This window comes from Xanthomonas sp. LF07-6, from assembly GCF_034105445.1.
Taxonomy (GTDB): Bacteria; Pseudomonadota; Gammaproteobacteria; order Xanthomonadales; family Xanthomonadaceae; genus Xanthomonas_A; species Xanthomonas_A sontii.
Genome location: NZ_JAXGGI010000005.1, coordinates 56,854 through 172,196, shown reverse-complemented (window position 1 = coordinate 172,196; position 115,343 = coordinate 56,854). Strand labels below are relative to the sequence as shown.

The window sequence follows — 115,343 nt, the reverse complement described above, 5'->3', positions numbered from 1 at the left end:
TCGTAGCCTTCCAGGAATGGCGTGGCGTCGAGCAGGCGCGAGTTCCAGTACACCAGCGCCAACCCGCCCGGACGCAGCACGCGTGCCCATTCGCGACGCACCGCCTCCAGGTCGAACCAGTGGAAGGCCTGCGCGGCGCTGACCAGGTCCACGCTGGCATCGGCCAGGGTGGTGGCCTCGGCGCTGCCGTCGATGGCGCGGAAGCCCGGCAGGTCCTGCAGCAGCGCCACTGCGGCCTCGCGCATGGCCGCGTTCGGCTCCACGGCCAGGGTCGGATGCCCGGCCTGCAGGAACAGGCGCGTGGAGATGCCGGTGCCGGCGCCGATGTCGGCGACCAGCGCATCGCGCGCCACGCCCAGCTCGCCATGCACCCAGTCCAGCAGCGCCGCCGGATAGCTGGGGCGGTAGCGCACGTAATCGGCGACGCGGTCGCTGAAGCGTTCCCGCGGCGCGGCGGCGTCCCGGCTCACGACTGGGTGCTGGCGAACCAGGCCAGCCCGCCGAAGAACAGCACGAAGGCCAGCACGGCCAGCACGGCCAGCACCACCGCGGCCCAGCCCAGGATCAGCCCGCCCACCGCCAGGCCATCGCCCTGGAAGCGCTGCGGCTGGCGGCGGATCTCCGCCCTGGCCAGATGCCCGGTGATGATCGCGCCGAGGCTGCCGAGCACCGGCATCAAGGTCCAGCCGAGAATGCCGGCGATCAGGCTGACCACCGCCAGGGAATTGGTCTCGCGCACCTGACTCATCGCTGTCGCTCCTTGCAGAAGGAAAGGGGGCGGCGGCCGCAGGGTGCGGGCCGCCGCGCTCGCCGCGTTACAGATCGAACTTGATGCCCTGCGCCAGCGGCAGCGAATCGGAGTAGTTGATCGTGTTGGTCTGCCGGCGCATGTACACCTTCCACGCGTCCGAACCGGATTCGCGGCCGCCGCCGGTGTCCTTCTCGCCGCCGAAGGCGCCGCCGATCTCGGCGCCGGAGGTGCCGATGTTGACGTTGGCGATGCCGCAGTCGCTGCCGGCCGCGGACAGGAACTTCTCCGCCGCCTTCAGGTTCTGGGTGAAGATCGACGAGGACAGGCCCTGCGGCACGCCGTTCTGCATGTCGATGGCCTCGTCCAGGGTGCTGTACTTCATCACGTACAGGATCGGCGCGAAGGTTTCGTGCTGGACGACTTCATCGCTGTTCTTCAGGCCGGTGACGATGGCCGGCAGCACGAAGTTGCCCGGGCGGTCCAGCGCGGTGCCGCCGGTCTCGATGGTGCCGCCGGCGGCCTTGGCCTTGGCGATCGAGTCCAGGAACTGCTCGACCGCGCCGCGGCTGTTCAGCGGGCCCATCAGGTTGGCCGGGTCGGTGGGATCGCCGATCTTGCCTTCGACCTGCTTGTAGGCCTTGACCAGGGTGGCCAGCACGGTGTCGTAGATCGATTCGTGCACGATCAGCCGGCGCGTGGTGGTGCAGCGCTGGCCGGCGGTGCCGACGGCGCCGAACACGATGCCGGGCACCGCCAGCTTCAGGTCGGCGCTCTCGTCGAGGATGATCGCGTTGTTGCCGCCCAGCTCCAGCAGGCAGCGGCCCAGCCGGCGCGCGCACTTCTCGGCGACGACGCGGCCGACCTGGGTGGAGCCGGTGAAGCTGATCAGCGGGACGCGGGTGTCCTCGACCAGGCGCTCGGACAGGGCCACGCCGGCGTCGTTGATCAGGAAGAAGATGTCCGGGAAACCGGCGTCGCGCAGCGCCTCGTTGCAGATCTTCATCGACGCGATCGCGGTCAGCGGGGTCTTGTTGGACGGCTTCCAGATGCAGATGTCGCCGCAGATCGCCGCCAGGAACGCGTTCCAGCTCCACACCGCGACCGGGAAGTTGAACGCGCTGATGATGCCGACCAGGCCCAGCGGCTGGTACTGCTCGTACATGCGGTGGCCGGGGCGCTCCGAATGCAGGGTGTAGCCGTACAGCATGCGGCTCTGGCCGACCGCGAAGTCGGCGATGTCGATCATCTCCTGCACTTCGCCGTCGCCTTCCGGCTTGCTCTTGCCCATTTCCAGCGCGACCAGCGAGCCCAGCGCGTCCTTGTGCTTGCGCAGCGCTTCGCCGCACAGCCGCACGGCTTCGCCGCGGCGCGGTGCCGGGGTGGTGCGCCAGACTTTGAACGCGGCCTGGGCGCGGGCGATCACCGTCTCGTAGTCCTGCTCGGTGGTGGCCTGGACGTCGGCGATGATCTCATTGCTCGACGGGTTGAGCGGCTGCAGCACGCCAGCGCCGGTGGCGCTGGACCACTCGCCATTGCCGAGATAGGTGCCGGAGTTGGTGGCGGCGAGGCCGAGCGCCTTGAGCAGGTCAGCGGACATGGAATCTCCTGGGTTCGTTGCGACAGGGAAGGCGACCGCAGGCGGGGGACGCGGGACGCGCAGCCGGCAATTTTAGCAGACCGGACGCATCCGGCCGCCGCCGCTGGCGGGGGCGGCTGGCGAGCGCAAAAAAAAGCGTGGGCATGCCGTAGAATCCCCGCCAGGCCAATGGCCCCGTAGCTCAGCTGGATAGAGCGGTCCCCTCCTAAGGGACAGGTCGTGCGTTCGAATCGCGCCGGGGTCACCATTTCGTGCATGCCGTCCGCCGCGGCCGCGGCGCCGCCAGCGGCCATCGCGTTGCCTGCCCATGCATCCTGCGCAGCGGCCGCGATGGTGAATCGCGCGGTGTCCGATCTGTCTGCAATAACGTCCTCTACACCTTGTACCGACGCGGCCTGAGCATCGTCCTGCGTAGGCTGCGTCCGTCGGCCACTGCGCTTGGCGGCGATTCGCGCCGCGTACTCTACTTTTGCAGTGCCGATGGACGACGAGGACGGAGTCGCCTCCGCCACGTCCGCCACAAGCGTCCCGCCCGCAACTCCGTGCGGCGGGACGATCGCCGCCGCGCATCGGCGGTCCTGATCGCCTCGGGCCTGGCGTGATCGCCGGCTTGCCGGCACGCCCGCAGCGATTCCCACCCCTATGCGAAGCAGGAGTCAGAGATGAAAACAGCAATGAAGATGGTCCTGGTCGGTTCGATGCTGGCTGCGCTTGCGGCCTGCAAGCGCGACGGCGACCAACCGGCCACCGATCCGAATGCGGCCAACCCGCCCGCAGCGGCCGACGGTAGCCCGGCAGGCGGCAGCACCGCCCCGGCCGGCACCACCAGCGGCGATGCCAGCGGCACCGCGACCGGGCAAGGCACGATGCAGGGCCAGGACGCGTCGCAGGGCGTGCCGCCGACCACGACGTCTCCGACCAGCCCGACTACCCCCCAGGATCCTGCCAACCCGGATCCGCAGCAGCAGCCGCCGACCGATCAGAAGCAGCAGTAAGGCTTGCGCAAAACGCGCGGCGCCAGCGGCGTCGCGCGTTCCCTGCGCGCCGATCGCGCAGGCCTGCATGGACGGCGTTGCGTGTCGCCCGGCGCACCCTGCTTGGTGGCCTTAACGTGGTGTTTCCTGGCTTGGCGCGATAGTCACTTTTGCAACCGTTTGCCAGGGCCGCAGCGCCGATGCTGCGGTCGCACACGCGGCGCTTGACAGCGCCCCGGCGCATGATGTCCTCTTGCGTCCATGCCTCTGGTCTTCGCCCCTATCGCCATCTCGCTTCCGCGCTCGCTTCGGCACGCGGCGGGCGCTGCTGCGGGCATTACCACCGGTATTACCACCCTCACCATTCGCCCGGTGCGGCCCGTCGTCTTCGTCTGATCGTCGAACACCACGGCCCCGCACCCGGATCAGGATGCGGGGGAATCCCTCAGCCTGATGCGAGCGGGGCCTCCACTCCGAGGTCTTCCATGTCGCCCCCCGCCGTCGCTCCTGCTGTCGCCGCTTCGCCCGATTCCGCCGTCGATCCCGCGCTCGCCGCCGCCACTGTCGTGCACAAGTTCGGCGGCACCTCGGTGGCCGATGCCGAACGCTACCGTCATGTCGCGCAACTGCTGTTGGCGCGCCCGGAACGTCTCCAGGTCACCGTCGTCTCGGCGATGAAGGGCGTCACCGATGCGTTGATCGGCCTGGCCGAACTGGCCGCGCGCGGCCACGGCGACTGGCGCGAGCGCTGGCACGAGACCCGTGCCCGCCATCGCGCCGCCGCAGTGGCCTTGCTCGGCGAACATGCCGGCGCCACGGTCGAATGGCTGGACGCGCGCTTCGAGCACCTGGCCGAGATCCTCGCCGCGCTGGCGGTGATCGGCGAACTACCGCGGGAAGTGCTGGACCGCGTGCAGGGGTTGGGCGAGGTGTACTCGGCGCAGTTGCTGGGCGACCACCTGCGTGCGCTGGGCGAGGAGTGCGCGGTGCTGGATGCGCGCGAGGTCTTGGTGGTCGACCGCGGCGAACTGGGCGTGGACGTGGACTGGTCCGCCAGCGCGCAGCGCCTGGCGCAATGGCGCGCGGAGCACCCGCAGCCGCGCATCGTGGTCACCGGCTTCGTCGCCCGCGACCGCGCCGGCCGCATCACCACCCTCGGCCGCAACGGCAGCGACTACTCCGGCGCGATCTTCGCCGCGCTGTTCGACGCCGCCGAGCTGCACATCTGGACCGACGTCGACGGCGTGCTTTCGGCGGACCCGCGGGTCGTGCCCGAAGCGGTGCAACTGGAAACGCTCAGCTACGACGAAGCCTGCGAACTGGCCTATTTCGGCGCCAAGGTGGTGCACCCGCAAACCATGTCGCCGGCGATCGAGCGCGGCCTGCCGATCATCATCCGCAACACCTTCCAGCCCGAGCACCCGGGCACCCGCATCACCGCCAGCAGCGCCACCAGCGGCCCGATCAAGGGGCTGACGCTGAGCCCGGACCTGGCCGTGCTCAACCTGGAAGGCACCGGCCTGATCGGCGTGCCCGGCACCGCCGAGCGCGTGTTCGCCGCACTGCGCAACGCGCGGGTGTCGGTGGTGATGATCTCGCAGGGGTCGTCCGAACATTCCATCTGCTGCGTGGTGCGGCAGAACGAGGCCGAACGCGCGCGCGACGCGGTGCTCTCCGCGTTCGCCCACGAACTGGTGGTGGGCCAGGTGCAGCGCGTGCAGCTGACCACCGGCATCAGCGTGCTGGCCGCGGTCGGCGACGGCATGACCGGGCAGCCCGGCGTGGCCGCGCGCCTGTTCGAGTCCTTGGGCCGCGCCCAGGTCAATATCCTGGCGATCGCGCAGGGCTCGTCCGAGCGCAACATCTCGGTGGCCATCGACAGCGCGCACGCGACCAAGGCGCTGCGCGCCGCGCATGCCGGCTTCTGGCTGTCGCCGCAGACCTTCTCGGTCGGCGTGATCGGGCCGGGCAACGTCGGTGCGGCGCTGCTGGACCAGTTGCGCGCCGCGCAGCCGCAACTGCTGGCCAAGGCCAACCTCGACCTGCGCCTGCGCGCGGTCGCCTCGCGCAGCACGATGCGCCTGGAGCCGCGCGCCTTCGCCGGCGACTGGCGGCAGGCGCTGGCCGCCGGCCAGCAGCCGACCGACCTGGACGCGTTCACCGCGCACCTGCTATCGGCGCATCTGCCGCATGCAGTGATCATCGACTGCAGCGGCAGCGCCGACGTCGCCGACCGCTACGCCGGCTGGCTGGCCGCCGGCATTCACGTGGTCACGCCGAACAAACAGGCCGGCGCCGGGCCACTGCCGCGCTTCCACGCCATCCGCGCCGCGGCCGCCGCCAGCGGCGCGCGCTTCCGCTACGAAGCCACGGTCGGTGCCGGCCTGCCGGTGATCACCACCTTGCGCGACCTGGTCGATACCGGCGACGCCGTTACCGCGATCGAAGGCATCTTCTCCGGCACCCTGGCCTGGCTGTTCAACAAGTACGACGGCAGCGTGCCGTTCGCGCAGCTGGTGGCCGAGGCGCGCGGCATGGGCTACACCGAGCCGGACCCGCGCGACGACCTGTCCGGCACCGACGTGGCGCGCAAACTCGTCATCCTGGCGCGCGAGGCCGGGCACGAACTGAGCCTGGAGGACGTGGCGGTGGAAAGCCTGGTGCCGGAAGCGCTGCGCCAGGCCAGCGTGGACGACTTCATGGCGCGCCTGCACGAGGTCGATGCGGTGTTCGCGCAGCGCCTGCAGGCGGCCAGGGCGCGCGGCTGCGTGCTGCGTTACGTGGCGCGGCTGGCGCCGGGCCATGCACCCAGCGTGGGCCTGGTGGAACTGCCGGCCGACCATGCCTTCGCCAATCTGCGCCTGACCGACAACGTGGTGCAGTTCACTACCCGCCGCTACTGCAACAATCCGCTGGTGGTGCAGGGGCCGGGCGCCGGCCCGGAAGTGACCGCCGCCGGCGTGTTCGCCGACCTGCTGCGGGTCGCGGCGGGCGAGGGCGCGCGCCTGTGAGCCGGATGCAGACGCTGGCAGCGAGCGCCGTCGGCACGGCCGCGCTGCCGACGCAGGCGCGCGCGTTCGCGCCGGCCTCGGTGGCCAACGTCGCGGTGGGATTCGACCTGCTCGGCTATGCGGTGGAAGGTGTCGGCGACACGGTGACGGTGCGCCGCATCGACGCGCCGGAGGTGCGTATTGCCGCGATCCGTGGCACCACCGTGACCTTGCCATTGGAGGCCGCACGCAACACCGCCGGTGCCGCGTTGATGTCGCTGCGCGAGGCGTTGGCGCTGCCGTTCGGCTTCGAACTGGAGATCGACAAGGGCATCCCACTCAGCTCCGGCATGGGCGGCTCTGCCGCCTCGTGCGTGGCCGCGCTGGTGGCGGCCAATGCCTTGCTGCCCGAGCCGCTATCGCGCGATGCACTGTATCGCTACGCGCTGGACGGCGAGGCAGTGGCCAGCGGCAGCCGCCACGGCGACAACCTCGGCCCGATGCTGCTGGGCGGGCTGGTGTTGTCGACACTGGAGCGGCTGGTGCCGGTGCCGGTGCCGAGCGGCTGGCACAGCCTGCTGGTGCACCCGAACGCGACGCTTGAGACGCGCCACGCGCGCGCGGCGCTGGCTGGGGAATACCGGCTCGGCGAGTTCGTGGCGCAGAGCGCGAACCTGGCGCTGGTGTTGGGGGGTTGCCATGCCGGCGACGAGGCGCTGGTACGTGCCGGCCTGCGCGACGTGCTGATCGAGCCGCGGCGCGCGCCGCTGATCGTCGGCTTCGACGCGGCCAAGGCGGCGGCGCTGGCGGCGGGGGCGATGGGTGCGGGCATTTCCGGCGCTGGTCCGAGTGTGTTCGCCTGGTTCGCCAGCCGCGTCGAGGCGGAGGCCGCGGCGCCGGCGGTGCAGGCGGCTTTCGCGGACGCTGGTTTCGGTAGCCAGCACTGGGTGTCGCCGTTGCAGTGTCCGGGTGCGACGTTGCTGTAGCCACTTATCAGAGCAGTGCGTTGTCCGCGCCGCTGTTGCTAGTGTCGTTGCTGTTACCGATTTCGAATTTGCTTTTGCTTTTGCTTTTGCAGTCGCTGTTGCTGTTGCTGTCGCTCTGGTCTTTGCTTTTGCTTTGTTGTTGCTGTTGCCGTACCGGGTTCCCTTCCGAAGCGGCGGCCATCGTGGGGAAACACCCGAAGGGCGGCGTACATGGATGTACGCCGTCCGCGGCAGGGGCAGGATGCCCCTTCCGCGGATCCCCGCGATGGACGCGGACCCGGAGCGCGCAGCGCGGAGGGCGCGAGGCAGGGCGCGCTTTCTTTTGGTTACTTTTCTTTGCGCGAGCAAAGAAAAGTAACTCGCCCGTAAAGGCGAAAGCCTTTGCTGTTGCTGATGCTTTTGCTGTTAAAGCTCTAAAGCTTGAAGCAATAGCAACAGCTTTCGCCTGTCGGCGAGTCACTTTGATCAGCCTTCGGCTGCTGAGGAGCGCTTCTTTGCTTGTGCAAAGAAAAGTAACCAAAAGAAAGCACACCCCGCAGCGCGCCCTCCGCGCTAACGCGCTCCGGGTCCGCAGCCACGACGGGCATTTTTCGACGGCACATCCATGTGCCGGCGAAAAACGACGCGCATCCTGCGCGTCGCCCTTCGGGTATTCGCCCGCCGCGGCTGCCGCGCCGAGGGGCCCCCGGTAAAGCAGAAGCGCAACAGCCAAAGCAAGAGCAAGAGCCAAAAGCTAACGCAAGAGCCAAAGCCAGAGCCAGAAATGCCAGTGCGACCGAATTCCCCTGCCACCGGAACCACCATGAACTTCATCTCCACCCGTAACGCCGCTCCCGCCGTTTCGCTCAGCCAGGCCATCGCCGCCGGGCTCGCCCCCGATGGCGGCCTGTACGTCCCCGAGCGCCTGCCCGCCGCCCGCGACCTGCGCGCCGGTGCCAGCCTCGCCGAGACCGCCGCGGACCTGCTGGCGCCGTTCTTCGATGGCGACGCTCTGGCTGCGGAACTGCCGGCCATCTGCGCGGAGGCCTTCGACTTCGCCGCGCCGCTGCAGCCGCTGGCCACGCCCGGCGACCACGCGCTGGAGCTGTTCCATGGGCCGACCGCCGCGTTCAAGGACTTCGGCGCGCGCTTCCTGGCCGCCTGCCTGACCCGGCTGCGGCGGGGTGCGGAAACGCCGTTGACCATCCTCGTCGCCACCTCCGGCGATACCGGTGCCGCGGTCGCGGCCGCGTTCCATCGCCAGCCCGGGTTGCGCGTGGTGGTGCTGTATCCGGACGGGCGCGTGTCGCCGCGGCAGGCGCACCAACTCGGCTGCTTCGGCGACAACATCCAGGCGCTGCGCGTGGCCGGCTCGTTCGACGATTGCCAGGCGCTGGTCAAGCAGGCCCTGAACGACGCCGACCTGCAGGCGCAGGCGCCGCTGAGTTCGGCCAACAGCATCAGCCTGGGGCGCTTGCTGCCGCAGATGAGCTACTACGCACATGCAGCCCTGCAGCACCATGCCGCGCATGCGCAGCCGCTGAATTTGGTGGTGCCCACCGGCAACCTGGGCAATGCGCTGGCCGCGATCCTGGCGCGTGCGCTGGGCGTGCCGCTGGGCCGGATCGTGCTGGCGACCAATGCCAACCGCGTGCTGCCGGACTTCTTCGCCGGCGCCGACTACGCGCCGCAGCCCAGCGTGGCGACCCTGGCCAATGCGATGGACGTCGGCGCGCCGAGCAATGTCGAGCGCCTGCGCTGGCTGTACCAGGGCGACGACGCCACGCTGCGCACCCAGTTCCAGGCGTACTCGGTGGACGATGCGCAGATCCGCCAGACCATCGGCGAGCGCTTCCGCCGCTACGGCGAGGTGCATTGCCCGCACACCGCCACCGCGCTGCACGTGCTGCAGCAACTGCGCGCCGAAGGCGCGGAGGCCGACGCCGGCGATTGGGCGGTGGCGGCCACCGCGCATCCGGCCAAGTTCGAAGGGGTGGTGGAGCCGCTGATCGGCCAGCCGGTGGCGGTGCCGCCGGCCTTGGCGGCGCTGCTGCAGCGGCCCGCGCAGGCCGAGCCGATCGCGCCGGACTACGCGGCGCTGCGCGCGCGGCTGCTGGCCGGCTGAGCAGCGCAGGCCGGGGCGCGCGAGCGCGCCCGACGGCTTAGTCGGACGGCTGCAACCGCTGCCAGGCGGCCAGGACGATGCCGCGGACCTGCAGCCAGTCCAGGCGCGAGCGCGGATGGTCGCGCAGGAACACGTCGCGCAGTTGCGCGACCACCTCTTCCACGCGCTGGCCGTGGTACTTGAGGTAGGCATCGTAGGCCAGCTTCAGCGCCGGCTCGTAGTCGTGGAACGTGTAACCGGGCTGATGGAAGGGGCTGTGTGCGTAATGCGCCTTCCAGAACTCCAGTTCGCGCTCGCGGTCCAGCATCACGCAGGCGCGCGAGGCGTGTTGCATCTCGATGGCGACGGCCATGTTGGCCCTCCGAGTGGTCCCCCCACCGGCACCGCGGCGGCGCCGCAGGTGTGTTGCGCACGCAGTGTATGCCGGTCGGGCGTCGCCGCCGCGATGGCCGGCTGAAGCGTTCAGAGCTGGCGGTGCGGCAGTGCTGCACGCGGCAGCAAACCGGTGATCGGTTGGCCGCCGGCGGGCGGGCGCTGCACGGTTGTCCACACGCGATGTGGAGCGTTGCTCTGGAATCCTGTGGATAAGTGGCCAGGCGCCGCATGGCGTCGGTGCCTGCAGCGGCGTGGCGAAAAAATCGCCACGCCGGTCCGCTCAGTCTTCGTCCGACGCCAGCCGGTGCAGTGCGGCGAAGTCGCGGATCTCCACCACGTGCAGTTGCGGCAGCGCGATCAGGCCCTGCTGGCGCAGCTTGGTGAAGGTACGGCTGACCGTCTCCATGGTCAGGCCGAGATGGTCGGCGATGTCGCCGCGGCCCATCGGCAGCACCACCTTGTTGCCGGCATCGCCCTGGCGCGCCGCGCGGGCCGCCAGCTTGAGCAGGAAGTCGGCCAGTTTCTCGGCCGGCTGCAGCCGCGCCAGCGACAGCGCCGCGTCCTGCGCCGCATCCAGCTCCAGGCAGGCGCGTTGCAGCAGCTTGCGCTCCAGGTGCGGGAACTGCGTGCGCAACTGCTGCATCTGCGCCACCGGCACCCGGCACACCCGGCTGTCGGCGATGGCTTCGATGTCGTGGCGGTGCCTGGCCGATTCGCTCAGGCCGACGTAGTCGCCGGGCAGGACGAAACCGGCCACCTGGCGGCGTCCGTCGGCAAGGGTGCGGACCAGGCGCAGCGCGCCGGCGGTGACGGTGTAGACCGCCTGTCGTGCCTCGCCGGTGCGCGCCAGAGTGGCGCCGGCGGCGTAGTGCAGCGAGGTCGTGGCCCGTTCCAGCGCCTGCACCTCGTCGCAGGCCAGCGCCGAGCAGATCGCCAGGTGGCGGACCGCGCAATGCAGGCACTCGTTGCCGCGCGGTTCGCGCGGGGCGGACGCGTCGGCGTAGGGCAGGGCGAATCCGGAAGGAGGCCTGTTCATGGGCGGGGCAGCGGCTTCGGCACAGGCGAATGATACGCCGATGCGGCCGCGCGTGGCCGGTGCGGCTAGAATTGGCGTCCCGCTCGCCCCCGAATCGCAGGAGTTCCGCACGTGATCAAGCCCCGTACGCCGCCCGGCATCATGGAATTGCTGCCACGCGAGCAGATCGCGTTCCAGCGCATGCTGGACGTCATCCGCCGCAATTACGAGCGGTTCGGGTTCCTGCCGGTGGAGACGCCGGTGTTCGAGCTGTCCGACGTGCTGCTGACCAAGTCCGGCGGCGAGACCGAGCGCCAAGTGTACTTCGTGCAGTCCACCGGTGCGCTGGCCAATGCCGCGGCCGAGGGCGGCGAGGGCGGGCTGCCGGAACTGGCGCTGCGCTTCGACCTGACCGTGCCGCTGGCCCGCTACGTGGCCGAGCACGAACACGAGCTGAGCTTCCCGTTCCGGCGCTACCAGATGCAGCGCGTGTACCGCGGCGAACGCGCCCAGCGTGGCCGCTTCCGCGAGTTCTACCAGTGCGACATCGACGTGATCGGCAAGGACGCGCTGAGCATCCGTTACGACGCCGAGGTGCTGGCGGTGATCCACGCGGTGTTCGCCGAGCTGGGCATCGGCGATTTCGCGGTGCAGTTGAACAACCGCAAGCTGATGCGCGGTTTCTTCGAGAGCCTGGGCGTGGCCGAGGGCGAGCGCCAGCTCGCGGTGCTGCGCGAGGTTGACAAGCTGGACAAGCGCGGCGCCGACTACGTGCGCGAGACGCTCACCGGCGAAGGCTTCGGCATTCCTGCCGAGCAGGTGCAGCGCATCCTCGACTTCGTCGCGGTCCGCTCCAGCGGCCACGACGACGCGTTGGCGCGGCTGCAGGCGCTTGAGGCCGATGCGGCGTCCAGTGCGACCCTGCGCGAGGGCGTGGTCGAACTGCGCGAGGTGCTGGCCCTGGTCAAGGCGCTGGGCGTGCCTGAGACCGCGTACTGCCTCAATTTCTCCATCGCCCGCGGCCTGGACTACTACACCGGCACCGTCTACGAGACCTTGCTGACCGACTACCCGCAGATCGGCTCGATCTGCTCGGGCGGCCGCTACGAGGATCTGGCCAGCCACTACAGCAAATCCAAGCTGCCCGGCGTGGGCATCTCCATCGGCCTGACCCGGCTGTTCTGGCAGTTGCGCGAGGCCGGCCTGATCGACGGCATCGCCTCCAGCAGCGTGCAGGCCATGGTGGCGCTGATGGACGAAGCCAAGCTGGACGACGCGCTGGACATCGCGCGGCGCCTGCGCGCCGGCGGCATCAACACCGAAGTGCAGATGGAGCCGAAGAAGATCGGCAAGCAGTTCCAGTACGCGGCCCGTGCCGGCATCCGCTTTGTGGTGCTGGCCGGCGACGACGAGCTGGCGCGCGGGGTGGTCGCGGTCAAGGACCTGCTGCGCGAGCAGCAGTTCGAGATCGCCCGCGACGAACTGGCCAGCACGCTGCAGGTGGAGCTGGAGCAGGCCAAGGTGATGGCCTGAGTCTGGCGGCGGCGGCCGGCAACGGCCGCCGCGCTGTGCGAGATCTTCGTGGGAGCGGCTTCAGCCGCGACCGGCACGGCCGGTAACCCCGGCCACGGCCGATCCCAAAAACGCTAACTACAGCAGGCCCGCACCCTGCAGCATCGCCTTGAGCGCACGCCGTTGCGCGCCATCGTCCGCCGGCCAGCCCTGCACTTGCGCGACGACTTTGCCGTCGCGCACCAGGAAGAACGTCGGCATGCGCCATTCGCGCGGCAACAGGGGCCATTCCTCCACGTCGTAGAGCGGATGCAGCGGCGTCTGCGGCTGCGCCTGGTTCCAGGCGCGCAGCGCCTCCAGGTCCTCGCTGCCGGGCGGCAGGGTCAGCCACAGCGCGTGGCGGCGGAACGCAGGGCCCAGTTCGGGATCGGCGGCGATGGCGCGTGCTGCGTCGGCGGCGAAATGGCAGCCGGCGGCGACCAGGATCTGAGGTGGCCCCAGATCGATCCGCTGCCGGTGCAGCGTGCGCCCATCGGGTTCCAGCGACCACAGCGTCGGCCCCTGCGCCGCCGCGCCCAGGCGGTCCTCGAAGCGCAGCCAATGCGGCCAGTCGGCGCTGCCGCCATCGGCCAGCAGGCGCCGTGCGTCTTCCACGCGATGCGCGAGCAGCAGCGCGTTGCCGGCGTCGTCCACCTGCGCCGCGCTGGCCTGGCCGCGGCGTCGCAACTGCGCCAACACCTGCAGTTGCGTGTCCAGCCCCGCCGGGGTGGGGCGCAGCGCGTAGGTCGCGACGACGGCCCGATACAGAAGATCCAGCGCGGCCGCGTCTGATTGCGCGAGGGCGGCGGGGTCGAATGCTTCGGGCAGGGCGCTGCGGACTGCGGGCCAGGGATCGCGTCCAGTGCGACCGAGGCCGTCCAGATTCCGGTTGTAGCCGTTGTAGCGACGCTCCAGGTCGCCGATCGCGGCGGTGGGCTCGTGGACGCGCGGTTGCGTCGCCCAGTGCGGCAAGCTTTCCGCGTAGCGCTCGACCCCGAACAGCGCCAGCAGCGCCCGGCCCTGCGTGCGGGTCAGCTGCGGCAGGTCCTGCGTATCGAATCCACCCAGGCCATTGCGGCCGAACACCAGGCCGTCGAGGAAGCGTTCGCGGGCGCCGGGCGTGAGCGCGTCCAGCGGCGTGCGCTGGCCTGCATGGGCGCGCAGGTAGGCGGCGAGCTGGGCGCTGGAGCGGATCGGCAGTTGCTCCACAGTGGCCGCGGTGTCGGCGTTTGCGGCCCCCTGGGCGGGAGGCGCCGGCGGCGGCTGCGCCGCTGCCGGCGTCGCCATGCACAGGGCAAGGGCGGCAAAACACGCATTGCGCATGCGGTACTCCAGAGCGGCGGCGGTCATCGCCGATCCTAGCGGCCGCCGGGCGATCCTTCCATCCGCCGCGGGAGGTGTCTGCGCGCAGCGTGAGGCCGGATCGCGGCAACGCGCACGGCGCCAGAACGCGCAACAGGATGGCCCGGAGGCTGAATGCCAGGTCGCTGCGACCCGTGCAAGCTTGACCTTGTAATAGCGTGCTATTACATTAGCGCAATGAAACAACGTCCCGTCCCTGCAGAAGACCGCGACAGCGCTGCCTCGTTCAAGGTGTTGGCGCGCACCCTGGCCCAGCTCGGCAAGCCGCAGGAAGTGGCGGCGTTCCTGCAGGACCTGTGCACGCCGGCCGAGCTGGAGGCGATGGCGGACCGCTGGCGCGTGGTGCCGCTGCTGCTCAAGGGCGTGCCGTACCGCGAGATCCACGACCTGACCCAGGTCAGCGTCACCACCATCGGCCGTGTCGCACGGACCCTGGAATACGGCGCCGGCGGCTATGCCGCGGCGCTGCGCCGGCAGACGGCGCGCCCCTCCGATTCCCACTGAGATGTCCTGATGAGTGCTTCCCTGGCAGCACCGGCCCGCGACCGGCTGCGTATCGCGATCCAGAAGAGTGGCCGCCTGGCCGAGCCGGCCCGTGCGGTGCTGGCCGCCTGCGGGCTGAGCTGGCGCGAGAGCCGCGACAAGCTGTTCTGCTACGGCGAATCGTTGCCGGTCGACCTGCTGCTGGTGCGCGACGACGATATTCCCGGGCTGATCGCCGACGGCGTGTGCGACTTCGGCATCGTCGGCCGCAACGAACTCGAAGAGCAGGCCGGCGAGCGCCGCCGCAATGGCCTGCCGGAGGCCTATCGTGCCCTGCGCGGGCTCAACTTCGGGCAGTGCCGGCTGATGCTGGCGGTGCCGGACAGTTGGGAGTGGAGCGGCCCGCAGCAGGTGCAGGGGCTGCGCATCGCCACCAGCTACCCGGCGGTGCTGGCCGACTGGCTGGACGCGCGTGGCATCGCCGCGCAGGTGGTGGAGCTGTCCGGCTCGGTGGAGATCGCGCCGCGCCTGGGCACCGCCGACCTGATCTGCGATCTGGTCTCCAGTGGCGCCACCCTGGCTGCCAACCAGCTCAAGCCGGTGGAGACGCTGCTGGAGAGCGAGGCGGTGCTGGCCGGCCCGGTCCGCGAACCGGCCGACGCCCGTGCCGGCCTGGCGGCGATGCTGCTGCGCCGGCTCGACGGCGTGCTCAAGCTGCGCGACAGCAAGCTGCTGATGTTCCGCGCTGCGCGCGAACGCGTCGCCGACCTGGCGCGGTTGCTGCCCGACGCCGAACCGCTGGTGCAACTGCCCGGCGATGCCGATGGCCCGCTGCAGTTGCAGACCATGTGCCACGGTGCGATCACCTGGCAGCGCATGGAGGAACTGGAGCGCGCGGGCGCGCAGGGCTTGATGGTGTTGACGGTGGAGCGGTCGCTGGCATGAATCGTTTGGAATGGAGCGCGCTCGACGCGCAGGAACGCACCCAGGCGCTGACCCGGCCGGTGCAGCGCGTGGCCGAGCAGACCCGCAACGCGGTGGTGCAGGTGCTCAATGACGTGCGCAGCCGCGGCGACGACGCGCTGCGCGAGCTCACCGCGCGTTTCGATGGCGTGGTGCTGGAGACCTTCGAAGTGAGCGCCGCCGAGTTCGCCGCCGCCGAGGCGGCGGTGCCGGCGCCGCTGCGCGCGGCGATGGCCGAGGCGGCGGCTCGGATCGATACCTTCCACCGCGCCGGCATGGCGCAGCCGTACGCGGTCGAGACCGCGCCGGGCGTGGTCTGCGAGCGCGTGGTGCGGCCGATCGGCCGGGTCGGCCTGTACGTGCCGGCCGGCAGCGCGCCGCTGCCGTCGACCGCGCTGATGCTGTGCGTGCCGGCGGCGCTGGCCGGCTGTCGCGAGGTGGTGCTGTGCACGCCGCCGCGCGCCGACGGCTCGGCCGACCCGGCGGTGCTGGTCGCGGCGACGCTGTGCGGCGTCGACCGGGTGTTCAAGCTCGGCGGCGCCCAGGCGATCGCGGCGATGGGCTTCGGCACCGAGACCGTGCCGTCCTGCGACAAGCTGTTCGGTCCGGGCAACAGCTACGTCACCGAGGCCAAGCAGCAAATCGCGCAGGCCGGCGCGGCGGCGATCGACATGCCGGCCGGACCGTCCGAGGTGCTGGTGATCGCCGACGCCGGCGCCGATGCCGCCTTCGTCGCCGCCGACCTGCTGTCGCAGGCCGAGCACGGCCCCGACTCGCAGGTGCTGCTGCTGTCCGACAGCGCCACGTTGATCGAGGCGGTGGAGAACGAACTGGAGCGGCAGCTGGCGACGCTGCCGCGCGCGGCGATCGCCCGGCAGGCGCTGGCCGCGTCGCGGCTGATCCGCGTCGACACGCTGGAGGATGCGTTCGCCATCAGCAACCGCTACGCCCCGGAACACCTGATCCTGGCGCTGCGCGCGCCGCGCGACTGGCTGGACCGGGTCGAGGCCGCCGGCTCGGTGTTCCTGGGCGACTACACTCCAGAGGCGCTGGGCGATTACTGCAGCGGCACCAACCACGTGCTGCCCACCAGCGGCGCGGCGCGTGCCTACAGCGGCGTGAGCGTGGCCAGCTTCCAGAACTTCGTCAGCGTGCAGAGCGCCAGCGTGGCCGGCATCGCCGCGATCGGCGGTTGCGCGGTGCTGATGGCGCGCGCCGAGGGCCTGGACGCGCACGCCAACGCGGTGGCGCTGCGCATGGAGAAGGCGGCATGAGCCGGACTCCAGACGCACGCGCCGTGCTGGCGCTTGTCCGCCCGGACCTGCGCGAGTTCGCCGGCTATTCGTCCGCGCGCAGCAGTGCGCTGCAGGGCGAGATCTGGCTCAATGCCAACGAGTCGGCCTGGGCCAACGCTGCCGATGGCGACGCCGGCAATCGCCGCTATCCCGACCCGCAGCCGCCGGCACTGCGCGCCGCACTGGCGCAGCTGTACGCCTGCGCCCCGGAACAACTGCTGCTCGGCCGTGGCAGCGACGAGGCCATCGACCTGCTGCTGCGCGCCCTGTGCGAGCCGGGCCGCGACGCCATCGTCATCACCCCGCCGGTGTTCGGCATGTACGCGGTGTGCGCGCGGCTGCAGAACGCGCGCGTGGTCGAGGTGCCGCTGCGCGATACCGCCGAGGGCCTGCTGACCGACGTGGATGCGGTGGTGGACGCCGCATTGAGTCAGATGGCCAAGCTGGTATTCCTGTGTTCGCCGGGCAACCCCGGCGGTGCGGCGATCGCCCTGGCCGACATCGATCGCGCCGCCGAGCGCCTGCAGGGACGTGCGGTGCTGGTGGTGGACGAAGCCTATGGCGAGTTTTCCGACGAAGCCTCGGCCACCCGCTTGCTCGCGCGCCATGCCAACCTGGCGGTGCTGCGCACGCTGTCCAAGGCGCACGCGCTGGCGGCGGCGCGGATCGGCTGCGTGATCGCCGATCCGGCCCTGATCGCGGTGCTGCGCCGCTGCCAGGCGCCGTATCCGATTCCGGCGCCGTGCACGCAGCTGGCGCTGGCCGCGCTGCAGCCCGAACCGCTGCGGCAGACCGCGGCGCGGGTGCAGGAGGTGCGGGCAGAGCGTACGCGGATGCAGGCGGCGCTGGCGGCGTTGCCGGGCGTGCGCCAGGTGTATCCGTCGCAGGGCAATTTCCTGCTGCTGCGCTTCGACGACGCCGAGGGCGCGTTCCAGGCGCTGCTGGCGGCCGGGGTGGTGGTGCGCGACCAGCGCGCCGCGCCGGGCCTGGGCGATGCGCTGCGCATCACCCTGGGCACGCCGGCGCAGAACCAGCGCGTGCTCGGCGCCTTGCAGGCATGGAGGGCGGCGGCATGACCCCGATCCTGTTCGTGGACCGCGACGGCACCTTGATCGAGGAGCCGGCCGATTTCCAGATCGACGCCTACGAGAAGCTGCGCTTCGTGCAGGGCGTGATCCCGGCGATGCTCAAACTGCGCGACGCCGGCTATCAGTTCGTCATCGTCACCAACCAGGACGGCCTCGGCAGCGAGGCCTACCCGCAGGCCGCCTTCGACGGGCCCAACGACCTGATGCTGCAGATCTTCGCCAGCCAGGGCATCGTGTTCCGCGAGGTGCTGGTCGACCGCAGCTGGCCGGCCGACAATGCGCCCACGCGCAAGCCCGGCATCGGCCTGATGCTGCCGTACCTGCAGGACCGCAGCATCGACTGGGCGCGCTCGGCGATGGTCGGCGACCGCGTCACCGACATCCAGTTCGCCGAGAACCTGCGCATCCGCGGCTTCCAGTTGCGGACCGCGCAGTTCGGCGGCGAGTGGGACTGGGCCGGCATCGCCCACGAGCTGGCCGATGCGCCGCGGCGTGCGCGGGTGCAGCGCGACACCAAGGAAACCCGCATCGCGGTGGAACTGGACCTGGACCTGGCGCGCGACCCGCACTGCGCCACCGGTCTGCCGTTCTTCGACCACATGCTCGAGCAGATCGGCAAGCACGGCGGTTTCGCCCTGGACGTGCGTTCCGAAGGCGACCTGCACATCGACGAACACCACACCATCGAGGACACCGGCCTGGCCTTGGGCCAGGCGTTGCGTCAGGCGCTGGGCGACAAGCGCGGCATCGGCCGCTACGGCTTCACCCTGCCGATGGACGAGACCCTGGCCAGCGCTGCGCTGGATTTCAGCGGGCGCCCGTACTTCGTGTTCGAAGGCGAGTTCAAGCGCGAGCGGGTCGGCGACATGCCCACCGAACTGGTACCGCACTTCTTCCGCTCGCTGTGCGATGCGGCCGGGCTGAACCTGCACCTGAGCGTGCGCGGCGACAACGACCACCACAAGGTCGAGGCCTGCTTCAAGGCGCTGGCCCGCGCCTTGCGCCAGGCGCTGAAGCGCGAGGGTGCGGCGCTGCCCTCGACCAAGGGCGTGCTGTGAATCGGCGCGTCGTGGACACGCGGAGGGTGCGATGAGCACGGTGGCCTTGATCGACGCCGGCGGCGCCAACCTCGGTTCGGTGCGCTATGCGCTGCAGCGGCTCGGCGTGGAGCCGCGGCTGGTGCGCGACGCGGCCGGTCTGCAGGGCGCGGAGCGGGTGATCCTGCCGGGCGTGGGGGCGGCGCCGCATGCGATGGCGCGGCTGCGCGAGCAGGGCCTGCTCGAGCCACTGCGCGCGCTACAGGTGCCGCTGATCGGCATCTGCCTGGGCATGCAGTTGCTGTTCGAGCATTCCGAAGAAGGCGATGTCGATTGCCTGGGCCTGCTGACCGGCGTGGTCCGGCGCATGCCGCCGGCGCTTGGCATCCGCGTGCCGCACATGGGCTGGAACCGGCTGTTGCCGCTGCGCCCGTCGTCGTTGCTGGCGGGCGTGCCGGACGGTGCCAGCGCCTATTTCGTGCACGGCTATGCCGCACCGGTCACAGGCGACACTGTCGCCGCCTGCGATCATGGCGGTCTGTTCACCGCGGTGGTGCAGCATGGTCGCCGCTGCGGCGCGCAATTCCATCCCGAGCGCTCCGCAGACACCGGCGCGCGCATCCTGCGCAACTTCCTCGAGACCGATTTCCCATGAGCTTCGTCGTCTATCCCGCCCTGGACATCCGCGACGGCCGCGTGGTGCGGTTGGCGCAGGGCGACTACGCCCGCGAGACCCACTATGGCGACGATCCGTTGCGCCGCGCGCAGGCCTTCGCCGAGGCCGGTGCGCAGTGGATGCACCTGGTCGACCTGGATGCGGCCCGCGCTGGCGGCTATACCCTGGCACCGCTGCTGCAGCGGATCCGCAACGAGACCGGGCTGCAGGTGCAGACCGGCGGCGGCGTGCGCTCGCGCGCCGACGTGCAGCGCCTGCTCGATGCCGGCGCCAGCCGCGTGGTGATCGGCTCGCTGGCGGTACGCGACCGCGAGTCGGTGCTGGAGTGGCTGGCCGAATTCGGTCCCGAGCGCATCACCGTGGCGCTGGACAGCCGCCAGGACGCGCACGGCGTCTGGCGCCTACCGGTGCACGGCTGGACCGAGACCTCGTCGCTGAGCCTGGACGCGCTGGCCGGCGAGTACGCCGCGGCCGGCCTGATCCACCTGCTGTGCACCGACATCGCCCGCGACGGCATGCTGTCCGGGCCGAATCTAGCCTTGTACGCGCACCTGCGGCAGCTCGCGCCGGCGTTGGCCGTGCAGGCCTCCGGCGGCATCCGCAACGCTGCCGACGTGCGCGGCGCGCGCGAGGCCGGCTGCGACGGTGCCGTGCTCGGCAAGGCATTGCTGGAAGGGCGGCTGCGCCTGGACGAGGCGCTGGCATGCTGAGCCGGCGCATCATCCCGTGCCTGGACGTGCGCGAGGGGCGCGTGGTCAAGGGCGTCAAGTTCCGCGACCACGTGGACATGGGCGATATCGCCGAGCTGGCGCTGCGCTACCGCGACCAGGGCGCCGACGAACTGGTGTTCTACGACATCGGCGCCAGTCCGGAAGGGCGCTCGGTGGACTACGCCTGGGTCGAGAAGGTGGCGCGGTTGCTGGACATCCCGTTCTGCGTGGCCGGCGGCATCCGCGACGTCGCCACCGCGCGCGCGGTGCTTCACGCCGGCGCCGACAAGATCTCGATCAACTCGCCGGCACTGGAGCGGCCGGCGCTGATCGCCGAGCTGGCCGAGGCCTTCGGCGTGCAGTGCGTGGTGGTCGGCATCGATTCGATCCGCGAGGACGACGGCCAATGGCGCGTGCGCCGCTTCACCGGCGACCCGAGCAAGACCCAGGCGCTGCGCATGCGCACCCTGGACTGGGTGGTGGAGGCGCAGCGCCTGGGCGCCGGCGAGATCGTGCTCAACTGCATGGACAACGACGGCGTGCGCCGCGGCTACGACATCGCCCAGCTGCACGAGGTGCGCGCCCTGTGCAAGGTGCCGCTGGTGGCCTCCGGCGGCGCGGGCGAGATGCAGCACTTCGCCGACGTGTTCGAGCGTGCCGACGTCGACGGCGCGCTGGCCGCCAGCGTCTTCCACAGCGGCGCGATCGCCATTCCCGAACTCAAGCGCTTCCTGCGCCAACGACAGATCGAGGTGCGCGATGGCGCATGAACACTCCCACGACGCGGACGCCGCCGATGCGGCGCTGGACTGGGGCAAGGGCGACGGCTTGCTGCCGGTGGTGGTGCAGGACGCCGCCACCCTGCGCGTGTTGATGCTGGGCTATATGAACCAGGAGGCGCTGGCGCAGACGCGCCGCAGCGGCCAGGTCACCTTCTACAGCCGCAGCAAGCAGCGGCTGTGGACCAAGGGCGAAAGCTCCGGCAACGTGCTGGATGTGGTGGCAATCGACACCGATTGCGACCGCGACACCTTGCTGGTGCTGGCGCATCCGCGCGGGCCGACCTGCCACCTGGGCCGCGACAGCTGTTTCCCACAGGCGCCGGGCCAGTTCCTGGGCGCGCTCGACCGCCTGGTCGCGCAACGCGAACGCGAGCGGCCGGCCGGCAGCTACACCACGCAGCTGTTCGAGAAAGGCACGCGCCGCATCGCGCAGAAGGTGGGCGAGGAGGGCGTGGAGACCGCACTGGCCGGCGTCGCCCAGGGCGACGAGGAACTGCTCGGCGAGTCCGCCGATCTGCTCTACCACCTGACCGTGCTGCTGCGCGCACGCGGCCTGGGCCTGGCCGACGCGGTGGCGGTACTGGAAGCGCGGCACCGCTGAGTCTGTCCGGCGTGGTCATCGTCGTGTCGATGTCGTTGGCTACAATCGGGGGCCCTCGGCTTCTCCGGATGTTCCGCATGCTGCGCACCGTCGTCCTTGCCTGCCTGTTGGCCGCCGCCGCTCCCGCCGTGGCGCAGACCGCGACGATCAGCGGCAGCGTCTACCAGGAACGCGATAACGCCCCGGGCCGCGGCCCGGGCGATGCCGGCGTCGCCGGCGTGCAGGTGTCCGACGGTGTGCACATCGTCCGCACCGACGCGCAGGGCCGCTACCGCCTGCAGGTGGAGCCCGGCCGCACGGTGTTCGTGATCAAGCCCGACGGCTACAGCTTCGCCAGCGCCGGCAACGGCCTGCCGGACTACTGGCGGCACTACGCGCCCGCCGGCTCGCCCACGCTCAAGTATCCGGGCATCGCGCCCACCCGCGGCGCCACCGACCACTGGGACTTCGCGTTGCGCGCGCAGCCCAAGGCCGACAGCACCGAGGTGCTGGTGTTCGCCGATACCCAGACCGCATCGATGACCGATGTCGGCTACTACGCCCGCGACATCGTCGCGCCGTTGCGCGGCAAGACCCATGCGCGCATCGGCACCACCCTGGGCGACGTGGTCAGCGACGACCTGTCGCTGTATCCGGCGCTGAATGCGGAAACCGCCAAGCTCGGCGTGCCGTGGTTCCATGTGCCCGGCAACCACGACCTCAACTTCGACGCGACCGACGACGTCGATTCGCTGTCGAGCTGGCGTGCGGTCTACGGTCCCGACACCTACGCGGTGGAAGAGGGCGGCGCCAGCTTCGTGTTCCTGGACGACGTGGTCTACCAGCCGACGCAGCAGCCCAAGTACATCGGCGGCCTGCGCGCGGACCAGTTCGCGTTCCTGCAGGCCTACCTGGCCAGCGTGCCCAAGGAGCGGCTGGTGGTGCTGGGCCTGCACATCCCGCTGTTCGATGCGGCGCCCGGCAAGGAGACCTTCCGCCATGCCGATCGCGCGCGGCTGTTCGCGCTGCTGCAGGCGTTCCCGCATGTGCTGGTGCTCAGCGGCCACAGCCACACCCAACGCCACGATTACCACGGTGCCGACGAGGGCTGGCACGGCGCGCAGCCGCTGCACGAATACAACGTCGGCGCGGCCTGCGGCGCGTTCTGGTCCGGGGTCAAGGATGCCGAGGGCATTCCCGCCGCGACCATGGCCGACGGCACCCCGAACGGCTATGCACTGCTGACCGTGCGCCGCGACGGCGGCTATGCGCTGGCCTACCACGCCGCGCGTGCCGCCGACGACACCCAGATCGGCCTGCATGCGCCGAAGGTATTGCGCCGCGGTGCCTATCCGGCCTGGGGCGTGTACGCGAACGTGTACATGGGCGAGGACGACACGCGCGTCGAATACCGCGTGGACGACGGCGCCTGGAAGCCGATGCAGCGGGTCGAACAGCCGGACCCGGCTCTGCTCGCCGAGAACGCGCGCGACGATGCCGCCGACGCGTTGCGCGGCTACGATCGGTCGCCGGAAGCGATTCCGTCGCAACACCTGTGGCGCGGCGCCTTGCCGACCGATCTGAGCGTGGGGGCGCACCGCATCGAGGTCCGCGCGTTCGACCGCTGGCGCGGCGAGCAGCACGCCAGCGGCAGCTATCGGTTGCAGGACGCCTCTCCCTGATCGCGCCACGGTTGCGACGCTGGCGTCGCGTCCTGGCGACGCCAGTTCAGTCGCGACCTAGGTTCTTTTGACCGCCGTCCTGGGCTGTGCCCGGCGCACGCGGGCGCTGGGCGAAGTAGAACCGGCTGTTGTCGTTGTCGTTGGCGATGACGCCGAGGAGCCGATCGGCGCCAGCATTGGCGAATGTGCCGCCGTTTGTCCAGTTCGGCGCGCCGTCCCAGGAGCCGTGCCAGCTTTCATCTGCAAGTTACTTGAAGGACATGCTTTGCATTGATTGAATAACTGCACTGCTCCACGCGGTTCGCCAGTTTTACGTCATGCGTTTGCTTGTCCGCGTACCTGCAGCGTACGGTGACGAATCGGCCCTCATCGTAGATGTAGCCCAGAACCCAATGGCCGTATCGCTCCTTTGCCACGTCGGGCTCAAGCGCTGCGAGATCCTGTGGTTCTCCATCGAATGCATCGATGGAGCGAAGTGGCTGATCCTGTCGAATGGGGCAGACCGAAGGCGCGGCGAGCACGGTACTCCAGCCCAAAAGGCAAAGTAGAAGAGCGGCAATTTGCTTGCTCAATGGCATAGACGTTGTTTCCATTGTTTGCAGCTCGTATCTGCGCTGCCGTGCCTGCGGATCCGTCAGTATCAAGTCGGGCGCGGCGAAGGCCCATTCTTCATCTGATACGTCGGTTGGATAGAGGCGTGGTGGCTTCATCGCCTACGATAGCCGCGTGAACTCCAAGTTCATAACACGCTCTAGGCTTGGCCATTGCTGAGAACAGCTACACCCTCGACCTGCTGAGACGGTTGTGGACCATCGCTGCGGCGCGGTCCGGCGTACTACCGGTCCGGAGTCGGCATGAAACAAAAAAACCTCCATGAAGGAGGCCTATAAAACGAGAGGATCCTGGCTGGCGAGCGAAGGCTGGCGGGCGGGAGGATCGGTGCGCAGCTGGCTGGCGAAAGGCTGGCGGGCTTGCTGCGGGGCGCAGTGTAACGGCTGCACGCGATCGGCGATCGAATGCGAATTACTCTCATCTATGGGTTGCTGCAGACTCCTGCTCCGGACCCCAGGCGCACCGAGCGTGGGGGTCTTACGTGCATTGCTCGACGGAGCAGTGTGGCTCACTGCGTGGGAGTGGCAGTCGGTGGCGGTCGCGCCGGTTTTGCGGGCGTCGGGGGAGCAGTGGTTTGCGTGGTCCCGGGCGCGTGGTCCGGTTCGCCATCGGTCGCAGTCACTGCGTCGTCCGCATCGGGCTCCGGATACGGATACGGCGGTGCGGCGGCGTTCGGCAACTGCGCGCGCCAGTGCTGCAGCCACGCGCCGATGCGCGCGCCCACGTACAGCTGCGGATACGACGGCGCCTCGCCTTCGGCCTGCTCGCGTGCGCTGATCTCGGCACTGGCCAGGCGATAGCTGTCGACCAGATCGGTGGTGCGCGCCAGCGCGTCGATCAACCAGGCGCGGCCGAAATAGGTGGCGCTGGCGGTGTTGCCGCAGCCGAACGAGGGCCGGTCGCGACGGGCGGCGGTGATGACCAGGGTGTCGGCGGTCTTCAGCGCCGGCACGAAGCCGCCGGAGTAGCAGGCGGAGATCACGATGATGCGGTTGCGGATGCCGGCGTCGTCGAGCAGGCGACGCAGTTCCTGCGGGGTGATGGTGTCGTACTCGGCATCCTCGCCGGGGCCGAACTGCAGGTACAGCTCGTGCTTGTCCGTGCCGTGACTGGTCAGGAACAGCAGCAGCGCATCCTCGCGCGGATCCATCAGCTTGCCGACGCGGTCCAGCGTATCGGCCAGGTTGTCGTAGGACGCCTGCGGCGCGTAGGCGTGCGCGCCGAGATTGTCGCCGTGGTTGATCAGGGTGGCGATGCGGCCAGCGGCGCCAAAGCGCTGCGTGAACATCTGCCGCAGGTACAGCACTTCGTTGCGGAACACGTCCTCGCTGGCGTCGCCGGCGAAGCCCACCACGTACAGGTCGGGGACGCCCGGGCGCTGAGGCTGCAGCGATCCCAGCGCCTGGCGCAGCTGCGCCTGGTCGACCGGATCCTGTGCCGCCTCGTCCTGCGCGGTGTCGGCCGCGCCGGCCGGCATGGCGCCGGCATCGGAATGGCAGGCGGGCAGCGCCAGCGCCAGCAGCGCGGCCGGCAGCAGCCGGCGCCGCAGCACGGCCAACGGGCGCCGCAACGCCGCCAGGGCGGCCATCAAGGCAGCGACAGGCCTGCGCATGCGCGGGGACTCAGAAGCCCAGGTCGGCGAAGCTCTCCGCGCGGCGGTGGCCGTTGCAGGCCTCGCCCTGGCGCGGTTGCGGGTAATCGTCGCGGCGGTCGATCAGCACCGTGTCCAGGCCGGCGGCGCGGGCCGCATCCAGTTCGGCGACCACGTCGGACAGGAACACGATCTGCGCCGGCGCCACGCCGATCGCCTCGGCGATGCGCGCGTAGCTGGGCTGCTCGCGCTTGCCGCCGATCTCGGTATCGAACCAGCCGGAGAACAGGCCGCGCAGGTCGCCGGCGTCGCTGTGGCCGAAGAACAGCTTCTGCGCCGGTACCGAGCCGGACGAGTACACGTACAGCGCGCGGCCGTCGGCATGCCAGCGGCGCAGTGCCGGCGCGGCATCGGGATAGATGTGCGCGGTGAAGTCGGCATCGCGGTAGCCGGCTTCCCAGATCATGCCCTGCAGCGCCTTCAGCGCGGTGTGCTTGCGGTCCTCGTCGATCCAGCCCTGCAGGGTCTCCACGATCACCGCATCGGTGCAGATGCCGCCGCATTCGCTGGCGACCGCATCCAGCCATTGCCGCACCTGCGGCTGCTGGCCGTGCTCGCGCACGAAGCCGGGCAGGGCGCGGCGCGCGTACGGGAACAGCACGTCCTTGACGAAGGAGATGCTGCTGGTGGTGCCTTCGATGTCGGTGAGTACGACGCGCGGATCGGTCATCGCTCAGTGCGCCTCGCCGCGCAGCTTCGCTTCGTAGCGCGGGAAGCGCTGAGCGATGTCGGTGCCGGTGAAGTGGCCGACCCAGCCGTCTGGCTCGGTGAAGAAGCGGATCGCGACGAAGCGCGGCTCCGGCCCCATGTCGAACCAGTGGTGGGTTCCGTCGGGCACGGCGATCAGGTCGTCCTGCACGCACTCGATCTCGTAGACCTTGCCGTCCACGTGCAGGGTGAACAGACCGGAGCCGGCGACGAAGAAGCGCACCTCGTCTTCCTTGTGGAAGTGCTCGTCGAGGAACTTCTTGCGCATCTCCTCGCGCTGCGGGTTGTCCGGGGCGATGCTGACCACGTCCACGGTCTTGAAGCCGTTGGCGGCGACCAAGCGGTCGATGTCGGCCTTGTAGGCGGCCATGACCGCGTCCGGCGAGGCGCCGGGCTCGATCGGCTGGTTGGCCTGCCAGCGCTCGAAGGTGACGCCGATCTTGCGCAGTTCGGCGGCGATCGCGTCGCCATCGCGGCTGTCGAACAGCGGCGCGTCGGGAGTGGTGTCGGCGAAGATGCGGAGTCGGCTCATGGCGGCGGGCGAAAGCGTCAGTGGGGACGAAAAGGGTAGCAGGTGCGCGGCCGGCGGCCGTTGCGGCGCTGGAACGCTGTCGCGCCGCGGCGGATCAGCCGGCGGCGCGCAGTTTGCGCAGCTCCAGCTCGCAGTGCAGCAGGAACTCGAAGGCTTCGAGGTGGCGGCGCGCTTCGGCCATGTCGCGGCCCCAGGCGTACAGGCCGTGGCCGTCGATCAGGTAGCCCCACAGCGGCGTGCGATCGAGCAGGGCGTCGACCTGCGCGGCCAGCACGGTCATGTCCTGGGTGTTGGCGAACACCGGCAGGTCCACCGCGGTCTCGTGGGTCTGGTTGCCGTGCAGCGCCTTCAGCAGCTCGTAGCCTTCCAGGCGGATATGGCCCTGCGGGGCGTACAGGCGTGAGGCGATGGTCTGCACCGGCGAGTGCGTGTGCAGAATGCAGCCGACCTCGGGGAAGCGCCGGTACAGCTGAGTGTGCAGCAGGGTCTCGGCGGACGGGCGCAGCGGCCGGCCGACGGCCTGGCCGTCGAAGTCCACCACCATGATGTCGTCCTCCACCAGCCGGCCCTTGTCGCCACCGGAGACGGTGATCGCGGCATGGCGATCGTCCAGGCGGTGCGAGAAGTTGCTGCTGGTGGCGGGCGTCCAGCCGGCCTGCGAGAGCTCGCGGATGTTGTCGATCAGCAGGTGCGCCAGCGTGCGCAGGCGCTCGGAATCGTAGGGCAGTGCGTTCATGCGCGTAGTGTAGGGCTTGATCGCTGGATTGGGATGACAGGTGGTGGTGCACCCAGTAGCACCTCCTCACGCCGTACCCTCACCCCAACCCCTCTCCCGGAGGGAGAGGGGCTTTGGCTTCTCCCTTCTCCCGTCGGGAGAAGGTGCCCCCGCAGGGGCGGATGAGGGTACGGGCGAAGCCTCGTGCTGCCAGATGGGCGCAGCGCTTCGCGTCCGTACCTTCACCCCAACCCCTCTCCCGATGGGAAAGGGGCTCTGCGCTCAGCCTTGGCTGCCGCGCAGGCGGCTGTGGCGGTAGCCGTAGCCGAAGTAGATCGCCAGGCCGATCACCGTCCAGCCGGCCATCAGCATCCAGTTGTGCGCGGTCATCGCCGACAGCAGCGCCAGGCAGCTGAGCACGCCGGCGATGCAGATCGGCCAGGCGAACGGGATGCGGAACGGCCGCGGCAGGTCCGGCTGGGTGCGGCGCAGGATCAGCACGCCGGCGCAGACCGCGGCGAAGGCGATCAGGGTGCCCATCGAGGTCAGTTCGCCCAGCACGTCCAGCGGGAACAGCGCCGCCAGCAGGGCGATGCCGATGCCGGTGATCACCGTGTTGACGTGCGGGGTGCGGTAGGTCGGGTGGATCTTGGTGAACACCGGCGGCAGCAGGCCGTCGCGGGCGATGATCATGAAGATGCGCGGTTGGCCGATGATCATCACCAGCACCACCGAGGACAGGCCGATCAGCGCGCCGACCTCCACCACCACGCGCAGCCAGCCCAGTTGCGGATGCGCGGCGACCGCGGTCACCACCGGCTCGTCGGTGCCCAGTTGCGCGAACGGCACCAGCCCGGTCATCACCGCGGCCATGGCGATGTACAGCACGGTGCAGATCACCAGCGACAGGATCATGCCGATCGGCAGGTCGCGCTGCGGCCGGTGCGATTCCTGCGCCGCCACCGACACCGCCTCGAAGCCGATGTAGGCGAAGAACACCATCGCCGCGCCACGCAGCACGCCATCCATGCCGTACTTGCCCGGGCCTTCGTTGGCCGGGATGAACGGGTGCCAGTTGGCCGGGTCCACGTACTTCCAGCCGGCGGCGATGACCAGCACGATCAGGCCGCTCTTCAGCACCACCATCGCCATGTTCATCGCTGAGGACTTGCGGATGCCGACGTAGCACAGCCAGGTCAGCAGCAGCACGATGCCGGCGGCAGGCAGGTTGGCGATCGCGCCGGTGGGCTGCAGCTTGCTGTCCAGCGGCGCGTTGACCAGGGCCGCGGGCAGATGGATGTTGAAGTGGTCGAGCAGGCTCAGGAAATAGCCGGTCCAGCTGACCGCCACCGCCGAGGCCGACACGCCGTACTCCAGCACCAGCATCCAGCCGATGAACCAGGCCGCCAGTTCGCCGAAGGTGGCGTAGGTGTAGGTGTAGGCGCTGCCGGAGACCGGCACCATCGCCGCGAACTCGGCGTAGGCCAGCGCGCAGAACGCGCAGCACACCGCGGCCAGCACGAACGAGAGCATGATCGCAGGCCCGGCGTGGTTGGCCGCGGCCTGCCCGGTGATGACGAAGATGCCGCCGCCGATCACCGCGCCGATGCCCAGCGCGGTCAGGCCCCAGGGGCCCAGCGCGCGTTGCAGGCCTAGCCCGCCGGCGTCCTCGTGGCTGGCATGGGGGTGTTTGGTGGCCAAGAGTTGTTTGAGCATCGAGCGGTTCCAGCCGGGCGCGGCGTGCGAGGAAGAGGGGGCGAACGCGAAGACCGGCGCGGACGCCGGTCTTCGGAGGAGCGGATCAGGCCTTGGTGGCCAGGCGGCTGTTGCGGATGCCGTAGAAGAAGTAGATGCACAGGCCGATCAGGGTCCAGCCGACGAACACCTTCCAGTGTTCCTGGAATGCCTGGAAGAACAGGCCCACGCAGAACAGCGCGCCCAGTGGGCACACCGCCCAGAACAGCGGCACCCGGAACGGGCGCGGCAGATCCGGACGGGTGAAGCGCAGCACCATCACCCCGACGCAGACCGTGGCGAAGGCCAGCAGGGTGCCCATCGACACCAGTTCGCCCAGCACGTCCAGCGGGATCAGCCCGGCCAGCAGCGCCGCGAGCACGCCGACCACCACGGTGCCGACGTAGGGGGTGTGGAAACGGCGATGGACCTTGCCGAACAGCTTCGGCAGCAGGCCGTCGCGCGCCATGGTGTAGAAGATGCGCGGCTGCGCCATCAGCATCACCAGCACCACCGAGGACAGGCCGGCGATGGCGCCGATCTCGACGAAGGTTTTCAGCCAGGCCAGCTGCGGATAGTGCTCCAGCGCAGTGGCCACCGGCTTGGCGGTGCCGAGCTGGGTGTAGGGCAGCAGGCCGGTCAGCACCGCGCAGACGATGATGTAGATGACGGTGCAGATGGCCAGCGACACCAGGATGCCGATCGGCATGTTCTTCTGCGGGTCCTTGGTCTCGCCGGCGGAGGTGGAGACCGCATCGAAGCCGATATAGGAGAAGAACACGATGGAGGCGGCGCGGAAGATGCCGCTCCAGCCGAACTCGCCCGGGCCGGTGTTTTCCGGGATGAACGGATGCCAGTTGTCCGGGTTGATGTAGAAGATGCCGACGCCGACGAACAGGCAGATCACCAGCACCTTGATCGCCACCACGATGGCGTTGACGAAGGCCGATTGAGTGACGCCGACGTAGCACAGCGTGCTGACCGCGGCCACGATCAGCACCGCCGGCAGGTTGACGAGGTTGCCCGAGGCCACGAACGCATGGCCGGTCCAGGTGAGCGGCGCGCTGGCCAGTTCCGCGGGGAAGGGCAGGCCGAGGGTGCCGGTGACGAAGCTGATCAGATAGGCCGACCAGCCCACCGCGACGCTGGAGCCGGCGAACAGGTATTCCAGCACCAGGCACCAGCCGATGAACCAGGCCACGCCTTCGCCGAGCGTGGCGTAGGAGTACGAGTAGGCGCTGCCCGAGACCGGCAGCATCGCCGCGAATTCGGCATAGCACAGGCCGGCGAAGGCGCAGGCCAGGCCGGCGAACACGAACGAGAGCATCACCGCCGGGCCGGCATGATTGGCCGCTGCCTGGCCGGTGAGCACGAAGATGCCGGCGCCGATCACCGCGCCGATGCCGAGCAGGATCAGGTGTCTGGCGGTGAGGGTGCGTTTGAGGGTGGCTTCGCCCTCCAGACTGCCTTCGAACGGTTCGCCGGCATCGACGTGACCGGCCGGTTCGATCGGCTTGACCCTCAGCAAAGACTTGAGCATTCGGTGCATCCCCAGGTGGCGGTACGGGGCAAGCGGCCCCGGCAATGGCGAAGCGCCGGGCCCGCAGCGGGCGACGCAAGCGTCGTACCATGCCAAAGCCGGCCGGCCGCCACAAGCCGCGCTGCACCGTGGACGGCGATAATGGCCGCCCCCGAATGCGAGAACGCCGATGCCGGAGTCGTCCCTACGCCAGCAGTTGCAGGCCCATGCCGGGCAGTGCCCGGACCAGGCCGAGGTCGCCGCGCAGTTCCTGGCCTTGCTCGACGATGCCGCCGATCCGTTCGTGCGCGCGCGTCTGGACGGCCATTTCACCGGCTCGGCCTGGCTGGTCAGCGCCGACGGCACGCGCACTTTGCTGACCCATCACCGCAAGCTGCAGCGCTGGCTGCAACTCGGCGGCCACGCCGACGGCGACCGCGATCTGGCGCGGGTGGCCTTGAAGGAAGCCGAGGAAGAATCCGGCCTGCCCGGCCTGGCACTGGAGGATGGCGCGATCTTCGACCTGGACCGGCACTGGATTCCAGTCCGCGGCGAGGTGCCGGGGCACTGGCATTACGACGCACGTTACGTGGTCCGCGCCGGCGCGGACGAAGCCTTCGCGGTCAGCGAAGAATCGCTGGCGTTGGCCTGGCGCCCGATTGCCGAATTGCTGGATGAAGCGGACCTGGATCCGTCGCTGCGGCGCATGGCGCAGAAGTGGTTGAAGCGCCGCGCATCAGCCCCTCTCCCCCCGGGAGAGGGGTTGGGGTGAGGGTCGGGCGCGAAGCGCATGCGGTGTTTCAGCTGCACGAGGCTGCGCCCGTACCCTCATCCGCCCCTTCGGGGCACCTTCTCCCTAAGGGAGAAGGGAGAAGCCGGCTCCGGTCGGATGGCTGAGCCCCTCTCCCTCCGGGAGAGGGGTTGGGGTGAGGGTACGGGCGCGCAGCGCCCCCACGAATCCCCAATCCCCAATCCCCGCTAATAAAGAATGCGCGTCCGCAACGTCCCCGCCACCTGCGCCAGTTCCTCCTTCAGCACCGCCGCCTGCTCCTCGCTGGCGCCCACGTCGATCACCACGTAGCCGACCTTGGGGTCGGTGCGCAGGAACTGGCCGTCGATGTTGACGTTGTGGCGCGAGAACAGTTCGTTGATCTGCGACAGCACGCCCGGCACGTTGCGGTGGATGTGCAGCAGGCGCAGGCTCTCGGCGTGCTCGGGCAGGGTCACCTCGGGGAAGTTCACCGCCGACAGGGTGCTGCCGTTGTCGCTGTAGCGCACCAGCTTGGCCGCCACTTCCACGCCGATGTTGTCCTGCGCTTCCAGCGTGCTGCCGCCGACATGCGGGGTCAGGATCACGTTGTCGTGCGCGGCCAGCGGCGATTCGAACAGGTCGCCGTTGCCCTTGGGTTCGATCGGGAACACGTCCACCGCGGCGCCGCCGATGTGGCCGCTGCGCAGCGCCGCGTCCAGGGCGTCGATGTCGATCACCGTGCCGCGCGAGGCGTTGATCAGGTGCGCGCCCGGCTTCATCTGCGCCAGCTGCGTGGCGCCGATCATGTCGCGGGTGGCCGCGGTTTCCGGCACGTGCAGGGTGACCACATCCGAGCGCGCCAGCAGGTCGTCCAGGTCGGTGGCGGTGCGGGCGTTGCCCAGCGACAGCTTGGTCTCGATGTCGTGGAAGATCACCTGCATGCCCAGCGCCTCGGCCAGCACGCCGACCTGGGTGCCGATGTGGCCGTAGCCGACGATGCCCAGCACCTTGCCGCGGGTCTCGTGGCTGCCGGCGGCCGACTTCGACCAGCCGCCGCGGTGGCATTCGGCGTTCTTCTGCGGAATGCCGCGCAACAGCAGGATGGCCTCGGCGATCACCAGCTCGGCGACGCTGCGGGTGTTGGAGTAGGGCGCATTGAACACCGGGATGCCGGCCAGTTCCGCGGCGTCCAGGTCGACCTGGTTGGTGCCGATGCAGAAGCAGCCGACCGCGATCAGGCGCTTGGCGTGGGCCAGCACCTCGGCGCTGAGCTGGGTGCGCGAGCGGATGCCGACGATGTGCGCCTCGGCGATGCGCTGCTTGAGCTCGTCTTCCGGCAGCGACTTGGCGTGCAGTTCGATCTGCGAGTAGCCGGCCGCGCGGAACACGTCGACGGCGGTCTGGCTGATGCCTTCGAGCAGCAGCACGCGGATATCCTGCTTCGGAAACGAGGTCTTCTTGGGCGACATTGCGGCGAGGGAGCGATGGCCAACGGGCCGGTCACTATGCCAGATGGCTCCTTGCTTTGGTGCGCCGCAATAGGATGCCGGGAGGATAGCGATGCAACGCTGGAAAGGTTTCAGGTGCATCGATGTTTGTTGGGAGGAGTCGGGACTCGGGACCCGGGACCCGGAGAAGCGTGCACCTTTTGCGCCTGACGGTGTTGCTTGACGTCCCACGTCGGTTGCTTTTGCTTTTCCGGGTCCCGGGTCCCGGCTCTAGATTCCCGAGCCCCGGCTCCTCCCCAACTGGACGCGGTTACGCAACGCTGGCACGCTTGAATGCTTGCCTCCACCGATGCCTCTCCGCCCATGACCGACCCGCGCCTGGATGCCCTGGCCCTTGCCGTTCCCGGCCTGCGCCTGAAGACCGATCCCGCCGACCTGGAGCACTACGGTCGCGACTGGACCCGGCGCTGGACCCCGGCGCCGCTGGCGATCGCGCTGCCGGCGACGGTGGAGGAGGTGCAGGCGGTGCTGCGCTGGGCCAACGACCACGCGGTGGCGGTGGTGCCCTCCGGCGGCCGTACCGGCCTGTCCGGCGGCGCGGTGGCCGCGCACGGCGAACTGGTGCTGAGCCTGGAGCGGATGAACAAGGCGCTGGCCTTCGATCCGGTCGACCGCACCCTCACCGTGCAGGCCGGCATGCCGCTGGAAGCGGTGCACAACGCCGCGCGCGAGCACGGGCTGCTGTACCCGGTGGACTTCGCCGCGCGCGGGTCGTGCTCGATCGGAGGCAACATCGCCACCAATGCCGGCGGCATCCGCGTGATCCGCTACGGCAACACCCGCGAGTGGATCGCCGGGTTGAAGGTGGTCACCGGCAGCGGCGAGCTGCTCGAGCTCAACCGCGGGCTGATCAAGAATTCCAGCGGCTACGATTTTCGCCAGTTGCTGATCGGCTCCGAAGGCACCCTCGGCATCGTGGTCGAAGCCACCCTGCGCCTCACCGACCCGCCGCCGCCGAGCAACGTGATGCTGCTGGCGCTGCCCTCGTTCGAGGTGCTGATGCAGGTGTTCGCCGCGTTCCGCAGCCGGCTGCAGCTGGAGGCGTTCGAGTTCTTCACCGACCGCGCGCTGCAGCACGTGCTGGCGCATGGCGCGCAGGCCCCGTTCGACACGGTGTATCCGTACTACGTGGTCACCGAGTACGCCAGCGGCAACGAGGCGCAAGAGGCCGCGGCGCTGGCCGCATTCGAGGCCTGCATGGAGCAGGGCTGGGTACTGGACGGGGTGATCAGCCAGAGCGAGGCGCAGGCCGCGCAGCTGTGGCGCCTGCGCGAAGGCATCACCGAAGCGGTGGCGCGCTACACCCCCTACAAGAACGACGTGTCGGTGCGGATCTCGGCGATGCCGGCGTTCCTGGCGCGGACCCAGGCGCTGCTCGGCGAGGCCTACCCGCAGTTCGAGGTGGTGTGGTTCGGCCACATCGGCGACGGCAACCTGCACATCAACGTGCTCAAGCCCGACGCCACCGCGCCGGCGGAGTTCATCGCCGCCTGCGAGCAGGTCACCAAGCTGCTGGCGCAGGTGCTGGCCGAGCACGGCGGCAGCATCTCCGCCGAGCACGGCATCGGCCTGGTCAAGAAACCCTACCTGGAGAGCACCCGCAGCGCCGAGGAGATCGCGCTGATGCGCGCGGTCAAGCGGGTGTTCGATCCGTCCGGGTTGCTCAATCCGGGCAAGCTGTTCGATCCCTGAGCGCAGCCGTGCACCGCTGCCGCGCGGCCCGTTCAGGCGCTGCGCGGGGCGGACCGCTAGGCTATGCGGCGCGGCGCTGGCCGTCCCCTTTTTCACGATCCCGTTTGGAACGATTGCAATGACCCGAGTGACCGCGCGCTGCGCCCTGCTGTTCGCCCTGATCCTGCCCGCGTTCGCGCAGGCTTCCAGCTTCGCCGGCAGCTCCGCCGGTTCGGCCTCGGCCGGCTCGGCCGGCAGCTCGGCGTCCTCGGACAGCAGTTCCAACAACGACAAGGTGGTGCTGCAGGCGCGCGACGACGCGGCCGGCTTCGTCGCCAGCGCCGGGCGCATCCGCGGCGTGCAACTGGAAGCGGCGCTGCGCGTGTTGCGCGAGCGCAACCCGCAGGCGCAACAGGCCAGCGACCTGGAACTGGCGCAGGCGATCCTGGCGCTGTGATCCCGCGCCGGCCACGGCGCCTGCGCGCGCGGTGGCTGGCGTTGCTGGCGCTGGCCGCTGCGGTGCACGCAGCGGCCGCGCCGCTCGCTGTCGATGAGACAGGGCTGAGTCCCGCCGAGCGCACGGCCAGCGAGGCCGTGCTGGCCGCGGCGCAGGCGCGACTGCCGCCGGCCTGGACCGCGGCGCTACCCGCAGGACTGCCGCTGCAGTGGCGCGACGATCTCCCCACGCAGGTGCACGGGCGCGCGCAGGCCAGGCGCCTGCTGTTGAACAAGCGCTTGCTACGCGACTGGATGGCGGCGCCAGGGCGCGACACCGATCCGGTCGCCGACCCGGCACGGCGACCGGCGCTGGCCGCCCTGCTGCACGAGCTGGCGCACTTCTACGACCGCTCCGCGGCCGGGCATCTCTCGTCCGATCCGCGCTTGCTGGATCTGGCCGGCTGGCAGGTCAGCCCGATGCGCCTGGGCCTGCGTCGTGGCCAGAACCGGTTCACCGAGCGCAGCCCGGATCCCTACGAATTGCAGTCGCCGGCCGAGTTCGTGGCGGTGAATCTCGAGCACTTCCTGCTCGATCCGGACTACGCCTGCCGGCGGCCGGCGCTGGCCCGCTACTTCGCCGCACGCCTGGCATGGACGCCACCGGCGAGCGCATGCGCGCCCGGCCAGGTGTTCGTGCAGGACCCGCTGGCCGACGCGGCCGCCTTGCTGCAGGTGGACCCGGCGCGGATCTACGCGGTGGACTACCTGCTGGCCGAAGGCAACGCGCAGCCGATGAGCCACTGGGGCCACAGCATGTTGCGCCTGGTGATCTGCGCGCCGGGGCGGCCGCTGGGCCCGGCATGCCGGCTGGACCTGGCCGAGCACCGGGTGCTGTCGTTCCGCGCCTTCGTCGACGACGTGCAGATTTCCAACCTGCGCGGGCTCACCGGCTCCTACCCGTCGCGGCTGTTCGTGCTGCCGCTGCGCCAGGTGGTGGACGACTACACCCAGGTGCAGTTGCGCGGCCTGCAGTCGCTGCCGCTGCGGCTGTCGCGCGAAGAGATCGCTGCGCTGCTGGAGCGTGCCGCGCAACTGCACTGGAGCTACGACGGCCGCTATTACTTCCTGAGCAACAACTGCGCGGTGGAGACCTACGCCTTGCTGCACGACGGCGTGCCGCGGCTGGCGGCCGCGCATCTGTCCGGGATCAGCCCGACCGGCCTGCGCCGGCGCCTGGTACGGGCCGGCATCGCCGATGCGTCGGTGTTCGACGACGCAGACGCAGCGGTGCGCGATGGCTACTTCTTCCCGGCGGCGAGCGCGCATTTTGCGCAGATGTTCGCGGTGGCGCGCGGCTCCCTGGCACTGCCGGCCCGCAATGCCGACGCGTGGCTGGATCTGCCGGCCGCGCAGCGCGCGCCGTGGCTTGAGCGCGGCGACCTGCGTGCCAGTGCCGCCTTGTTGCTGCTGGAGAACGCCGCCCGCCGCCGCGCCGAACAGCGTGGGCGCGAAGCATTGAAACGGCGCTATCTGGGCAAGCCGCTGCCGACCGCGGTGGCCGGTGCGGGCGGGGGCGATGCGGGTGCCGACACACGTGACGCTGCCAGCGCGGTGCGTGCCGTGCTGGCCGAGCAGGGGCTACTGAGCCAACCGGCGAGCCTGCTGCAGGGGCAGCCGGGCTATGGCCTGCCGCAGGCGCAGGAACGTGCCTGGCTGCAGGTGCAGGGACAGGCACGGATTGCGGCGCTGCACGAGGACGGCGCCGCGCTGCAGACGCGCCTGCGCGGATTGCTGCCGGCGCCGCTGCAGGCGGACCTGGCGCAGATCGATGCCAACCTGGCGACGCTGGGCGCACGCCTGCGCACGCTCAATCGCGAAGGCGGTGGACTGCAGTTGGATTCGCCGTCGCTGTTGCGGCAGCGTGGTGGGCAGCCGTAGCGCGGCGTGCGGGCTTGTGATGCGAGGCGATCGAAGGGAACTGGATCGCGCGTGCGGTTGACGGCGGCGCGGTTGCGGCTGAAGCCGCTCCCGCGACGTTCGCGGCGTGAGTCCGCAGCACCTGTGCGTCGCAGGCGCAGCCGTGTTCGCATGAAGGAAGACTGATAGCTCCATGGGTCGGGACTGAAGTCCCTCCCACAGGAACGCGGCGCGCTTCCAACCCATTTATGTAGGGGCGGCTTCAGCCGCGACGAGCGAAGACGCGAAGCCGGCCGATGTCGACGGCCGTCAGGGCCGACGCCGATGCCCGCAAGGGCGCCACCTTGCCCGCATGCAAACCGCCATCACGGCAGCACGAGACCCGCATCCTCGCCGTAGCGGCGCAGCCAGGCGTCGCGCGGCGGATCCTGGCGGTACTGTGCGCGCAGCGTCGCCCAGGTCTGTTCGTTGCCGTCGCAGTACTTGGCCATCGCCTGCTCCAGTTCGCGCCGCCGCGCCGCGTCGTAGGGCTCTTCGCCGGCGAAATGGGTGCAGGTGTCCTGGCGCACGACGAAGGCGCGGATCGGCGCGGGCAGCGTGCAGAAACCGTCGTGGTGCTCGGGATCGACCGCGTCGGGAATCGTGCACGCGGGCTTTGGAGCGGCCGCCGTGGCCGGCGTCACCGGCGCGGCGAGCGCCAGCACCGGCAAGACCAGCAGCAGGCCGAGGCAGGCGGGCCGCGGCGCATGCGCGGCGCTGCCTGTGCGGGAAACGTGGGTGACACGGCGCCCGCGCATGGGCTCAGTCGGCGCGACCGGCGAACTCGCCGGTGGTGGTGTTGACCAGCACGCGCTCGCCGTTGCCGATGTACTCCGGCACCATGATCTCGATCCCGGTGTTGAGCTTGGCCGGCTTCGGGCGCTTGGTGGCGGTGCCGCCCTTGAGCTCAGGCGGGGTCTCGATCACTTCCAGGGTCACGCTCTGCGGCAACTGGATCGCCACCGGCTGGTCGTCGATGACCTGCACGTAGATGCCGCTGAGGCCGTCGGTGATGTAACCCGCATCGGTGCCGATCGCATCGGCGTCCAGGGTGTAGGGGGTGTAGTCCTCGTCGTCGAGGAACACGAAGGCCTCGCCGTCCTTGTACGAGAAGGTGGACTGGCGGCGCATCAGCTCGACTTCGCGCAGGTCGTCGTCGCCGTCGAAGCTGGCATCGAGCTTGTTGCCGCCCGGCACGCTGTACATCACGAAGCGGAAGCGCACGTTGCCGCCGCGGCCCTGCGGCGAGCTGCGCTCGATGTCGCGGATCTGGTACACGCCGTTGTTGTACTCGACGACGTTGCCTTTCTTGATTTCGTTGGCTTTCATGAGGGCTGGGAATCGGGAATGGGGAATAGGGAATCGAAACAGGGTCAAGCAGGCGGAGAGGATCAGCGGAAGGGAAACGCCGTTGCGATTCCCCATTCCCGATTCTCCATTCCCCGCTACTTCGGCGCCAACCGCACCGCGCCGTCGAGGCGGATGGTTTCGCCATTGAGGTAGCGGTTGCGCAGCAGGAACATCACCGTGTCGGCGAATTCGTCCGGGCGGCCGAGACGCGAAGGATACGGGATCGCCGCGGCCAGCGACTGCTGTACGGCCTCGGGCATGCCGTCGACCATCGGGGTCCAGAAGATGCCCGGGGCGATGGTGTTGACGCGGATGCCGAAGCGCGCCAGTTCGCGCGCCATCGGCAGGGTCATCGCCACCACGCCACCCTTGGACGCGGCGTAGGCGGCCTGGCCGATCTGGCCTTCGTAGGCGGCGACGCTGGCGGTGTTGACGATGACGCCGCGCTCGCCGTCCTCGCCCGGGGCGTTGTGCTGCATCAGGTCGGCGGCGGCCTTGGCGACGTTGAAGCTGCCGACCAGGTTGACCATCACCGTACCCTGGAAGGCGGCCAGCGGCATCGGCGCCTCCTTGCCCAGTACGCGGCCGGCGCCGAGGATGCCGGCGCAGTTGATCGCGGCATTGAGGCCGCCGAGGAAGCCCTGTGCTGCGCCGAGCTGCGCGGCCACCTGGGCCTCGTCGCTGACGTCGGTGCGCAGGTAGCAGGCACGGTCCGCGCCCAGGGTGGCGATGGCGGCCGCGCCCTTGTCGTCGTTCAGATCGAACAGCGCGACCTTGCCGCCTTCGGCGACGATGCGTTGCGCCACCGCCAGGCCGAGGCCGGACACGCCGCCGGTGACCACGGCTTTCAGATCGGCGAGCTGCATGGATGTTCCCTCCCAGGAAAACGCCCAGTTTAGAGGCTGCCGCCCATTGCGGCGAGACGCGACGACCACCCGCGGTGCGCAAGCCTGTCGCCGGATGCGGCGCCGTCGCGGCTCAGGCCTCGGCCGCCAGCGCCTGGCCGACCTTGCTGCCGGTGGGTCGGCCGAGTTTCTGTGCCAGCCAGCGGCCGGTCGCGGCCAGTGCCGGCAGGTCGATGCCGGTGTCCACACCATTGCCGTGCAGCAGGTAGACCACGTCCTCGCTGGCAACATTGCCGCTGGCGCCCTTGGCGTAGGGACAGCCGCCGGCGCCGGACACGGCGGCATCGACCACGCGCACGCCTTCTTCCAGGCAGGCGGCGATGTTGGCCAGGGCCTGGCCGTAGGTGTCGTGGAAGTGCACCGCCAATGCGTCCATCGGCACCACGGCGGCGACCGAGCGCAGCATCGCCCGCGCCTTGCCCGGCGTGCCCACGCCGATGGTGTCGCCCAGCGAGATCTCGTAGCAGCCCATCGCATGCAGCCGCTGCGCCACCCGCACCACGTCGGCCAGGGGGACGTCGCCCTGATAGGGACAGCCGAGCACCGTGGACACGTAGCCGCGGACCTTGACCCCGTCCGCCGCCGCGCGCTCCAGCACCGGCGCGAAGCGCGCCAGCGATTCGTCGATGCCGGCATTGGTATTGGTGCGGTTGAAGGTCTCCGAGGCGGCGGTGAACACGGCCACCTCGCGCACGCCGACCGCGGCCGCGCGTTCGTAGCCCTGCAGGTTCGGCACCAGCACCGGATAGTCCACGCCCGGCACCTGCGCGATGCCGGCGTAGACCTCGGCCGCGTCGGCCAGTTGCGGGACCCATTTCGGGCTGACGAAGCTGGTCGCCTCGATGCTGCGCAGGCCAGTGCGCCCCAGTCGCGCGATCAACTCGATCTTGTCTTCTGTGGCGACCCAGGCCTTCTCGTTCTGCAGGCCGTCGCGCGGGCCGACTTCGACGATGCGCACGCTGTCGCTCATCGGCGAGACTCCTGCGCCGTTGGCCGGGTACTGCGCATGAGACGGGAAGCAACGAGGATCATCGGAATTCCTGAGAGAGGGAGGCGGTGAAACACCGGCAGCACGGCCGGCGCCGTGCGCGGGTACGACGCGGCAGCGCGGATCAGGCCGCTGCCGGGAGGTGGCAGGCCGCTTCGATGTTGTGGCCGTCCGGATCCAGCAGGAACGCGCCGTAGTAGTCGGGGTGATAGTGCGGGCGCAGGCCCGGTGCGCCGTGGTCGCGGCCGCCGGCGGCCAGGCCGGCGCGATGGAACGCGTCCACCTGCGCGCGGCTGGCGGCGACGAAGGCCACGTGCACGCCATTGTCGCCGGCGTCGCGGCCGCCGGCGGCGATCCAGAAGCTGGGCTTGCCGTCGCGTCCGAAACCGACGTGGCGCTGGCCGCCGCTTTCCTCGGCGCTCACCTGCATCACCACGTCCAGCTCCAGCGCGGCCAGGGCGGCGCGGTAGAAGGTCAGGCTGCGGTCGAGGTCGCTGCAGCGCAGGCCGAGATGGTCGATCGGGTTCATGGACTGGCCCTCCAGGCCGGTTCGCGTTTCTCCAGGAACGCGTTCAGTCCTTCCTGGCCTTCGGCCGAGACCCGCAATTGCGCGATCAGGGCGGCGTTGGCCTGGTCCAGCGCATCGCGCTCGCCGCCGGCGGCGACCCGCCGCACCAGGGCCTTGGCGCCGGCGGCGGCCAGCGGCCCGGCATGGCCGAGCAGGGCGACCTGGCGTTGCACCGCCGCGTCCAGCGCCTCCGGCGCCACCGCCTGGTGAACCAGGCCGATCTGCGCCGCGGTGGCGGCGTCGAAGGTTTCCGCGCTGGCGAACCAGCGCCGCGCCTGGCGCGCGCCGATCGCCGCGATCACGTACGGCGAGATCACCGCCGGCAGCAGGCCCAGCCGGCTTTCGCTGAGCGCGAAGCGCGCATCGGTGGCGGCCACGGCGATGTCGCAACAGGCGACCAGGCCAACCGCGCCGCCGAACGCCGCACCTTGCACCCGCGCCACCGTGGGCTTGGGCAGTTCGTCGAGCAGACGCATCAGCCGCGCCAGGGCCAGCGCATCGTCCAGGTTCTCCTGTTCGCCGGCGCCGGCCATCGAGCGCATCCACTGCAGGTCGGCACCGGCCGAGAACGCCGCGCCGGCACCGGCCAGGACCAGTACCTGCACCTGCGGATCGGCGCCGATCTGCAGCAGGGCGTCGCTGAGCTGGGCGATCAGCGCGGCGTCGAAGGCGTTGCGGACCTCGGGTCGGTTCAACTGCAGGGTCAGGACCTTGCCGGATCGTTGCAACAACAGGGCATCGCTCATCGAACACGCTCGTACAAAGGGAAAACGGCAGCCATACGGCGATCATAGCCGGCCGTGCCGGTCCCGCCATGACGCGCCGCGGCGATGCTACAATTGATAACCATTCTTATCGACGGAACGTGCTGTGACGTTGTCCGACATGCCGTTGCGCAGCAGCGCCCTTGTGGAATCCGTGCACGACCGCCAGCCCAACGACGCCATCGCCCGGCGTCTGCGCGAGCTGGGCTTCGTCGCCGGCGAGCAGGTGCAGGTGCTGACCAGCGGGCCGATCGGCGGCGAACCGCTGCTGGTGCAGGTGGGGTATACGCGCTTCGCGCTGCGGCGCAGCGAGGCGGCGCGGGTGCAGGTCAGCGCGCTGGACGAGGTGCGCTCGTGAGCGCGGTGGCCGCGCCGCTGCGCCTGGCCCTGGTCGGCAACCCGAACTGCGGCAAGACCGCGCTGTTCAACCAGTTGACCGGCAGCAAGCAGAAGGTCGCCAACTACGCCGGCGTCACCGTCGAGCGCAAGGAGGGCCGCTTCCGCGCGCCGTCCGGGCGCGAGTTCGCGGTGCTGGATCTGCCCGGCGCCTACAGCCTGCAGCCGGCCAGCCTGGACGAGGCGATCACCCGCGACCTGTGCCGCGGCTTCTACCCGGGCGAACCGGCGCCGGACGTGCTGGTGTGCGTGGTCGACGCCACCAACCTGCGCCTGCACCTGCGCTTCGCGCTGGAACTGCGCGAGCTGGGCAAGCCGATGCTGGTGGCCTTGAACATGGTCGACGCGGCGCAGCGCCGCGGCATCCAGATCGACCGCCAGGCGCTGGAACAGGCGCTGGGCGTGCCGGTGATCGAGACTGTGGCGGTGCGCCGCAACGGCGCCCGCGCCCTGGTCGAGCGGCTGGATACGCTGGCGCCGGCACTGCCGCCCGCGGTGGCGCCGAGCGAAGGGCAGGGCGACTACCACCAGCAGGTGCGCGCGATCCTGGCGGCGGCGGTGTCGATGCCGACCCGCACCTCGCGCGTCGACGACGCGCTGGACCGTTGGCTGCTGCATCCGGTGGCCGGCCTGCTGACCCTGGCGGTGGTGATGTTCCTGATCTTCCAGGCGGTGTACGCCTGGGCGGCGCCGCTGATGGACCTGATCGATGGCGGCACCAAGGCGCTGGGCGCCTGGATCGGCGGAACCCTGCCGGAGGGGCCGCTGAACAGCCTGCTGGTGGACGGCATCATCGCCGGCCTCGGCGGGGTGGTGGTGTTCCTGCCGCAGATCCTGATCCTGTTCGCCTTCATCCTGGCGCTGGAGGAATCCGGCTACCTGCCGCGTGCTGCGTTCCTGCTCGACCGCATGATGGCCGCGGCCGGTCTGTCCGGGCGCTCGTTCATCCCGCTGCTGTCCAGTTTCGCCTGCGCCGTGCCCGGCATCATGTCCACGCGCAGCATCCAGGATCCGCGCGATCGCCTGGCGACCATCCTGGTGGCGCCGCTGATGACCTGTTCGGCGCGGCTGCCGGTGTACGCGCTGCTGATCGGCGCGTTCATCCCGCAGCGGCAGGTGTGGGGCGTGTTCAACCAGCAGGGGCTGGTGCTGTTCGGCCTGTACTTCGCCGCCATCGCCAGTGCGCTGGTGGTGTCGTGGACGATGAAGAAGTGGCGCCGCGACAAGGGCGAGCATCCGCTGCTGCTGGAGCTGCCGTCCTATCGCGTGCCGCACCTGCGCGACCTGGCGCTGGGCCTGTGGGAGCGCGCGGCGATCTTCCTCAAGCGCGTCGGCGGCATCATCCTGGCGCTGACCATCCTGCTGTGGTTCCTGCTGTCGTTCCCGGCGCCGCCGGCCGACGCCACCCTGCCGGCGATCGACTACAGCTTCGCCGGCCGCATCGGTCACGCCATGACCACGGTGTTCTCGCCGCTGGGCTTCAACTGGCAGATCTGCATCGCGCTGATTCCCGGCCTGGCCGCGCGCGAGGTGGCGGTGTCCTCGCTGGCGACGGTCTACGCACTGTCGGCGGCCGACGACGATGCCGCCGCGCAGGCGCTGTCGCCGCTGATCCACGACGGCTGGTCGCTGGCCACCGCGCTGTCGTTGCTGGTCTGGTACATCTACGCACCGATGTGCATTTCCACCCTGGCCACGATCAAGCGCGAGACCAATTCGTGGAAGCAGATGAGCTTCGCCGCGTTCTACCTGTTCGCGCTGGCGTATCTGGCCTCGCTGGTCACCTACCAGGTTGCGGTGGCGCTGGGAGCCGGCTGAGATGAGCGCCTCGCTGCTGCTGCAGTACCTGGTGATCGCGCTGGCGGTACTGGTCAGCGCCTGGGTGGTGTTGAAGAAGCAGTTCCCGGGCACCGCGCGCAAGCTGCGCGGCGCGCTCGCACTACGCCTGCTCAAGCCCGGCCGGGCAGCCTGGCTGCAGGCGCTGGGGCGGCGCATCGCACCGCCGGCCAGCGCCGGTGCGGGCGCCTGTGGCGGCTGCGACAGCTGCGGGCCGACGCCGCCGCGGCGGCACTGAGTCGCGTCGCCCGTTGCTGGCCGGCGCATCGCTTGTGCGCCGCACATGCGCGTCGCGATGGCGGCGACTATCCTATGCCGATGACCAGCCCATTCCAGTTCTCCCGCCGTGCGCAGGCGCTGACCAGTTCGGCGATCCGCGAAATCCTCAAGGTCACCGAACGGCCTGAAGTGATCTCCTTCGCCGGCGGCCTGCCGTCGCCGGACACGTTCCCGGTCGAGCGCATGCGCGAGGCCTGCGACAAGGTGCTGCGCGACGCGCCACAGGCGGCGCTGCAGTACGGCCCGACCGAAGGCTATCTGTTGCTACGCGAATGGGTGGCGGCGCGGCTGAGCCGCGACGGCGCCCACATCCGTCCCAGCCAGGTGCTGATCACCACCGGTTCGCAGCAGGGCCTGGACCTGCTCGGCAAGGTGTTCATCGACGAAGGCAGCAAGGTGCTGGTGGAAACGCCCAGCTATCTTGGCGCGCTGCAGGCGTTCTCGCTGTTCCAGCCGGCGTTCGCGGCGATGCAGTCGGACGACGACGGCGTGGTGGTGGACGCGCTGGACGATGCGCAGCTGGCCGGCGCGCGCTTCATGTACGTGCTGCCGAACTTCCAGAATCCGACCGGGCGACGCCTGCCGCTGCACCGGCGCCAGGCGCTGGTGGCGCGCGCGGCCGCAGCCGGCGTGCCCATCGTCGAGGACGATCCCTACGGCGAGCTGTGCTACAGCGGCGACACGCTGCCGAGCCTGCTGTCGATGAACCCGGATGGCGCCATCTACATGGGCTCGTTCTCCAAGGTGTTCGCGCCGGGCCTGCGCCTGGGCTATGTGGTCGCGCCGGAGCCGGTGCATGCCAAGCTGGTGCAGGCCAAGCAGGCGGCGGATCTGCACACGCCCTCGTTCAGTCAGCGCATCGTGTACGAAGCGGTGCAGGACGGCTTCCTGGATGCGCATATTCCCGGCATCCGTGCGCTGTACGCCAGCCGTTGCGAGCAGATGCTGGCGGCCCTGGCCAAGTACTTCCCGGCGCAGGTGCGCTGGAACCGCCCGGCCGGCGGCATGTTCATCTGGGTCGAACTGCCGGAGGGCATGGACGGCGGCGCGCTGCTGAGCAAGGCGATCGAGCGCAACGTGGCGTTCGTGCCGGGCGCGCCGTTCTTCGCGGTCGCGCCGCAGCGCAATACCCTGCGGCTGTCGTTCGTGACCGTGCCGGCCGAACGCATCGAGACCGGCGTGCGCATCCTCGGTGCGCTGCTGCAGGACGAGGTCGCCGCGCACCGGCGCGCGACGGCCTGAGCCCGGCCTCGCGTCTGTCGATGACGTCGTCCGATTCCGCGGTCGCCTCGTGGACCATCGATGCGGTCCTGGTCGGCCGCGCGCAGGCGTTCACCCGCCCGGGCAGCCGCAGCGCGATCGACAAGCGGCCCCAGGACGGACGCCTGCGCATCGGCCCGGAGGGGCTGGAGCTGGACGAGCAGGGCGACCGCCGCGTGCATGGCGGCCCCGACAAGGCCTTGCACCATTACCCGCGCGATCACTACCCGGCCTGGCGCGAGGAACTCGGCGCACATGCCTTGCTGGACGCGCCGGGCGCGTTCGGCGAGAACCTCAGCAGTAGCGGGGTGACCGAAGCCGACTTGTGCCTGGGCGACAGGCTGCGCCTGGGCACGTCCCTGGTCGAGGTGTCGCAGTCGCGGCAGCCGTGCTGGAAGCTGTCCGACCGCTTCGGCGTGGCCGCGCTGGCGCGGCGCGTGCAGGACAGCGGCCGCACCGGCTGGTACTACCGTGTGCTGCAGCCCGGCGAGGTCGCCGCCGGTGACAGTCTGGTGCTGCTGGAGCGTCCGTATCCGCAGTGGCCGCTGGCGCGGCTGGTCGGCCTGCTGTACCGCCGCGAGATCGACCCGGCGCAACTGCAGGAGGTGCTGGCGCTGCCGCTGGTGCCGAACTGGCGCACCCTGTTCGAGCGGCGCCTGGCGCAGCGTGCGGTGGAGGACTGGGACAAGCGCTTGTTGGGGCAGGCGGCGGCCGAGTAGGGCGGTTGATCGATCCGGCGAGCGTGCTCCCCTCTTGGCGGGAGTGGTGGCGTCGACAGGTGCATGCCCGATTGGGTGGGTGCAACGCGTCGGGGCTGAAGTCCCTCCCACAGGGGGTGTCCGATCGGCTGCGATGTCTCTTGGCAGGTGCCGGGTGCCTCGCCCGGCGGCTTTTTTGTCGCTTCCAGTGCCGCCACGCCCCTGTGGGAGGGGCGGCAGCCCCGACGAGGGAAGCATCGCCACGTCCGAGGTGGCGCGTGGGACGCTTGCGTCTCGGGCGCGCGCGCCCTCTGTCGCACCCGCGCGCAAACCGCTAGCCTTGTGCCGATGACGACTTCTCCGCTGCGTGTGTTGATCCATGGTGCGTCGGGCCGGATGGGCCAGGCGTTGTTGCGGCTGGCCGCGCAGGACCCGGCGCTGCAAGTGGTGGCCGCGGTGGTGCGGCGCGCGCCGGCGCAGCGGGTGATCGACGGCGTGCCGTACTTCGCCGCAGCCGAACTGGGCGGCGTGCCGGCCTTCGACGTGGCGATCGATTTCAGCCTGCCGCAGGGCTTCGACCCGGTGCTGGCCCTGTGCACCGCACGCGGTGCGGCGCTGGCGTCCGGTACCACCGGGCTGGAGGACGCGCAGCGGCAGGCGCTGGCCGCTGCGGCCGAACGCATTCCGCTGATCTGGGCCTCGAACTTCAGCCTGGGCGTGGCGGTGCTGCACGATCTGGTCGAGCGCGCCGCCGCGGCGCTGCCGGGCTGGGACTGCGACATCGTCGAATCCCACCACGTGCACAAGCAGGACGCGCCCTCCGGCACCGCGCTCACCCTCGGCGACGCGGCCGCGCACGGCGGCGCGACCCCGCGCTACGCCAGCCTGCGTGCCGGCGACATCGTCGGCGAACACCTGGTGCAGTTCGCCGGACTCGGCGAGCGGGTCGAACTGGTGCACCGCGCCAGCAACCGCGACATCTTCGCTCGCGGCGCGTTGCATGCCGCCGCGCGCCTGCCGGGGCGTGCGCCCGGGGCCTATCGGCTGCGCGACCTGCTCGGCTGAACGCGGTTTTCACATAAACGGCTGGCGCGGACCGCCCCGCGCCGGTACAATTCTCGCTCGCCTGTTACCCATCGCCACGGACCCGGAGAAGCGCCGAGTTCGCGGTTTCTTGCAGCCTGCAAGTTGGTGGGGCAGGGTTCCTCTCTCCCCAAGGCGAACCCCGTGACTCAACCCGCAATCCTTGTCCTTGAAGACGGCACCGTGTTCGAGGGCGAATCCGTAGGCGCTGCCGGCCTGTCCGTCGGCGAAGTGGTGTTCAACACCGCCATGACCGGCTACCAGGAGATCCTCACCGATCCCTCCTACGCCCGCCAACTGGTCACGCTGACGTATCCGCATATCGGCAACACCGGCTGCACCGACCAGGACGACGAGGCCGCCCAGGTCTGGTCGGCCGGCCTGATCGTGCGCGACGTGCCGCGCCGCCCCAGCAACTGGCGCAACCAGGTGGCGCTGCCGGACTGGCTGATCCAGCGCGGCGTGGTCGCCATCGCCGGCATCGACACCCGCAAGCTGACCCGCATCCTGCGCGAGAAGGGCTCGCAGAACGGCGCGCTGATGGCCGGCGAGGTGAACGTGGACACCGCGCTGGACGCGGCGCGCAAGTTCCCGGGGTTGAAGGGCATGGATCTGGCCAAGGTGGTCTCCACCGACAAGTCCTATCCCTGGCGCGACGGCCAGCTCGACCTGGACAGCAACGCCTTCGTCACGGCCGAGCCCAAGTTCAAGGTCGTCGCCTACGACTACGGGGTCAAGCACAACATCCTGCGCATGCTCGCCGAGCGCGGCTGCGAGGTGACCGTGGTGCCGGCGCAGACGCCGGTCGCCGAGGTGCTGGCGATGAACCCGCACGGCGTGTTCCTGTCCAACGGCCCCGGCGACCCGGCGCCGTGCGACTACGCGATCGCCGCGATCAAGGAACTGCTGGCGCGCAAGATCCCGACCTTCGGCATCTGCCTGGGCCACCAGCTGCTGGCGCTGGCCGCCGGCGCGCAGACCCTGAAGATGGGCCACGGCCACCACGGCGCCAACCATCCGGTGCAGGATCTGGACAGCGGCCGGGTGATGATCACCTCGCAGAACCATGGTTTCGCGGTGGACGAGGCGACCTTGCCGGCCAACGTGCGCGTCACCCATCGCTCGCTGTTCGATGGCAGCAACCAGGGCATTGCGCTCACCGACGCGCCGGCCTTCAGCTTCCAGGGGCATCCGGAAGCCTCGCCGGGCCCGCGCGACGTGGCGCCGCTGTTCGATCGTTTCACCGCGCTGATGGCGGCCGCAGGCGCATGAGCTTGCGCAAACTGGCGTTGTTAGGCGCTCTCGCATTCAGTGGCGGCGCGGGTGCTTCCGAAGTGTCGGAGCAACAGGCCGCGCAACTCATTGATCTGCTCGGACTACGGCAAGCAATTGCCACCTATGCCGTGGATTCGGTCGGAGCGCAGCCGATGTTCCAGAAGCTCGCATCTGAGAAGCGAGCCTGCGTTGCAGGGCTGTTGGAAGAAATACTGAACACGAATACCCAGGCACGGCTGAAGACCATCTTTGGCAATAGCGCCCAAGCCGAGAGCTGGATCGCCTTCTCGAAGACGGCGGCGGGGCAGCGCTACATTCAGTACGTGGCCGCTAATGCCTCGGCGACGTTCCTCGGGCGGCCACGGCCGGATCGATCCGGGTTGCTGCTTGGGATGACGCCTGATCAAGCCGCGCAGACGCTTGAGTTCATGGCGTCGCCGGCCGGTATGGTGTTTAGCGCAGCGCCGCCGCTTTCACCGCCTGAGATGACGCAAGCACAGCAGGCCTCGCTCGGAGACGAACTCTTCCAGCGATGCGCATTGTCCGACAAAGATTTTTCCTGAACGACTTTAGACGCGCCGATCCAAACGCCGCCAGTCCAGACTTCGAGAAAGAAATGCCCAAGCGCACCGACCTCCAAACCATCCTCATCATCGGCGCCGGCCCGATCGTCATCGGCCAGGCCTGCGAGTTCGACTACTCCGGCGCGCAGGCGTGCAAGGCGCTGCGCGACGAGGGCTACCGCGTGGTGCTGGTCAACAGCAACCCGGCCACGATCATGACCGACCCGAACATGGCCGACGCCGTGTACATCGAGCCGATCAACTGGCAGACGGTCGAGAAGATCATCGCCAAGGAAAAGCCCGACGCGCTGCTGCCGACGATGGGTGGACAGACCGCGCTGAACTGCGCGCTGGACCTGGCCGACCACGGCGTGCTCGAGAAGTACGGCGTCGAGCTGATCGGCGCCAAGCGCGAGGCCATCCGCATGGCCGAGGACCGCGAGCTGTTCCGCGTGGCGATGGGCGAGATCGGCCTGGAATGCCCGAAGGCGGCAGTGGCGCACACCCTGGAAGAGGCGCTGGAGATCCAGGCCACGGTCGGCTACCCGACCATCATCCGCCCCAGCTTCACCCTCGGCGGCAGCGGCGGCGGCATCGCCTACAACCGCGAGGAACTGATCGAGATCGTCGGCCGCGGCCTGGAACTGTCGCCGACCAGCGAAGTGCTGGTCGAGGAGTCGGTGCTGGGCTGGAAGGAGTTCGAGATGGAAGTGGTCCGCGACACCGCGGACAACTGCATCATCGTCTGCTCGATCGAGAACCTGGATCCGATGGGCGTGCACACCGGCGACTCGATCACCGTGGCCCCGGCGCAGACCCTGACCGACAAGGAATACCAGCGCCTGCGCGACGCCTCGATCGCGGTGCTGCGCAAGATCGGCGTGGACACCGGCGGTTCCAACGTGCAGTTCGGCATCAACGCGCAGACCGGCCGCGTGGTGGTGATCGAGATGAACCCGCGCGTGTCGCGCTCCTCGGCGCTGGCCTCCAAGGCCACCGGCTTCCCGATCGCCAAGGTCGCGGCCAAGCTGGCGGTGGGCTACACCCTGGACGAACTGAAGAACGAGATCACCGGCGGGCTGACCCCGGCCTCGTTCGAGCCGTCGATCGACTACGTGGTCACCAAGATTCCGCGCTTCGCCTTCGAGAAGTTCCCGCAGGCCGACGCGCGCCTGACCACGCAGATGAAGTCGGTGGGCGAGGTGATGGCGATGGGCCGTACCTTCTCCGAGTCGCTGCAGAAGGCGCTGCGCGGCCTGGAGACCGGCAAGATCGGGCTGGACCCGACCGGCCTTGACCTGAGCAGCGAGGACGACCTGGCCACGCTCAAGCGCGAGCTGAAGGCGCCCGGTCCGGAGCGCTTGTTCTACGTCGCCGACGCCTTCCGCGCCGGCCTGAGTGTCGAGCAGGTGCACGCGCTGTCGTTCATCGATCCCTGGTTCCTCGACCAGATGGAAGACCTGATCGCGCAGGAAGCGCAGCTGGCTGCCGACGGCCTCGGCGCGCTGGACGCCAAGCGCCTGCGCACGCTCAAGCGCGCCGGCTTCTCCGATGCGCGTCTGGCCGAGCTGTGCGGCACCAACGAGGCCGCGGTGCGCGCGCTGCGCCGCGCGCACAAGGTGCGCCCGGTGTACAAGCGCGTTGACTCGTGCGCGGCGGAGTTCGCCACCAGCACCGCCTACCTGTACTCGACCTACGAGGACGAGTGCGAGGCCGCGCCCAGCAATCGCGACAAGATCATGATCCTCGGCGGCGGCCCCAACCGCATCGGCCAGGGCATCGAGTTCGACTACTGCTGCGTGCACGCGGCGCTGGCGCTGCGCGAGGACGGCTACGAGACCATCATGGTCAACTGCAATCCGGAGACCGTGTCCACCGACTACGACACCTCCGATCGCCTGTACTTCGAGCCGCTGACCCTGGAAGACGTGCTGGAGATCGTCGAGCTGGAGCAGCCCAAGGGCGTGATCGTGCAGTACGGCGGGCAGACCCCGCTGAAGCTGGCGCGCGCGCTGGAAGCCAACGGCGTGCCGGTGATCGGCACCTCGCCGGACTCGATCGACCTGGCCGAGGACCGCGAGCGCTTCCAGCAGCTGGTCGACAAGCTGGGCCTGAAGCAGCCGCCGAACCGTATCGCCCGCAACGCCGACGAGGCGCTGGTGCTGGCGCGCGAGATCGGCTATCCGCTGGTGGTGCGCCCGAGCTACGTGCTCGGCGGCCGCGCCATGGAGATCGTTTACGGCGAATCCGACCTGGCGCGCTACGTGCGCGACGCAGTCAAGGTCTCCAACGATTCGCCGGTGCTGCTGGATCGCTTCCTCGACAACGCGGTGGAAGTGGACGTGGACATCATCGCCGACCATAGCGGCCAGGTGCTGATCGGCGGCGTGATGGAGCACATCGAGGAAGCCGGCGTGCACTCGGGCGATTCGTCCTGCTCGCTGCCGCCGTACTCGCTGTCGCCGGCCACCCAGACCGAGCTGCGCCGCCAGGTGGTCGAACTGGCCAAGGCGCTGAACGTGGTCGGGCTGATGAACACCCAGTTCGCGGTGCAGGTCAACGATGCCGGCGACGACATCGTCTACCTGCTGGAAGTGAATCCGCGCGCCTCGCGTACCGTGCCGTTCGTGTCCAAGGCGATCGGCGTGCCGCTGGCCAAGATCGCCGCGCGCTGCATGGCCGGCAAGACCCTGGCCGAGCAGGGCGCGCTGAAGGAAATCGTGCCCGACTACTACTCGGTGAAGGAGGCGATCTTCCCGTTCGCCAAGTTCCAGGGCGTCGATCCGATCCTCGGCCCGGAGATGCGTTCCACCGGTGAGGTGATGGGCGTGGGCCGCAGCTTCGGCGCGGCGTTCGCGCGTGCGCAGGAAGCCGGCGGCATCAAGGCGCCGCCGCTGGGCAAGGCCTTCGTGTCGGTGCGCGATCCGGACAAGCAGCGCGTGCTGCCGGTGGCGCAGGCGCTGGTCGAGCGCGGCTACACCCTGGTCGCCACCCGCGGCACCTGCGCCTGGCTGCAGCAGCACGGCCTGCAGTGCGAGCAGGTGAACAAGGTCGCCGAGGGCCGCCCGCACATCGTCGATCTGATCAAGAACGGCGAAATCGTGTATATCGTCAACACCACCGAGGGCCGGGCGGCGATCTCCGACTCGTTCTCGATCCGTCGCGAAGCCCTGCAGCATCGCGTCACTTATTCGACCACAGTCGCCGGCGCGCGTGCGCTGGTGCATTCACTGGAATTCCGCGGCACCGGTCCGGTCTGGGCGCTGCAGGAACTGCACAAGGAGCTGGAAGCGTGAGAGCCCCGATCACCATGCAAGGCGCGCAGCGGTTGCGCGAGGAACTGGATCACCTGAAGTCGGTCAAGCGTCCCGAGGTCATCACCGCGATCGCCGAGGCGCGCGCGCACGGCGACCTCAAGGAGAACGCCGAGTACCACGCCGCGCGCGAGCAGCAGGGCTTCATCGAAGGCCGCATCAAGCAGCTGGAAAGCGAGCTGTCGCACGCCGAGGTCATCGACGTCAGCAAGCTGGCGGTCGGCAGCAAGGTGGTGTTCGGCGCCACCGTGACCCTGGCCGATGTGGAGACCGACGAAGAGAAGCGCTACCAGCTGGTCGGCGACCTCGAAGCGGACATCAAGCTCGGCCTGATCGCGATTTCCTCGCCGCTGGCGCGTGCGCTGATCGGCAAGATGGAAGGCGACAGCGTCAGCATCGATGCCCCGGCCGGACGCCGCGAGTACGAGATCGTCAGCGTCGCCTACGTCGGCTGATCCGATGGCGGTCGCCACCTTGCTGTTGCCGGAGCGGGTCCGCCTGGCCGGCGCCGTGCTGGCCGGCGAGGTGGCGCGCGCGTTCGGCCGCGCCGACCGCACGCAGGCCGTGCCCGGCGGCGAGGCGCAGTTGCGCCGCCATTTCGTGCTGGCGGAAGCATCGCTGCCGGCCGCGGCGCTGACCCGCCAACTGGACGCCGGCGATGCCGGCGACGGCCTGTGGCTGCGCGCCGATCCCGCCTATGTGGTGCCGGACATGCAGGGCGCGCGGCTGATGGCGCATGGCGACATGCTGCCGCTCGACGCGGTGGACCTGGACGCGCTGTTGCCGGCGGTGCAGGGCGTGTTCGCCGAAAGCGGGCTGACCCTGGATGCGCCCGATCCGACCCGCTGGTACCTGCGCCTGCCGGCCGACAGCGTGCTGCCCGTGTTCGCGGCACCGGCGCAGGTACTCGGGGCGGACCTGTTCGATCATCTGCCGCAGGGCGAGGACGCGCGCCGCTGGCGTGCCCTGCTGACCGAAGTGCAGATCGTGCTGCACCAGCATCCCTGGAACCGCGAACGCGTCGCCCGCGGCCAGCCGGCCATCAATTCGCTGTGGTTCTGGGGCGGCGGCCGCCTGCCGGCCACCGTCGGCACTGCGCATGCGCAGGTGCGCAGCCGCGATCCGCTGTTGCGCGCGCTGGCCCAGGCCGCCGGCGTCGCCGATGCGCAGGCGCCGCGGGTCGATGCGCTGGTCGACCTGCGTCAGTTGCGCGCGCCCGAGCAGTTCGTCGGCGAGGTGGTACAGCCGCTGCTGCAGGCGCTGCGCGACGGCGAGTTGCAGCAACTGCAACTGGATTTCGAGGACGGCACCTGTTTCCGCATCGCCCCCGCGCAACGCTGGCGCCTGTGGCGGCGACCGCTGTCGCGCCTGGACGCATGAGTTCCAGCGCGCGCATCGTGCGGCGGCCCGCGGCGGCCGCGGCCGGCCCGTGGCACGAGGCGACGTTGCCGCTGTTGCGGCGCATCTATGCCGCGCGCGGCGCCTACGACAGCGGCCTGGCGCAGCCCAAGCTGGCGCAACTGCTGCCGCCGGATGCGCTGAGCGGCATCGACGCCGCAGTGGAATTGCTGGCCGAAGCCATCGCGGCGGGTAAGCGCATCCTGGTGGTCGGCGATTTCGACTGCGACGGCGCCACCGCCTGCGCAGTGGCGGTGCGCGGGCTGCGCCTGCTCGGCGCCGCGCAGGTGCTGCACGCGGTGCCCAACCGCATGGTCCATGGCTACGGGCTGTCGCCGGCGCTGGTCGCGGAACTGGCGCCGTTGCAGCCGGACCTGCTGGTGACGGTGGACCACGGCATCGCCTGCCATGCCGGCGTCGTCGCGGCCAAGGCGCTGGGCTGGCAGGTGCTAGTCACCGACCACCACCTGCCGGGTCCGGCCTTGCCGCCGGCCGACGCCATCGTCGATCCGAACCTGGCCGGCGACGCGTTCCCGAGCAAGATGCTGGCCGGCGTCGGCGTGATCTTCTATGTGCTGCTGGCGCTGCGCCGGCACCTGCGCGCGCGCGGTGCGTTCGCCGCCGCGCCGCCGGACCTGGGCGTGCTGCTGGACTTGGTCGCGGTCGGCACCGTCGCCGACCTGGTGCCGCTGGATCCCAACAACCGCGCGCTGGTCTCGGCCGGTTTGCGCCGGTTGCAGCGTGGCGAAGGTTGCCTCGGTCTGCGCGCCCTGATCGAGGCCAGTGGCCGCGACCCGGCACGGCTCAGCGCCAGCGATATCGGCTTCGCGCTGGCGCCGCGGCTCAATGCCGCCGGCCGCCTCGAGGATATGGCCCTGGGCATCGAGTTGTTGCTGTGCGAGGACCCGCAACAGGCGCGCACGATCGCCGCGACGCTGGAAGAGATCAACGCCGAGCGCCGCGCCGTGCAGCAGCAGATGACCGACGAGGCCGAAGCGGTGGTGGCGCAGGCGCTGCTGGCCGCGCCCGAGCAGCCGCCGGTGGCGGTGTGCCTGTTCGATGCGCAGTGGCATCCCGGCGTGATCGGCCTGGTCGCCTCGAAGATGAAGGACCGCCTGCACCGGCCGGTGATCGCCTTCGCCCCGGCCGAGCCGGGCAGCACTCAGTTGCGCGGCTCGGCGCGTTCGATTCCCGGCTTCCACATCCGCGACGCGATGGCGGCGGTGGAGGCGCAGCGGCCGGGCCTGATGGAGAAGTTCGGCGGCCATGCCATGGCCGCGGGCCTGAGCCTGCCGCAGGACGCGCTGGCCGAGTTCGAAGAGGTGTTCCGCGCGCATGCGCTGGCCAGCCTGGACGCGGAACTGCTGCAGGCCGAACTGCTCAGCGACGGCGTGCTGGAACCGCACGAACTCGACCACCGCCATGCCGAGGCGCTGCGCCAGGGCGGGCCATGGGGGCAGGGCTTCCCCGAGCCGCTGTTCGATGGCGAATTCGAGGTGCTGCAGTGGCGCGTGCTGAAGGAGCGCCACCTCAAGCTGAGCCTGCGCTGTCCTGGCCGTGCCGCGCCCTTGAACGCGATCCACTTCAACGGCTGGCACGGCCGCGAACCGGGCCGCCGCGTGCACATCGCCTATCGGCTGGTCGCCGACGACTACCGCGGCGGCGATGCGGTGCAACTGGTGGTGGAGCACTGTCTGCCATTGGATGGCTGAGCAGTTGGCGGTCTGACGCTGCGCGTGGTGCCGGACCCTCGCCCCAACCCCTCTCCCGGAGGGAGAGGGGCTTTGCGTTCCCTTCTCCTGCCGGGACCATGGCCCCCTTCTTGGGGGAAGGTGCCCCGCAGGGGCGAATGAGGGTACGGGCGCAGCCTCGCATCGCCAAAGCGCTGCGCCTTGCGCCGCACCCTCACCCCAACCCCTCTCCCGATGGGAGAGGGGCTTGCGCGTCGCCTGAGTCTGGACGCACACAAGCAACCCCATCGTGTCACGGCGGACGTTCAAGCCATACCGTCCCAGCAAGGAGCGATCCATGCCGTCCACCATGCGCAGAAGCGTGTACGTGTTGTTGCTTTCGTTGTCGTTACTCGCCGCGGTCCCGGCCGGGGCGCAGTCCGCGCCGCAGCGGCAATTGGTCGCGCCGTTGCTGCACACCGACGCCGGCGAACGTCCGGTCGAGCTGCGCTCGGCGACAGTGCGTGCGCATGCCGCCGCTGGCCTGGCCGAAACCACGGTGGAACTGGAGTTCTTCAATCCCAACGCGCGCGTGCTGGAGGGGCAACTGACGTTCCCGCTGCGCGCGGGGCAGCAACTCAGCGGTTTCGCCCTGGACGTCGACGGGCAGATGCGCGACGCGGTGCCGGTGCCCAAGGCGCGCGGGCGCCAGGTGTTCGAAGCGGTCGAGCGGCGCGGCGTGGATCCGGGCCTGCTCGAGCAGACCGCCGGCAACCAGTTCCGGCTGCGCGTCTACCCGCTGCCGGCGCATGGCAGCCGCCATGTGCGCCTGGTCTATCGCGAATCGCTACAGCGCACCGCCGCCGGCTGGCAATGGCGCTTGCCGCTGACGTATGCGGTCGGCGCGCGGTCGCTGCAGGTCGCGCTGAGTAGCCAGGCCGCGCCTGATGAACGCGCGGCGACCCCCGGCATGCGGCTGCTGCCGACGGCGGATGGCGGCTACGCCGCGTCCTGGTCCGGCAGCCCGGCGCAGTTGCCGCCGGAGCTGGTGCTGTCGCTGCGCGCGAGCGCCACGCCGCGCGTGGCGACCGGTCTCCACGATGGCCAGCGCTACTTCCAGGCGCTGGTGCCGATCGCCGACCTGCATGGCCCGCGCCCGCTGCCGCAGCGCATCGGCCTGCTCTGGGATGCGTCCGGTTCGGCACGGCAGCGCGACATTCCGGCCGAACTGGCCTTGCTGCAGCGCTATTTCGCCGCGGTCGGCACCGCCCAGGTCGATCTGATCGTGCTGCGCGACCGTGCCGCGGCGCCGCGCAGGTTCCAGGTGCGCAACGGCGACTGGAGCGCCCTGAAGGCGGCGTTGCAGGCCGAGCAGCCCGACGGCGCCAGTGCGCTGGGCGCCTGGCAACCGGCGGCGCAGGTGCAGGAGTATCTGTTGTTCAGCGATGGCCTGGGCAACTACGGCGCGCAGACCATGCCGACGCTGGCGCCGGGGCAGCGCCTGTATGCGATCGACTCGGCCGGCGTGCACGCCGATGCCGCGCGCCTGGCGGCGATCGCGGAAGCGCGCGGCGGACGCGCGATCGCATTGCAGGGCCTGCCGGGCGTGCAACTGGCCAGCGAGCGGCTGTTGCGACGTGGCGGCGAACTGGTCGCGCTGGACGGTAGCCAGGTCGCCGATCTGGTCGCCGATTCGCGCGACGCCGACGATGGCTACTTGCGCATCGCCGGGCGCCTGCTCGGCGCCGATGCGACGCTGCACCTGGAGATCGCCACCGCCGCCAGCACCCGACGCATGAGTCTGCCGTTGCGCGAGGCGGAGGAAGTTCCAGGCGACCTGGTGCCGGGCGCCTGGGCGCGGGCCATGCTGCGCAGCCTGTCCGCCGATCCGCAGGGATCGGCCGCGCGCCGCCAGGCGCTGGCGACGCGCTTCGGGCTGGTCAGCGCCGACACCTCGTTGCTGGTGCTGGAGAATGCCGACGACTACGCCCGCTATGGCATTCCGGCGCCTTCGGCGCTGCGTGCGGCGGTGGCGGGTGCGCAGGTACGGCAGCAGAAGCTGCAGGACGACACGCGCAAGCGACGTATCGACGCGATCGCCGAAGCGTTCGCGCAGCGTGTCGCCTGGTGGCAGCGGCGCTTTCCCAAGGACGCGCCGCCAGTGGCGATCGCCGCCGCTGACACTGCCGACCAGCGCATGCAGGCCCCGTCGGGCCCGCAACGGTCCATGGCCCTCGCAGCGCCTGCGCCGATGCCCGCTGCCGCGCCTGCACTCGCGCCGCTGGAACTGGACATCGTCGGCGGTTCGTCCGGCGCGCCCAGCGACGCGGCCGCGTCGGCGACTGCGCGCGAGCGTGTGGCGGCTCCGGCCACGATCTCCCTGGCCGTGCAGCCCTGGCAGCCGGATTCGCCGTATGCGCGGCGCCTGCGTGCGGCCGCGGCGGACGCGGTGTATCCGCTGTACCTGAGCGAACGCGCGGCGCACGCCGACAGCGTGGCGTTCTACCTGGATGTGGCCGATGTGCTGTTCGAGCGCGGCCAGCGCGACCTGGCCCTGCGGGTGCTCTCCAACCTGGCCGAGCTGCAACTGGAAAATCGCCACGTGCTGCGCGTGCTCGGCTACCGGCTGCTGCAGGCCGGTCGCGCCGACCTGGCGGTGCCGGTGTTCGAGCAGGTGCTGCGGCTGGGCGAAGAGGAGCCGCAGAGTTTCCGCGACCTGGGCCTGGCCTATGCCGCGCGCGGCGACGCGCAGGCGGCGATCGCACAGCTGTACCAGGTGGTGGTGCGCGACTGGGACACGCGCTTCGACGGGGTGAGCATGATCGCGCTCAACGAACTGAACGCGATCGTGGCGCGGGCGCCGCGGCCGCTGGACACCGGCTTCGTCGACCCACGGCTGCTGCGCAATCTGCCGCTGGACCTGCGCGTGGTGCTGAACTGGGACAGCGACAACAGCGACATGGACCTGTGGGTGACCGACCCCAATGGCGAGCGCTGCTTTTACGGAAACCGCGCGACCTACCAGGGCGGCCAGCTGTCGCCGGACTTCACCGGCGGCTACGGGCCGGAAGAGTTCTCGCTGCGCACCGCCAAACCCGGCAAGTACAAGGTGGAAGCGAACTTCTTCGGCGAGCGCCAGCCCCTGGTCACCGGTGCCACCACCTTGCATCTGCAACTGAGCACGGGCTGGGGCACGGCCGCGCAGCGCGACCAGCAGGTGACGCTGCGCCTGACCGAGCGCAAGGAAACGGTGCTGGTCGGCGAGTTCGACGTGCGCTGATCCGCCCATGGCGCGCCGGCGCGGTCATGCCGGCGCGCTACACTTCGACCATGTCCGATCCGTCCGGCGCCAGCGCCTATTCCCGTTTCCAGCCCTGGCGCCGCAGCTTCGAAATCGGCTTCTGGGTCGCGCTCACCCTGATCAACGCCATCGCCAACAGCGTCACGGTGCTGATCGACATCCGCAACACCGGGCTGCATTTCGCCGCATGGGAGCCGGTGGTCTGGGAGTGGTCCAGCCAACTGATGTTCCTGCTGATCGTGCCGTTGGTGGTGCTGCTGACCCGGCGCTACCCGCTGCACTGGGACACCTGGCGGCGCCGGCTGCCGGGCTACCTGCTGGGCAGCGTGGCATTGTCGGTGCTGCACGTGGTGGGAATGGTCGCCCTGCGCAGCCTGGTCTACCGCCTGCAGGGCCAGCAGTACGACTTCGGGCCGTGGCCGCAGGGGCTGGCCTACGAATACCTCAAGGACGTGCGCAGCCTGGCCTCGATCGCGCTGTGCGTGGAGATGTACCGGTTCCTGTTGCGGCGCTGGCAGGGCGAGGCGGCGCTGCTCGGCGCGCCCGACGCCGGCCCGCCGGTGGGCTCGCTGGAACGGCCGGAGCGCTTCCTGGTGCGCAAGCTGGGCCGCGATTTCCTGGTCGCCGCGGCCGACATCGAGTGGCTGCAGGCCGCCGGCAACTACGTCAACCTGCGCGTGCGCGGCCACGACTACCCGCTGCGCAGCACCATGGCCGCGATCGAGGCGCGGCTGGACCCGGCGCGGTTCGTGCGCATCCACCGCAGCTACATCGTCAACCTGGCCAGCGTGGTCTCGATCGAGCCGCTGGAGGCGGGCGAGGCGCGGGTGCACTTGCGCGACGGCAGCCAGGTGCCGTGCAGCCGCCGCTACCGCGCCGCGCTGCGCGTGGCGGCTGGGGAGGGCGAGGCGGCGACCGTCGAGTAGTCCGGCGGCGCTGTGGCGCGGCGGCCGGAATTGCTAGAATCGCGCTCTTGTCTGCCGGAAACGCCGCAATGATCGAACTCAATCCGATTCGCCACCGCATCGCCGATCTGTCCGATCGGGTGCTGTCGCTACGGGGGTTTCTTTGACTACGACGCCAAGAAGGAGCGTCTAGAGGAAGTCACCCGGGAGCTGGAAAGCCCCGACGTCTGGAACGACCCCGAGCGCGCCCAGGGCCTGGGCCGTGAACGCGCCAGCCTGGAGAAGACCGTCGGCGGCATCGCCAGCGTGCTCGATGGCCTGAACGAATCGCTGGAATTCCTGGAACTGGCCGAGAGCGAGAACGACGAGGCCACCGCGCAGGCGGTGCTGGCCGACGTCGACCGCTTCCAGGCGCAGGTGGAGAAGCTGGAGTTCCAGCGCATGTTCTCCGGGCAGATGGACGCCAGCAACGCCTTCGTCGACATCCAGGCCGGCGCCGGCGGCACCGAGGCCCAGGACTGGGCCGAGATCCTGCTGCGCATGTACCTGCGCTGGTGCGAGTCGCGCGGCTGGAAGACCGAGCTGATGGAAGTCTCCGGCGGCGAAGTGGCTGGCATCAAGTCCGCCACGCTGCGCGTGGAGGGCGACTTCGCCTACGGCTGGCTGAAGACCGAGACCGGCGTGCACCGGCTGGTGCGCAAGTCGCCGTTCGACTCGGACAACCGCCGCCATACCAGCTTCACCTCGGTGTTCGTGTCGCCGGAAGTGGACGACAACATCGACATCGACATCAATCCGGCCGATCTGAAGACCGACGTGTACCGGTCCTCCGGCGCGGGCGGCCAGCACGTCAACAAGACCGAGTCGGCGGTGCGCATCACCCACGTGCCCACCGGCATCGTGGTGGCCTGCCAGACCGGGCGCAGCCAGCACCAGAACCGCGACAATGCGATGAAGATGCTGGCCGCCAAGCTGTACGAGCTGGAGATCCAGAAGCGCAACGCCGAACGCGATGCGGTGGAGGCGACCAAGTCCGACATCGGCTGGGGCAGCCAGATCCGCAACTACGTGCTCGACCAGAGCCGGATCAAGGACCTGCGCACCGGCGTGGAGCGCTCGGACACCCAGAAGGTGCTCGACGGCGACCTGGACGAGTTCGTCGAGGCCAGCCTCAAGTCCGGCCTGGAAGCCGGCGCGAAACGCAGCGACGCCTGAACCGGCGGCCTCCGTCCTGGCGACGGAGGCCGTGCGGCGGCACACGGCCCGCCGGCTGGTGCATTCTTTCCCTTCCTCACGCATCCCCCATCCCATGACCGAGCAGACCCCCGCGCCGTCCCTTCCCGTCGACGAGAACAGCCTCATCGCCGAACGGCGCGCCAAACTCGCCGCGCTGCGCGCGCAGGGCGTGGCCTATCCGAACGATTTCCGCCGCAGCGACTTCGCCGGCGATCTGCAGGCCGAGTTCGCCGACACCGAGCGCTGGACCGCCGAGGCGCTGGAGGGCCAGGGCCGCAGCCTGCGCCTGGCCGGGCGCCTGCTGGCCAAGCGGGTGATGGGCAAGGCCAGCTTCGTGCAACTGCAGGACGAGTCCGGGCGCATCCAGCTGTTCCTGCAGGCCAACGCCCTGGGCGAGGCCTACGACGCGTTCAAGGGCTGGGACATCGGCGACATCATCGGCGTGGAAGGCGGGCTGACCCGCACCAAGACCGGCGAGCTGTCGGTCAAGGCCACCGGCCTGCGGCTGCTGACCAAGGCGCTGCGGCCGCTGCCGGACAAGTGGCACGGCCTGTCCGACGTGGAGCAGCGCTACCGCCAGCGCTACGTGGACCTGATCGTGTCGCCGGAGGCGCGCGAGGTGTTCGTCAAGCGCTCCAAGATCATCCGCGCCATGCGCGCCTGGCTGGACGCGCGCCGCTTCCTGGAAGTGGAGACGCCGATGATGCATTACATCCCCGGCGGCGCCACGGCCAAGCCGTTCACCACCCACCACAACGCCCTGGACCTGGACCTGTACCTGCGGGTGGCCCCGGAGCTGTACCTGAAGCGTCTGGTGGTCGGCGGCCTGGAACGGGTCTACGAAATCAACCGCAATTTCCGCAACGAAGGCGTCAGCACCCGGCACAATCCGGAATTCACCATGATGGAGCTGTACGAGGCCTACGCCACGTACCACGAGGTGATGGACCTGACCGAGAACGTCATCCGCGACGTCGCCCGCGAGGTGCTGGGCACCACCCAGGTGCACTGGGACGGCGCCGACATCGACCTGGCGCCGGCGTTCCGCCGCTGGCGCATGGACGAGGCGGTGCGCCACCACAACCCGGAGATCAGCGCCGCCGACTGCACCGACCGCGAGGCCCTGCTGCGCCACTGCGAGCGGCTGAAGATCCGCACCAAGCCGTCCTACGGCTGGGGCAAGCTGCTGCTGGAGATCTTCGAGGCCACGGTCGAGCACACCCTGATCCAGCCGACCTTCATCACCGACCACCCGGTCGAGGTGTCGCCGCTGGCCCGCTCCAGCGACACCGAGCCGGGCTATACCGACCGCTTCGAGCTGTTCATCAACGGCAAGGAAATCGCCAACGGCTTCTCCGAGCTCAACGACCCGGAAGACCAGGCGGCGCGGTTCCAGGCACAGGTGGCGGCGAAGGACGGGGGGGACGACGAGGCCATGCACTTCGACGCCGACTACATCCGGGCGCTGGAAGTGGGGCTGCCGCCGACCGGCGGCCTGGGCATCGGCATCGACCGACTGGTAATGTTGCTCACCGGCAGCAGCTCGATCCGTGACGTGCTGCTGTTTCCGTACATGCGTCCGGAGGCTTAACCTAGCCGCGGACGAGGTGGCGCGGTTCTTGCACCAGGCGTTGCACGCAAAAGGAAGTGAGGTGGACGGGCCGGGGTGAGTCAGCGTCGGCGCGTTCCCGTTGTCGTCTCAGCAGCCCGCGCAGATGCGACGGGCGGAGGATTGCAGATGCATGATGCCAGCATGAGCCTCTCCGGCGCGTCCTCGAACGGGGACCGTCTCCACTGGGCGGACGGAAGCGACAATCGTTTGAACATCGTCATCGTCGACGATCAGACCTCCGCGCGGACGATGCTGCGGCATGTCATCGAGGACATCGCCCCGGAACTGACCGTGCGCGACTTCGGCGACTCGCAGGCCGCGCTGGCCTGGTGCGAGGCCGGCAAGGTCGACCTGTTGCTGCTCGACTACCGCATGCCGGGCATGGACGGGCTGGAGTTCGCGCGGCGCCTGCGCCGGCTGCCCAAGCACCGCGACATCCCGATCATCCTGATCACCGTGGTCGGCGACGAGCCGATCCGCCAGGCGGCGCTGGAAGCGGGGGTGATCGACTTCCTGGTCAAGCCGATCCGCCCGCGCGAGCTGCGCGCGCGTTGCCACAACCTGCTGCAGCTGCGGCTGCAGAGCGAGAACATCAAGCAGCGCGCGATGTCGCTGGAGCAGCGCCTGCTGGCCAGCATGCGCGAGGTCGAGGAACGCGAGCGCGAGACCCTGTCGCGGCTGGCGCGGGCTATCGAGTACCGCGACGTCGGTACCAGCGCCTACCTGGAACGCATGGCGCACGTGGCCGGGCTGATCGCCGAGCAACTGGGCCTGTCCGAGGACGAGGTGCGGGTCATCGAGATGGCCGCGAGCCTGCACGACATGGGCAAGATCGCCATTCCCGACGCGGTGCTGCTCAAGCCGGGCAAGCTCAACGAGGACGAGATGGCGGTGATGCGCATGCACCCGCGCATCGGCTACGAACTGCTCAGCGGCAGCCAGAACCGTTTCATCCAGGTCGGCGCGCTGATCGCCCTGCGCCACCATGAGCGCTACGACGGCAGCGGCTACCCGGACGGCCTGGTCGGCGAGGCGATTCCGCTGGAAGCGCGGATCGTGGCGGTCGCCGACGTGTTCGACGCGCTGATCTCGCCGCGCCCCTACAAGGAAGCCTGGACCATGGATGCGACGCTGGCCTATCTCTACGCCCAGCGCGGCCGCCTGTTCGACCCGCGCTGCGTGGACGCGCTGTTCCGCGGCCGCGAGCAGCTGCAGGTGATCTGCGAGAAATTCTCCACCGCCTCGGCGCGACCAGGAGTCTGACATGACCTCGGCGATCACGTGGGTGCGGCAACGGTTCGCGGAGCGCAAGGATACCGAGCACGGCCAGGCGTTCGTCCGTATCTGCATGGTCGCGCTGATCCTGGCGTACGAACTGTCGTTCTCGCACGGTTGGGACATCGCCCCGCGGCAGCGCGCCTATGTCATCGGCCTGACCCTGATCTCGCAGGCCGTGGCTCTGGCCTTGATGAGCTGGATCCTGGCCCGGCCGCAGCGCTCTGACGTGCGCCGGATCATCGGCATGGTCGCCGACTACGGACTCATGTCGATGGCGATGAGTGCGATCGGCGAACCGATGGCCTGCATCTACGTGGTCATCATGTGGGTCACCATCGGCAACGGGCTGCGCTACGGGAACCGTTATCTGTACCTGGCCGTGGCCATGGCAGTGGCCAGTTTCAGCATCACGCTGATGACCAGTGACTACTGGATCGCCAATCGCGGCCTGGGTATCGGCTTGCTGGTCGGTCTCGCCGCCATTCCGCTATACCTGTCCGGGCTGTTGCGACAATTGACCAGCACCACCGCCGAGGCGCGCCGCGCCAGCGAGGCCAAGAGTCGCTTCCTGGCCAACATGAGCCATGAGTTCCGCACTCCGTTGAATGGTCTGTCGGGCATGACCGAGGTGCTGGCGACCACGCGACTGGACGCCGAGCAGCGCGAGTGCGTCAATACCATCCAGGCTTCCGCGCGTAGCCTGCTGTCGCTGGTCGAGGAAGTGCTGGATATCTCCGCGATTGAGGCCGGCAAGCTCCGGCTCGACAAGCGCGATTTCTCGCTGCGCGAAACCCTGGAAGGGATCAGCCTGATCCTGCAGCCGCAGGCACGGGCCAAGCGCCTGGCCTACCAGGTGGATGTCGCGCCGGACGTGCCGGACTATCTTTCCGGCGATCCGGGCCATCTGCGCCAGGTGCTGCTGAACCTGGCCGGCAACGCGATCAAGTTCACCGAGACCGGCCGGGTCGATATCCGGGTTCGCCTGCACAAGAACGAGCAGGGACAGCCGAAACGCCTGAGTTTCGACATCGTCGATACCGGGATCGGGGTGACGCCGGAGATGCGGCCGCGCCTGTTCGAGGCATTCGAACAGGCCGACGTCGGCCTCGCGCGCCGCTACGAAGGCAGCGGCCTGGGCACCACGATCGCCAAGGGCCTGGTCGAAGCGATGGGGGGCAGTATCGGCTATCAGGAGAACGCACCGCACGGCAGCCATTTTTGGTTCGAACTGCCGTTCGTGGCCGCGGCGGTACCGGCGTCGACGGACCTCGGGGCGCCGGCGGCCAGCGTGTCGGCGGTCGCCGAGGAGATCGATACCAGCGGCAACGTCATCGCGTTCTCCGATCCGTTCCTGCGCCACCGCGCGCGGGTGCGAGGCATGCGTATCCTGGTCGCCGACGACCACGCCGCCAATCGCATGGTGCTGCAGCGCATGCTGCAGAAGGCCGGCCATCGTGCCATTTGCGTGGACGGCGCCGAGGCGGTGCTGGATGCATTGGCAGAAAGCGAATTCGATGCGGTGATCGTCGACCTGCACATGCCCGGCATGAGCGGGCTGGACATGTTGCGGCAATTGCGGGTGATGCAGGCCGGCGGGCCGCGCACCCCCGTCGTAGTGCTCAGCGCCGACGTCACTCCCGAGTCGATCCAGCGCTGCGAGCAAGCCGGTGCCCGGACGTTTCTGGCCAAGCCGGTGGTGGCCAATCGCCTGCTGGACACGCTCTCCGACATCGCGATGGAGGGGCGCTTGCGCGTCGGCAGCGAGACGAGCACGGTGCGGCAGAGCGCGGTGTCGAGCGAGGGCGTTCTGGATTCGTCGGTCCTGGACGAACTCGCCGGGCTTGGCATGGGCGACGGCTTCGAGCGCGAATTCATCTCGCAATGCCTCAACGATGCCGAGGGCTGCCTTGGCGGCATGCAGATCGCCGGTGAGGCCGAGCATTGGGATCGCCTGCGCGAACATGCGCATGCGATCAAGGGTGTTGCCAGCAATCTCGGACTGATCCGGCTCGCCAGTCTCGGTGGGGAACTGATGCAGATGCCGGAATGGCAGGTGCGCAGCGAGTGGCGCCCGCGCTTGATGGCGCTCAACGCCAGCCTGACCGAAGGCCGCGAAGCCCTGGAACTGCGCGCCCGGCAGAGCGCCGTACAGGACGGCGAACTGCGCTGAGGAAGGCCCGGCGCTGAGCCGGGTCATCCCTCATTGCCGGCAGCATGCCGTGCTCAGGCGGCGACCACGCCGGCTTGGGCGCGCCGGACCTGGGCGCGTACCAGCCGATCCATGATCCGTAGCGACTTTTCGCCAAGGGCCAGCGCCGCATCCACCCAGATCTCCGTCACCGCCAGCAGTTCTTCGCGGCGCACCGGCTGCACCACGTTGCGCATTGCATTCATTGCCAGATGCGCCAGGGGCGCGCGCCGCTGTTGCTGGATCAGATCGTGCACCGCGTCCTTGCCCTGGCCCTTGGGGACAAGCACGTCGACGATGCCCATGGCATGCATCTCCTGGCTGCTGAAGACATGGCCTCCCAGGATGAGCTTCTCCGCGGCATGCGGCGCGATGCGGCGACTGAGAAACGAATACGCACCCATACCCGGAAACAGGCCGAACATGATTTCCGGCAGACCCATGCCGACATCCTCTTCGGCCACGATCACATGGCACGACAACGCCATTTCCAGTCCACCGCCGAGGGCATCACCCTGCAACAGGGCGATGGTGCGGAAATTGCCGCCGAGCCCTTCGTGAAAACGATGTACGCCATCGATGCAGCTTGTCGCGTAGGCCATCAGGCCGGCGCGATCGCGGCGGCGGATGTAATGGCCGAACAGTTCCAGATCCCCGCCAAGGTTGAACGCGCTGCCATCGGACGCCAGCACCAGACTGCCCAATCTCGCCGACGCCAGGCTGCCAGGCTGGCTGATCGAGGCGAGGTAGCTGTGCATCTCGCGCATCAAGGTGGGATGGAAGCAGGGCCGCTGCTTCGCGGCGCTGCCTGCATGCATGTACAGCCAATGGCTATCGTCGTCGCCGTCCGCATCGATGCGGATGCTGGAGTAGGCGCGGGTACGGGGCAGCGTGTCGATCGTGCTCATGGCGGGCTCTCGGAAAGACGCCCGCGGAGATGGCGTGGCGCAGCGGGCGAGTGCGTTTCCACCCGGCGGATGCTACACCCGGGTGCCGCGGCCGGAACTCGCCCCGCCAGCGCCTGCAGGGGCGCCGCGGGGGCGCCCGTCGGACCTGCTTATTGCGGCGGCGCGTCGCGCAGTTCGCGCCGCAGGATCTTGCCGACGTTGGTCTTGGGCAACTCCTTGCGGAACTCGACGATGCGCGGATGCTTGTAGCCGGTGAGGTTGGCGCGGGCGTGCGCCTTCACCTCGTCGGCGGTCAGGTTGGGGTCCTTCTTCACGATCACCACCTTGACCGCCTCGCCGGATTTTTCGTCCGGCACACCGACCGCGGCCACTTCCAGCACGCCGGGCATCATCGCGATGACGTCCTCGACCTCGTTCGGATACACGTTGAAGCCGGACACCAGGATCATGTCCTTCTTGCGGTCGACGATATAGAAGAAGCCCTGCGGATCCATCCGTGCCATGTCGCCGGTGTGCAGCCAGCCGTCGGCATCGATGGCGCTGGCGGTTTCCTCCGGCCGGCGCCAGTAGCCCTTCATCACTTGCGGCCCGCGGATGCACAGCTCGCCGACCTCGCCATGGGCGAGGACCTGGCCCTGGTCGTCCTTGACGCAGGCGTCGGTGGACGGGATCGGCAGGCCGATCGCGCCGTTGTATTCGGTCAGGGTCAGCGGGTTGATGCAGGCCGCCGGCGAGGTCTCGGTGAGGCCGTAGGCTTCGACCAGAGTGACCCCGGTGACCTGCTTCCAGCGCTCGGCCACCGCGCGTTGCACCGCCATGCCGCCGCCGAGGGTGAACTTCAGCGAGGAGAAATCCACCTTGTCGAAGCCGGGGGTGTTGAGCAGGCCGTTGAACAGGGTGTTGACGCCGGTGAAGGCGGTGAAGCGGGTCTTCTGCAGCTCCTTGACGAAGCCCGGCATGTCGCGCGGATTGCTGATCAGGTGGTTGAGCCCGCCGAGCTTCATGAAGACCAGCCCGTTCGCGGTCAGCGCGAAGATGTGGTACAGCGGCAGCGCGGTGATGATGACTTCCTTGCCTTCCTCCAGCTTGCCGGTCGCCGAGATCCAGGCGCCGGCCTGCAGCATGTTGGCGACCAGGTTGCGGTGGGTCAGCATCGCGCCCTTGGCCACGCCGGTGGTGCCGCCGGTGTACTGCAGGAAGGCGATGTCGTCCGGTTCGATGTCGATCTGAGGCAGCGTGTGCAGGCGGCCCAGGGTCAGCGCGTCGCGGAAGCGGATCGCGTTGGGGATGTCGTAGTCCGGCACCAGCTTCTTGACGTACTTCAGCACGAAGTTGACCAGCGGGCCCTTGGGGAAGCCCAGCATGTCGCCCAGGCCGGTGGTGATGACCTGTTTGACGGGGGTATCGGCGAGCACTTCCTGCACGGTGGTACCGAAGTTGTCGATCACCACCAGGGCGCTGGCGCCGGAGTCGATCAGTTGGTGGCGCAGTTCGCGCGGGGTGTACAGCGGATTGACGTTGACCACGGTCATGCCGGCCAGCAGCACGCCGAAGGTGGCGATGGGGTACTGCAGGCAGTTGGGCATCATCAGGGCGACGCGGTCGCCTTTCTTGAGCTGCAGTTCGCCCAGCAGGTAGCCGGCGAATTGCCGGGCCAGTTCGCCGGCCTCGCGGTAGGTCAGGGTCTTGCCGAAGTTGCAGTAGGCGGGGCGGTCTCCGAACTTGGCCACGGAGCTTTCGAATACCGCGGCGACGGAGCGGTACTCGTCGACGTTGATGTCGGCGCCAACGCCGGCCGGATAACTCTGCAACCACGGACGATCCAGACTCATATTCCCCCTCCAGGAAACGTATTGTTGGGCTCTGTACGGACAGTATCCGCTAGAACCGGCAACGGCAGCATACCGTTCCGTAGGGAAAAGGCGAACAGGGGTAGGGTGGTTGTTGCGGGGAGTCGTTGATTTTCTTGGTGTTGTGCGCTGTACGCTGAGCGCTTGAAATGCTGCGGCGAGTGCTGGCGCTTTGGTGCGCTTGCCGGACAATGTCAGGCAAAGGCTTTCGCCCTTGCGGGCGAGTTACTTTTCTTTGCTTGTGCAAAGAAAAGGTAACCAAAAGAAAGCACACCCTGCCTACGCGCCCTCCGCGCTGCGCGCTCCGGGTCCGCGTCCATCCCGGGGATCCGCGGAAGGGGCATCCTGCCCCTGCCGCGGACGGCGCACATCCATGTGCGCCGCCCTTCGGGTATTTCCCCGGGACGGCCGCCGCTTCGGAAGGGAACCCGGAAGAGCAGGAGCAAATGCAACATCAACAGCAACAGCAACAGCGGACTTCGCGGCCGAACATCAAAAACGGTTGGGGTGCGAGCCGGCACGCGAACCACTGGTTAGCGCGCTGGCGCAGCGCCCCCGCGCTGGCGCGGGGGCCGGGCTTCCGCTGTTGGAAGCCGCCGGGTCGGTCAGCGCGCGGCCAACTGCCGCAGTACGTACTGCAGCAGGCCGCCGTGGTGGGCGAGCCGGCACGCTTGCGAACCATTGGTTCGCGTGCCGGCGCAGCGCCCCCGCGCTGGCGCGGGGGCCGGGTTTCCGCTGTTGGAAACCGCCGGGTCGATCAGCGCGCAGCCAACTGCCGCAGTACGTACTGCAGCAGGCCGCCGTGGCGGAAGTACTCCACTTCCTTCGGGGTCAGCAGCATGACTGCCACCTCGAAGGACTGCGCACTGCCGTCGGCCTTGGTCGCGACGACCTTGGCGCGCTTGCTGGCGCCATCCTGCAAGCCGGTGATCTCGAAGACTTCCGAGCCGTCCAGGCCCAGGCTCTGCGCGTTCTGGCCGTCGAGGAACTGCAGCGGCAGCACGCCCATGCCGACCAGGTTGGAGCGGTGGATGCGTTCGAAGCTCTCGGCGATCACCGCCTTGACCCCGAGCAGATTGGTGCCCTTGGCTGCCCAGTCGCGCGAGGAGCCGGTGCCGTACTCCTTGCCGCCGATCACCACCAGCGGCACGCCGTCGGCCTTGTACTTCATCGCCGCGTCGTAGATCGCCAGCTTTTCCGGCTGGCCGCCACCGGGCGGGTGGTACAGGGTGTTGCCGCCTTCCTCGCCGCCGAACATCAGGTTCTTGATGCGGATGTTGGCGAAGGTGCCGCGGACCATGACGTCGTCGTTGCCGCGGCGGCTGCCGTAGCTGTTGAAGTCGGCCGGCTGCACGCCGCGCTCCTGCAGGAAGCGGCCCGCCGGCGAGTCCTTCTTGATGTTGCCGGCCGGGGAGATGTGGTCGGTGGTGATCGAATCGCCGAACAGGCCCAGCACGCGCGCGCCATGCACGTCCTCGATGCGACCGACCTGCATGGTCATGCCGTCGAAGTAGGGCGGGTTCTTGATGTAGGTGGAGGCGCCGTCCCACTCGTATAGCTCGCCATCGGGCGAAGCGATGGTGTTCCAGCGGCTGTCGCCCTTGAACACGTCGGCGTAGTTCTGCTTGAACATCTCCGGGCCGACCGTGGCGGCGATGGTGTCGCCGATCTCCTTGTTGCTCGGCCAGATGTCGCGCAGGTACACCGGCTGGCCGTCGCTGCCGGTACCCAGCGGGTCGCGCGTCAGGTCGATGTCGGTGGTGCCGGCGATGGCATAGGCGACCACCAGCGGCGGCGAGGCCAGGTAGTTCATCTTCACTTCCGGATGCACGCGGCCTTCGAAGTTGCGGTTACCCGACAGCACCGAGGCCACCACCAGGTCGTCCTTGGCGATCGCCGCGGAGACGTCCTCGGGCAGCGGGCCGGAGTTGCCGATGCAGGTGGTGCAGCCGTAGCCGACCACGTAGAAGCCGAGCTGTTCCAGGTCGCGCATGACCCCGGCCTTCTTCAGGTAGTCGGTGACCACCAGCGAGCCCGGCCCGAGCGAGGTCTTGACCCACGGCTGCGCCTTCAGGCCCTTGGCCACGGCATTGCGCGCGAGCAGGCCGGCGCCGAGCATCACCGCCGGGTTGGAGGTGTTGGTGCAGGAGGTGATCGCCGCGATCACCACCGCGCCGTCGCGCAGTTGCCAGCCGGCGCCGCTGGCCTCGGCGTCCTGCGCATGCGCCGCCTGGGCGCCGACCGCCGTGCCGCCGCCGCCTTCGTTCTTGAGCCGGTCTTCCTGCACGGCATCGCTGCGGCGCTTGGCGCGCGCGTCGGCGAACGGCACCAGGCTGTCGCGGTAGTTGCGCTGCATGTCTTCCAGCAGCACGCGGTCCTGCGGGCGCTTGGGGCCGGCCAGCGACGGCTTGACGTCGCCCATGTCCAGTTCCAGGACGGCGCTGTACTCGGCATGCGCGCTGTCGGCGTCGTGCCACAGGCCCTGCGCCTTGGCGTAGGCCTCGACCAGCGCGATCTGCTCCTCGCTGCGCCCGGACAGGCGCAGATAGGTCAGCGATTCGGCGTCGATCGGGAAGATGCCGCAGGTGGCGCCGTACTCGGGCGCCATGTTGCCGATGGTGGCGCGGTCGGCCAGCGGCAGGTGCTGCAGGCCGTCGCCGAAGAACTCGACGAACTTGCCGACCACGCCGTGCTTGCGCAGCATCTGCGTCACCGTCAGCACCAGGTCGGTGGCGGTGGCGCCTTCGGGCAGCTTGCCGGTGAGCTTGAAGCCCACCACCTGCGGGATCAGCATCGACGAAGGCTGGCCGAGCATCGCCGCTTCGGCCTCGATGCCGCCCACGCCCCAACCGAGCACGCCGATGCCGTTGATCATGGTGGTGTGGCTGTCGGTGCCGAACACGGTGTCTGGATAGGCCAGCGCCTCGCCGTCGCGTTCGCCGGTCATCACCACCCGCGCCAGGTGCTCCAGGTTGACCTGGTGCACGATGCCGGTGTTCGGCGGCACCACCTTGAAGTTGTCGAAGGCCTTCTGGCCCCAGCGCAGGAAGCCGTAGCGTTCCTTGTTGCGCTGGAATTCGATCTTGCCGTTGAGGTCCAGCGCGTCGGGCTTGCCGAACACGTCCACCTGCACCGAATGGTCGATCACCAGTTCCGAGGGGATCAGCGGGTTGATCTGCTCCGGGCGTCCGCCGAGCTTGACCACCGCACCGCGCATCGCCGCCAGGTCGACCACGCAGGGCACGCCGGTGAAGTCCTGCAGCACCACGCGCGCCGGCATGAAGGCGATCTCGGTGTCGGGTTCGGCCTTGGGATCCCACTTGGCCACCGCCTCGATGTGGTCCTTGCCCACGGTCACGCCGCCGTCTTCGTGGCGCAACAGGTTTTCCAGCAGGATCTTCAGCGAGTAGGGCAGGCGGGCGATATCGAAGCGCTCGGCGAGCTTGGGCAGGCTGTAGTAGGCGTAGCGTTGGCCGTTGACCTCGAGCGAGGCGCGGGTGGAAAAGGAATCGCTCATCACGGAACTCCTATGGCGTCGCGGCTGTAGGGACTGCGGTCATTCTGACCGATTCAGTGTGTATGGCAGGTGTGACCGACGCTGTATGCGGGCTTGAGTATGACGCTTCAAGTATGTAAAATTCGTACATACCTTGTGGAGCCCGTCCCATGGAAGCCACTGTCGCCGAACGCGGTCAGATCACCCTGCCGAAGGCCGTGCGCGACGCGCTGGGCCTGAGCAAGGGCACCATCCTGAAGGTGGAACTGGACGGCGGCCGGATCATCCTGCGCAAGAGCGTGGACGATGCCATCTCGCGCGCCCGCGGCCGCTTCAAGCTCGACGGCTTCGCCAGCACCGACGAGGCGATGCGCGCGATCCGCGGCCGTGCCCCGGGCGATCCGTTCGAACCCGAGCCCGACGCCGGCGCATGATCGCCATCGACTCGTCCGTGCTGGTGGACCTGCTGGCCGACGGCCCGCAGGCCGATGCCACCGAAGCCTGCCTGCGCCAGTGCCTGAGCACCGGCCCGGTGGTGGTCTGCGACATCGTCCTGGCCGAAGTCTGCAGCGCGCTGCGCGACGGCGCCGAGGCCTTGTCGGTGCTGGAGGACATGAGCATCCGCTTCAGCGCGCTGGAGGCCAAGTCGGCCTTGCGCGCCGGCGAGATGCAGCGCCGCTTCCGCGCCCGTGGCGGCAAGCGCGAGCGGGTGGTGGCCGATTTCCTGATCGGTGCGCATGCGCTGCTGCAATGCGATGGCCTGATCACCCACGACGACCGTTTTTTCCGCGATTACTTCAAAGGCCTGAAGATCATCGTCCCCAAGCCTGCCGGCTGACGCCGCGCCGCCGCTGCCGCACATCCCCACCGTATTTTTCCGGAGAACCCGCATGTTGGAAGCCTATCGCCACCACGTTGCAGAGCGCGCCGCGCTCGGAATCCCGCCGCTGCCGCTGAGCGCGCAGCAGACCGCGCAGGTCATCGAACTGCTGAAGAACCCGCCGGCCGGCGAGGAGCAGTTCCTGGTCGAGCTGCTGAGCCAGCGCGTGCCGGCCGGCGTCGACGACGCCGCCAAGGTCAAGGCCTCGTACCTGGCCGCGGTCGCCTTCGGCAGCGAGACCACCCCGCTGATCTCGCCCACCCGCGCCACCGAGCTGCTGGGCACCATGCTCGGCGGCTACAACATCCATCCGCTGGTCGAGCTGCTGGACAACGCCGAGCTGGGCGCCGTCGCCGCCGAGGGCCTCAAGCACACGCTGTTGATCTTCGACGCCTTCCACGACGTGCAGGAAAAGGCCGAGGCCGGCAATGCGCACGCCAAGGCGGTGCTGCAGAGCTGGGCCGAGGCCGAGTGGTTCACCAGCAAGCCGGAAGTGCCGCAGAGCCTGACCATCACCGTGTTCAAGGTGCCGGGCGAGACCAACACCGACGACCTGTCGCCGGCGCCGGACGCCACCACCCGCCCGGACATCCCGCTGCACGCGCTGGCGATGCTGAAGAACAAGCGCGACGGCGCCCCGTTCGAGCCGGAAGAGGACGGCAAGCGCGGCCCGATCCAGGCCATCGCCGACCTCAAGGCCAAGGGCCACCTGGTCGCCTACGTCGGCGACGTGGTCGGCACCGGTTCCTCGCGCAAGTCGGCGACCAACTCGGTGCTGTGGTGGACCGGCGAGGACATTCCGTACATCCCCAACAAGCGTTTCGGCGGCGTGTGCCTGGGTTCGAAGATCGCGCCGATCTTCTACAACACCATGGAAGACGCCGGCGCGCTGCCGATCGAGCTGGACGTGTCGCAGATGGAGCACGGCGACGTGGTCGAACTGCGTCCGTACGAAGGCAAGGCGCTGAAGAACGGGCAGGTGATCGCCGAGTTCGCGATGAAGTCGGACGTGCTGTTCGACGAAGTGCGTGCCGGCGGCCGTATCCCGCTGATCGTCGGCCGCGGCCTCACCGCCAAGGCGCGCGAGTTCCTGGGCCTGCCGGCCTCGACCCTGTTCCGCCTGCCGATGGACCCGCCGGACACCGGCAAGGGCTTCTCGCTGGCGCAGAAGATGGTCGGCCGCGCCTGTGGGCTGCCGGAAGGCCAGGGCATGCGCCCGGGCACCTACTGCGAACCGAAGATGACCTCGGTGGGTTCGCAGGACACCACCGGCCCGATGACCCGCGACGAGCTGAAGGATCTGGCCTGCCTGGGCTTCTCCGCCGACCTGGTGATGCAGTCGTTCTGCCACACCGCGGCGTACCCGAAGCCGGTGGACGTCAAGACCCACCACACCCTGCCGGAGTTCATCTCCACCCGCGGCGGCGTGTCGCTGCGTCCGGGCGATGGCGTGATCCACAGCTGGCTCAACCGCATGCTGCTGCCCGACACCGTCGGCACCGGCGGCGACTCGCACACCCGCTTCCCGATCGGCATCTCGTTCCCGGCCGGTTCCGGCCTAGTGGCCTTCGCCGCCGCCACCGGCGTCATGCCGCTGGACATGCCCGAGAGCGTGCTGGTGCGCTTCAAGGGGCAGATGCAGCCGGGCGTGACCCTGCGCGATCTGGTCAACGCGATCCCGCTGTACGCGATCAAGCAGGGCCTGCTGACCGTGGCCAAGCAGGGCAAGAAGAACATCTTCTCCGGCCGCATCCTGGAGATCGAAGGCCTGCCGGAGCTGAAGGTGGAGCAGGCGTTCGAACTGTCCGATGCCTCCGCCGAGCGCTCGGCCGCCGGCTGCACGGTGCGCCTGAACAAGGAACCGATCGTCGAGTACCTGACCAGCAACATCACCCTGCTGAAGTGGATGATCGCCGAAGGCTATGCCGACGCGCGTTCGCTGGCGCGGCGGATCAAGAAGATGGAGGAGTGGCTGGCCGACCCGCAACTGCTCGAGCCCGATGCCGACGCCGAGTACGCGGCGGTGATCGAGATCGACCTGGCCGACATCCACGAGCCGATCGTGGCCTGCCCGAACGACCCGGACGACGTGAAGACCCTGTCCGACGTCGCCGGTGCGGCGATCGACGAAGTGTTCATCGGTTCGTGCATGACCAACATCGGCCACTTCCGCGCCGCGGCCAAGCTGCTGGAAGGCAAGCGCGACATCCCGACCCGCCTGTGGGTCGCGCCGCCGACCAAGATGGACGCCTCGGAGCTGACCAAGGAAGGCCACTACGGCACCTTCGGCGCCGCCGGCGCGCGCATGGAAATGCCGGGCTGCTCGCTGTGCATGGGCAACCAGGCGCAGGCGCGCGAGGGCGCCACGGTGTTCTCGACCTCCACCCGCAACTTCCCCAACCGCCTGGGCCGCAACACCAACGTGTACCTGGGTTCGGCGGAACTGGCGGCGATCTGCTCGCGCCTGGGCCGGATCCCGACCAAGGACGAGTACATGGCCGACGTGGGCGTGATCAAGACAAGTGGCGAACAGATCTATCGCTACATGAACTTCGATCAGATCCAGGACTACCAGGACGTGGCCGCGACGGTCGCGGCCTGATGAGGTAGTTCTGCCCGCTGGATGGCACACCCAGTGCAATGAAAAGCCCCCGGTGAAAATCGGGGGTTTTTTTTTTAGCTGTGAAATAGGTCCGATCATGATGCTATGCTCATCGACCCTGCAAAATACTTTTTCGCTGAAAGTCGCGCTCCATAGCCGAATTTCCACAAATAAGCCTTAGGGGGTTGAAGTGGCAGCTGCAAATGGTAATGAAATTTTGGATGAGATGATTGTTCCGCTTGATCAGGATGAGTCGGAAGATGACGTTTCCCTTGATGCTCAAGCAACCAATGATGCTGTAATATTTAATACTGACTGGACTGTTGAGACGCTTTTTCGGCAGATTGACAAAGGTAACGTTGACTTAGATCCTCAGTTTCAGAGGCGCGAAGCCTGGAAGATTGATCGTCAAAGTCGCTTCATCGAGTCAATACTTTGCAACCTCCCTATCCCTAATGTCGTTCTGGCTGAAAAGAAAGGTCAGCGAGGCAAGTACATCGTCATCGATGGTAAGCAACGGCTGCATACAATAAAGAGCTTCTTTGACGGAAAATTTGAACTTAAGGGGCTAACGATTCGAGCTGACCTTAATTCTAAGGGGTTCTCTGATATTGAAATTGCCGGCGATCAAGATGTCGCGTCGCTTGAAAACTACCCCATACGCACGGTAATTATAAGGAGTTGGCCGGACGAGGATTATCTTTATACAGTATTTTTTAGGCTCAATAGCGGAAGCTTGCCGCTCTCCCCTCAAGAGCTAAGGCGAGCACTCCATGGCGGCCATCTTCTTAATTTCATTGATGAATTTTTGCTCAACAGTATAGAATTCAAGACCGTGTTTGGGGCTAATCCGGATCCTCGGATGCGTGATGTAGAAATGGCGCTCCGCTACGTCGGTGTCGACACCAATCTCGATGGTTATGATGGAAATTTGAAGCGGTTCTTGGATAATCTTGTGATTTCTACGGATGGAGCTTGGCCGAATTCTGAAGAAATGATCAGGAAATCGCTAGGTGGAATGGCGAGGGCTATTAAGACGACTCATACTATTTTTGGTGAAGATAGTTTTAAAAAATGGAATGGCGTTAAATTTGAACGGCGTACGAACCGTGCGGTGTTTGATGTAATGACTCGCTACTTTTCACAGTCCGACGTGGCAGCGGCTTCAGAAGCAGCGCATGTTGACGTAAAGAATGCGTTTATAGATCTTTGTTCTAACAATGAAATTTTTAGGAATTCAATTGAACGGACTACAAAAACAAGGGAGGCGACTCTACAGCGACTTTCACTTTGGGGAGAGGCGCTCGGCCCAGTGATTGGAATGACTCTGGATAAGTCAACTTTCAGAATGGTCTAGATATGGCCACGGTTCATTTTGAACATCTAAGGAAAAGGTGTGATCTGCTTCTTGCGAAGTATATTGACCCTCAAATTACAACGATAGATGCTGCCTTGGCAGATGGGGAGGTGCCTCCTGATCCCGATTTTGACAATATGGCCGCGTTCAGGCTTTTAATTCATGCTGAGCTAGAGTGTTATTTTGAGAGGCGCGCTCTTGATGTTATCAAGGCGTGCGAGGGGCAGGCAGCGCTGACGATGAAAAACGCGTCGCTAATTGCACTTCGCGCCTGGATGGAGCGGAGGGAATTTAACTGGCAACATTGGCCGCCTCCCTCTGAGGGCGTTGATAAAGCATCTTTCACATCATTGACAAGTCAAGCGCACGGCTTTGCTCGTCAATTCATAAAATCCAATAATGGAATAAAGGAAAGGTCGGTTCAAATTCTTTCGGCCATAATGGGGTATTTCCCCGATGAGCTTGATGGTGTTTTGGTCGAGGATCTCAATAAGTACGGATCGCTACGCGGGACAGTGGCGCATAATAGCTGGGTCTATGCGGGAAATACTTTTGAATCGCCGGAAATCGAGCGCGGCAGGATTTATAGAATTATTGATCTCATAGAGAAATTTTACGAGGTATAACTTGTCGCCTAGCGGAACTGGCGGCGATCTGCTCGCGCCTGGGCCGGATCCCGACCAAGGACGAGTACATGGCCGACGTGGGCGTGATCAAGACCAGTGGCGAACAGATCTATCGCTACATGAACTTCGATCAGATCCAGGACTACCAGGACGTGGCCGCCACGGTCGCGGCCTGATCGCCCCGGCGATGCGCTGACGCGACGTGCCGCCCATGCGGCACGGTCGCAACGAAGAAGCCCGGCACTGCCGGGCTTTTTCGTTGGTGGTGCCTGCGCTGCGTACGACGGCGGGTTCGCCGCTTGCCTGCGCTAGGCCTGTGGTGCGGACGCTCGCCCCTGCAGCCAGTGTTCCAGCGCCGCCGCCGGCAGCGCCGGCGCGAACAGGAAGCCCTGCAGCACGCGGCAGCCCAGCCGCGCCAGGAACGCGCGTTGCGCTTCGGTTTCCACGCCCTCGGCGACCGTGTGCATGCCCAGGGTCTCGCCTATCCGCAGCACCGAGGTGGTCAGTGCCCGCGAAGTCTGGCAGTGCTCCAGGTCGCTGACGAAGCTCATGTCCAGCTTGAGCTCGTTGACCGGCAATTGGTGCAGATGGCTGAGGCTGGAATAGCCGGTGCCGAAGTCGTCCAGCGACAGCAGCACGCCGCTGGCCTGCAATTGGCGCAGGTTGGCCAGCACCGCGTTGGTGTTCGAGAGCATGACGCTCTCGGTCATTTCCAGTGCCAGGTCGGCCGGTTGCAGGCCGGACGCGGCGAGCAGGGCTTCCACCCGCATGGGCAATTCGGGGTCGGCGAAGTTGTTCGCCGACAGGTTCACCGCCACGCGCGGCACCGCGATGCCGCGCAGACGCCAGTCGGCCATCTGCCGGCAGGCTTCGCGCAAGACCCACTGCCCGAGTTCGTCGATCAGCCCGCATTCTTCGGCCATCGGCACGAACCGCGCCGGCGAGATCGCGCCGAGATTGGGATGTTCCCAGCGCAGCAGCGCCTCCACGCCGTACAGTGCGTGCGGCGCCTGGCTGTCCAGTTGCGGCTGGTAGTGCAACTGCAGTTTGTTGCGATGCAGGGCGTCGCGCAGCGCGGTCTCCATTGCCACGCGTTCCTGCGCCATGCGGTTCATGTCGGAACTGAAGTAACGCACGCTGTCGCCGCCCTCGTGCTTGGCCCGGAACATGGCTAGGTCGGCATGGCGCAGCAAGGTCTCGATGTCGCGGCCGTCGTCGGGGAACATGGCCACGCCGATGCTGGCGCTGGGGTGCAGGGTCACCTGGCCCACCACCAGCGGCTCGGCCAGCACCAGCAGCAGGCGCTCGGCGACGCCGGCGGCCTGTTCGACGCTGCAGTTCGGCAGCATCAGCACGAACTCGTCGCCGGCCTGGCGACCGACCAGATCGGTCAGGCCCAGGGTGTCGCCGATGCGCTGGGCGATGTCGCGCAGCAGGCCGTCGCCGGCGGCATGGCCCTGGGTCTCGTTGATGCGCTTGAAGCGGTCGAGGTCCACGAACAGGATCGCCACCGGTGCGCCCTGATGCTCGGCGGCGGCCAGCGCCTGCTCGGCGCGGGCGCTGAACATCACCCGGTTGGGCAGGCCGGTGAGCGAGTCGTAGAAGGCGAGCTGGTGCACGCGTGCCCTGGTCTGCTCGCGTTCCAGCGCCAGGGCGCACAGATGCACGCAGAGCTCGATCAGACGCAGGTGCCAGGCCAATGGCTCGCGCACCTGCCGATAGCACAGCGCGAAGCTGCCGAGGACGCGACCGCTGCTGGACTTGATCGGGGTGGCCACGCAGGTGCCCAACTGCACATGCTGCACCAGCCCCATGTAGTCGGCGAACAGCGGGTCGGTGTGCGGGTCGAGGACCAGTACCTGCTTGCCGCGCCAGATCGAGGTGGCGAGGGCGCCGGCACGCGGTCCGGCGCGCATGTTGTTCATGGTCTCGCCGAACCGCGCCGGCATGCTCGGCGCCGCCAGCGGCTGCAGGCAGCCGCTGCCGTCCACACTCACGATCGCGGCCATCAGTTCCGGCGCGATGCGCTCGACCTCCTTGCAGATCAGCGTGGCGACCTCGATCAGCGGCTGTTCGCGGACCAGCGCATCCAGCACGTTCTTGTGCAGCACCTCGTGCATCTTGCTCTGGGTGATGTCGGTGAACGAGAGGATGTAGTGCTGTTGGCTGCCATCCTCGCTGGCGATGGGGGTGGCCACCAGGGTGGCCCACAGCGGGGTGCCGTCCTTGCGGTAGGCGAGGATGTCGGTCTGGTGGCCGAAACCGGCGCGCACGCGCTCGCGGGTGTGCTGCACGGTCTGCATGTCGGTACCGGGGCCGGCCAACACGTTGCTCGGCAGATGCCCCAGCACTTCGCTCTCGGCATAGCCGAACACCTGGCTGAAGCCGGCGTTGACGTAGAGGATGTTCAACTCCGGATCGCAGACGACGATGGCGGCGTCGCTGGAGTCCAGTGCCAGCGACAGCAGTCGCATCCTGGCGTCGCGGGCGCGCTCGGCGCTGATGTCGCGCACGAACAGCACCTGCAATTGGCTGTAGTGCTGCGGTGCCCGCGCCGCGCTCACCGCCAGCCAGCGCGCTGCGCCATCGTAGTCGCGCAACAGCAGCTCGTAGCTGCCGCTGCCGCCGTCGTGCAGGCAATGCGCGAGGAAGTCGTCGCGCACGTCGGCATCGGCCAACTCGCCGAGCGGACGCCCCAGCACCTGCGCGCGGGGACGGTTCCACAGCGCCTCGGCGGTGTGGTTGAAGGCGACCACGCGCGCCTGCATATCGACGATCAGCACGCCTTCCGGCGCGTACTGCAGGCAGTGCAGCAGGTCCAGCTCGGAACGGGCCGCCGCCGTTCGCGCTGCCTCCACGCTGATGTCGCTGGGCACGCTCGACGTTGTGACGCGGCGGCCCGGCATGGTGTCAGCGCGCCTGCACGGACAGCGCGATCAGGCGCTCGGCGATCTTGTCCAGCGGCAAGACCTCCTGCGCCGCGCCCAGGCGGAAAGCGGTGCCGGGCATGCCCCAGACCACGCTGGTGGCCTCGTCCTGGACCAGGGTGCTGGCCCCGGCCTGGAGCATTTCCAGCAGGCCGCGCGCGCCGTCGTCGCCCATGCCGGTGAGGATCGCGCCGATGGCGTTGGCGCCGGCGTTGCGTGCCACCGACTGGAACAGCACGTCCACCGCCGGCTTGTGCCGGTTGACCGGCGGGCCGTCGTCGATCTTGCAGCGCCAGCGCGCACCGTCGCGGATCACCTGCAGGTGCTTGCCGCCGGGCGGCAGGTAGGCGTGGCCGGGCAGGATCGCTTCGCCTTCGGTCGCTTCGCGCACGGCCATGGCCGAGTGCCGGTTGAGGCGGTCGGCGAACGCGGTGCTGAAGCCGGCCGGCAGGTGCTGGGTCATGACCACCGCAGGCGCGTCGGCCGGCATCCCTTCCAGCACCACGCGCAGCGCTTCGGTGCCGCCGGCGGAGGCGCCGATGGCGATCAGCCGGTCGGTGGTGCGGAACTTCAGCGAGGACACCGCGGCGGGCGTGGCGGTGGCGCCGGCCGGTTTCGGCGTGGCCGGCCGGTCCAGGGCGCGGACCTTGGCCTTGGACGCGTTCTTGACCTTGGCGATGATCTCTTCGGCGTACTCCTCCAGCCCGCGGGCCACGTCGAGCTTGGGCTTGGAGACGAAGTCGACCGCGCCCAGCGACAGCGCCTGCAGGGTGGTGTCGGCGCCACGCTCGGTCAGCGAGGAGATCATCACCACCGGCGTGGGCCGCAGCCGCATCAGGTTTTCCAGGAACGCCAGCCCGTCCATGCGCGGCATTTCCACGTCCAGGGTGATCACGTCCGGATTCAGACGCTTGATCTTCTCGCGCGCCAGCAGCGGGTCGGCGGCCGAGCCGACCACTTCCACGCCGGGCGCGCCCGACAGGATTTCGGTAAGGATCTGTCGCACGACCGCCGAGTCGTCGACGATCAGCACGCGGCAAGGGGCTTCCAGGCTCATTCGAACAACTCCACGGCACCGGTGACGGGGGCTTTGGCGAGACGGGCGCGCACCGCCGACTCGGCCGCGGCGATTTCGGCTTCCTCGTGCGCGTGCGGCAGGCGCTGCACGACCACGCGGCCGGTAGCGGGGAAGAACCAGATCTTGCGCGGATGGATGCCGCGCAGATCCTCGGCCACCACCGGGATATGTTCGGCCTTGAGGTAGTTCAGCACGAAGTCGGCGTTGCGCGTGCCGACCGGATTGTTGGTGAAGCCCTTGAGCACGTTGCCGCCGCCGAACACCTTGGCTTCCAGGCGGTTGCGGGCGGCGCCGCGCTTGAGCAGGTCGTTGATCAGCACTTCCATCGCGTAGCTGCCGTAGCGGGCCGGCGCGCCGTCGCCGCTCTGGCCGTCGGGCAGCATGAAGTGGTTCATGCCGCCGATCTTCAGCAGCGGGTCGCGGATGCAGGCGGCCACGCACGAGCCCAGGATGGTGGTCAGCGCGGTGTCGTCGTCCACCACCAGGTACTGGGTCGGCAACAGCTTGGCCGCCATCGTCTGGAAGCGCGTGTCGTGATAGCGCATCACCTGGTCCAGGGCCATGGCCGCGGCGCTCATGCGCGATCCTTCTGCGCCCGGCGATACAGCGTGCGGCCGCAGGGCTGGATCAGGTCGGCCGCATGCAGATAGTTCTCCGAATGGCCGGTGTAGAGCATGCCGTCGTCGTCCAGGTGCGGAATCAGCCGCGACAGGATGCCGCGCTGGGTGGGCTTGTCGAAATAGATCATCACGTTGCGGCAGAACAGCGCCAGGTACGGGCCGGCCACGTCGTAGCGCGGTTCCAGCAGGTTGAGCTGGCGGAACTCGAGCAGGTCGCGCAGCGCCGGCAGCACCCGGCAGTGGCCTTCGTTGGCGCCGCTGCCGCGCTGGAAATACTTGCGCTTGAGTGCGGGATCGAGGCTGGCGACGCGTTCCAGCGCGTACACGCCGCGTGAGGCGGTGGCCAGCACCTGGGTGTCGACGTCGGTGGCCAGGATCCGCACCGGCGGGGTCAGCGTGCCGAACGCCTCGCAGGCGGTGATCGCCAGCGAGTAGGGCTCCTCACCGGTGGACGAAGCGCAGGACCATATCTTCAGCGGCGCCGCGCCGGAGTGCTTCTGCAACTCTTCGCGCAGCCGCTCGAAATGGTGCGGCTCGCGGAAGAACGAGGTCAGGTTGGTGGTCAGCGCATTGGTGAACGCCTCCCATTCGTCGCCGCCGTCGCGCTCCAGCCAGTCCAGGTAGTCGCGGAACGAGCGCAGGCCCAGCACGCGCAGGCGCCGCGACAGCCGGCCGTAGACCATGTCGCGCTTGGCCGGGGCCAGGGCGATGCCGGCCTTCTGGTAGATCAGGTCGCAGACCCGCTTGAAATCGCGGTCGCTGAAGTCGAAGTCGCGATTGTCGGAACCGGAGGAGGGCGAAGCGGGAGTCTGGATGGCCATGATGCGCAGCGATGGTCGGTCAATCGGGTTATCGGCCGGGAACGGACGAAATTGACAGCCGGCAGTCAGGAAAGACCGCCGGCGGTGGCGTGGGGGCTCAGAACTCCTGCCACTGGGCCTCGCTGGCGGCGGCGCTGGCGGGGCGCGGGCGCGCTGCCGCACGCGGCCTGGCGCGGGCCGGGGCCGGCGCGGCTTGCGCAATCGGCGCGTTGGCGGCCACGCCTTGGTAGGTGTCCAGCTTGAAGGCGGCGATGGCCGCGCCCAACTGGCCGGCCTGTTCCTCCATCGAGCGCGCCGCGGCGGTGGCTTCTTCGACCAGCGCGGCGTTCTGCTGGGTGCTCTCGTCCATCTGCACCACGGTCTGGTTGACCTGCTCGATGCCGGCGGACTGCTCCTGCGAGGCGGCGGCGATCTCGCCCATGATGTCGGTGACGCGGCGCACCGAGGTCACGATCTCGCTCATGGTGCGGCCCGCCTGGTCGACCAGGGCCGAGCCTTCGGCGACGCGGCCCACCGACTCGTCGATCAGCGTCTTGATCTCCTTGGCGGCATTGGCCGAACGCTGGGCGAGGGTGCGCACCTCGGTGGCGACCACGGCGAAGCCGCGGCCCTGATCGCCGGCGCGCGCGGCCTCGACGGCCGCGTTCAGTGCCAGGATGTTGGTCTGGAAGGCGATGCCGTCGATCACGCCGATGATGTCGGCGATCTTCTTCGACGAGGCCTCGATCCCGTTCATGGTGGTGACCACGTGGCCGACCACGTCGCCGCCCTGCGAGGCCACCGCGGCGGCGCCGGCCGCAAGCTGGTTGGCCTGGCGTGCGTACTCGGCGTTCTGCTTGACAGTGGAGGTCAGCTCTTCCATCGAGGCGGCGGTGCGCTCCAGGCTGGCCGCCTGCTGTTCGGTGCGGCGCGACAGGTCGCCGTTGCCGCTGGCGATCTCGGTGGAGGCGACATTGATGTTGGCGGCGGCGGCATGGATGCGGCCGACGATCGCCGCCAGCTGCGCGGCGGTGGCGTTGGCGTCGTCGCGCATGCGACCGAACACGCCATGGAACTCGCCGTGCATGCGCGCGGTCAGGTCGCCGGCGGCGATGGCCCGCAGCAGCGTGGACAGCTCGCCCAGGTTGCGGTCGCTGACCTCCATCATCGCGTTGAGATCCTGCACCATCAGCCGGAACCCGTACTGGAAACGTTCCGGGTCGCCGCGCGTGCCGAAGGCGCCGGCCGCGGCCGCCTCCGCCAGCTGCTTGATCTGCTCGCTCATCGCGGTCAGGTTCTGCTTGGCCATGTCCATGGTTTCGGTGAGCACGGCCTTCTCGCCGGGCAGGCGGTCCATGTCCTCGGACAGGTCGCCGATCGCATAGCGCTGGATGATCTGCAGCAGGCGCATCTTCACCGCGATGTGCGAGGCCACCAGTTCGTTGGTGCCCTTGACCATCTGCCCGTACTCGCCGGGGAAGGCGTTCTCGTCCATGCGGTAGCTGATGGTGCCGCACGCGTGCTGCCGGGCCATCTCCTCTTGGGCGCGGATCACGCTGTGGATGCGCGAGCGCATGATCAGCATGTCGTCCATCAGCTCGCCGATCTCGTCCTTGCCGTGCGGATAGGTGGCGCCCTCCAGTTCGCCGCGCGCCACCGCCTGCGACAGGCGCTTGGCCGCGTGCAACTGGCGCGCCATCCCGCGCGCGATCAGCCAGGCGGTGAAGCTGGCGAACAGCACGGCCAGCCCGAGCAGCGTCACGATCAGGGTCTTGGTGTTGGCCAGCTGGCTGTCGGCGCGCTCCATCTCCCGGTTCAGTTCGGCGACGTTGTACTGGGTCAGCGCCACGATGCGCTCGAACAGGGTCCGGCGCAGCGTCCGCGACTGGGTGTCGGAGATCTTCTGTGCGCCGGCCACGTCGCCGGCGCGCAGCGCCGCACCCATCTCGGTGTTGGCCTGCAGGTAAGCCTTCAGCGTCTCCTGCACGCCGGCGTACATCTGCACCTGCTTCTGGTCGCGCATCATCGCGGCGATGACCTGCTGGTTCTTCGCCACCTCCGTGCGCACCTTCTGCATGCGCTTGAAGTAATCGGCCTGGGCCTGGGGATCGCCGGCGCGCGACAGTTGCGCCAGTTCGTAGGTACGGAATTCGCCCAGTTGCGCGCGCACCTCGGCCAGTGCCTGGGTCGCCGGCACCCAATCGTGCTGGATGTGCTTGAGCTCGGCGATGGACAGGTTGGTCCGGGAGTAGGTAAAGCCCCCCAGCACGACCGTCAGCAGCGTGGTCACGGCGAAGGCGAAGATCAGCTTGTCGCGGATTTTCAGGTGCGCAAGTACGTTCATGGGCATTCCATGTGCAGCAGCGGGTTGAAAAAGGCAGGGCGGCCGGCGGTCAGCCGGCGAAGACGAAGCGCGGCGAGGGCAGCGCCGCGCCAGTGGCGGCGCGCGCAGGCGGGCGGGAACCCATGCCGAACAGGGGCACGCGTGCGACGCCGCGGCGCCGCGACGGGAGGGTGGACGATGGCGGATGTCGGCGGCTGGGCATCACGTGCTCCCTGAACGGTCGCGGTGGTGATCCGGCGGTGACATGCGCGGACCACGAAGCGTGATCCTGATATCGACTAGCGCGGCGATAGCTTGAACCGTGCCGTGGTGCGAATCGGCGTGTCGTGCGTGATTGTGTCTATCGCAACGGTATGGCCGCTCAATCGGCCTCGATGGTCGGGGCTGCCGTGCGCACCAGCCGCAGCGGCGCCTGCCGTGCCGCACCGCGTGCCGGGGGCGCGGGCGTGGGGCCTGCGCCGCCGTGCGCGCCGGCCTGCGCCGGGTCCAGCCGGAACACCGCCGCCGCCTCGCCGAGCCGGCGGCCCTGGTCTTCCAGCGCCCGCGCCGAGGCGCTGGCTTCCTCGACCACGGCGACGTTCTGCTGGATCGCCTGGTCCATCTGCGCCACGGTGCGGCTGACCTGCTCGATGCCCATCGACTGCTCCTGCGAGGCCGCGGCGATCTCGCCGATGATGTCGGTCACCCGCTGCACCGAGGCGACGATCTCCTGCATGGTGCGACCGGCCTGGTCGACCAGGGCAGAACCTTCGTTCACGCGACCGACCGAGTCATCGATCAGCGTCTTGATCTCCTTGGCGGCATTGGCCGAACGCTGGGCGAGGGTGCGCACCTCGGTGGCGACCACCGCGAAGCCGCGGCCCTGTTCGCCGGCGCGGGCGGCTTCCACCGCGGCGTTGAGCGCCAGGATGTTGGTCTGGAAGGCGATGCCGTCGATCACGCCGATGATGTCGGCGATCTTCTTCGACGAGGCCTCGATCCCGTTCATGGTGGTGACCACCTGGCCGACCACCTGGCCGCCCTGCGAGGCCACCGCGGCCGCGCCGGTGGCGAGCTGGTTGGCCTGGCGGGCGTGCTCGGCGTTCTGCTTGACCGTGGAGGTCAGCTCCTCCATCGAGGCCGCGGTCTCCTCCAGGTTGGCCGCTTGTTGTTCGGTGCGGCGCGACAGGTCGTCGTTGCCGGCGGCCAGTTCGGTGGTGGCGCCGTGGATGCTGCGCGCGGCGGTCTGGATGCGGCCGACGATGTCGGCGAGCTGGTCGGCGGTGGTATTGGCATCCTGGCGCATCCTTGCGAACACGCCGTGGAAGTCGCCGTGCATGCGCGCGCTCAGGTCGCCGGCGGCGATGGCCTGCAGCAGCGTCGACAGCTTGCCCAGGTTGCGGTCGCTGACCTCCATCATCGCGTTGAGGTCCTGCACCATCAGCCGGAAGTCGTGCTGGAACCGGCCGGCGTCGCCGCGCACGCTGAAGTCGCCGGCGGCGGCGGCCGCGGCCAGGCGCTTGATCTCGGTGTTGATCGCCAGCAGGCTGGCCTTGGCCGCGTCCATCGATTCGTGCAGCACCGCGCGGCTGCCTGGCAGGCGGCGCGCGTCGCGGCGCAGGTCGCCATTGGCGTATTCGTTGAGCACCGCGATGGCGTCGACGATCGCGTCCAGGTGCTCGAACATCATGCGGTTGATGCTGGCAGCCAGGTCGCCGTACACGCCGGGGAAGTCCTCCGGCATGCGGTGGGACATGTCCTTGTCGGCGTGCAGCACGGCCATCCGTGCGGTCTCGCTGGAGAAGCGTTCCAGCATCCGGATCATTTCGCCGGTGGCGCGCAGCATCTCGCCGGTCTCGTCGCGGCCGGGATTGTCGATGCGCACGCTGAGGTCGCCGCGCGACACCGCGCGGATCGCCTCCAGGCTGCGCGATACCGGTCGCAGCACCGAACTGCCGATCAGCCAGTTGATGCCGAAGGTGAGCAGCACCAGGATGCCGCCGGCCAGGGTCATCACCCCGGTGAAGACCAGCGCCTGCGCCTGCACGTCGTCCATGTACACGCCGGTGCCGATCACCCAGTGCCAGGGCGCGAACGCGGCGTTGTAGGAGATTTTTTCGACCGGCTTGTCGCTGCCGGGCTTGGGCCACAGGTAGTCGACGTAGCCGCCGCCGGCCTCGGCTGCCTTCACGAACTCGCGGAAGATCGGCTTGCCGTCGGCGCTGAGCACCTGGCCGATGTCCTTGCCGACCAGGTCGTGGCGGGTGGGGTGCATCAGCATGGTCGGGTGCAGGTCGTGCACGTAGAAGTAGTCCACGCCGTCGCGGGCGCGCATCGATTCCAGGGTGCGCAGGGCGGTGCGCTGCGCCTCGGCCAGCGGCATGCTGCCCTTGTCCACCTCGGCCGCATAGGCGCGCACCACGCCCAGCGCCAGCTCGATCTGGCTCTTCAGTGCCTGCTCGCGCGTGTTGCGGATGTCCAGGTACTGCATGCGCGCGGCAATCACCGCCAGCAGGACGATGCCGGCACCCAGCAACAAGGTCTGCCAGAGGAACTTGCGGCGCAGCGGCAGATCCGAGAGGCGGGTGAGCAACGAGCGAGACGACATCGACCTGATCCTTGGAAAGGTTCCCAAAGGTTTAACGGCTCCGGGAACGGGGAAGTTGAGCGCGCGGCGCGACCGATCCGTAGACAATCCTCGCGCTGGCGCGGCGGTCAAAAAAATCCCCGGCGCGCAGGCCGGGGATGGGGGGATGCAGCGACAGGCCGAGCCTGTCTCAGAACTCCTGCCAGTCCGAATCGGCCAGGGCCGGCTCGACCTTGCGGGCACGCACCGCCGCCGGCTTGGCGGCGGCGACGGCCGCAGGCTTCTTCGCCGGCGCTGCCGGCCGCGGCGCGGACACGGCCTGCGGCGCGTGGACCGCGCTGGCCTGCGCCGACTGCTCGACGCGGAAGATCGACACGGCCTCGATCAGCTGGCCGGCCTGTTCTTCCATCGAACGCGCGGCGGCGGTGGCTTCTTCGACCAGCGCGGCGTTCTGCTGGGTGGTCTCGTCCATCTGGGTGACGGTCTGGTTGACCTGCTCGATGCCGGCCGACTGCTCCTGCGAGGCGGCGGCGATCTCGCCCATGATGTCGGTGACGCGCTGCACCGAGGCGACGATTTCGGTCATGGTCTGGCCGGCCTGGCGCACCAGGGTCGAGCCGTTGGCCACCTGGCTCACCGACGCGTCGATCAGGCCCTTGATCTCCTTGGCGGCGTTGGCCGAGCGCTGGGCGAGGGTGCGCACTTCGCTGGCGACCACCGCGAAGCCGCGGCCCTGTTCGCCGGCACGCGCGGCTTCCACCGCGGCGTTGAGCGCCAGGATGTTGGTCTGGAAGGCGATGCCGTCGATGACGCTGATGATGTCGGCGATCTTCTTCGAGGACGCCTCGATCCCGCTCATGGTCTGCACCACCTGGCCGACCACACTGCCGCCCTGCGAGGCGACCGTGGCGGCGCCGCCGGCCAACTGATTGGCCTGGCGCGCGTGCTCGGCGTTCTGGCGCACGGTGGAGGTCAGTTCCTCCATCGAGGCGGCGGTCTCTTCCAGATTCGCCGCCTGCTGCTCGGTGCGGCGCGACAGGTCGTCGTTGCCGGCGGCGATCTCGCCGGCGGCGGCATTGATCGCGTTCGCCGCCTGCTGGATGCGGCCGACGATGGCCGCCAGCTGCTCGGCGGTGGCGTTGGCGTCGTCGCGCATGGTCGCGAACACGCCCTGGAAATCGCCATGCATGCGCGCGGTGAGGTCGCCCTGCGACAGCGCGGTCAGCAGCCTGGACACTTGGCCGATGCTGTCGCCGTTGGCCTGCAGCAGGCCATTGAGCTGCTGCGCCAGCTGCAGGAAGAAGCCGTGCTTGCCTTCGATGCCGACGCGCCCGCTGAGGTCGCCCGCGGCGGCCTCGCGCACGATCTTGGCCACTTCCTGCTCGACCTGCGCTTCCAGGGTGCGGTCGCGCGATTCGCAGACAAAGCCGATGTGCGTGCCGTGCTGGTCGCGGATGGCGGTGATGGTCTGGGCGACGCGCGCGTCGACGTAGGCCATCTCGCGTTCCATCACCCCCTTCTTTTCCAGCTCCGCCAGGGTCTTGGGATCGTGCTGGTTGCCGTACTCCAGCACCGTCACCGGCGAGCCGACCAGCGGCAGGCTCGAATCGAAAGCCGGCGCCACCGAGTGGATCTGCTCGGCGTACTTGTCGGTGAGGCCCTGCATCGACGGGTTGGCGTAGACGATGTTGTAGTCCAGATCGACGATGAACATGCCGGTCGAGGAGTTGTCCAGCGCGGTGCGGATGCGCAGGTTCTCGGCGGCGACCGCGGCGTCGCGCTCGATGCGCCCGCGCAGGTCCTGCTGCATGCGCTTGAGCGCCTGCATCAGCTCGCCGATCTCGTCCTTGCTGTTGGCGTCGATATGTCCGTCGAGCTTGCCGGCGGCGACGTCGCTGGCCACCTTGACCGCATCGCGCACGCTGTTGGCGAGCATCCGCCCGAACAGGAAGGCCAGACCGACCGCTGCGCCAAGGCCGATCAGCAGGCAGATCAGCAGGGTTGCCGAGGCGTTGCGATAGGTGCCGCTGGCGGCGTCGGCCGCGGCCTTGGCCTGGCGATCGTTCTCGGCGATCAGGGCGACGACGTCGTCCACCACCTTGTTGTGCAGGGTGCGGGTCTCGCCGGTGAAGGTATCGATGGCGTCGTCGTGCAGGTCGAGCTGCAGCATTTCGTCGACGGACTGGTAGGAGGCGCTGGCCTTCTTCCAGTCGGCGACCAGACGGTCGTAGATGGTCTTTTCCTGCGGGCTGCCGATCTTGGGCGGATATTGGGCCAGGATCTGGTCCATCTGCTTCTTCAGCGCAACCTTGCGCGCGGCCGATTCCTTCTTCAGCGCATCGCTGCTGCGGATCAGGCTCTGGTAGGCCGCGTTGCGGTACTCGCCGAGGATGCCGCGCATTTCGCCGCCGGTGCGCACGCTCGGCACCACCTGCGACGACACATTCGTGGTCACGCCATCGAGCGAGTTAAGACCGCGGTAGGCGGCCACGCCCTGGATCAGCATCAACGCCAGCACGACGCCGAACGCCAGCATCAGTTTGGGCATCACCTTCAGATCTTTAATCCACTGCATGAGCGCGTTTCCCATAATTCGGAGGGGGCGACAAGGGGCAAAAAACGGCAAACGCCGCCGCGCCGGACCGTGTGCACGGGTCCAGCACGGCGGCGCTGAGGCTTACTTGATGGTGGCCAGCTTCAGGCTGGACGGCGCGCTGACCTGGATTTCGGCACGCGAGCTGTCCCGCTCGATCTTGCCGATCACGCACACGTCCTTGCCTTCCAGGGTTTCCGGGGCGAAGCCGAACTTGCTGCGGTCGGCGCCGGCGATGCGGGCGGAGAAGGTGTGGCGCGGGAACATGCCGCCCATGTACAGGAAGGTCGGCTCGCCTTCGGAATTCTGCGCGTACTTGGCTTTCTCGACCTTGCCGCAGACCATGCCGTCCTTGCCGACGAAACGGGTGGCCATCTCCGGCGGGATCATCTGCTGGGACTGGGCGAAGGTGCTGGGGCTGGCGGCGAGCAGCAGGACCAGCAGCATGGGAAAGCTCGGTTTCATGGAACGACTCCTTGGGGACGGGGGCTGAAGTGAGGGCCGTGTGATGCCGGCCACTCTTCAGCTATCGGCGTGAAACCGGTTAACTTGATTCGCCCAAGTGATAAACAGTTCGCATTTCAAATAAAAACCCGCCTTGCGGCGGGTTTCGTCTACAGCCGGGAGGCCGCCGCAGCGGCCGGGGGTCAGGCGGCTTCGTCGACGTGGGCGTGCTGCTGGCCGAACTCGGCGCTGTCGAGCAGGGTCTCGATATCCAGCAGGATCAACATCTTGTCGTCCTGGGTGCCGATGCCCGAGATGAAGCGGGTGTCGACCGCGGCGCCGAACTCGGGGGTCGGGCGGATCTGCTCTTCGTTCAGCGGGATCACGTCGGAGACGCTGTCCACCACGATGCCGACCACGCGGTTCTCGACGTTGAGCACGATCATCACGGTGAAGGCGTCGTAGCGCGCTTCCTTCAGGCGCAGCTTCAGGCGCAGGTCGATCACCGGGACGATGGTGCCGCGCAGGTTGATCACGCCCTTGATGTACTCGGGGGCGTCCGGGACCCGGGTGACCGAGTCGTAGCCGCGGATTTCCTGCACCTTGAGGATATCCACGCCGTAGTGTTCTTCGCCGAGGGTGAAGCTGAGGAATTCGCCGCCGGTGGCGTCGGAATTGGAGGTGGTCTTGTCGTTCATCGTGTGCTCCTGGTGCGCACGGGATTGCGGGTGGTGGCGTGGGTGGGAAAGCGCGACTCTAATGCTAGATCGGCGCAGCCACGGCGAACTTTAGACCTGGATCGGTCGGCCGCTTGCGGCGTTCAGGAAAGCACGCCGCTCTTGCGGGCGCTGCGCTGGCGCTCGATGCGGAACACGTAGCGCTGGATCGCCGCGTCGGCACCGCGCGGCAGGTCCTGGAAGCGCATGCCCACGCGCAGGGTGTCCTGGCCGTTGGCGAGCTTGGAGACATACATGTTGCAGACCTGCAGGGTCAGCCGGATGGCGTCGGCATCGGGCAGCTGCAGCACGCAGTTCGGATAGCTCTGCTGCAGCTGCGGCATCGGCTGGCCCTGTACCAGCGCCACCGCCAGGCCGCCGCCGCTGATGTCCACCACGCGCAGTTTCAGTTCGACCTGGCCGGCATCGTCGTCGATGCGCAGCACGCACAACGGCGAATCGGTGATCGGGGTCTCCAGGCGGAAATGCTCGCGCCGCTGCAGGTAGTAGAGCGATTCCGGCAGCGGCGCGCGCAGGCCCGGCTGGCCGTTGTCGTCGGTGCGCTGCGGGCTTTCGATGCGGAAACGCACCCGCACCTTTTCCAGCTGGGCGAAGCACAGCAGGTACTCGGCCTGCTCGGCGGCGCGGTTGGAGGCCTCGTTGACGCTCAGGTCCAGCAGCACGCTGTCCTCGTCCAGGTCCAGCAACGCGGTCGAGAAGGCCTGGTCGCGACCGCCCACGTGCGCGCTGACCTGCGAACGCTGCTGGATCAGCGACTGCAGCAACTGGCGGATCTGTCGCGGCTTGGTCAGCAGGAAACGGTCGTCCTCCACTTCTTCTTCCGGCGAAGTCGGGACAGGGGAGTCGCTGGGAGTGCCTTCGGCCATGGTGGAGAGTGGGTACTGGAGGTGGGTGGGGCGGCACCGCGTCGGGCCGCCCCACGCATGCTATCGGCTGAGCTGGACTTTTTTGTAGACCGGCTGCACGTTGCCGCCAGTGGCGACCGCGTTCGACGGCGGGCGCTGCTCCAGGGTGAAGGATGCCACGGCCCGTGCCAGTTCGCCCGCCTCGTGTTCCATCGACCGGGCGCTGGCGCTGGCTTCCTCGACCAGGGCGGCATTCTGCTGGGTCGCCTCGTCCATCTGCACGACGGTCTGGTTGACCTGCTCGATGCCGGCCGACTGTTCCTGCGAGGCCGAGGCGATGTCGCGCATGATGTCGGTGACGCGCTGGACCGAGGTCACGATGTCCTGCATGGTGCGGCCGGCCTGGTCGACCAGGGCCGAGCCTTCGGCCACACGGGTCACCGAATCGTCGATCAGGCCCTTGATCTCCTTGGCGGCGTTGGACGAACGCTGCGCCAGCACGCGCACCTCGCTGGCGACCACGGCGAAGCCACGGCCCTGCTCGCCGGCACGCGCGGCCTCGACCGCGGCGTTGAGCGCCAGGATGTTGGTCTGGAAGGCGATGCCGTCGATCACGCTGATGATGTCGGCGATCTTCTTCGACGAGGCTTCGATGCCGCTCATCGTGGTGACCACCTTGCCGACCACGCTGCCGCCCTGCGAGGCGACCGCCGCGGCGCCGACCGCCAACTGGTTGGCCTGGTGCGCATGCTCGGCGTTCTGCTTCACGGTGGAGGTCAGCTCCTCCATCGATGCGGCGGTTTCTTCGAGGCTGGCGGCCTGCTGCTCGGTGCGACGCGACAGGTCGTCGTTGCCGGCGGCGATCTCGCCGGCGGCGGTGTTGATCGCGTCCGAGGCGCCCTGGATCTGCCGCACGATCGCCGACAGCTGCTCGGCGGTGGCGTTGGCATCGTCCTTCATGTTCGCGTACACGCCCTGCAGGTCGGCGTCGATGCGCCGCGACAGGTCGCCCTCGGCCAGCGCGCGCAGCATCTGCTGGATGTGGCCCAGGCCGGAGGCGCTGGCGGCGAGCATGGCGTTGATCTGCTCGCCCAACTGCAGCAGGAAGCCGTGCTTGTCGTCCAGGCGGATGCGTCCGCCGAGGTCGCCGGCGACCGCGCCACGCACGATGCCGGCGATCTCCTCTTCCACCGCCACTTCGTCGGTGCTGTCGGCCCATTCCACCACGAAGCCGAGGCGATTGCCGGTCGCGTCGGTCACCGGATTGACGATCAGGCGCATGGTGTGGCCGCCGACGCGGATCTGCGCGCGGTGCGTGCCGGTCAGCTCGGCGAGCATGCGCGCCTGGTGTTCGGGATGGCGGTGGAACACGTCGATGGTCTTGCCCAGCAATGCGCTGGCATCGAACTGCGGCAGGTCGCGGCGCAGGTCTTCCTGCACCTCGCTGAGCATCTGCAGCAGCGGGCGGTTGACGTAGACGATGCGGCGGTCGGCATCGGCGATCATGACGTTGGTGGTGACATCGTCCAGCGCGCTGCGGATGCGCTGGGTCTCGCGCTGGGCCTCGCTGTCCTGCTCGCGGCTGCGCAGCAGCTGCGCGTTGGCGGCCACCAGGGTGTGGGCGATGGAGCCTTCCGGCAGGTCCAGCTCGCGGATCGCGGCCGACAGCGGCTGTTGCTGGGCGATGGCGCGCGCGGCCTGGGCCAGGGCGTGCGGGTCGTGGCCCACGTCCAGCAGTTGCCGCCGCATCTGCACCGCCATCGGCACCAGGATCGCCGCTTCCACCGCCACGTACAGCGCATGGATCGCCAGGATGCCGATCCCGGCCTCGGTGGTGAACACCCGCACCGGCAGGCCGCGGTGCTGCAGCCAGAAGAACAGCACGTGATGCACGGCGATCGCGGCGGCCGCGACCATGATCGGCCGCCAGTCGCGGTAGTACAGCAGCAGCGCGATCAGCAGGATGACGCCGAAGTGCACTTCGATCATGCCGCCGGCCTGCTGGATCAGCGCTGCGGCCAGCACCATCAGGCCCAGGGCCACGGTGCAGCGGCTCAGCAGGCTGCCCGGATGCAGCTTCACCTGCAGGGCCATGACGGCCAGGGTCGGCAGGCTGACCGCCAGCCACGGCGTCCACGCGCCCTGATGCCAGGCGGCGGCCAGGCTGGCGAGGGTGGCCAGGACCGCGACGACCACGAACAGCCGGTCGGCCTGCGCCGCCAGTTTCTGCAGGTAGACGTAGCGCTCGTTGCCGACGAGAAAGCTGCCTTGGGTAGGCGAGGCGCTCATGAGAGGGATTCCTTGGAGTCGGTGGGACATCCGCACTGGGCGGGAGAGATCAGCGGCGCGGCGCCACTGGTGGCGAGCAGCCGCGGCAGCAGCGACGCGGCGGCGATGGACGTGCCGCATCCGGCCAGCTGTGCCGGGCCGGCATAGATCAGGCGGGACTGCGCATCGAAGACGATCAGTGCATAGGGCAGGGACGGCGGCGCCAGCCGGGCGCGCAGGTCCACGCTGCGCATCCCTGAAAGTGCGAGCGCCGCAGGTGCAGCGCACTCGCAGCCGGCCACGCGCAGGCGGAACGCCACGGGCTGCCCGTCGGCAGCGTCGATGGCGGGCGCAAAGGCCAGCAGGCGCGCGCGAATGGCCGCGGCGCTGTCGGCCGGCGGCGGCCTGGCGAGCGCCACCAGTTGGCTTGCCGCCCAGATGCTCCAGAGCACCAGCAGCAACAGCCCCCATGGCAGGCGGGTGAAACCTCCCCAACGGGGCGTTGTGGTGGATAGTGCCTGCATTGGAAACCGGCCAGCGCGACGCCGGCACTCACCGGCTGTTCACGTTATCGACAGCGCCTATCGATCCTTAAGGTGGTATTCATCACATTTCACACAGTGGTAACGACGCTGGTGGGGGGTTTTCGAAAAAAAGGGCTGCCTTGCAGGCCTGGAAACGCAATCGGCCGCGGGGGCGTTCCGCGGCCGATCGGCATATCGGGTTGTTGTTCCGGCGGCGCGGCGTGACAGGCCGAGCCTGGGGGGCGCGACCCGCGCGCCTGGACTCAGGCGGCCGCGTGTGTCGGCCTGGGCGCGACCGGTACCGCCGGCGCACGCACCGAGGATGCCGCCGCCTGCACCTTGAACACCGCCACGGCCTGCCGCAGGTGGCCGGCCTGCTCCTCCATCGAACGCGCGGCGGCCGTGGCTTCTTCCACCAGCGCGGCGTTCTGCTGGGTGCTCTCGTCCATCTGGGTGACGGTGCGGTTGACCTGCTCGATGCCGGACGACTGCTCCTGCGAGGCGACCGCGATCTCGCCCATGATGTCGGTGACGTGCTGCACCGAGGTCACGATCTCCTGCATGGTGGTGCCGGCACGCTCGACCAGGGCCGAGCCTTCGGCGACGCGGCCGACCGACTCGTCGATCAGCGTCTTGATCTCCTTGGCGGCGTTGGCCGAGCGCTGGGCGAGGGTGCGCACTTCGGTGGCCACCACGGCGAAACCGCGGCCCTGCTCGCCGGCACGCGCCGCTTCCACCGCGGCGTTGAGCGCCAGGATGTTGGTCTGGAAGGCGATGCCGTCGATCACCGAAATGATGTCGCCGATCTTCTTCGAGGACGCTTCGATGCCGCTCATGGTCTGCACGACCTGGCCGACCACGGCGCCGCCCTGCGAGGCGACCGAGGCCGCGCCGGCGGCCAGCTGGTTGGCCTGGCGCGCACGTTCGGCGTTCTGCTTGACCGTGGAGGTCAGCTCCTCCATCGACGCAGCGGTTTCCTCCAGGCTGGCGGCCTGCTGCTCGGTGCGGCGCGACAGGTCGTCGTTGCCGGTGGCGATCTCGCTGGCCGCGGCATTGATGCTGACCGCCGCGGTCTGGATGCGCGCGACGATGACGGCCAGTTGCTCGGTGGTGGCATTGGCGTCGTCGCGCATGGTCGCGAACACGCCCTGGAAGTCGCCGTGCATGCGCGCGGTCAGGTCGCCGGCGGCGATCGATTGCAGCAGCGCGGACAATGCCTGCAGGTTGCCGTCGGCGGTGGCCATCAGCTGGTTGAGGCTGTCGACCATCAGGCGGAAGTCGTACTGGAAGCGCGCGGCGTCGCCACGCACGCTGAAGTCGCCGGCGGCCGCCGCACCGGCCAGGTGCTTGATCTCGCTGTTCATCGCGGTCAGGTTGTGCTTGACCGTGTCCATCGTCTCGGTGAGGCGGGCTTTCTCGCCGGGCAGGCGGTCCATGTTCTCGGACAGGTCGCCGATGGCATAGCGGCCCATGATCTGCGCCAGGCGCTCGGTCACCGCGATGTGCGCGGCGGCCAGGGCATTGCTGTCGCGGACCATGCGCCCGTAGTCGCCGGGGAAGACGCTCTCGTCCATGCGATAGCTGGTCTGGCCCCCATCGTGGCGCCGCGCCATCTCGATCTGTGCGGCCAGCACTTCGCGCAGTTGTTGCTGCATGCGCTGCATGTCGGCCAGCAGCCGCCCGCTTTCGTCGCGGCTGGGCACCACGATGCGGGCGTCGAGGCGGCCTTCGGCGATGTCGGCGGCGACGCCGGCAGCGCGACGCACATTGCGGGTCAGCGTGACCAGCGTATGCGCGCAGATCGCCGCGATCAGCAGCGTCAGCACGCCGAGCCCGGCCACCGCGGTCCACATCGCCTGCAGCGAGGCGTCCAGATGACGCTGCGACTGGCGCTGCAGCGCCTGCAACGCGGTGGCGCTCAACCCGTGCAAGGCCTCGTCCCAGCCATGCAGGGCCGCGTTCCAGCGCTGATCGGCATCGGCGCTGCCGCCGTCCAGGGCCTGCGCCAGTTGCGGCAGAGCGCGATCGGCGACGGCGGCTTCGGCGGCGACCGACTGCGACAGGGCCGGATCCGGCTGTTCGAGCAGGCCCAACGCCTTCTTCAGCTCATGCCGCAGGCGGCCCTGATCGCGAGCCAGTTCGGCGATCTGCGCGCGCAGGACCGGGGTGTCGGCGCCGGCCTGCGAGGGGTCGCGCATCGCGTCCAGCCGGGTCAGGGTCTGGCTGGTCACCGGGGCGTAGATCAGGCTGCTGACCACCAGGTGGTAGCTTTCCACGTAAGGCGTATAGACCAGTTGGCTGTCGTCGCGCAGGGCGTCCAGCGCGTCGTCGGCCTGGTCGGCGACCGCCGCGAAGTCGTTGCGCCTGCTCTGCAAGGTCTGTTGCAGTTGCGCCAGCGCCGCCGTGCTGCGGTCGAAGCCGGGCAGGGCCGGCACGGTCCGTTGCAGTTCGCGCAGCGCCCGGTCCGCGGTGTCGCGCGCCTGCGCCGTGTCGGCGACGGCGCCGACCTGTTCTTCCTGCAGGGCCGCCAGCAGCCGCAGCATCTCGCGCAATGGCGCGTAGCTGCGCAGCTCGGCGCGGCTGACCTCCACGCCGTCGCTGAGGGTGCGGGTGTACAGCAGCAGGGGAATGGCCAGCCCGATCAAGGCCAGCACGCCGATCAGGCTGAGCTTGCGCGCAATGGGGAGATCGTGCCAGACCCGCAAACGCGAGCGGCGGTCGGAGGCGGGCGGAGCGGCGTGGTTCGCGGAGTGCGACGTCATTGCGCGGGTCTCTGGGGGAAAGCGAAAGAAGGCATGCGCTCGCGAGCAAGCGCATACGATGGGAATGTAGGGGGGCGGACAGCGATCGAACTTCGCCGGGCGAAGACGCGCGCATGCGAGGGGATCGCCAGCGCTCGGCCGAATCGGGCAGATCTTTAGCGGCGGCTTGAGACAAAGATTGAATCTGTGATCTCGGCGGAGTTACGCGGCCATCAGGGTTGTGGCGCCCATGTGAGGAAAGGAGTGGGCAGGACATACGCGCTGCGGCGCGCTGCGGATGCAGCGCCGATGCAGGAGCTGCGCGATCTGCAAACGGCCGCACGATTCCGGGATGTGCAGGCCTGTCGAGAAGGCTGCGGGAACCGCGGTGACCGGCGCGTGTTGGCATGTCCTCGCTCGGTCCATTCGCCGATGGACGTGCCGCGCCGCTGTCGCTGGTGTCGCCTGCAGTGGGCGTGATCCGGCCGTGCCGGGCTGGCATCGAGGTCGGGCGAGGCAGGGGCAGTGGGGCGCTGGCGCGCCGTGGCAGGCACGCGATGGTGGCGAGGAGGCGCGGGGCGATGGCCGATGGCGGCGCGTGTCGAGCGCGCGTCGGGACAGCCGGCGTTCGATCAGGCAGGGGATGGCGGAATGTGCCGCTGGTGCAGGCGAGGTGGCCAGGCCGTGTGCGCCTGGCCACCGCCGTGGCCTCAGAACTCCCGCCAGGCGTCGCCGTTGCTGCCGGCGGCCACGACCGGACGGCGTGCCGCCGGTTGCGGCGCCGCGCCGGCCTTGCTCGCAACCCGCGCCGCCGGCTTGGCCGGTACCGCGCGGACCGCGGCCGGCGGCGCGATCGTGGCGACACGGTCGATCTTGAACAGCGCGACTGCATCGCTGAGCTGCACCGCCTGTTCTTCCATCGAGCGCGCGGCGGCGGTGGCTTCTTCGACCAGCGCGGCGTTCTGCTGCGTGGTCTCGTCCATCTGGGTGACGGTCTGGTTGACCTGCTCGATGCCGGCGGACTGCTCCTGCGAGGCCGCCGAGATCTCGCCCATGATGTCGGTGACACGCTGCACCGAGGCGACGATCTCGTTCATGGTGCGGCCCGCCTGGTCGACCAGCGCCGAGCCGGTGGCGACGCGGCCGACCGAGTCGTCGATCAGCGTCTTGATCTCCTTGGCGGCGTTGGCCGAACGCTGGGCGAGGGTGCGCACTTCGCTGGCGACCACCGCGAAACCGCGGCCCTGTTCGCCGGCACGGGCCGCTTCCACCGCCGCGTTGAGCGCCAGGATGTTGGTCTGGAAGGCGATCCCGTCGATCACCGAGATGATGTCGGCGATCCTCTTCGACGAGGCCTCGATGCCGCTCATGGTCTCGACGACCTGGCCGACCACCGCGCCGCCCTGCGAGGCGACCGAGGCGGCGCCCACTGCCAACTGGTTGGCCTGGCGCGCGTGCTCGGCATTCTGCTTCACCGTGGAGGTCAGCTCCTCCATCGACGCGGCGGTCTCTTCCAGGCTCGCCGCCTGCTGCTCGGTGCGGCGCGACAGGTCGTCGTTGCCGGCGGCGATTTCGGTGGCAGCGGCATTGATGCTGACCGCCGCGGTCTGGATGCGGCCGACGATGCCGGTCAACTGGTCGGCGGTGGCGTTGGCGTCGTCGCGCATGGTGGCGAACACGCCGTGGAACTCGCCTTCCATGCGCGCGGTGAGGTCGCCGGCGGCGATGGACTGCAGCAACGCCGACAGCTTGCCCAGGTTGTTGTCGCTGACCTCCATCATCGCGTTGAGGTCCTGCACCATCAGCCGGAAGTCGTGTTGGAAGTGCGCGGCATCGCCGCGGGCGCTGAAGTCGCCGGCGGCGGCGGCCGCCGCCAGGCGCTTGATCTCGGTATTGATCGCCAGCAGGCTGGCCTTGGCCGCATCCATCGACTCGTGCAGCACCGCACGACTGCCGGGCAGGCGCCGGGCGTCGCGGCGCAGGTCGCCGTTGGCGTATTCGTTGAGCACGCCGATGGCGTCGACGATGGCGTCCAGGTGCTCGAACATCATGGTGTTGATGCCCTTGCTCAGCTCGCCGTAGACGCCCGGGAAGTCCTGCGGCATGCGGTGCGACATGTCCTTGTCGGCATGCAGTTCGATCATCAGCGCGGTTTCGCTGGAGAAGCGCTGCAACTGGGTCTGCATCCGGCCCATCGCGACCAGCAGGCGGCCGGGTTCGTCGCGCGCGTCAGTGCTCACGTCGTTGTCCAGGCGGCCATCGGCGATGGCTTCGGCGGCGCGGGTGGCGCGGCCGAGCGGCCCGGTCAGGCTGCGGGTGATCGTCCAGCCCAGCAGGCCACTGACCAGCAGGACCGCAAGGCCGCCGGAGATGAGGATGATGCGGCCCCGCGCCATCGCTGCCGAGGAGATCGCATAGGCCTCCCGGCTCAAGCGCCGCTGCAGATCGGCATTGGCGCGGATCGCCGCCTGCTGCTTCTCCATCGCCAACGCGGCATCGCCCAGCAGCAATGCCTGCGCCTGGGCGTTCAGGTCCTTCTCGCCGAGCGCCAGCACCTGGTTGTTGAGTTGCACCGACTGCGCCCGCGTGCGCTCGATCGTGGCCATGGCCTGGCGTTCGGCCGGGGTCGCCGGCATCGCCGACAATGCATCGTGCGCGGCCTTGTAGCGCGCCCGGTTGCGCTGCACGATGTCGATCATCTTCTGGTTGGCCGCATCGCCATCGACGATGGTGATGGACAGCAGCCCGATCTGCACATTGGTGTTGGCGTCCAGCATCTCGTTGGAGAGGCGGACCTTTTCCATGTTGCCGTTGACGATGCTGTCCAGTTCGCGATGCGCCCTGGCCATGGTCAGCAGCCCCATGGCGACCAGTACACCGGACAACAGGATGAGGATGCCGAACGCCATGCCCAGGCGCCGACCGACGTTGTAGCGTTGCAGAAGTGCGTTCATAGCCGACCTTTGGGGGACAGAAGGAGTCGGGTCGCACGCGCTGGCAGGCCAGCGTTGCGGCGCCTCGTGGCGATGCGCTGCCACCCCATGGATATCGACATGGCGGCCAGGAATTGAGCGGTGTGCGGATCCTTGTTGGCGGGCGGTTAGGAAGCTGTCTGCCTTCCGACGCGTGTTGGTCGGCGAAGGCAAAATCCGACGTGGTTCCGACATGCGCCGGCGTGTAATGCACCGAGCTATGGTTCGCGTATTGCAGGAATGCGCAGCTGCGTAAGGGCTGCGCTGCGAACGCCGGGCGTTACCGCCGGGACCGGTCGCCATGCCGGCGGCATGGCGACCGTACGACTCAGAACTCCTGCCAGTCGCCGCCGGCCGCGACCGCGGTGCGCTTGGCGGGCTGCCGCTGCGGACGCGCCGTCACCTTGGCCGCACGCGGCGCGTTGCCCGTGGCAGGCGGCGCCGTTGCCGCACGCACGCCGGCGTTGTCGATCTTGAACAACGCCACGGTGTCGCTGAGCTGGCCGGCTTGTTCCTCCATCGAGCGTGCGGCGGCGGTGGCTTCTTCCACCAATGCGGCGTTCTGCTGAGTGGCCTCGTCCATCTGGGTGACGGTCTGGTTGACCTGCTCGATCCCCGACGCCTGCTCCTGCGAGGCCGCCGAGATCTCGCCCATGATGTCGGTGACGCGTTGCACCGAGGCCACGATCTCGCTCATGGTGCGGCCGGCCTGATCGACCAGCGCCGAGCCCTCGGCCACGCGCGCGACCGAGTCGTCGATCAGCGACTTGATCTCCTTGGCGGCGCCGGCCGAGCGTTGTGCCAGGGTGCGCACTTCGCTGGCGACCACGGCGAAGCCGCGGCCCTGGTCGCCGGCGCGGGCGGCTTCCACCGCGGCATTGAGTGCCAGGATGTTGGTCTGGAAGGCGATGCCGTCGATGACGCTGATGATGTCGGCGATCTTCTTCGACGAGGCCTCGATCCCGCTCATGGTCTGAACAACCTGGCCGACCACGTTGCCGCCCTGTGAGGCCACAGAGGCCGCGCCCACCGCCAACTGGTTGGCCTGACGCGCGTGCTCGGCGTTCTGCTTGACCGTGGAGGTCAGTTCCTCCATCGACGCGGCGGTTTCTTCCAGGCTCGCCGCCTGCTGCTCGGTGCGGCGCGACAGGTCGTCGTTGCCGGCGGCGATCTCGGTCGAGGCCGCGTTGATGCTGACCGCCGCGGTCTGGATGCGACCGACGATGCCGGTCAGCTGTTCGACGGTGGCGTTGGCGTCGTCGCGCATCCGCGCAAACACGCCGTGGAACTCTCCATCCATGCGCGCGGTGAGATCCCCGGCGGCGATGGATTGCAGCAGGGCCGACAGCTTGCCCAGGTTGTGGTCGCTGACCTCCATCATCGCGTTGAGGTCCTGCACCATCAGCCGGAAATCGTGCTGGAAGTGCGCCGCATCGCCGCGGGCGCTGAAGTCGCCGGCGGCGGCGGCCGCGGCCAGGCGCTTGATCTCGGTGTTGATCGCCAGCAGGCTGGCCTTGGCCGCGTCCATCGATTCGTGCAGCACCGCGCGGCTGCCTGGCAGGCGGCGGGCGTCGCGGCGCAGGTCGCCGTTGGCGTATTCGTTGAGCACGCCGATGGCATCGACGATGGCGTCCAGATGCTCGAACATCATGGTGTTGATGCCCTTGCTCAACTCGCCGTACACGCCCGGGAAATCCAGCGGCATGCGGTGGCTGATGTCCTTGTCGGCATGCAGTTCGATCATCAACGCCGTTTCGCCGGAGAAGCGCTGCAACTGCCGCTGCATCGCGTCCATCGCCAGCAGCAGGCGTCCCGGCTCGTCGCGGGCGTTGGTCGTGACGTCGTTGTCTAGGCGGCCGCTGGCGATGGCCTCGGCGGCACGCGTGGCGCGGTTCAGCGGCATGGTCAGGCTGCGGGTGATCGCCCAGGCCAGGAAGACGCTGACGACCAGGACGGCCACTCCACCTGCGATGAGCATGTTCCGGCCGCGCGCCATGGCGCGCGTTGCCGTGGCGTAGGCGTCGTGCGTCTGCTGTTCCTGCAAGGCGACGTTCTGGCGGATTTTCGCTTGCCACGCCAGCGTGGCCGGGCGCGAACGCTCGCTCAGCAGTGTCTGCGCCTCGGCGTTGCGCCCGGCGTTCGCTAGGTCGATCACCTGATTGTTGAGGGTGCGCGCGATATCGCGCGCCGCATCGATGTCGGCGCGCAATTTGACCACGCTTGCACTGGTTGCGGGAAACTTTTCCAGTTCGTTGCGCAGGTCGCTATAGCGTTGGCGCTTATCCTTGATCTCGGCGAGCGCCTGCTGGTTGAGATCCTCGCTGGTCACCATGGACAGTGTGCCGAGTGCGACCAGGATGTTTGAGTTGGCATCGAGCATGCCGTTGCTGATCCGCATCTTCTCGACGTTGACCTTGACGATGCTGTCCAGTTCATGGCGCGCGCCTGCCATGGATAAAAGGCCGGCCGCGACCAGCAGGCAGGACAGCAGGATCAGCAGGCCGAAGGCACCGCCGAGGCGGCGTCCCACGTTGTAGCGTTGCAGAAAGGCATTCATGTCGACCTCTTCGTTGACGGTGTCCCTGGGGCGTCCAGGTCCTTGTCCCTACAGACTCCGGCTGCGTTCACGTGACCGGAGGGGTGGGCGTGGCGGTCAGAAAAGTGAAGAAAGGAAACCCAATGTCGTGCCGTACAACATGCCGCCATCGCTCGAAGGTGATATCGGCGTGACGGCGTAGTTCTCGATGCGTCGTTGGTCGTAAGACGCTTCCCGACGCTGTCTGATTCATTTCCCTACACGGCTCCTCAAGCGGTGAGCGGCTGCCACTGGGTGCCGATCGCGTCGGCGAGGGCCTGCGCGTTCGGTTGAGGCGCCTGCGTGGCATGCGGCGTTGCAGCAGTGGCCGAATGGCCGGCCACCACCGCGGCGACGAAGGCTGGGGAAGGGGCGGCACGCGTGGCATGCTGTTCCAATCGGAACACGGCCACCGCGTCGCTCAGCTGCGCCGCCTGGTCCTCCATCGACCGCGCCGCCGCCGTGGCTTCTTCGACCAGGGCAGCGTTCTGCTGGGTGCTCTCGTCCATCTGCGTGACGGTGCGGTTGACCTGCTCGATGCCGGCGGACTGCTCCTGCGAGGCGGCGGAAATCTCGCCCATGATGTCGGTGACGCGGCCCACCGAGGCCACGATCTCCTGCATGGTCTGGCCGGCGCGCTGTACCAGTTCCGCGCCGGTGGCGACGCGGCCGACCGAGTCGTCGATCAGACCCTTGATCTCCTTGGCGGCGTTGGCCGAGCGTTGCGCCAGCACCCGCACCTCGCTGGCGACGACCGCGAAACCGCGGCCCTGTTCGCCGGCGCGTGCGGCTTCCACCGCGGCGTTGAGCGCCAGGATGTTGGTCTGGAAGGCGATGCCGTCGATCACCGAAATGATGTCGGCGATCTTCTTCGATGCGGTCTCGATGCCGCTCATGGTGTCCACCACCTGGCCGACCACCGCGCCGCCTTGCGAGGCGACCGCGGCGGCGCCGGCGGCGAGCTGGTTGGCCTGGCGCGCGTGCTCGGCGTTCTGCTTCACCGTGGCGGTCAGCTCTTCCATCGAGGCGGCGGTTTCCTCCAGGCTGGCGGCCTGCTGTTCGGTGCGCTGCGACAGGTCGCTGTTGCCCTGGGCGATTTCGGTGGCGGCGCTGTGGATGTCGCCGGCGGCGCGCTGGATGCGGCCGACGATGTCGGCCAGGCGCTCGGCGGTGCCGTTGGCGTCGTCGCGCATGGTGGCGAAGATGCCGTGGAAGTCGCCGTGCATGCGCGCGCCGAGATCGCCGTCGGCCAGCGCGCTGAGCAGCCGCGAGACCTCGGCGATGCTGATCGCGTTGGCGTCGAGCAGGCCGTTGAGTTGCTGCGCCAGCATCAGGAAGAAGCCCTGCTTGCCGGTGCGGTCGATACGCTGCGACAGGTCGCCGGCGGCGGCGCTGCGCACCACCGCGGCCACTTCTGCTTCCACCCGGGTCTCGGCGGTGCGGTCGCGCCATTCGCAGACGAAGCCCAGGTGCGCGCCCTCGGCATTGCGGATGGCGGAAATCTCCTGGGCGATGCAGACCTCGCGGTAGCGCACCTCGCGCTGCGCCGCGCCCTGCCGATCCAGCCGCTGGTAGATCTCCGCATCCTGCGAATTGCCGACTTCCAGCAGCGCCACCGATTGGCCCAGCAGCGGCGCGGAACGGTCGAATGCCGGCGCGCAGGCGCGGATGTCCTCGGCGTGGGTCTGCAGCAGGCTCTGCAGCGCGGTGTTGGCGTAGATGATGGTCAGGTCGGGATCGGCGATGTACATGCCGGTGGAGGCGTTGTCCAACGCGGTGCGGATGCGCAGGTTTTCGGCGGCGACGCTGCGCTCGCGTTCGATGCGCTCGCGCAGTTCGCGCTGCATCCGCGCCAGCGCCGCCATCAGGCTGCGCCCGTGCCTGGCCGCCACCGGGATGGGCTGGTCCAGGCGGCCCTCGGCGATGTGCTGGGCCGCGTCCATCGCCACCCGCGGCTCGCCGCCGAGCAATTGCGCGACCGAGCGCAGGATCCAGGCCGCGGCCGCGGCCAGGCACAGCACGGCCACCAGCACCGCGCCGGCCTGCTGCCAGGTGGCGCGCTGGCTCTGCTGTTCGGCGGCTTTGCGGCTCTGCTCGTTCAGCGCCAGGATGCTGTCGCTGATCGTGTCCATCTCGGCTTCCAGCCGCGTGAACTGCGCGGTGAAGTCGGCATAGGCGGCACTGCTGTCGCCCTGCGACTCGGCCAGCGTCACCACCTTGTCGGCGGCGGCGATGTAGCGCTGCAACGCCGGTCCCGCCGCATCCAGTTGCGCGCGCAGGGTGCCGTCCAGCGGCAGCTTCTGGTTGTCGTCCAGCGCCTTGCGGAACTCGCCGGCGTGTTCGCCCAGCGCCGCGCGCGCCGCCTTGACCCCGTCCGCATCCTGGTGCGCCGCCGCCAGCAGCGCAGCGGTGACGTCGCCACGCAGTGCGTCATGCATCATGTCGGCCTGCATGTGGTTGCGCAGCGCGTCCGAGGACACGACCTGCGCGGCGACCGAGCGCAGCAGCCCCTGCTGCGCGCCGTAGCCGACCCCGCCCAGCGCGAGCAGGGCGAGCACCGCCACCAGCACCAGGATCCCGAGCATATGCATGATTTTCATCGGTGTGGCCCGATCAGAAACGGAAGGACAGGCCCGCGCCGAGCGCGTGGTCCGGCGAACGGTCGTTGAGGCCGCGGCTGTACACCACGTCCAGCTGCACGTCCTGGGTGAGCAGCCAGGCCGAGCCGATGTCGAGCAGGGCGATGGTGCCGCCGTCGTCGGCATGCGCGATCTGCGGCAGGGCCAGCTCCACGAACGAGCGGGTGCGGTCGTTCCAGGCCTTGCCCAGCACCACGCCGAAGATGCCGGCGGTGTAGCGATGTCCGCCGTCGCCTTCGTCGCGGATCACGCCCGGCATCATGCCCAGGGACACGCTGTCGCTGAGTTCCCATTCGGCCACCAGGCGGAACGAGGGGCGTGCACCGCTGCCGCGTACGTTGCGCGCGCCGCTGGGCAGGTCCACGTGCAGCAGCCAGGCCAGCGAGGCGCCGCCGATCTCGCTGGCCAGGTGGTGCTTGAGGCCCAGCGAGATGTCGGAGAAGCCGGAGACGTCGCCGCCGACGGGGACGTCGATGGTCTGCCAGCCGTCGGTCTCCAGGCGTAGTTCCCAGGTCGGGCCGATGCCGTAGCGGAACAGGGTGGGCGTGGCATAGCCATCGACATCGCCGTCGCGTTCCCAGGCCACGCTGGTTTCCACCTGCAGGCGACGGTCGCCGACGGTGAGGCTGGATTCGACGAAGTCCGGTCGATCGGTGGCGATCGGCTCGGCCTCGGCATGGACATGGCCTGCGAGGCTGGCGAGGCCGCACAAGGTCAGACAGGTGGCGATAACGCGTCGCTTCATGGCGGCTCCCGTGGCGGTTCGGTCGGAACCGTGGATCCGGGCGCAGTGCGGCCGGCGCCGGGGCGCGCGTCGCGGCGCCCATGGCATGGCAGTTCCGCTTTCTATATCGACCCTTAATACACTTTCTTTACGAGCGTGACGCGCTAAGCGCTCTGTGGGACGTCGTCACCCGCTGCCCGGCAGCCGCACCGCGAGACGCACAGCGCGCCTCGCGGTGGCAGCGGGGCGCTGCAGCGGCTCAGAACTCCTGCCACTGCCCGTCGTCGGTCGACGCGGTCGCGCGCGGGACCGCCCGCAGCGGGGCCGCTGCCGGTCGCCGCGGCGTTGCTGCCGGGGCGGCCGGAGCAGGCGGAGCAGGGCGGCGCACAGGCGCCGGCGCGGCGCTCGCCACCGCGGCGCTGGTGTCCAGCTTGAACAGGGCCACGGCCTGGTTGAGCTGGCCGGCCTGGTCTTCCATCGAACGCGCCGCGGCGGTGGCTTCCTCGACCAGCGCGGCGTTCTGCTGGGTGGCCTCGTCCATCTGGGTGATGGTCTGGTTGACCTGCTCGATGCCGGCGGACTGCTCCTGCGAGGCGGCCGAGATCTCGCCCATGATGTCGGTGACGCGCTGCACCGAGGCGACGATCTCCTGCATGGTGGTGCCGGCCTGTTCGACCAGGGCGGAACCTTGTGCGACACGGCCGACCGAGTCGTCGATCAGGCCCTTGATCTCCTTGGCGGCATTGGCAGAGCGCTGGGCGAGGGTTCGCACTTCGCTGGCGACCACGGCGAAGCCGCGGCCCTGTTCGCCGGCACGCGCCGCTTCCACGGCCGCGTTCAAGGCGAGGATGTTGGTCTGGAAGGCGATGCCGTCGATCACGCTGATGATGTCGGCGATCTTCTTCGACGAGGCCTCGATCCCACTCATGGTCTCGACCACCTGGCCGACCACCGCGCCGCCCTGCGAGGCGACCGTGGCTGCACCGGTGGCGAGCTGGTTGGCCTGGCGGGCGTGCTCGGCGTTCTGCTTGACCGTGGAGGTCAGCTCTTCCATCGACGCAGCGGTCTCTTCCAGGCTGGCCGCCTGCTGTTCGGTGCGGCGCGACAGATCGTCGTTGCCGGCGGCGATCTCGGCCGCGGCGCCGTTGATGCTGACCGCGGCGGTCTGGATGCGCGCGACGATGGCGGCCAGCTGTTCGGTGGTGGCATTGGCGTCGTCGCGCATGGTGGCGAACACGCCCTGGAACTGGCCGTGCATGCGCGCGGTCAGATCGCCGGCGGCGATCGCTTTCAACAGCGTGGACAGCGCCTGCAGGTTGCCATCGGCGGTGGCCATCAACTGATTGAGGCTCTCGACCATCAGGCGGAAGTCGTACTGGAAGCGCTCGGCGTCGCCACGCACGCTGAAGTCGCCGGCGGCGGCGGCGCCGGCCAGGTGCTTGATCTCGGTGTTCATCGCGGTGAGGTTGCGCTTGACCGTGTCCATGGTTTCGGTCAGCACCGCCTTTTCGCCGGGCAGCCGATCCATGTCCTCGGACAGGTCGCCGATGGCGTAGCGGCCCATGATCTGCGCCAGGCGCATCTTGACCGCGATATGCGAGGCGGCCAGGGCGTTGCTGTCGTGGACCATGCGCCCGTAGTCGCCGGGGAAGGCCGCTTCGTCCATGCGGTAGCTGATCTCGCCGGCGTCGTGGCGCTGGGCCATCTCCTTCTGCGCGTCGAGTACCGCGCGCAGCTGCTGCTGCATGCGTTGCAGCGATCCCAGCAGCTGCCCCAATTCGTCGTTGCGCGGATACTGGATGCGGCTGTCCAGGCGGCCGGCGGCGACCGCGCTGGAGACTTCCACCGCACTGGCCAGCGGCTTGACCACCAGCCGCCGCAGCAGCAGGTAGAGTCCGCCGCTGAGCAGCAGCGCGGCGCACAGGCCGACCGCCACGATGGTCCACAGCAGGCTGCGCGCCTGCGCCATCAGCACCGCCTTCGGCACCGCCACGCCCAGCGCGAAGCGCTCCTGGGCCTGGCCGATCTGCAGCGGCACATACACTTCCACGTCGGTGGCGCCGGTCTGCGGATCGACGGTGTCGCGGCCGACGGTCTTGCCCTGGGCGATCTCGGCCAGCAAGGCGCGGGTGGCCGGATCCTGCAGCTTCTTGCCGACCAGTGCCGGATCGCGGTCGGCGACGATGGCGCCGCCCGGCGAGAGCAGGCGCACGCGGCCGGCACCGAGCGGGCGCAGCTTGGCGACGCGCTGCTGCAGCGTGGCCAGGCCGAAATCGGTGGTGACCACGCCCAGGAACTTGCCGTCTTCCAGGATCGGCGTGCTGACCGTGGTCATCAGCACCTTCTTGCCGGCGATCTCGTAATCGTAGGGTTCGGCGACGGTCGGCCGCAGCAGCTTGCGCGGATTCAGATACCAGTCGCCGGCGCCGGCCACGTCGTAGTCGCGCAGCGGATCGCGCACCAGTTTCCCGTTCTGCCAGGACCAGTACACCATGTAGCGGCCGCTGGCGTCATGGCCTGCGCTGTTGACGTAGTCCGCGTCCTTGCCGTCCAGCGCCTGCGGTTCCCATAGCGTGCCCATGCCGGTCCAGTCCGGATGCTGCTGCAGTTCGCGGCGCAGGCTGTCGCTGAACAACTCGCGGGCCTTGTCGTGGCCGCGCTGGGCGAGCAGGGCATTGGCCAGCGCCTGGTTGGAGACCGCGGAGGCGCCGATGGTGTTGCCGATGCGCTCCGATTCCAGGCGCGCGGTGTCGGTCATGCCGACCTTGGCGGAGGCGAGCAGGGCGGAACTGCTGCGGGCGTAGATGATGGCGGCGGTAATGCCGAAGCACAGCAGGGCGATCGCGGCCACGCCGAGCATCAGGCGGGTGGCGACACTGCTCGGGCGAGTGGAGGACGTCGTGGACATCGCGGTCGTCTCGATGGAGAGGAGGGAAAGATCGCGCTGTCGTGGACCGGAGCCTGTTGCCTGCGGGCACAGCAGACCGGAGCGGAGACGTGCGCGACCTTCCGGTTATCGGCACGGCGTCCCAGAAATGTAGGGCGTGTTTGTGGTGCAACGCCACACGCGCCCCGGCACCGGCCATGCGGCCGGAACCGGATGCTCTGTCGGTCGCGTTGGACGGCACCGCATCGCGATCGTTCCCCGATCACGGCATGTCGAGCGTCGGGCGCGGCGCCGAGCCGCACGACCAAGGCGGCTCGGCGGCCGACAGGACGATGACAACGAAAAAGCCCCGGGAGCGATCGCTCCCGGGGCCGTCGACGCGGACCGGCGGCGACCGCGCGTGCTCAGAACTCCTGCCAGCTGTCGTCGCCCGCCGTGACCGCGACCGGCCGGGCCGATTGCCGGACCGGGCGGGCGGCGGGCTTGGCCACCGGCTTGGCCGCCGACCGGGCGGCCGGGCGGCTCGGTGCGCTGGCGACAGCCGGATGGCCGAGCGGGGCGCTGCTCGCCTCGATCTTGAACACCGCCACGGCCTGGCTCAGTTGGCCGGCCTGTTCTTCCATCGAACGTGCGGCGGCGGTGGCTTCTTCCACCAGCGCGGCGTTCTGCTGGGTGGTTTCGTCCATCTGGGTGACGGTCTGGTTGACCTGCTCGATGCCGGCGGACTGTTCCTGCGAGGCGGCGGCGATCTCGCCCATGATGTCGGTCACGCGCTGCACCGAGGTCACGATCTCCTGCATGGTCTTGCCCGCCTGGTCGACCAGCGCCGAGCCCTGGGCGACACGGCCGACGGAGTCGTCGATCAGACCCTTGATCTCCTTGGCGGCGTTGGCCGAGCGCTGGGCGAGGGTGCGCACTTCGCTGGCGACCACGGCGAAGCCACGGCCCTGTTCGCCGGCACGCGCCGCTTCCACCGCCGCATTCAAGGCAAGAATGTTGGTCTGGAAGGCGATGCCGTCGATGACGCTGATGATGTCGGCGATCTTCTTCGAGGACGCCTCGATCCCGCTCATGGTCTCGACCACCTGGCCGACCACCGCGCCGCCCTGCGAGGCAACCGTGGCTGCACCGGTGGCGAGCTGGTTGGCCTGGCGGGCGTGCTCGGCGTTCTGCTTGACGGTGGAGGTCAGTTCCTCCATCGACGCGGCGGTTTCTTCGAGGCTGGCGGCCTGTTGCTCGGTCCGGCGCGACAGATCGTCGTTGCCGGCGGCGATCTCGCTGGCGGCGCCGTTGATGCTGACTGCCGCGGTCTGGATCCGCGCGACGATCGCCGCGAGCTGTTCGGCGGTGGCGTTGGCATCGTCGCGCATGGTCGCGAACACGCCCTGGAACTGGCCGTGCATGCGCGCGGTCAGGTCGCCGGCGGCGATGGACTGCAGCAGTGCCGACAACGCCTGCAGGTTGCCGTCGGCGGTGGCCATCAACTGGTTGAGGCTCTCGACCATCAGGCGGAAGTCGTACTGGAAGCGCTCGGTATCGCCACGCACGCTGAAGTCGCCTGCGGCGGCCGCGCCGGCCAGGTGCTTGATCTCGCTGTTCATCGCGGTCAGGTTGTGCTTGACCGTGTCCATGGTTTCGGTGAGCACGGCCTTTTCGCCGGGCAGGCGGTCCATGTCCTCGGACAGGTCGCCGATCGCGTAACGGCCCATGATCTGCGCCAGGCGCATCTTGACCGCGATATGCGAGGCGGCCAGCGCGTTGCTGTCGCGGACCATGCGCCCGTAGTCGCCCGGGAACACGGTTTCGTCCATGCGGAAGCTGATCTGGCCGGCGTCGTGGCGCTGGGCCATCTCCGCCTGCGCGGCGAGCACCGCCTGCAACTGGCTCTGCATCTTGTCCATGCTCAGCAACAGCACGCCGGCCTCGTCCTTGCTGCGCAGGTCGATGGCATTGTCGAGCTTGCCGCGGGCGATGGCATCGGCCACGCCGATCGCGGTGCCCAGGCGCTTGAGCAACTGGCGGCGGATCACGATCGCCATGCCGATCGCGGCCACGATCACCAGCAGGTTGCCCAGCAGCACCGCCCACTTGTTCTGCGCGCGCACGGCGATCAGGGTGTCGGTGCGCTTGGCCAGCAGGCCGCGCTCTTCGTTGGTGAAGTCGCGGAGCAGGCCGCGGATCTCCTGCATCGCCTTGCGGTCGCGGGCCTGGCTGAACGCGGCGGCGATCTGCGCGGGGTCATTGGACTGCGCGCGCAATGCAGTGATCTGCTTTTCCACGCCGACGAGGTTGTCGAACGCAGCATGCAGCTTTTCCAGCCGCGCCTGCTGGCGCGGATTGTCCGCCGTCAGGCGCTTGGCTTCGGCATAGTTCTTGTCGAACGCGGCCAGGCCGTTGGTGAACGGCTGCAGGTGGTCCTTGTTACCCGACAGCAGATAGCCACGCGCACCGGTCTCGACGTTGAGGGCATCGATTTCCATCATGTCGCCGGTGCCCATCACCTTGTAGGTGTGGTCGTTCATGTCGGCGGCGTTGTTGAGCGAAGAGAGGCTGCTCAGGCTGATCGAGCCGATGATCACCGTGATCAGCACGATGATCGCGAAACTGAGCGCGAGCCTGGCGGAAAGACTGAGATTCTTGAGCGTCATCGTCGTGGTCCTGGTGGAAAGGTGAAGCGTTGGGGATGGCGTACCCCTTGCCTGAGTCGATGTCCGCGGGGGCGCTGGGTGGTGCCTATCTATTTCGGCTGCGCATCGAAAACATGCAATTGATAGTTTTTGTAGATTTAATAGATGTTTACGATTGAAACTCAATCGGCGATTTGGCGTTTCTTTGCTCCAGTCGCCTTGTGACAACTCTTGTTCAAATTTGTAGACAATTTGTGTGTGCTCACGCCGTATCGGCGTGTGCGCTCTGTTCTTTAAGGCGGGATGGTGCGGATTTAGATGCGCTTCACGTTGACTTCACTCCGACAGGGATTGGCGTCGCGCTTTTTCCGGGCGCCACGCCCGTCGATTCGCCTCCAGCCGTGTGGAATGACTCAAAAAAAGAGCCCGGGAGCTGGCGCCCCCGGGCTTCGTTACCCGTGTCAGTGGGATGCGCGGTGAAGCGCGATCAGAACTCCTGCCAGTCGCCACCGCCCGCAACCACGTCTGTGGTCTTGGCTGCAGCAACGGCCACCGGCCGGCGTGCGACCGCTGGTGGTGCAGGCATCTTGGCCGGTCGCTTGGCGCCGACGCTGGCGAGCGCGGCTGGCGGCGCGGCGCGGCGCGGTGCCGTCGGCGCCTGCTGGTCGATCTTGAACAGGGCCACGGCCTGGCTGAGCTGGCCGGCCTGGTCTTCCATCGAACGCGCGGCGGCGGTGGCTTCTTCCACCAGGGCGGCGTTCTGCTGGGTGGCCTCGTCCATCTGCATCACGGTCTGGTTGACCTGCTCGATGCCGGCCGATTGTTCCTGCGAGGCGGCGGAGATCTCGCCCATGATGTCGGTGACACGCTGCACCGAGGCGACGATCTCGTGCATGGTCTTGCCAGCCTGGTCGACCAGCGCCGAGCCCTGGGCGACGCGGCCGACCGAGTCGTCGATCAGGTCCTTGATCTCCTTGGCCGCACTGGACGAGCGCTGGGCGAGGGTGCGCACTTCGCTGGCGACCACGGCGAAGCCGCGGCCCTGCTCGCCGGCACGCGCCGCTTCCACCGCCGCATTCAAGGCCAGGATATTGGTCTGGAAGGCGATGCCGTCGATGACGCTGATGATGTCGGCGATCTTGCGCGAGGAGGCCTCGATGCCGCTCATGGTCTCGACCACCTGACCGACCACCGTGCCACCCTGCGAGGCGACCGACGCGGCGCCGGTGGCGAGCTGGTTGGCCTGGCGGGCGTGTTCGGCGTTCTGCTTGACCGTGGAGGTCAGCTCTTCCATCGACGCGGCGGTTTCCTCGAGGCTGGCGGCCTGCTGCTCGGTGCGGCGCGACAGGTCGTCGTTGCCGGTGGCGATCTCGCTGGCGGCGGCGTTGATGCTGACCGCGGCAGTCTGGATGCGCGCGACGATGGCGGCCAGCTGTTCGGTGGTGGCGTTGGCGTCGTCGCGCATGGTCGCGAACACGCCCTGGAACTGGCCGTGCATGCGCGCAGTCAGGTCACCGGCGGCGATCGACTGCAGCAGGGACGACAGCGCCTGCAGGTTGCCGTCGGCGGTGGCCATCAGCTGGTTGAGGCTCTCGACCATCAGGCGGAAGTCGTACTGGAAGCGTTCGGCGTCGCCACGCACGCTGAAGTCGCCGGCGGCCGCCGCACCGGCCAGGTGCTTGATCTCGCTGTTCATCGCGGTCAGGTTGTGCTTGACCGTGTCCATCGTCTCGGTGAGGTTGGCTTTCTCGCCGGGCAGGCGATCCATGTCTTCGGACAGGTCGCCGATGGCATAGCGGCCCATGATCTGCGCCAGGCGCTCGGTCACCGCGATGTGTGCGGCGGCCAGGGCATTGCTGTCGCGGACCATGCGCCCGTAGTCGCCGGGGAAGACGCTCTCGTCCATGCGGTAGCTGATCTGGCCGGCATCGTGGCGCTGGGCCATATCGGCCTGCGCGGCCAACACGGCCTGCAGCTGCTGCTGCATGCGGCCCATCGCGTTCAACAAGCGGCCGGTTTCGTCGCGGGCCTCGGTGCGCACGGCATTGTGCATGTCGCCATTGGCGATGGCCTCGGCGGTGCGGGTGGCCAGGCCCAGCGGTGCGGTCAGGCTGCGGGTGATGACCAGCGCCAGCAAGGCGCTGAGTACCAGGGCCAGCACGGTACCGCCGATCAGCAGCATGCGGCCACGGTGCATCGCGTCCAGCGCCGCCTGATAGCCTTCGGCGGCCTGCGACTTCTGCCGATCGGCGAACTCGCGGATCTTGCTCTGCCACGCCAGGGTTGCCGGCAGCGCTTCGCGGTTGAGCATCTCCAGCGCCTGGGCATTCTCGCCCTTTTCGCCCAGCGCGACGATGGCGTCGTTGATCTGTTTCGCAGCGGCGCGCTTGGCGTCCATGTCGGCGCGGATGACGCGGCCGCCGGCGGTGCTGGACAGCTTGTCCATCTTGGCGCGAGCCTCGGCGTAGCGCTCGCGCTGCCGATTGAAGGTCTCCAGCGCCTCTTGCCGCATCGTCGCGTTGGTGGAGGTGGTATAGGTGCTCAGCGCAACCAGCACGGAGGAGTTGGCGTCGAGCATCTGGTTGCTGAACTCGATCTTCGCCATGCGGTCCAGCACGATCATGTCCAGGTGCTTGCGCGCCTCGGCCATGCCGGACAGCCCGATGATCACCAGGACCACCGAAAGAAGAATCAGCACGCCGAAGGCCGCCGACAGGCGCACACCGACGTTGTAGCGTTGCAGAAAGCGGGTCATTTCACATCTCCAAGGGGCGAAAAGGCTGCTCGGCGCGCAGGGGTGCGACGTCGGCGGTGGACGTGGGCTGACGCGGACGGCCTGCGCTCTAGGCGGCGCCAGTCACATGGCGTGATGACGGGCGACGCGACAGGCGGGTCGTGCGAAAGCGCCGCACTCGCGACGGTGACCATGGCGTTGGCATGCCCGAGTTCCGCCTGTAATCGCCGACGGCGTCGGTCGATCGCTCGGTGGATGCGTCTTCGGTGTCGCAAGACCGCATGCATGGTGGCCCCCCGTGTACGAATGAAGGAAC

Annotated in this window: 86 protein-coding genes and 1 tRNA gene (1 of these 87 running past the window's edge); 43 read left to right on the top strand and 44 right to left on the bottom strand. The window is 68.7% G+C overall.

Going from position 1 to position 115,343, the window contains the following annotated elements:
- From SLW56_RS10935 to SLW56_RS10925, 3 genes are all read right to left on the bottom strand, one after another.
- Positions 1–470, bottom strand: partial view of a class I SAM-dependent methyltransferase gene (locus tag SLW56_RS10935; RefSeq protein ID WP_152236844.1) — the 5' portion only. The gene continues 304 nt to the left of window position 1, outside the view; only the first 470 of its 774 coding nucleotides appear in the window; it begins with the start codon at positions 468–470; its stop codon lies beyond the left edge, outside the window.
- The gene (locus SLW56_RS10930; RefSeq protein ID WP_017909983.1) at positions 467–748 is read right to left on the bottom strand and encodes a DUF4190 domain-containing protein; all 282 of its coding nucleotides are present in this window, start codon (positions 746–748) and stop codon (positions 467–469) included. Before SLW56_RS10930 ends, SLW56_RS10935 begins: the two co-directional genes overlap by 4 nt.
- Positions 749–815: 67 nt before the next feature.
- The gene (locus SLW56_RS10925; RefSeq protein ID WP_267081485.1) at positions 816–2,348 is read right to left on the bottom strand and encodes an aldehyde dehydrogenase family protein; all 1,533 of its coding nucleotides are present in this window, start codon (positions 2,346–2,348) and stop codon (positions 816–818) included.
- A 170-nt stretch (positions 2,349–2,518) separates the two neighbouring features.
- On the opposite strand from SLW56_RS10925, the gene SLW56_RS10920 reads away from it, so the two are divergent.
- The 4 genes from SLW56_RS10920 to SLW56_RS10905 all read left to right on the top strand — a co-directional run bounded on the left by SLW56_RS10920 (position 2,519) and on the right by SLW56_RS10905 (position 7,298).
- Positions 2,519–2,595, top strand: a tRNA-Arg gene (locus SLW56_RS10920).
- A 415-nt stretch (positions 2,596–3,010) separates the two neighbouring features.
- A complete protein-coding gene (locus SLW56_RS10915; RefSeq protein ID WP_225851595.1) occupies positions 3,011–3,343 on the top strand; it encodes a hypothetical protein in 333 nt (110 codons plus the stop codon).
- A gap of 545 nt (positions 3,344–3,888) precedes the next feature.
- The gene (gene thrA, locus SLW56_RS10910; RefSeq protein ID WP_150410774.1) at positions 3,889–6,333 is read left to right on the top strand and encodes a bifunctional aspartate kinase/homoserine dehydrogenase I; all 2,445 of its coding nucleotides are present in this window, start codon (positions 3,889–3,891) and stop codon (positions 6,331–6,333) included.
- A gap of 5 nt (positions 6,334–6,338) precedes the next feature.
- A complete protein-coding gene (locus tag SLW56_RS10905; protein WP_320694849.1) occupies positions 6,339–7,298 on the top strand; it encodes a homoserine kinase in 960 nt (319 codons plus the stop codon).
- Positions 7,299–7,305: 7 nt separating this feature from the next.
- Here SLW56_RS10905 and SLW56_RS10900 read toward each other — a convergent pair whose 3' ends face one another.
- Positions 7,306–7,479 (bottom strand): hypothetical protein, encoded by a 174-nt coding sequence (locus tag SLW56_RS10900; RefSeq protein ID WP_320694823.1) that lies wholly within the window; start codon positions 7,477–7,479, stop codon positions 7,306–7,308.
- Positions 7,480–8,100: 621 nt separating this feature from the next.
- On the opposite strand from SLW56_RS10900, the gene thrC reads away from it, so the two are divergent.
- Positions 8,101–9,402, top strand: coding sequence for a threonine synthase (gene thrC, locus SLW56_RS10895; protein WP_152236966.1), 1,302 nt, complete (start codon positions 8,101–8,103; stop codon positions 9,400–9,402).
- 37 nt (positions 9,403–9,439) lie between these two features.
- Here the strand turns inward: thrC and SLW56_RS10890 are convergent, their stop codons facing one another.
- Positions 9,440–9,754 (bottom strand): hypothetical protein, encoded by a 315-nt coding sequence (locus SLW56_RS10890; protein WP_017912246.1) that lies wholly within the window; start codon positions 9,752–9,754, stop codon positions 9,440–9,442.
- Between the two features lie 303 nt (positions 9,755–10,057).
- The gene (locus SLW56_RS10885; protein WP_017912245.1) at positions 10,058–10,813 is read right to left on the bottom strand and encodes a helix-turn-helix domain-containing protein; all 756 of its coding nucleotides are present in this window, start codon (positions 10,811–10,813) and stop codon (positions 10,058–10,060) included.
- Positions 10,814–10,924: 111 nt separating this feature from the next.
- Here SLW56_RS10885 and hisS point away from each other — a divergent pair, with 111 nt between their 5' ends.
- Positions 10,925–12,325, top strand: coding sequence for a histidine--tRNA ligase (gene hisS, locus SLW56_RS10880; RefSeq protein ID WP_267084351.1), 1,401 nt, complete (start codon positions 10,925–10,927; stop codon positions 12,323–12,325).
- A 117-nt stretch (positions 12,326–12,442) separates the two neighbouring features.
- Here hisS and SLW56_RS10875 read toward each other — a convergent pair whose 3' ends face one another.
- Positions 12,443–13,693, bottom strand: coding sequence for a hypothetical protein (locus SLW56_RS10875; protein WP_267084352.1), 1,251 nt, complete (start codon positions 13,691–13,693; stop codon positions 12,443–12,445).
- Between the two features lie 189 nt (positions 13,694–13,882).
- On the opposite strand from SLW56_RS10875, the gene SLW56_RS10870 reads away from it, so the two are divergent.
- The 10 genes from SLW56_RS10870 to SLW56_RS10825 all read left to right on the top strand — a co-directional run bounded on the left by SLW56_RS10870 (position 13,883) and on the right by SLW56_RS10825 (position 23,001).
- The gene (locus SLW56_RS10870) at positions 13,883–14,209 is read left to right on the top strand and encodes a YerC/YecD family TrpR-related protein (RefSeq protein WP_267084353.1); all 327 of its coding nucleotides are present in this window, start codon (positions 13,883–13,885) and stop codon (positions 14,207–14,209) included.
- A gap of 9 nt (positions 14,210–14,218) precedes the next feature.
- Positions 14,219–15,133: an ATP phosphoribosyltransferase gene (gene hisG / locus SLW56_RS10865; protein ID WP_017908285.1), complete on the top strand. Its 915-nt coding sequence runs from the start codon at positions 14,219–14,221 to the stop codon at positions 15,131–15,133.
- Entirely contained in the window at positions 15,130–16,425 is a 1,296-nt protein-coding gene (hisD, locus tag SLW56_RS10860) for a histidinol dehydrogenase (RefSeq protein WP_320694822.1), read from the top strand. Before hisG ends, hisD begins: the two co-directional genes overlap by 4 nt.
- Entirely contained in the window at positions 16,422–17,522 is a 1,101-nt protein-coding gene (hisC, locus tag SLW56_RS10855; RefSeq protein WP_267081479.1) for a histidinol-phosphate transaminase, read from the top strand. Before hisD ends, hisC begins: the two co-directional genes overlap by 4 nt.
- Positions 17,519–18,592, top strand: a complete 1,074-nt coding sequence (hisB, locus tag SLW56_RS10850) for a bifunctional histidinol-phosphatase/imidazoleglycerol-phosphate dehydratase HisB (RefSeq protein WP_320694821.1) — start codon at positions 17,519–17,521, stop codon at positions 18,590–18,592. The genes hisC and hisB overlap by 4 nt, the downstream gene beginning before the upstream one ends.
- Before the next feature lie 31 nt (positions 18,593–18,623).
- Positions 18,624–19,226, top strand: a complete 603-nt coding sequence (hisH, locus tag SLW56_RS10845) for an imidazole glycerol phosphate synthase subunit HisH (RefSeq protein ID WP_017913325.1) — start codon at positions 18,624–18,626, stop codon at positions 19,224–19,226.
- Positions 19,223–19,957, top strand: coding sequence for a 1-(5-phosphoribosyl)-5-[(5-phosphoribosylamino)methylideneamino]imidazole-4-carboxamide isomerase (gene hisA / locus SLW56_RS10840; RefSeq protein WP_320694820.1), 735 nt, complete (start codon positions 19,223–19,225; stop codon positions 19,955–19,957). Before hisH ends, hisA begins: the two co-directional genes overlap by 4 nt.
- Entirely contained in the window at positions 19,951–20,727 is a 777-nt protein-coding gene (gene hisF / locus SLW56_RS10835; RefSeq protein WP_148830373.1) for an imidazole glycerol phosphate synthase subunit HisF, read from the top strand. The genes hisA and hisF overlap by 7 nt, the downstream gene beginning before the upstream one ends.
- Positions 20,717–21,340, top strand: coding sequence for a bifunctional phosphoribosyl-AMP cyclohydrolase/phosphoribosyl-ATP diphosphatase HisIE (gene hisIE, locus SLW56_RS10830; protein WP_152238864.1), 624 nt, complete (start codon positions 20,717–20,719; stop codon positions 21,338–21,340). The genes hisF and hisIE overlap by 11 nt, the downstream gene beginning before the upstream one ends.
- Positions 21,341–21,417: 77 nt before the next feature.
- Positions 21,418–23,001, top strand: a complete 1,584-nt coding sequence (locus SLW56_RS10825) for a calcineurin-like phosphoesterase family protein (protein WP_320694819.1) — start codon at positions 21,418–21,420, stop codon at positions 22,999–23,001.
- A 236-nt stretch (positions 23,002–23,237) separates the two neighbouring features.
- On the opposite strand, the gene SLW56_RS10820 is transcribed toward SLW56_RS10825, so the two are convergent.
- The 7 genes from SLW56_RS10820 to SLW56_RS10790 form a co-directional block, all read right to left on the bottom strand.
- The gene (locus tag SLW56_RS10820) at positions 23,238–23,711 is read right to left on the bottom strand and encodes an STY0301 family protein (RefSeq protein ID WP_267094030.1); all 474 of its coding nucleotides are present in this window, start codon (positions 23,709–23,711) and stop codon (positions 23,238–23,240) included.
- A gap of 410 nt (positions 23,712–24,121) precedes the next feature.
- On the bottom strand, positions 24,122–25,201 hold the full coding sequence (locus SLW56_RS10815) for a C13 family peptidase (protein ID WP_320694848.1): 1,080 nt from the start codon (positions 25,199–25,201) through the stop codon (positions 24,122–24,124).
- A gap of 34 nt (positions 25,202–25,235) precedes the next feature.
- Positions 25,236–25,934, bottom strand: coding sequence for an acireductone synthase (mtnC, locus tag SLW56_RS10810; protein ID WP_017912145.1), 699 nt, complete (start codon positions 25,932–25,934; stop codon positions 25,236–25,238).
- A 3-nt stretch (positions 25,935–25,937) separates the two neighbouring features.
- A complete protein-coding gene (locus tag SLW56_RS10805; RefSeq protein WP_017907269.1) occupies positions 25,938–26,504 on the bottom strand; it encodes an acireductone dioxygenase in 567 nt (188 codons plus the stop codon).
- Between the two features lie 94 nt (positions 26,505–26,598).
- Positions 26,599–27,240: a methylthioribulose 1-phosphate dehydratase gene (locus tag SLW56_RS10800; RefSeq protein ID WP_267084360.1), complete on the bottom strand. Its 642-nt coding sequence runs from the start codon at positions 27,238–27,240 to the stop codon at positions 26,599–26,601.
- Positions 27,241–27,501: 261 nt separating this feature from the next.
- Positions 27,502–28,935 carry an amino acid permease gene (locus SLW56_RS10795; RefSeq protein WP_320694818.1) on the bottom strand — a complete coding sequence of 478 codons (1,434 nt, stop codon included), beginning with the start codon at positions 28,933–28,935 and terminating at the stop codon, positions 27,502–27,504.
- Between the two features lie 85 nt (positions 28,936–29,020).
- A complete protein-coding gene (locus SLW56_RS10790) occupies positions 29,021–30,493 on the bottom strand; it encodes an amino acid permease (RefSeq protein WP_043091917.1) in 1,473 nt (490 codons plus the stop codon).
- A gap of 169 nt (positions 30,494–30,662) precedes the next feature.
- On the opposite strand from SLW56_RS10790, the gene SLW56_RS10785 reads away from it, so the two are divergent.
- Entirely contained in the window at positions 30,663–31,244 is a 582-nt protein-coding gene (locus SLW56_RS10785; RefSeq protein ID WP_320694817.1) for an NUDIX hydrolase, read from the top strand.
- 206 nt (positions 31,245–31,450) lie between these two features.
- Here SLW56_RS10785 and serA read toward each other — a convergent pair whose 3' ends face one another.
- Positions 31,451–32,692, bottom strand: coding sequence for a phosphoglycerate dehydrogenase (gene serA / locus SLW56_RS10780; RefSeq protein WP_043091919.1), 1,242 nt, complete (start codon positions 32,690–32,692; stop codon positions 31,451–31,453).
- 342 nt (positions 32,693–33,034) lie between these two features.
- Here serA and SLW56_RS10775 point away from each other — a divergent pair, with 342 nt between their 5' ends.
- The 3 genes from SLW56_RS10775 (at position 33,035) to SLW56_RS10765 (ending at position 36,778) form a co-directional block, all read left to right on the top strand.
- The gene (locus SLW56_RS10775; RefSeq protein WP_295919553.1) at positions 33,035–34,423 is read left to right on the top strand and encodes an FAD-binding oxidoreductase; all 1,389 of its coding nucleotides are present in this window, start codon (positions 33,035–33,037) and stop codon (positions 34,421–34,423) included.
- Positions 34,424–34,541: 118 nt separating this feature from the next.
- A complete protein-coding gene (locus SLW56_RS10770) occupies positions 34,542–34,859 on the top strand; it encodes a DUF2388 domain-containing protein (RefSeq protein ID WP_010341821.1) in 318 nt (105 codons plus the stop codon).
- Positions 34,856–36,778: a DUF4105 domain-containing protein gene (locus SLW56_RS10765; protein WP_320694816.1), complete on the top strand. Its 1,923-nt coding sequence runs from the start codon at positions 34,856–34,858 to the stop codon at positions 36,776–36,778. The genes SLW56_RS10770 and SLW56_RS10765 overlap by 4 nt, the downstream gene beginning before the upstream one ends.
- Positions 36,779–37,122: 344 nt before the next feature.
- Here SLW56_RS10765 and SLW56_RS10760 read toward each other — a convergent pair whose 3' ends face one another.
- The 6 genes from SLW56_RS10760 to SLW56_RS10735 all read right to left on the bottom strand — a co-directional run bounded on the left by SLW56_RS10760 (position 37,123) and on the right by SLW56_RS10735 (position 41,353).
- On the bottom strand, positions 37,123–37,554 hold the full coding sequence (locus SLW56_RS10760; protein WP_267103826.1) for a hypothetical protein: 432 nt from the start codon (positions 37,552–37,554) through the stop codon (positions 37,123–37,125).
- A 4-nt stretch (positions 37,555–37,558) separates the two neighbouring features.
- Positions 37,559–38,125, bottom strand: a complete 567-nt coding sequence (gene yeiP, locus SLW56_RS10755; RefSeq protein ID WP_017912214.1) for an elongation factor P-like protein YeiP — start codon at positions 38,123–38,125, stop codon at positions 37,559–37,561.
- Between the two features lie 116 nt (positions 38,126–38,241).
- The gene (locus SLW56_RS10750; RefSeq protein ID WP_267103825.1) at positions 38,242–39,012 is read right to left on the bottom strand and encodes an SDR family oxidoreductase; all 771 of its coding nucleotides are present in this window, start codon (positions 39,010–39,012) and stop codon (positions 38,242–38,244) included.
- Positions 39,013–39,124: 112 nt separating this feature from the next.
- The gene (locus SLW56_RS10745; protein WP_267103824.1) at positions 39,125–40,021 is read right to left on the bottom strand and encodes a hydroxymethylglutaryl-CoA lyase; all 897 of its coding nucleotides are present in this window, start codon (positions 40,019–40,021) and stop codon (positions 39,125–39,127) included.
- 142 nt (positions 40,022–40,163) lie between these two features.
- A complete protein-coding gene (locus tag SLW56_RS10740; protein ID WP_295907342.1) occupies positions 40,164–40,568 on the bottom strand; it encodes a VOC family protein in 405 nt (134 codons plus the stop codon).
- The gene (locus SLW56_RS10735) at positions 40,565–41,353 is read right to left on the bottom strand and encodes an enoyl-CoA hydratase-related protein (protein WP_295963749.1); all 789 of its coding nucleotides are present in this window, start codon (positions 41,351–41,353) and stop codon (positions 40,565–40,567) included. The genes SLW56_RS10740 and SLW56_RS10735 overlap by 4 nt, the downstream gene beginning before the upstream one ends.
- A 124-nt stretch (positions 41,354–41,477) precedes the next feature.
- On the opposite strand from SLW56_RS10735, the gene SLW56_RS10730 reads away from it, so the two are divergent.
- From SLW56_RS10730 to SLW56_RS10645, 18 genes are all read left to right on the top strand, one after another.
- Positions 41,478–41,729 (top strand): FeoA family protein, encoded by a 252-nt coding sequence (locus SLW56_RS10730; RefSeq protein WP_026143668.1) that lies wholly within the window; start codon positions 41,478–41,480, stop codon positions 41,727–41,729.
- Positions 41,726–43,585, top strand: coding sequence for a ferrous iron transport protein B (gene feoB / locus SLW56_RS10725; protein ID WP_267109015.1), 1,860 nt, complete (start codon positions 41,726–41,728; stop codon positions 43,583–43,585). Before SLW56_RS10730 ends, feoB begins: the two co-directional genes overlap by 4 nt.
- A 1-nt stretch (position 43,586) precedes the next feature.
- Positions 43,587–43,841 carry a DUF6587 family protein gene (locus SLW56_RS10720; protein WP_148828380.1) on the top strand — a complete coding sequence of 85 codons (255 nt, stop codon included), beginning with the start codon at positions 43,587–43,589 and terminating at the stop codon, positions 43,839–43,841.
- Positions 43,842–43,915: 74 nt separating this feature from the next.
- The gene (locus tag SLW56_RS10715; protein ID WP_267113705.1) at positions 43,916–45,124 is read left to right on the top strand and encodes a PLP-dependent aminotransferase family protein; all 1,209 of its coding nucleotides are present in this window, start codon (positions 43,916–43,918) and stop codon (positions 45,122–45,124) included.
- A 20-nt stretch (positions 45,125–45,144) separates the two neighbouring features.
- The gene (locus SLW56_RS10710; protein ID WP_320694815.1) at positions 45,145–45,861 is read left to right on the top strand and encodes an MOSC domain-containing protein; all 717 of its coding nucleotides are present in this window, start codon (positions 45,145–45,147) and stop codon (positions 45,859–45,861) included.
- A 327-nt stretch (positions 45,862–46,188) separates the two neighbouring features.
- Entirely contained in the window at positions 46,189–46,905 is a 717-nt protein-coding gene (gene dapB / locus SLW56_RS10705; RefSeq protein ID WP_267099495.1) for a 4-hydroxy-tetrahydrodipicolinate reductase, read from the top strand.
- A gap of 162 nt (positions 46,906–47,067) precedes the next feature.
- On the top strand, positions 47,068–48,195 hold the full coding sequence (gene carA, locus SLW56_RS10700) for a glutamine-hydrolyzing carbamoyl-phosphate synthase small subunit (RefSeq protein WP_295942743.1): 1,128 nt from the start codon (positions 47,068–47,070) through the stop codon (positions 48,193–48,195).
- Entirely contained in the window at positions 48,192–48,761 is a 570-nt protein-coding gene (locus tag SLW56_RS10695; RefSeq protein WP_152180614.1) for a hypothetical protein, read from the top strand. The genes carA and SLW56_RS10695 overlap by 4 nt, the downstream gene beginning before the upstream one ends.
- 53 nt (positions 48,762–48,814) lie before the next feature.
- Entirely contained in the window at positions 48,815–52,057 is a 3,243-nt protein-coding gene (carB, locus tag SLW56_RS10690; protein WP_267099496.1) for a carbamoyl-phosphate synthase large subunit, read from the top strand.
- Between the two features lie 8 nt (positions 52,058–52,065).
- On the top strand, positions 52,066–52,530 hold the full coding sequence (greA, locus tag SLW56_RS10685) for a transcription elongation factor GreA (RefSeq protein ID WP_026143501.1): 465 nt from the start codon (positions 52,066–52,068) through the stop codon (positions 52,528–52,530).
- A gap of 4 nt (positions 52,531–52,534) precedes the next feature.
- A complete protein-coding gene (locus SLW56_RS10680) occupies positions 52,535–53,455 on the top strand; it encodes a phosphoglycerate mutase (protein WP_267099497.1) in 921 nt (306 codons plus the stop codon).
- Positions 53,452–55,185, top strand: a complete 1,734-nt coding sequence (gene recJ / locus SLW56_RS10675; protein WP_320694814.1) for a single-stranded-DNA-specific exonuclease RecJ — start codon at positions 53,452–53,454, stop codon at positions 55,183–55,185. The genes SLW56_RS10680 and recJ overlap by 4 nt, the downstream gene beginning before the upstream one ends.
- A gap of 316 nt (positions 55,186–55,501) precedes the next feature.
- Positions 55,502–58,423 carry a VIT domain-containing protein gene (locus SLW56_RS10670; RefSeq protein ID WP_320694813.1) on the top strand — a complete coding sequence of 974 codons (2,922 nt, stop codon included), beginning with the start codon at positions 55,502–55,504 and terminating at the stop codon, positions 58,421–58,423.
- 50 nt (positions 58,424–58,473) lie between these two features.
- On the top strand, positions 58,474–59,370 hold the full coding sequence (locus SLW56_RS10665) for a LytTR family DNA-binding domain-containing protein (protein WP_170268148.1): 897 nt from the start codon (positions 58,474–58,476) through the stop codon (positions 59,368–59,370).
- 68 nt (positions 59,371–59,438) lie between these two features.
- Positions 59,439–60,564, top strand: a protein-coding gene (prfB, locus tag SLW56_RS10660) for a peptide chain release factor 2 (RefSeq protein ID WP_100224025.1) whose coding sequence is annotated in 2 segments (ribosomal slippage) — positions 59,439–59,513 and positions 59,515–60,564 — 1,125 coding nt in all. Because the reading frame shifts where the segments join, the coding sequence is not laid out codon by codon here.
- A gap of 94 nt (positions 60,565–60,658) precedes the next feature.
- Positions 60,659–62,176, top strand: coding sequence for a lysine--tRNA ligase (lysS, locus tag SLW56_RS10655; protein WP_267109005.1), 1,518 nt, complete (start codon positions 60,659–60,661; stop codon positions 62,174–62,176).
- A 147-nt stretch (positions 62,177–62,323) separates the two neighbouring features.
- The gene (locus tag SLW56_RS10650; protein WP_043086876.1) at positions 62,324–63,460 is read left to right on the top strand and encodes a two-component system response regulator; all 1,137 of its coding nucleotides are present in this window, start codon (positions 62,324–62,326) and stop codon (positions 63,458–63,460) included.
- A 1-nt stretch (position 63,461) separates the two neighbouring features.
- Entirely contained in the window at positions 63,462–65,645 is a 2,184-nt protein-coding gene (locus tag SLW56_RS10645; RefSeq protein WP_267099501.1) for an ATP-binding protein, read from the top strand.
- A gap of 53 nt (positions 65,646–65,698) precedes the next feature.
- Here SLW56_RS10645 and SLW56_RS10640 read toward each other — a convergent pair whose 3' ends face one another.
- From SLW56_RS10640 to acnA, 3 genes are all read right to left on the bottom strand, one after another.
- On the bottom strand, positions 65,699–66,571 hold the full coding sequence (locus SLW56_RS10640) for a crotonase/enoyl-CoA hydratase family protein (protein ID WP_267084377.1): 873 nt from the start codon (positions 66,569–66,571) through the stop codon (positions 65,699–65,701).
- A 149-nt stretch (positions 66,572–66,720) separates the two neighbouring features.
- The gene (locus tag SLW56_RS10635; protein ID WP_152235688.1) at positions 66,721–68,403 is read right to left on the bottom strand and encodes a long-chain fatty acid--CoA ligase; all 1,683 of its coding nucleotides are present in this window, start codon (positions 68,401–68,403) and stop codon (positions 66,721–66,723) included.
- A gap of 775 nt (positions 68,404–69,178) precedes the next feature.
- On the bottom strand, positions 69,179–71,938 hold the full coding sequence (gene acnA, locus SLW56_RS10630; RefSeq protein WP_320694812.1) for an aconitate hydratase AcnA: 2,760 nt from the start codon (positions 71,936–71,938) through the stop codon (positions 69,179–69,181).
- A 149-nt stretch (positions 71,939–72,087) separates the two neighbouring features.
- Between acnA and SLW56_RS10625 the strand changes: the two genes are divergently transcribed.
- The 5 genes from SLW56_RS10625 to SLW56_RS10605 all read left to right on the top strand — a co-directional run bounded on the left by SLW56_RS10625 (position 72,088) and on the right by SLW56_RS10605 (position 77,382).
- Positions 72,088–72,351, top strand: coding sequence for an AbrB/MazE/SpoVT family DNA-binding domain-containing protein (locus SLW56_RS10625; RefSeq protein ID WP_010343322.1), 264 nt, complete (start codon positions 72,088–72,090; stop codon positions 72,349–72,351).
- The gene (locus tag SLW56_RS10620) at positions 72,348–72,755 is read left to right on the top strand and encodes a type II toxin-antitoxin system VapC family toxin (protein ID WP_017908728.1); all 408 of its coding nucleotides are present in this window, start codon (positions 72,348–72,350) and stop codon (positions 72,753–72,755) included. The genes SLW56_RS10625 and SLW56_RS10620 overlap by 4 nt, the downstream gene beginning before the upstream one ends.
- Positions 72,756–72,807: 52 nt before the next feature.
- Positions 72,808–75,399 carry a bifunctional aconitate hydratase 2/2-methylisocitrate dehydratase gene (gene acnB / locus SLW56_RS10615; RefSeq protein WP_152180622.1) on the top strand — a complete coding sequence of 864 codons (2,592 nt, stop codon included), beginning with the start codon at positions 72,808–72,810 and terminating at the stop codon, positions 75,397–75,399.
- A 190-nt stretch (positions 75,400–75,589) separates the two neighbouring features.
- Positions 75,590–76,756: a DUF262 domain-containing protein gene (locus SLW56_RS10610; RefSeq protein WP_320694811.1), complete on the top strand. Its 1,167-nt coding sequence runs from the start codon at positions 75,590–75,592 to the stop codon at positions 76,754–76,756.
- A gap of 2 nt (positions 76,757–76,758) precedes the next feature.
- Positions 76,759–77,382, top strand: a complete 624-nt coding sequence (locus SLW56_RS10605) for a hypothetical protein (protein WP_320694810.1) — start codon at positions 76,759–76,761, stop codon at positions 77,380–77,382.
- A gap of 308 nt (positions 77,383–77,690) precedes the next feature.
- Here SLW56_RS10605 and SLW56_RS10600 read toward each other — a convergent pair whose 3' ends face one another.
- From SLW56_RS10600 to SLW56_RS10505, 20 genes are all read right to left on the bottom strand, one after another.
- Positions 77,691–80,288, bottom strand: coding sequence for an EAL domain-containing protein (locus SLW56_RS10600; RefSeq protein ID WP_320694809.1), 2,598 nt, complete (start codon positions 80,286–80,288; stop codon positions 77,691–77,693).
- 4 nt (positions 80,289–80,292) lie between these two features.
- Positions 80,293–81,366, bottom strand: a complete 1,074-nt coding sequence (locus tag SLW56_RS10595) for a chemotaxis response regulator protein-glutamate methylesterase (RefSeq protein ID WP_267081455.1) — start codon at positions 81,364–81,366, stop codon at positions 80,293–80,295.
- Positions 81,363–81,965, bottom strand: a complete 603-nt coding sequence (cheD, locus tag SLW56_RS10590) for a chemoreceptor glutamine deamidase CheD (protein ID WP_017908723.1) — start codon at positions 81,963–81,965, stop codon at positions 81,363–81,365. Before cheD ends, SLW56_RS10595 begins: the two co-directional genes overlap by 4 nt.
- A complete protein-coding gene (locus tag SLW56_RS10585; RefSeq protein ID WP_152238835.1) occupies positions 81,962–82,828 on the bottom strand; it encodes a CheR family methyltransferase in 867 nt (288 codons plus the stop codon). The genes cheD and SLW56_RS10585 overlap by 4 nt, the downstream gene beginning before the upstream one ends.
- A 97-nt stretch (positions 82,829–82,925) precedes the next feature.
- Positions 82,926–85,151, bottom strand: a complete 2,226-nt coding sequence (locus tag SLW56_RS10580) for a methyl-accepting chemotaxis protein (RefSeq protein ID WP_320694808.1) — start codon at positions 85,149–85,151, stop codon at positions 82,926–82,928.
- A gap of 361 nt (positions 85,152–85,512) precedes the next feature.
- Positions 85,513–87,738 (bottom strand): methyl-accepting chemotaxis protein, encoded by a 2,226-nt coding sequence (locus tag SLW56_RS10575; RefSeq protein ID WP_320694807.1) that lies wholly within the window; start codon positions 87,736–87,738, stop codon positions 85,513–85,515.
- A gap of 169 nt (positions 87,739–87,907) precedes the next feature.
- Positions 87,908–90,292 (bottom strand): methyl-accepting chemotaxis protein, encoded by a 2,385-nt coding sequence (locus SLW56_RS10570; RefSeq protein ID WP_152180626.1) that lies wholly within the window; start codon positions 90,290–90,292, stop codon positions 87,908–87,910.
- 102 nt (positions 90,293–90,394) lie between these two features.
- Positions 90,395–90,757, bottom strand: coding sequence for a hypothetical protein (locus SLW56_RS10565; RefSeq protein WP_017910574.1), 363 nt, complete (start codon positions 90,755–90,757; stop codon positions 90,395–90,397).
- A gap of 200 nt (positions 90,758–90,957) precedes the next feature.
- Positions 90,958–91,452 carry a chemotaxis protein CheW gene (locus tag SLW56_RS10560; RefSeq protein WP_017910573.1) on the bottom strand — a complete coding sequence of 165 codons (495 nt, stop codon included), beginning with the start codon at positions 91,450–91,452 and terminating at the stop codon, positions 90,958–90,960.
- Positions 91,453–91,574: 122 nt separating this feature from the next.
- Positions 91,575–92,357 (bottom strand): flagellar brake protein, encoded by a 783-nt coding sequence (locus tag SLW56_RS10555; RefSeq protein ID WP_043091944.1) that lies wholly within the window; start codon positions 92,355–92,357, stop codon positions 91,575–91,577.
- A gap of 60 nt (positions 92,358–92,417) precedes the next feature.
- Positions 92,418–94,625 (bottom strand): methyl-accepting chemotaxis protein, encoded by a 2,208-nt coding sequence (locus SLW56_RS10550; protein WP_320694806.1) that lies wholly within the window; start codon positions 94,623–94,625, stop codon positions 92,418–92,420.
- A complete protein-coding gene (locus tag SLW56_RS10545) occupies positions 94,622–95,056 on the bottom strand; it encodes a hypothetical protein (protein WP_320694847.1) in 435 nt (144 codons plus the stop codon). The genes SLW56_RS10550 and SLW56_RS10545 overlap by 4 nt, the downstream gene beginning before the upstream one ends.
- 335 nt (positions 95,057–95,391) lie before the next feature.
- Complete coding sequence (locus SLW56_RS10540) at positions 95,392–97,890, bottom strand: methyl-accepting chemotaxis protein (protein WP_320694805.1); 2,499 nt, start codon at positions 97,888–97,890, stop codon at positions 95,392–95,394.
- A gap of 689 nt (positions 97,891–98,579) precedes the next feature.
- The gene (locus SLW56_RS10535) at positions 98,580–100,823 is read right to left on the bottom strand and encodes a methyl-accepting chemotaxis protein (protein ID WP_320694804.1); all 2,244 of its coding nucleotides are present in this window, start codon (positions 100,821–100,823) and stop codon (positions 98,580–98,582) included.
- Between the two features lie 346 nt (positions 100,824–101,169).
- A complete protein-coding gene (locus SLW56_RS10530; RefSeq protein ID WP_320694803.1) occupies positions 101,170–103,398 on the bottom strand; it encodes a methyl-accepting chemotaxis protein in 2,229 nt (742 codons plus the stop codon).
- Between the two features lie 248 nt (positions 103,399–103,646).
- Positions 103,647–106,016 (bottom strand): methyl-accepting chemotaxis protein, encoded by a 2,370-nt coding sequence (locus SLW56_RS10525; RefSeq protein WP_320694802.1) that lies wholly within the window; start codon positions 106,014–106,016, stop codon positions 103,647–103,649.
- Between the two features lie 13 nt (positions 106,017–106,029).
- Positions 106,030–106,800: a transporter gene (locus SLW56_RS10520; RefSeq protein WP_017913687.1), complete on the bottom strand. Its 771-nt coding sequence runs from the start codon at positions 106,798–106,800 to the stop codon at positions 106,030–106,032.
- A 238-nt stretch (positions 106,801–107,038) separates the two neighbouring features.
- A complete protein-coding gene (locus tag SLW56_RS10515; RefSeq protein WP_295969485.1) occupies positions 107,039–109,687 on the bottom strand; it encodes a methyl-accepting chemotaxis protein in 2,649 nt (882 codons plus the stop codon).
- Positions 109,688–110,070: 383 nt separating this feature from the next.
- Positions 110,071–112,314, bottom strand: coding sequence for a methyl-accepting chemotaxis protein (locus tag SLW56_RS10510; protein ID WP_320694801.1), 2,244 nt, complete (start codon positions 112,312–112,314; stop codon positions 110,071–110,073).
- Between the two features lie 466 nt (positions 112,315–112,780).
- Positions 112,781–115,048 carry a methyl-accepting chemotaxis protein gene (locus tag SLW56_RS10505; protein ID WP_320694800.1) on the bottom strand — a complete coding sequence of 756 codons (2,268 nt, stop codon included), beginning with the start codon at positions 115,046–115,048 and terminating at the stop codon, positions 112,781–112,783.
- Positions 115,049–115,343 lie beyond the last annotated feature (295 nt).

Coding starts and splice junctions, on each gene's coding strand:
- SLW56_RS10930 (WP_017909983.1), bottom strand. CDS start 748: ATGAGTCAGGTGCGCGAGACCAATTCCCTGGCGGTGGTCAGCCTGATC.
- SLW56_RS10925 (WP_267081485.1), bottom strand. CDS start 2,348: ATGTCCGCTGACCTGCTCAAGGCGCTCGGCCTCGCCGCCACCAACTCC.
- SLW56_RS10915 (WP_225851595.1), top strand. CDS start 3,011: ATGAAAACAGCAATGAAGATGGTCCTGGTCGGTTCGATGCTGGCTGCG.
- SLW56_RS10905 (WP_320694849.1), top strand. CDS start 6,339: ATGCAGACGCTGGCAGCGAGCGCCGTCGGCACGGCCGCGCTGCCGACG.
- SLW56_RS10900 (WP_320694823.1), bottom strand. CDS start 7,479: ATGGCCGCCGCTTCGGAAGGGAACCCGGTACGGCAACAGCAACAACAA.
- thrC (WP_152236966.1), top strand. CDS start 8,101: ATGAACTTCATCTCCACCCGTAACGCCGCTCCCGCCGTTTCGCTCAGC.
- SLW56_RS10890 (WP_017912246.1), bottom strand. CDS start 9,754: ATGGCCGTCGCCATCGAGATGCAACACGCCTCGCGCGCCTGCGTGATG.
- SLW56_RS10885 (WP_017912245.1), bottom strand. CDS start 10,813: ATGAACAGGCCTCCTTCCGGATTCGCCCTGCCCTACGCCGACGCGTCC.
- SLW56_RS10875 (WP_267084352.1), bottom strand. CDS start 13,693: ATGACCGCCGCCGCTCTGGAGTACCGCATGCGCAATGCGTGTTTTGCC.
- SLW56_RS10870 (WP_267084353.1), top strand. CDS start 13,883: ATGAAACAACGTCCCGTCCCTGCAGAAGACCGCGACAGCGCTGCCTCG.
- hisG (WP_017908285.1), top strand. CDS start 14,219: ATGAGTGCTTCCCTGGCAGCACCGGCCCGCGACCGGCTGCGTATCGCG.
- hisD (WP_320694822.1), top strand. CDS start 15,130: ATGAATCGTTTGGAATGGAGCGCGCTCGACGCGCAGGAACGCACCCAG.
- hisC (WP_267081479.1), top strand. CDS start 16,422: ATGAGCCGGACTCCAGACGCACGCGCCGTGCTGGCGCTTGTCCGCCCG.
- hisB (WP_320694821.1), top strand. CDS start 17,519: ATGACCCCGATCCTGTTCGTGGACCGCGACGGCACCTTGATCGAGGAG.
- hisH (WP_017913325.1), top strand. CDS start 18,624: ATGAGCACGGTGGCCTTGATCGACGCCGGCGGCGCCAACCTCGGTTCG.
- hisA (WP_320694820.1), top strand. CDS start 19,223: ATGAGCTTCGTCGTCTATCCCGCCCTGGACATCCGCGACGGCCGCGTG.
- hisF (WP_148830373.1), top strand. CDS start 19,951: ATGCTGAGCCGGCGCATCATCCCGTGCCTGGACGTGCGCGAGGGGCGC.
- hisIE (WP_152238864.1), top strand. CDS start 20,717: ATGGCGCATGAACACTCCCACGACGCGGACGCCGCCGATGCGGCGCTG.
- SLW56_RS10825 (WP_320694819.1), top strand. CDS start 21,418: ATGCTGCGCACCGTCGTCCTTGCCTGCCTGTTGGCCGCCGCCGCTCCC.
- SLW56_RS10820 (WP_267094030.1), bottom strand. CDS start 23,711: ATGAAGCCACCACGCCTCTATCCAACCGACGTATCAGATGAAGAATGG.
- SLW56_RS10815 (WP_320694848.1), bottom strand. CDS start 25,201: ATGGCCGCCCTGGCGGCGTTGCGGCGCCCGTTGGCCGTGCTGCGGCGC.
- mtnC (WP_017912145.1), bottom strand. CDS start 25,934: ATGACCGATCCGCGCGTCGTACTCACCGACATCGAAGGCACCACCAGC.
- SLW56_RS10805 (WP_017907269.1), bottom strand. CDS start 26,504: ATGAGCCGACTCCGCATCTTCGCCGACACCACTCCCGACGCGCCGCTG.
- SLW56_RS10800 (WP_267084360.1), bottom strand. CDS start 27,240: ATGAACGCACTGCCCTACGATTCCGAGCGCCTGCGCACGCTGGCGCAC.
- SLW56_RS10795 (WP_320694818.1), bottom strand. CDS start 28,935: ATGCTCAAACAACTCTTGGCCACCAAACACCCCCATGCCAGCCACGAG.
- SLW56_RS10790 (WP_043091917.1), bottom strand. CDS start 30,493: ATGCTCAAGTCTTTGCTGAGGGTCAAGCCGATCGAACCGGCCGGTCAC.
- SLW56_RS10785 (WP_320694817.1), top strand. CDS start 30,663: ATGCCGGAGTCGTCCCTACGCCAGCAGTTGCAGGCCCATGCCGGGCAG.
- serA (WP_043091919.1), bottom strand. CDS start 32,692: ATGTCGCCCAAGAAGACCTCGTTTCCGAAGCAGGATATCCGCGTGCTG.
- SLW56_RS10775 (WP_295919553.1), top strand. CDS start 33,035: ATGACCGACCCGCGCCTGGATGCCCTGGCCCTTGCCGTTCCCGGCCTG.
- SLW56_RS10770 (WP_010341821.1), top strand. CDS start 34,542: ATGACCCGAGTGACCGCGCGCTGCGCCCTGCTGTTCGCCCTGATCCTG.
- SLW56_RS10760 (WP_267103826.1), bottom strand. CDS start 37,554: ATGCGCGGGCGCCGTGTCACCCACGTTTCCCGCACAGGCAGCGCCGCG.
- yeiP (WP_017912214.1), bottom strand. CDS start 38,125: ATGAAAGCCAACGAAATCAAGAAAGGCAACGTCGTCGAGTACAACAAC.
- SLW56_RS10750 (WP_267103825.1), bottom strand. CDS start 39,012: ATGCAGCTCGCCGATCTGAAAGCCGTGGTCACCGGCGGCGTGTCCGGC.
- SLW56_RS10745 (WP_267103824.1), bottom strand. CDS start 40,021: ATGAGCGACAGCGTGCGCATCGTCGAAGTCGGCCCGCGCGACGGCCTG.
- SLW56_RS10740 (WP_295907342.1), bottom strand. CDS start 40,568: ATGAACCCGATCGACCATCTCGGCCTGCGCTGCAGCGACCTCGACCGC.
- SLW56_RS10735 (WP_295963749.1), bottom strand. CDS start 41,353: ATGAGCGATGCCCTGTTGTTGCAACGATCCGGCAAGGTCCTGACCCTG.
- SLW56_RS10720 (WP_148828380.1), top strand. CDS start 43,587: ATGAGCGCCTCGCTGCTGCTGCAGTACCTGGTGATCGCGCTGGCGGTA.
- SLW56_RS10715 (WP_267113705.1), top strand. CDS start 43,916: ATGCCGATGACCAGCCCATTCCAGTTCTCCCGCCGTGCGCAGGCGCTG.
- SLW56_RS10710 (WP_320694815.1), top strand. CDS start 45,145: ATGACGTCGTCCGATTCCGCGGTCGCCTCGTGGACCATCGATGCGGTC.
- dapB (WP_267099495.1), top strand. CDS start 46,189: ATGACGACTTCTCCGCTGCGTGTGTTGATCCATGGTGCGTCGGGCCGG.
- SLW56_RS10695 (WP_152180614.1), top strand. CDS start 48,192: ATGAGCTTGCGCAAACTGGCGTTGTTAGGCGCTCTCGCATTCAGTGGC.
- carB (WP_267099496.1), top strand. CDS start 48,815: ATGCCCAAGCGCACCGACCTCCAAACCATCCTCATCATCGGCGCCGGC.
- SLW56_RS10680 (WP_267099497.1), top strand. CDS start 52,535: ATGGCGGTCGCCACCTTGCTGTTGCCGGAGCGGGTCCGCCTGGCCGGC.
- recJ (WP_320694814.1), top strand. CDS start 53,452: ATGAGTTCCAGCGCGCGCATCGTGCGGCGGCCCGCGGCGGCCGCGGCC.
- SLW56_RS10670 (WP_320694813.1), top strand. CDS start 55,502: ATGCCGTCCACCATGCGCAGAAGCGTGTACGTGTTGTTGCTTTCGTTG.
- SLW56_RS10665 (WP_170268148.1), top strand. CDS start 58,474: ATGTCCGATCCGTCCGGCGCCAGCGCCTATTCCCGTTTCCAGCCCTGG.
- lysS (WP_267109005.1), top strand. CDS start 60,659: ATGACCGAGCAGACCCCCGCGCCGTCCCTTCCCGTCGACGAGAACAGC.
- SLW56_RS10650 (WP_043086876.1), top strand. CDS start 62,324: ATGCATGATGCCAGCATGAGCCTCTCCGGCGCGTCCTCGAACGGGGAC.
- SLW56_RS10645 (WP_267099501.1), top strand. CDS start 63,462: ATGACCTCGGCGATCACGTGGGTGCGGCAACGGTTCGCGGAGCGCAAG.
- SLW56_RS10640 (WP_267084377.1), bottom strand. CDS start 66,571: ATGAGCACGATCGACACGCTGCCCCGTACCCGCGCCTACTCCAGCATC.
- SLW56_RS10635 (WP_152235688.1), bottom strand. CDS start 68,403: ATGAGTCTGGATCGTCCGTGGTTGCAGAGTTATCCGGCCGGCGTTGGC.
- acnA (WP_320694812.1), bottom strand. CDS start 71,938: ATGAGCGATTCCTTTTCCACCCGCGCCTCGCTCGAGGTCAACGGCCAA.
- SLW56_RS10625 (WP_010343322.1), top strand. CDS start 72,088: ATGGAAGCCACTGTCGCCGAACGCGGTCAGATCACCCTGCCGAAGGCC.
- SLW56_RS10620 (WP_017908728.1), top strand. CDS start 72,348: ATGATCGCCATCGACTCGTCCGTGCTGGTGGACCTGCTGGCCGACGGC.
- acnB (WP_152180622.1), top strand. CDS start 72,808: ATGTTGGAAGCCTATCGCCACCACGTTGCAGAGCGCGCCGCGCTCGGA.
- SLW56_RS10605 (WP_320694810.1), top strand. CDS start 76,759: ATGGCCACGGTTCATTTTGAACATCTAAGGAAAAGGTGTGATCTGCTT.
- SLW56_RS10600 (WP_320694809.1), bottom strand. CDS start 80,288: ATGCCGGGCCGCCGCGTCACAACGTCGAGCGTGCCCAGCGACATCAGC.
- SLW56_RS10595 (WP_267081455.1), bottom strand. CDS start 81,366: ATGAGCCTGGAAGCCCCTTGCCGCGTGCTGATCGTCGACGACTCGGCG.
- cheD (WP_017908723.1), bottom strand. CDS start 81,965: ATGAGCGCCGCGGCCATGGCCCTGGACCAGGTGATGCGCTATCACGAC.
- SLW56_RS10585 (WP_152238835.1), bottom strand. CDS start 82,828: ATGGCCATCCAGACTCCCGCTTCGCCCTCCTCCGGTTCCGACAATCGC.
- SLW56_RS10580 (WP_320694808.1), bottom strand. CDS start 85,151: ATGAACGTACTTGCGCACCTGAAAATCCGCGACAAGCTGATCTTCGCC.
- SLW56_RS10575 (WP_320694807.1), bottom strand. CDS start 87,738: ATGTCGTCTCGCTCGTTGCTCACCCGCCTCTCGGATCTGCCGCTGCGC.
- SLW56_RS10570 (WP_152180626.1), bottom strand. CDS start 90,292: ATGCAGTGGATTAAAGATCTGAAGGTGATGCCCAAACTGATGCTGGCG.
- SLW56_RS10565 (WP_017910574.1), bottom strand. CDS start 90,757: ATGCTGCTGGTCCTGCTGCTCGCCGCCAGCCCCAGCACCTTCGCCCAG.
- SLW56_RS10560 (WP_017910573.1), bottom strand. CDS start 91,452: ATGAACGACAAGACCACCTCCAATTCCGACGCCACCGGCGGCGAATTC.
- SLW56_RS10555 (WP_043091944.1), bottom strand. CDS start 92,357: ATGGCCGAAGGCACTCCCAGCGACTCCCCTGTCCCGACTTCGCCGGAA.
- SLW56_RS10550 (WP_320694806.1), bottom strand. CDS start 94,625: ATGAGCGCCTCGCCTACCCAAGGCAGCTTTCTCGTCGGCAACGAGCGC.
- SLW56_RS10540 (WP_320694805.1), bottom strand. CDS start 97,890: ATGACGTCGCACTCCGCGAACCACGCCGCTCCGCCCGCCTCCGACCGC.
- SLW56_RS10535 (WP_320694804.1), bottom strand. CDS start 100,823: ATGAACGCACTTCTGCAACGCTACAACGTCGGTCGGCGCCTGGGCATG.
- SLW56_RS10530 (WP_320694803.1), bottom strand. CDS start 103,398: ATGAATGCCTTTCTGCAACGCTACAACGTGGGACGCCGCCTCGGCGGT.
- SLW56_RS10525 (WP_320694802.1), bottom strand. CDS start 106,016: ATGAAAATCATGCATATGCTCGGGATCCTGGTGCTGGTGGCGGTGCTC.
- SLW56_RS10520 (WP_017913687.1), bottom strand. CDS start 106,800: ATGAAGCGACGCGTTATCGCCACCTGTCTGACCTTGTGCGGCCTCGCC.
- SLW56_RS10515 (WP_295969485.1), bottom strand. CDS start 109,687: ATGTCCACGACGTCCTCCACTCGCCCGAGCAGTGTCGCCACCCGCCTG.
- SLW56_RS10510 (WP_320694801.1), bottom strand. CDS start 112,314: ATGACGCTCAAGAATCTCAGTCTTTCCGCCAGGCTCGCGCTCAGTTTC.
- SLW56_RS10505 (WP_320694800.1), bottom strand. CDS start 115,048: ATGACCCGCTTTCTGCAACGCTACAACGTCGGTGTGCGCCTGTCGGCG.